Below are 87,899 nucleotides of genomic sequence, written 5' to 3'. Positions count from 1 at the left end.
TGAAGCACAAACTACGGGAAAAAGAGGTGACCTATGCCGAGTTGGCGAAACGCCTCAAAAAGCATGGGTTTAAGGCCGAAACTGAAAATTCGATCACGGCCAAGCTGAAAAGGGGCACGTTCGCGGCCACCTTCTTCTTAGCCTGTCTTGCCGCCCTGGAATTGGACGGGGTAGCCTTGGAGGAGATTTAGCGCCGTCTCTTGATCTCCAAGAGCACGAGGACTCCGAAAATTACTATGGTCAACCCTCCGATGACCGAGACAATGGCTAACGCCAATGCGGCGGCCTCAACTCTGTTTCTTGGCCACAATGGTGACTGGTGGGATTCTTGGTTAGTTATATTCGCGGTGATAGCGGGCGTGGCCGCTACCGCCGCAGGCGTCATGACGGCCGGCTCAATTATTTCGCATAAACGCGAAGCTGTGGAGGCAGAGAAAGCACTCGGAAAGTACAAACTTGAAACGGGCAAGCAAATAGCCGACGCGAACGAACGAGCAGCCAAGGCCGAGGAACGGGCTGCTGATGCAAAGCTAGCATTGGAAAAATATAAGGCGCCGCGCTCTTTTAAGCCTTCAGATGAAGAGACCCAATCATTTAGGGCATTTAGCGGATCACCGTTTGATATTTCTATCAATACAGAGCCGGAGCCAGAAGCTCTCGCGTACCAAATCGCCGATGCTTTGGTGGCGTCCGGGTGGGAGTGGAAGCCAGTCAGTGCCCCGGTTGTTTTCACCCACGAGGGTAAGCCCCAAATGGGCATTGTGGTAATGACCGGCGTTTTTATACAGATCACGACTTCCCGTGGAATATGGGAACCAGCCGCGCTGGCCCTCGAAAAGGCACTTAAAAAGGAAGGCATCGAGGCCCAAGCGCAGGCTGGGCCAGCAGGCGCGGTGCCCCCTGACGCCATCCATATCAAGATAGGTAGGAAACCATAACTTGCCGTCGCAGATCGCGCCGCATTGCGACGCCACCTCCGAAATTGAGCAGCCCAAGCCGCGCGCGCCCACATGGCGCGCCTCGTCTACGTCACCGTCTCCCGATGATTAAGAAAAATGCCGGCGAGTCCTGCTAGAATGACAATTGCGATGGACCCTACCGGAAACCAAACGGGCAAGCGTATGTGGCCGCCATTGTCGGTTGCCAACAAAGTAGGCGACATCGCCAATCTGTTCTTTATAGGCAGCTTGGTGGTTGGTGTGGTTTCCACCATCCTCATCGTTTGGATGACGGGCGTAAAAGAACGCCATTGGGAAGCAGATCGGCAACAATCCGCCGAACATATTGCGGAATTAATGACGCAATCTGAATACCTCAAAAAGAAGACAGCAGAGGCGATAGAAGCCGCCGAGCGGGAGAGACTGGAGCGAGTCAAGCTGGAGGTGAGACTCGCCCCGAGAAGGCTTTCCGGTACCAGCAGGGATGCCTTTATCAAGGGGCTGTCGTCAGTCCCAAAGCCACCAACAATTGCCGTGGTCTCGCGCCTTCTCGATTCTGAAGGAAACGATTTCGCCGATGATCTATCTGCCGCCCTGACTGCCGGAGGGTGGCGCTCGGAGCGGTATCGCAACTGGACGATGTCTGTGAAGGGGCTGTTCGTTGCGACCGCAGAAGGAACAACAGTGGATAGGACAGACCCGTCTATCGCCGGCCTAGAGAGCGCACTGGCAGCGGCAGGCATTGAGGAGCAGCCGATGGTCGTCGCGGCAACCCAAAGGGCCACGATGGACCCGTATTTCCAGCCAAACGTCTTGTATGTTTTGGTGGGTGCGAAGCCATAGGCGGGGGCAGCGTTAATCATTGCTGCCTCCACGTGGTGACGCCACAGCCAGAAGGCTTGTGGCGTTTGCGCCATAATACCGCGTGGTCCGACATTGTCGCTGCGGATCAGCCGCAGCCAGTCGATGCGCTGTTCGTCGGTGAGTGTGACGCGTTCGCCCACAGCCGCCCCCGTCCCGGACAGGGAGCATCGCCTGTAAAAATGCCGAAGACAACCTCCGGTTTAGTCGCGGGTTGCGCCCGCGCCGATCTTGCCTTCGCTGCCCGCCATCAGCCGCGCGATGTTGGCGCGGTGCATGATCCACAGGAGCACGGTCAAAGCGAGGAACAGCGCCGAGGCGCCGTGATCGCCGATGAGAAAGAGCGCGGCCGGGGTCAGCGCGCTGGCGACCAGCGCGGAGAGCGACGAGTAGCGGCTCAGGTACGCGACCACGAGCCAGATGGCGCAGAAGATGAGCGCGCCCGGCCAATAGACGCCGATCAGGAGGCCGATATAGGTCGCGACGCCCTTGCCGCCCTTGAACTTCAGCCACACCGGGAAAAGGTGGCCAAGGAAGGCGCCGCCGCCGGCGATCAGCGAAGCCTCGAGCCCGATGAAGTGCCGCGTCACCAGCACCGCAGCCGTGCCCTTGAGCGCATCGCAGACAAGCGTCGCCGCGGCGAGCCCCTTGCGCCCGGTGCGCAGCACGTTGGTGGCGCCGATATTGCCGGAGCCGATGGTGCGCACGTCCGGCCCACCGGCGGCCAATGTGATGATGAGCCCGAACGGAATCGAGCCGAGCAGGTAGCCGAAGACGAAGGCGACAGCCTCGTTCATACGATCTCGTAGACCGTGCGCCCGCCGACGATGGTGCGCAGCACGCGCCCCTGCATGCGCGCCTCGTCGTAAGGCGTGTTCTTGCACTTCGACTTGAGCTCGTTCGGATCGACGATCCAAGGCACGTCGAGGTCGACGACGATGAGGTCGGCCGGGCTGCCTGAACGAAGCGTGCCGCCCGGCAGACCGAGCAATTGCGCCGGCCGCGTCGACATCGCGCGCAGGAGCGGGATGATGCCTAGCTCGCCGCTGTGCACCAGCCGCAAGCCGGCGATCAGCATGGTCTCAAGCCCGATGGCGCCAGGCGCCGCTTCGGCGAACGGCAGCCGCTTGGTCTCGACGTCCTGCGGATTGTGGTCGGACATGACGACGTCGACGAGCCCGGCGGCGACCGCGGCGACCAGCGCTTTGCGGTCGGGTTCGGCGCGCAAGGGCGGCACCACCTTCAGGAAGGTGCGGTAGGGGCCGATGTCGTTCTCGTTGAGCGTGACGTGGTTGATCGACGCGGACGCGGTGATGTCGAGCCCGGCGTCCTTCGCGCGCTGCAGCACTTCGAGCGATTCAGCGCAGGTGATCGAGGCGGCGTGATAGCGGCCGCCGGTGAGCGCAACGAGGCGCATGTCGCGCTCGAGCATCACCGTCTCGGCGGCCGACGGTACGCCGAGCAGGCCGAGGCGCGACGCGAATTCGCCCTCGTTCATGACGCCGTCGCCGACGAGGTCGGGATCTTCAGTGTGGTGTACGATCAGCGCATCGAAGTCGCGCCCGTAGGTCAGCGCCCGGCGCATCACCTGCGCATTGGTGACGCTCTTGTCGGCGTCGGTGAAGGCGACGGCACCGGCGGCCTTGAGGAGGCCGATCTCGGTCATCTCCTTGCCTTCGAGGCCCTTGGTGATCGCCGCCATCGGGTGCACATGCACGATGGCGGTGTCGCGGGCGCGGCGCAGCACGTAGTCGACGGTCGCGGGGTCGTCGATCGCCGGCGAGGTGTCGGGCTGGCAGACGATGGTGGTGACGCCGCCGGCGGCGGCGGCCTGGCTCGCCGAGCCGAACGTCTCGCGGCTCGCTTCGCCCGGCTCGCCCACGAAGGCGCGCATGTCGACGAGGCCGGGCGCCACCAGTCTGCCGCGGCAGTCGATGACCTCGGTGCCTTCAGGCACGCCGGCTGCGCCGATGCCGCGCTTGGCCTCGCGGATGACGCCATCGGCGATGAGCACGTCGCCGACGGTGTCGAGGTCGCGCGACGGATCCACGATCCGGGCGTTGGCGAGCAAAATCGGTCGGCGGTCGGACAGCATCATGCGTTCGGCAAATTGCGTGACAGAGCTTCCAGCACCGCCATGCGCACGGCGACGCCCATTTCCACCTGCTCGCGGATCAAGGACTGCGCGCCGTCGGCGACAATGCTGTCGATCTCGACGCCGCGGTTCATCGGGCCGGGATGCATCACCAGCGCATTCGGCCGCGCGTAAGCGAGCTTCTTCTCGTCGAGGCCGAAATACTGGAAGTACTCGGAGGTCGACGGGACGTAGGAGCCGTTCATGCGCTCGCGCTGCAGGCGCAGCATCATGACGATGTCGACGTCGGCGAGGCCTGCACGCATGTCGCGCGCGACCTCGACGCCCATGCGCTCGATGCCGGGCGGCAGCAGCGTCGACGGCGCGACGACCCGCACGCGCGCGCCCATGGTGTTGAGCAGGATGATGTTGGAGCGGGCGACGCGCGAATGCAGGATGTCGCCGCAGATGGCGACGTTGAGCCCGTCGATGCGGCCCTTGTTGCGGCGGATGGTGAGCGCATCGAGCAGCGCCTGCGTCGGATGTTCGTGCGCGCCGTCGCCGGCATTCACCACCGAGCAGTCGACCTTGCGTGCCAGCAATTCGACCGCGCCGGAGGCGTGATGGCGCACGATGATGATGTCGGGATGCATGGCGTTGAGCGTGATCGCGGTGTCGATCAACGTCTCGCCCTTGCGCATCGACGAGGAGGACGCCGACATGTTCATGACGTCGGCGCCGAGCCGCTTGCCGGCCAGCTCGAACGAGGACTGGGTGCGGGTGGAGACTTCGAAGAAGAGGTTGATCTGGGTGCGGCCGCGCAGCGAGACGCGCTTTTTCTCGACCTGGCGGTTGAGCTCGACGAATTCCTCGGCGAGATCGAGCAGGCCGGTGATCTCGTCACGCGAAAGGCCTTCGATCCCCAGCAAATGCCTTCGGCTGAGGACGAACGATGATTTCTGCGCGCTGGTCATTAAAGCGATCTCTATAGGGACAGTTGCCGGGCGGGGCAACCGGCTTTCCACAGCCGGCGGCGGGCGGAACACGAGGATGTGTACGTCAGCCTTAATCGCCGGCGCGGCATTCGAGGAAAATATGCGCGGCGCCGCGGGAGCTTTTACCGCCGGGCGAGGCGGTCGAGGGCGCCCTGCAGGATGAACATGGCGGCGTGCTGGTCGATGACGGCGGCGCGGCGGGCGCGGCTGACGTCGGCCTCGATCAAGGTGCGTTCGACTGCCGCGGTCGACAGCCGCTCGTCCCAGAAGCCGATCGGCATATCCGTGAGCTTCGCCAGGTTGCGGGCGAAGGCGCGCGTCGACTGGGCGCGCGGCCCCTCCGAGCCGTCCATGTTGATCGGCAGTCCGAGCACGATGCCGACGGCGGCGCGCTCGGCCGCGAGTGCGAGCAGGCGCCGCGCGTCGGCGGTGAAAGCCTTGCGCGCGATGGTCTCGACGGCGGTGGCGATCTTGCGGTCGGGGTCGCTGACCGCGACGCCGATGGTCTTGGTGCCGAGGTCGAGGCCGATCAGCGACCCGCGGGCGGGCCAATGGTCGGCGGCTTCGGTCAGCGGCAATATGACGGCCATCGCGGAGCGGTAGCACGCGTCAAAAGCATCGCCAACCGCGACCCGGCACGATAAATGAGGACCGGTTCGGGGGAGTGAGGAGAAGCGTCCGATGCAGATCACCTGGTACGGCCATTCCGCGTTCCGTCTCGACTTTGGCGGCAAGGCGGTGCTGATCGATCCGTTCTTCACCGGCAACCCGGCCTTCGTCTCCGACAAGGCTGCTGCCATCAAGGGCGTCACCCACATCGTGTTGACGCACGGCCATGGCGACCACGTCGGCGACACGCTCGACATCGCCAAGGCGACCGGCGCGCCGGTGGTGACGAACTACGATCTGTGTATGTGGCTCGCCGCGCAGGGACTGCAGAAGTTCGATCCGATGAACACCGGCGGCACCACCGACCAGGGCGGTTTCACCGTCACCATGGTGCGCGCCGATCATTCCTCCGGCGATATCAAGGACGGCATGCCGATCTACCTCGGCAATCCGTGCGGCGTGATCATCAAGGCCAAAGGCGAGCCGACCGTCTATCACATGGGCGACACCGACGTGTTCGGCGACATGGCGCTGATCAGCGAGTTGTACCAGCCGAAGATCGCCTTCGCGCCGATCGGCGACCGCTTCACCATGAGCCCGGCGCACGCCGCCTTCGCGGTCAAGCGCTTCTTCAAGCTCGACGCTGTCGTGCCGTGTCACTACGGCAGCTTCCCGATCATCGAGCCGAACGCCGACAAGTTCGTCGCGGCGATGCAGGGCAGCAGCACCAAGGTCATCGTGCCCGAGAAGGGCAAGCCATTCACGGTCTGAGCGGTCACGCTCGCCGTCTGTACGAGGGGGGAGGAATGAGCGGGGACAGCGGCCGGCGCCAGCGCGCCGACATCGACATGCGCACCTTCGCGCGCGGCGCGGGCGCCACCATCCGCGTGGCGGCCGGCGGCAACGTGTTCGTCAAGGGCGATCCGGGCGACTGCATGTACATCCTGCAGTCGGGCACGATCGACATGGTGATCGGCGACACGGTGATCGAGACCATCGGGCCGAACGAGGCGCTCGGCTTCATGTCGATGATCGACGAGATGCCGCGCTCCTCGACGGCGCGGGCGCGCGAGGCCTGCGAGCTGTCGCTGATTGACGCGCGCACCTTCCGCTTCATGGTCGACGAGGTGCCGAACTTCTCGACCTACATCATGCGCGTGCTGGCGCGCCGCATCCGCGGCATGGCCAATGCGGTCTGACGCCTCGCTTTGCCGCGCGCGAAGGCTCGCTCGCGGCATTGCGAATTGGAGCGCGCCGCTCGCCGCGCTAACGTCTTGCGAGCGGAGGCGAAGCCATGTGGTCTGACCGGCGATTGTTGCAACTGTTCGGTATCGAGCATCCGATCCTGCTGGCGCCGATGGCCGGCGCCATGGACGGGACGCTCGCCGCGGCGGTAGCCAATGCCGGCGGTCTCGGCTCGCTGCCGGCGGCGATGCTCGATGCAACAAGGTTGCGCGAGCAGGTCGTAGCGTTTCGCGCCGCCGCGCCCGGCAAGCCGATCAACCTCAACTTTTTCTGCCACACGCCGCCGGTGCCCAACAATGCGCGCGAGCACGGCTGGCGCGAGGCGCTCAAGCCTTATTACGTCGAATTTGGCATCGACCCGAACGCGCCGGTGCCGGTGTCGAACCGGGCGCCGTTCGACGAGGCGTTCTGCGCGGTAGTCGAGGAACTCGCGCCGGAGGTCGTCAGCTTCCATTACGGGCTGCCGGAGGCCGCGCTGGTGGCGCGGGTGAAGGGAACCGGTGCCAAGATCGTGTCGTCCGCGACGACGGTTGCGGAAGCGGTCTGGCTCGACGAACACGGCTGCGACGCGATCATCGCGCAAGGCTTCGAGGCCGGCGGTCATCGCGGCATGTTCCTCAGCGACGATCTGGCTTACCAGATCGGCACCTTCGCGCTAGTGCCGCTGCTCGCCGACGCCGTGAAGGCGCCGGTCGTCGCCGCCGGCGGGATCAGCGACGCGCGCGGCATCGTCGCGGCGCTGGCGCTCGGCGCCGCCGGTGTCCAGATCGGCAGCGCCTATCTGCATTGCCCGGAGTCGAAGATCGCAGCCCCGCACCGGGCCCTGCTGCGGAGCGCGCGTGGCCGCGAGACGGCGGTGACCAATGTCATGACCGGCCGCCCGGCGCGCGGCTTCATCAACCGGGTCATGCGCGAGCTCGGGCCGATCAGCCCGCTGGCCCCGGCATTCCCGCTGGCTGGCGGCGCGCTGGCCCCTCTGGGCGCCAAGGCACAGGGGCAGGGCTCCGGCGATTTCTCCAGTATGTGGGCAGGGCAGGCGGCGGGGCTGGGCAAGGAACTGCCGGCCGGCGAACTCACCGTCGCCTTGGCGAACGAGGCGCAGGCGTTGATGCGGCGCATGGCCTCCTAGGCTCGCATTGCGAGGCGGAACGGGCGTCTGCTATAGCCGGGGCGAATTCAGTCCGAGGTCAGCCCCCGTGTCCGTCGACGCCGCCACCGTCCGCCGCATCGCGCATCTCGCCCGCATCGCGGTTGCGGACGAGGAGGTCGAGCACCTCAAGGGCGAGCTCAACGCCATGCTGGCCTTCGTCGAGCAGCTCTCCGAGGTCGACGTCACCGGCGTCGAGCCGATGACCTCGGTGACGCCGATGGCGATGAAGAAGCGCGTGGATGAAGTCACCGACGGCGGCATCGCCGAGGACATCGTGCGCAACGCGCCGGCGACCGAAGACAACTTCTTCCTCGTTCCTAAAGTGGTGGAATGAGCCGATGTGCCTCGCATGTGAACAAGGCGATCTGGAGCGACGCTGGGAGATGATCGACATCATCTCGCACGGACGCCTCCCGGACGGCCACACGCTCGAGGACCTGCGCGCCATGGGCCTGCCGCTGCCCGGCGAACTCATCCGCGAGACGCAAGCCGACGGCACCATACTCATCAAGCAGGTGGCGCCGTCAGACCTCGCCGCCAATGCCTTCCGTTGCGACACGCCCGCTCAATGACCGACCTGACGTCTCTCACGCTCGCCGAAGCCCGCGACGGGCTGCGCAACAAAAGCTTTTCCGCGAGCGAGCTCGCCGCCGCGCATGCGAGCGCGATCGAAGAGGCGCGCGCGCTCAACGCCTATGTGCTGGAGACGCCGGAGCACGCCGCGGCGATGGCGAAGGCGTCCGATGCGCGCATCGCCAAGGGCGAGGCGGGGCCGCTCGAGGGCATTCCGCTGGCGGTGAAGGATCTGTTCTGCACCAAGGACGTGCGCACGACAGCGTGCTCGCACATCCTCGACAATTTCGTGCCGACCTACGAGTCGACGGTCACTTCGCAGCTCTGGCGCGACGGCGCGGTGCTGCTCGGCAAGACCAACAATGACGAGTTCGCCATGGGCTCGTCGAACGAAACCTCGCACTTCGGACCCGTCGCTTCGCCGTGGCGGCGGAAAGGTTCGAACACGCCGCTGACGCCGGGTGGCTCGTCCGGCGGTTCCGCCGCGGCGGTCGCGGCGCAGCTTTGCCTTGGCGCCACCGGCACCGACACCGGCGGCTCGATCCGCCAGCCGGCGGCCTTTACCGCGACCGTCGGCATCAAGCCGACTTACGGCCGCTGCTCGCGCTGGGGCATCGTCGCGTTTGCCTCGTCGCTCGACCAGGCCGGGCCGTTCGCCAAGACCGTGCGCGACGCAGCGATCCTGATGCGGTCGATGGCCGGCCACGATCCGAAGGACACGACGTCGGCCGATCTGCCGGTGCCGGATTACGAGAAGGCGGTCGGCCGTTCGGTGAAGGGCCTGCGCATCGGCATCCCGAAGGAATACCGGCTCGACGGCATGCCGGCCGAGATCGAGCAATTGTGGGAGCAGGGCAAGGTCTGGCTGAAGACGGCTGGCGCGGAGCTCGTCGACATCTCGCTGCCGCATACGAAATACGCGTTGCCGGCCTATTACATCGTCGCGCCGGCGGAAGCCTCGTCGAACCTCGCGCGCTACGACGGCGTGCGCTACGGCCTGCGCGTGCCCGGGCGCGACATCACGAGCCAATACGAAGCGACGCGCGCGGCCGGCTTCGGCGCCGAGGTGCGCCGCCGCGTGATGATCGGCACCTACGTGCTGTCGGCCGGCTATTACGACGCCTATTACCTGCGCGCGCAGAAGCTGCGCACCCTGATCAAGCGCGACTTCGAACAAGCCTTCGACGCCGGCGTGCATGCCATGCTCACCCCGGCGACGCCGTCGGCCGCGTTCGGCCTCGGTGAGAAAGGCCTGGCCGATCCGGTCGAGATGTATCTGAACGACGTCTTCACCGTGACGGTGAACATGGCCGGCCTGCCGGGCATTTCGGTGCCGGCCGGCCTCGACACGCAAGGGCTGCCGCTCGGCCTGCAGCTCATCGGCCGGCCGTTCGACGAGGAGACCTTGTTCTCGCTCGGCGAGGTGATCGAGCAATCGGCCGGCCGCTTCACGCCGTCCAGGTGGTGGGCCTGAGCGGCCGCTAGCGTCCTGCCATGGCGATCGGCGGCAGGTCGCGGTCACTGGTCACCGTCTTCTTGCCGCCGAAATCGCCGCCGGTGAGGATGAACAGCATCGCCCCGACTGCGACCACGCCGCCGACGATCAATCCGAGAAAACGTGTGTCGTTGTCCCACATGGCGAAGAAACGCCAGCCGTGCATGACGGTTCCTGCAACCCGCGCCGGCGTTCACCATGCCGACATCTCGATCCCAGTTTCCGGCGCGTGCGCCTTCAATTAACTGAGCGGAACCGTTATTCCCGGAACCCGGGGCGAGGCAACAAGCGCGGGGCGGGGGCAGATGGATACGGAGGCGACGCGCACGGCGCTCGACGCACTGCTCGCGGCGTTCGCGGCTGGCGACAACGACCGGCTGGCGGCGCTCTATGACGACGACGTCGACTGGCTGTTCCATTGCCCCATATCGGTGTTTCCCTTCGCCGGCCGGCGCCGCGGTAAGGCCGAGGTGTTCAAGGGCTTCGCGCTGTTCTATCGCGACTACAAGCTCATCGGTTACGACGTGCTCCGCATGCTCGTCGACGGTGAGCATGCCGCGATCATGAGCGACGTTCACAGCGTCCAGCGCGCGACCGGCCGCACCATGCGCTCGCAGATCGCCGGCTTCCATCGCTTCCGCGGCGGCAAGCTGGTCGAATATCGCGGCTTCACCGACAGCTTCGACGCGGTCGAGCAGATCCTCGGCCGCGAACTCGCGGTCTGAGGCAGTGCCCGCCGAACTTGCTCCCGCCGCCGTCGGCGGCTACCTGTACCGGCCATGAGTGCCCAGGCCAAAACCGCAGCCAAATCCGACAGATTGATCCGTGGCGCCACCGGCGACTGGGAAGTCGTCATCGGCATGGAGGTGCACGCCCAGGTCACCTCGAAATCAAAGCTGTTCTCCGGCGCCTCGACCGAGTTCGGCGGCGCCCCGAATAGCCATGTGTCGCTGGTCGATGCGGCGATGCCCGGCATGCTCCCGGTGATCAACGAGGAATGCGTGCGGCAGGCGATCCGCACCGGGCTCGGGCTGAAGGCGAAGATCAATCTCAGGTCGGTGTTCGACCGGAAGAATTATTTCTATCCGGATCTGCCGCAGGGCTATCAGATCAGCCAGTACAAGTCGCCGGTGGTGGGCGAGGGCATCGTCAGCGTCGACCTCGAGGGCGGCGAGACGATCGACGTCGGCATCGAGCGCCTGCATCTCGAGCAGGACGCCGGCAAGAGCCTGCACGACCGGCACCCGAATTTCTCCTACGTCGATCTCAACCGCTCCGGCGTTGCGCTGATGGAGATCGTGTCGAAGCCGGACCTGCGCTCGTCCGAGCAGGCGATGGCCTTCCTCACCAAGCTGCGCTCGATCCTGCGCTATCTCGGCACCTGCGACGGCAACATGGACCAGGGTTCGCTGCGCGCCGACGTCAACGTTTCGGTGCGCCGGCCCGGCGAGCCGCTCGGCACGCGCTGCGAGATCAAGAACGTCAATTCCATCCGTTTCATCGGCCAGGCGATCGAGCACGAAGCGCGGCGCCAGATCGAAATCATCGAGGACGGCGGCACGATCGAGCAGGAGACGCGCCTGTTCGATCCCACCCGCGGCGAGACGCGGTCGATGCGCTCGAAGGAAGAGGCGCACGACTACAGGTACTTCCCCGATCCCGACCTGCTGCCGCTCGAGGTCAGTCCCGACACCGTCGCCGCGCTCGAGCGCGAACTGCCCGAACTGCCGGACGAGAAGCGCGCGCGCTTCGTCGCGTCGTTCGGGCTCTCGGCCTACGACGCAGGCCTGCTGGTCGCCGAGCGCGATACGGCCGCCTATTTCGAGGCCGTGGCGCAGGGGCGCGACGCCAAGGCGGCGGCGAACTGGGTCATCAACGAACTGACCGGCCGCCTCAACAAGGAAGGCCAGGACATCAACGCATCGCCGGTTTCGGCGGCGCAACTCGGCGCCATGCTCGACCTCATCGCCGACGGCACCATCTCCGGCAAGATCGCCAAGGACTTGTTCGAGATCCTCTGGAGCGAGGGCGGCGATCCGCGCGCCATCGTCGAGGCGCGCGGCATGAAACAGGTGACCGACGTCGGCGCCATCGCCAAGGTGGTGGACGAGATCATCGCCAAGAATCCGGACAAGGTCGCCGACGCCAGGACCAATCCGAAGGCCATCGGCTGGTTCGTCGGGCAGGTGATGAAGGCCTCGGGCGGCAAGGCGAGCCCGCAGGCGGTCAACGATCTTCTCAAGAGCAAGCTCGGTCTCTGACCGGACGGCATCGCGCGGCCGGTGCGCACGGTCGATGCGCGGCGCGTGCAGCGCGTCATCGCGGGCCGCGTTCGACACTGCATGAGACCGCGTGAGAGCGCTCGGACGTCGCGCGAGCCGACGTGCGAGGGCGAATCGGTCGGGAGCGATTCGCTCGTTTTTGATCGATTCAGTCGTCCGACATGGCCTCGCGGGGCACCCTGTGCAAAAATTTTTTCACACGTGCGCTCATCGTTAATTCGCATGCGCACGACGGCGAAAATGTTCTGCGTCGCGTGCGTTTCGCGCTGTCAATCCGGTTAGCATCGGTTGTCGCGCGCACGCGGAAACGCCTTATTTCATCGGACGTTTTGTAATTGTCGCGAAGAATCGCGCGAGCGCGCCGCCGATGTCGTGTCGATGCGCACACATCGCGCCGATGAATGCGTTTCGATGCGCATGCGGCGCGTCGACGACGCATCGCGTACACGCTTCCTTAAGCGGGAAGCTGCTTTTTTCGTTGTGCTGTAGTAAACGAAATGCAGTGCGCTTCGATTCGCGACGCGCACTGAAGCGACACCGCCATGATGATCATGGCTAGGAGGGCAGCAAATGGCGAAACGTAGGAAGAAGGCAGCGGCGAAGAAGAAGACGGCGAAGAAGAGCCGGAAGAAGCGCATCTAGTCTGACGCCGCTTCTTGATCTTCGCACTGCTCTGTGGTGCTGAAGATTGCGTCATACGGGCCGGTGGCGGCCACGGGGTTGCTAGCGCGACGCGGCGCTTCGCGGCGCCCCGGTTCCGGATGACATCTCAGGGCGTCGGCGAGACAGAGGCTCTCGCCGACGCCCTCGGTTTTTTGAAGACAGGCGCGTTGCGTTTTCAGCCGGCCGTCTTGAGGCGCTTGTTGCAGGCGCTCCAGTATTTCGGCCAGTTCATTCCCTTCTCGATTTTCCCCGCGGCTTTCGCCTGCTTCCACTCGGCGCCGCATTTCCTCTGACGCTCGCGCATCGCCTTCTGTCCGGCCGACGGCGGCTTCTTCGTCTTGCTCTGCGTCGTTGCGGCCGTGGTCTGCGCGGCGGCGGAATTGATGACGAGCGGAGCGGTGATGAGCGCCGCGGCAATGGCCGCGGCCACGAGCGAACATTTCATGGCGGTCTCCCCTTTATGCTTGTCCGAGGCTGCGCCGTGCGCGGCACAACCCGTTTTGCGAGGATAACCACCCTGGATTGTAATGGCAAAGCCCGGCACCCGGCTTGCGCCGGTCCGGAGCGTCGCTAGGCTGCCGCGCGCGATCGGCGCTGACGGCGTCGCGGACGGCATCTGAGGGAGCGGCGCCATGGCGCGCAAAGCGGTGAAACGGACGGCGAAGAAGAAGACGGCGAGAGCGAAGCCGGCCCCGGCGAGGTCGGCCAAGCCGATCGAGCTCTACTACTGGCCGACGCCGAACGGCTTCAAGATCTCGATCATGCTCGAGGAGTGCCGGCTGCCCTACACCATGATCCCGGTGAACATCTCCCAGGGCGAGCAATTCAAGCCCGACTTCCTCACGATCTCGCCGAACAACCGCATGCCGGCGATCGTCGATCCGCAGGGACCGGGCAACAGGCCGATCTCGATCTTCGAATCCGGCGCCATCCTGCAGTATCTCGGCCGTAAGACCGGCAAGTTCTATCCGAAGGACGAGCGCGGCCGCGTCGAGGTCGACCAGTGGCTGTTCTGGCAGATGGGCGGACTAGGCCCCATGGCCGGGCAACTCAATCATTTCAAGCACTATGCGCGCGAGACTTTGCCTTACGCGATCAAGCGCTACGAGGATGAGGTCAACCGCCTCTACGGCGTGATGAACACGCGGCTCGAGAACCGCGAATTCCTCGCGGGGCGCTATTCGATCGCAGACATGGCCTGCGTCGGCTGGGTGAATTTGTGGAAGCGGCAGGAGCAGAACATCGACGACTTCCCCCACCTCAAGCGCTGGTTGGAGACGGTGAAGGCGCGCCCGGCGGTGCAGAAAGGCATGGCGCTTGGCGTCGCGCTGCGCCAGGGCATCGACATGAAGGATGCGAAGGTGCAGTCGGTGCTGTTCGGGCAGCGCGCGCGCTCGGCCTGAGCGCCGCGCGTGCGACGGCAGCGTCATTCAGGGTAGATGAAGGTGCTTTGCGCGGCCCGCCGCCGGCGGCGCGAAATGAACTCGCGCAAGCCGTACCCGGCGCCGAACCCAAACACGAAGATAGCGAGATAGAACAGCATGGTCGGGCTCGCTCCACATCCCGTTACCATCTGTAGCGCACGCATTAGTAGTATACAACCCGATTTTCGCACTGCATCATTGCGTCGGCGCCATTTGCACGACGGGCAGGCCGATCGGCGTCCGCACGCGCGATCGGCCTTGCGCGCGAACGAAAGCGGGTCATCGCGCGGTGGTTAGCCGCGCTTGAACGGAAGCGGTTAGCGGAATCTCACCGCGCACCGGAACTGCAATTTGGCTGTCGAAACAGGGCCATTTCCGCGTCCGCGGCGACAAGGCGGGCGCGCGTTTATTTTCGATTCATCGCAACATTTAAACTGCCATTCAAATTTTCTCCGCAAGATCGCGGCTGTCCGGGGCATCACCGGACACACAGGGACATGCTGCGACAGCCATTGGGGTGGCGCGCCGCGGCGACAAGAAACGGGAGGCCGTAATGACGGAGCTGGGAATTGCCGTGGCGCATCGCGCCGATCCATCCGACGCCGACGAGTGCTTCACGCTCGGTATGATCTGCTCGGCCGGCGCCGGCACCGAGATCGATCTCGTGCAGGCGCACAAGTGGTTCAACATCGCCGCGATGCGCGGGCACGTGAATGCGGCGCGGCTGCGTCGCGAGATCGCCGAACAGATGAGCGACAGCGAGATCGGATCGGCGCAGCGCGCGGCCCGTGACTGGCTCAAGGCGCGCACCTTCGTATCGGCGCCGCGGCCGGAGCTGCGCACGGCGGCCTGAAGCGTTCAGGCCTCCGCGAGGGCGCGCGCGACGTCCGCGATCACGGCGGGCCAGTCGCCGGGTGCTGTCTGGCGGAACAGGCGCACGTCCGGGTACCAGAGGTTTCGATCCTCCGGCCAGGCCCAGCGCCAATCGGGCGCGGACGGCAGCAGCAGCCACAGCGGGCGCGCGAGCGCGCCGGCCAGATGCGCGAGCGAGGTGTCGACCGCGATCGTCAGGTCGCACAGGCCGAGGATCGCCGCGCTGTCGGCCATGTCGGAGACATCGTCGCCGAGATGCACCACGTTGCCGCGCGCCCGGACGACGTCGGTTTCGGCCGGCGTCAGGCCCGGCTGCAAGGTGACGAAGGTCACGTCCTGCAAATCAAACAGCGGCGCAAGGAGCTCGATCGCGATCGAGCGGTTGCGGTCGTTGGGATGTTGCGCGTTGCCGCGCCAGGCGAGCGCAATGCGTCGCCCGGGCTGCGCCAGCCGCACCTTCCACTTCTGCCGCCGGTTGTCATCGACAGCGAGATAAGGCGTCGCCGCCGGAATGGGCCGGTCGCCGAAGGCGAGGGGCAGGCTCCCGAACGGGCACTGCAGGTCGTGATCGGGCAGGGCATCGCCGCGCGCGCTGCAGGCGGTCACGCCGGGCAGGGCGGAGAACAGCGCCTTCAGTTCGGGCTGCACTTGCAGAAAGACGGCGCCGGCCGTTTCCGCCACCAGCGGCACATAACGGACGAACTGGATGGCGTCACCGAGACCCTGTTCGGTGTGCAGGAGGATGCGTTTGCCGCGGCTCTCCGGCCCGCCCAGCCATAGCGGCCTGGAGAACTTCGGCGCGGTCATCCCGGTGCGTTTCCAGCGCCATTCGTATTCGCGGAAGCCGCGGGCGAGATCGCCGCTGCTGAGCAGCGACATCGACAGATTGAAATGCGCGTCGGCGAATTTGGGCTCGCGCGCGATCGCCGCCTCGAAGCAGGCGATCGCCTCCTTGTGGCGCCCGAGCTGCTGCAGGGCGCGGCCCTTGTTGCTCAGCGCCTTGAGATGGTCCGGCGCGAGCGCGAGCGCCTGCTCGAACGCGGCGAGCGCGTCGGCATAACAGCCGAGCGGCAAGAGCGCCGTGCCCCTGTTGTAATGGGCTTCCGCCGAGCGTGGCGACAGTCTGATCACCGTGTCGAAGGCGGCGAGGGCGTCGGACGCGTCGCCGAGCGCGGCGCGCGCGACGCCGAGATTGAGCCAGGCCTCCGCCTGTCGCGGATCGCGCGCGACCACCGCGTCGAGGCAGGCGCGCGCATCGCTCATGCGGCCGAGCGCGACCAGCGCGGCCCCGCGTTGCTGCATGAGAGCGAGATCGCCCGGGCGCAGCGCCAGCGCGCGCTCGAGGGCGTCGAGCGCCTGCTCGCTTTGCCGCAGCGCGCGCAGCACATTGGCGAAATTGGACCAGGCATCCGGCGCGTTGGGGTTGATCTTGAGCGCGGCGCTCATCAGCCGAAAGGCTTCGCCCATGCGCCCCCGCTGCGCGTTCACCAGCCCGAGCAGGTGCAGCGCATCGAAATGTTGCGGCGCCTTCTTGAGGACGCGCTCATACAGCTTCGCGGCCTCGCGGAGCTCGCCCTTCCGATGATGAAGGAGCGCCTCCTCGAGCAGGGCAGGCGGGGATGAAGATGCCGTCGTCACTCACCGGCGGATCGCACGCCGCCGCCGGCAGTGTCAACGGTAGTGCTTGTGCTTGCGAGGATGCGGCCTGCTCTCGTCGCGGTCCGGGCCGGTGTAGAACAGGTTGGGCTCGCAGGAACCGCCGATGCCGGAGACGGTGTCGCGGCATTGCTGAAGCGTGATGAAGCCGCAGTTGGAGGCGCCGCCCATATCGCCGCCGTAAACGGCGCACCAGCGATAGGGATCGGCGTGGCTGGCGCTGCTGCCGAACAGAAGGACGGCGGCCAGGGTGGCCAAAGTGAGGGCGGTCGTTCGCATCGGGGGGCCTCCGGGAAGTTCTTTGTCTTTTAGAGCAAACACCGCGTCGCACCGCTTGTTCAATCGGGCCAAAGAAATTACCGCCGGCTCAGGCGGGCTTGCGGACCCAGAAGTGGTACATCGCCGAAAACAGCGCCGGGTTCTGGATCTCCAGCGCATGCCAGCGCGCAAGGTCGCGCCACGACCAGCCGGAGCCCTCGAAGGTACGGCGAAGGCTGCTCTTTGCGGCTGGCGGAAATTCGAAGCCGAGGAATTCGAGATTTTCCGCGGCGAGGAAGGCGTCGATGGCGGGGATGGCGACGCGGTGCTCCTGCACGTGGAAGAGCAGATCGCGGCATTCGCTGGTCGTGTAGAAATCGCTGGTCTTGGCCAGATCGGCGAAGCCATTCGCCAGGAGATCGCCGCGGCAGCGGCGGATGTCGGCTGCGGTCGCGCTGTAACCCTGTCGGCGGAGATAGTCCTGCGCCGCAGCGATCTCGCCGCGTGCGCGTTCGCTGTAGAGGCCGATGTGCATAAGCCCGTCCGGCCGCAGCAGCGCCAGCAGTTTGCGCCAACTGGCGAAGGTGTCCGCGGTGTGGTGCAAAACGCCGCTGGCGTCGATAAGGTCGAAGTTGCGCCCGATGCCGTCGATCGTCTCGATATCGGCCTGCGCGAAGGTGAGGCGCTGCGAAAGCTCCGCCGGCGTGCGCAGTTTTGCATAGGCGAGGCTCGCGCGGCTCAGATCGACGGCAAGAACGCTTGTGCCCTCGAGCCGCTGCGCCAGCGCGATCGCATGCCAGCCCGTGCCGCAGCCGGCGACCAGCACTTCGAGCGGCTCGTGTGGCGGGCGCGGCAGATTGGCAGATACGGCCTCGGCGACGTATTGCGCGACGCTGACCGGCTCCACCTGCGCCGGCGGCGCCACCCAGCGCGGATAGGGATTGGCTTCGTACTGCGCGCGCACCTGCTCGGACACCGCGCCGGAAATCGGCGTCAGTTGCAGGATCTCCGCGCGCAGCGCGCGCTCGCGCTCCGGTTCGACGACCTGCTGCTCGATGACCGGCCGCAAGGCCGGCGGCAGCGTCATCGTGGCGAGCGCAGTTGCACCGGGGAGATCGGCGAGCGGAGCATAGGCCGCCAGGACGGCCCAGATGAGCGGCGGCAGCCTGCGGCCGCTCGCGAGCGCGTCAGCGGCGCGCCGGCTCAATTGTACAACGACAGTCTCTTCCTCCGCGCCGACCGCGAAGACGTATTCGTTGATGAAGCACTGCGCCGCCAGCGCGCCGGCGAAGGCGATGAGCCGCTCATCGTCGACACCGTCATCCACCTTGCCGACAAGCCAGGTGCGCGTCGCCGTCAGCACACGTTCGAGGCCAAGATGGCGGATCGGCGCCCCGCGCAGCATCTGCAGCAGCAACGGATTGCCGGCGAACGGTTTCGGTTCGACGGGCGCAGAACCTGGCGACGATTGCGCGACGGCGCGGGCGAGCTCGGGCGACAGCGACAGCAGGGTCGCGCACATCGCGTCGTAATGCTGCTCGAGAAGCTGCGGCATCACCGCCAGCGCATGGGCGAAAGCGCCCGCCGCCTGCGCCGGCTTGCCTTTGGCGTGCAGCAGCCGGCCAAGGCTGTTGTAGGCAAAAGCGTTGTCCGGCTGCAGCTCGATGAGCTTGCGATAATTCCGTTCCGCAAGATTGAATTTCTGCTGCTGCTCGTAGCCGGCGGCGGCGCGCATCAGGGCATCGGCTTCGGCGGTAAGGCGACGCATGACGACGGCCCTGGCGGAGGGAAACGGGAGGAAATTCGCGGCCGGCATCTTTGGGCGGACGCCTGCGCTATTTCAAGGCGTTGCGCCTTGCCATCGGCCATGGCGTCGGGCATATCCGCCGCTACGGAGACGTGGCCGAGTGGCTGAAGGCGGCGGTTTGCTAAACCGTTATACGCTTGTAAAGGCGTATCGAGGGTTCGAATCCCTCCGTCTCCGCCAGCGCCGGTTTAGCACGCCGCCAATCCCATCCTCCTTCGGCGCAGCCGCTTGATTTCGGACAGCTTTCTGCGGAACTTTGCGCAACCTCGCGCCGGCTGGAGGGGTTAAGATGACGCCCGCGGCCTCGCCTGGCCGTCCGACCCGGGAGTTTCCAGCCGTGTTGCGAACTGCCTTGCTGACATCTGCCGTCATGACCGCGCTTCTGGCGCTGCCGGCCGTGGCCAGCGCGGAATACGGGCCGGCGCCGTGGTGCGCCGTCGTCAGCATCGGCAATGGCGGCGTGTATTGGGACTGTGAATACGCAACGGCGGCCGAGTGCGCGCCGAACGTGATCGCCGGCAATCGCGGCTTCTGCAATCGCAATCCCTATTTCGATGATCGCGCGGCGGAGGAGGGGCCACACTGCCGCATCGTCCACCGTCAAGTCCGGCGGCACGGGCGGCACGTCGTCATCAGGCAGCGGATCTGCCGCTAGTCAGGCCGAGTGCGCGATCGCTGCGCGCACAGCGCCGTCAGCGCCCCAACTCGCCGTGGTGCAGGTAGTAGTTGTCGGCCTTCGGCGCCGTGGCGTTCGCCGGCCCGTAAGGCTCGGCCGGCGAGGGCGTCTGATAGCCGGCCGGGGGCTCGGTCAGCGAGCTGCGTGCCGGCTCGCCGGTGAAGCGCGCGGCCTCGGTCTTGCTGCCGAACATGGTGCCGAACAGATTGCCCGTGTAACCGAGCTCGGATGGTGAAAGCGGATTGCCGAATCCGTCCGGCCCCGCGGACGAGCCGGGAATATCGGCGGTGTTCACCCGCCGCGATTTGCCGCCGGGCGTCAGCTGGCTGGGCGACAGCGGATTTTGCTCGCGCTCGCGCTCTTCGCTGATGTTGCGGTTCTTCTCGAATTTCGCTTGCTGCTGCGCCCGCATGACGTCGGGATCCTTCGGCCAGTTGGGATTGGCCGCGGCTATGCCGTCGGTCTTTTCCGGCGGCGGCAGCTGTGACGTATTGCTGGGGATCACCAGCGGCGAGCGCTCGTGGTAGTCGATCGTCTTGTCGCCGTCGCGGCGCAGACCGATGCCTTCGAGGACGCCGCGCAGCTTCGAGTCGATCCAGTCGTCGTCGTCACCGGCGTGCGCGGGCACGGCCGAAGAAGCGATGAGCATCACGGTGAGCGCGGCGCCGGAGACGGCGATCCACCGCCGGCGGTTTGGTGGGAAATAATTCTTGCGCATGTGCCGCTACCCCGATCTCGGTCTTGCCCTTTCTTCTACATCGATCACGGCGCTTTCACGACCGCTTTGGTCCAATGATTCTTTCTTGTTTAACCAATGTCCATACCACCGCGGGGAAAGGAAATTACCAAAACACAACCAGAGGAGGTGTTTTGTTACGACCCGACGACAGTTTGGCGGCAGAATGCGTGTTTTTTGCGCAACAGGGGGCCGAAAAGCGCCGTATCGGGCTGTGGGTATGGACCTTCTTCGTTGCCTGGGGGGGCGGAGACGCTACTCTGGCCAAGCGACGGAGGGGGGCATCCCCATGTCGCGCTTTCCGGTCGGCGGATTGCACGTTTCTGAGACCCAGTTACCGAATTCAGTAGTGCGTCGGGTCATCAGGTAGTGTGAGCGTTTGTCCGGTGAGCGGGGAGCAAAGGGGAAGTTCCATCGGTGCTGTCGCACTGGACGGATACGGAACCCTCTCACGATAAACAATGTTTTGGAGGTTCAAGATGAAGATGGTGAAAAGCCTTCTCCTCGGTGGCGCTGCCGGCTTGCTGGCGGTCGCTGGGGCTCAGGCGGCCGATCTTCCCGTTAAGGCCAAACCGGTCCAGTACGTGAAGATTTGCTCGCTCTACGGCGCCGGCTTCTACTATATGCCCGGCACCGATACCTGCCTGAAAATCGGTGGCTGGGTCCGCGCCGAGTACATCTACGGCGGCAACGGCAACTTCGCCTGGGGTTGGGCGAACGGTAACGTCAACAACCGCACGACCAACAACAGCACGTTCCGCGCCCGCGGCTACATCACGGCGGATGCCCGTGAGCAGACCGAGTACGGCACGCTGCGCAGCTATATCGCGGTCGGCGTGAGCACGAACGACGTCGGCGCGAACACCGCGTCGAACACGTTCAGCGCCAACCGTGCGTTCATCCAGTTCGCCGGCTTCACCGCTGGTATCGCGCAGTCGTTCTTCGACTTCTACAGCGTGCCGGCGTCGTCGTTCTGGGGCGCCTTCCCGGCCTCGGACACGGGTGATCCGGGCTGGATGGTCATGGCCTACACGGCGCAGTTCGGCAACGGTCTGTCGGCCTCGATCTCGGCCGAAGAGCGTCGCGACACGCAGATCGTGTCGGCTGCGGCGGCTCCCACTGCGGCTGGCATCACGACCACCAACAGCCAAGGCGGCTTCCAGTCACCTGACGTGGTCGGCAACCTGCGCCTCGATCAGGCGTGGGGCAGCGCCCAGGTCATGGCCGCTGCGCATGAAGTCAACGGCACCTACTACACCGCTGCCGGTGCGACCGCGAACGGTCCGTCGGACAAGTGGGGTTACGCGGTCGGCGCCGGTCTGAAGCTGAACGCGCCGATGTTCGGCCCGGGCGACTACTTCCAGGCCCAGGTCAACTACACCGAGGGCGCGCTCCGCTACGTGTTCATGACCCCGAACTCCAACTGGTTCAAAGCGACCGGTGCCACCTTCGGCTTCGGCGTTCTGTCGGACTCGGTCTACAACGCGGGTGTCGCAGGTTCGAGCCAGGACCTGACCACGGGCTGGGGCGTCAACGCCGCTTACGACCACTTCTGGAACCACCAGTGGAAGACGTCGCTGTACGGCGGCTATGCCGCGGTCAGCTACAACGCGACTGCCAACGCCGTGCTCTGCACGGGTGAGGCGGGTGCGACCGGCACCTGTAACAACAACTGGAACACCTACTGGATCGGTTCGCGGACCCAGTGGAACGTCACGAAGAACCTCTATGTCGGTCTCGACGTGATGTATTCGAAGCTGAAGTCCGCCACCGCGACCACCGCGGCCGGCGTGACCTCGGGTAACGACGTCGACAACGTGGGTGTCCGCTTCCGCGTGCACCGCGACTTCTATCCCTGATCGGCTGATCTGATCGCAAATAAGAACCCCCGGCGGGCAACCGCCGGGGGTTTTTCTTTTCCGCTCGGAGTCAGGGTGCCGTCGGAATCCCGCTTCGGTTCGGCTTAATCCCTAACTTTCGCGCGCCCGGTCGCCGCGAGATACAGCGCCTCGAGATCGCGGGTGAATCGCGCCGTGTCGAAGAGTGGCGATGTTTCGCGCGCCTGTACGATCTTGCTCCGGACGGCCGCGAGCCGCTCCCTGCTGCCGCTCAGGGCGAGGGCCTGCGCACGATAATCCGCCAGGCTTGCCGTGATCAGTTCCGGCACGCCCAGCGTCGCGAGCAGGCTCGCAGCCACCCGTCCGGCAAAACCTTCGCCCATGCACGTCAGAACGGGAAGGCCGGCCCACAGGGCGTCGCACGAGGTCGAATGCGCGCCGAACGGCACGGTATCGAGGAAAAGATCGGCCAGGCGATGACGCGCCAGATGCAGTCCGTTGCTCTCGACGCGGCGCGCGAAGACGAGCCGCTCGGCCGCGATACCGTGCGCTGCCGCGGCCGCTCTCAGGTTTGCCGTTGCAGCCGCATTGGCCGATGCGAGCCAGAGCACGCTGTCCGGCCGTTCGCGCAGCAGGTCCATCCAGACCGCGAACACGTCCGGCAGGATCTTGTAGCTGTTGCTGAAGGCGCAGAAGACGAAGCCTTCGGCGGGAAGCCCTTCATCGGCCCGGCTTGGCGTCTCCGGCGCGATCGTTCGCGCCGAATCGGTCGCCATGAAGCAATGCGGCAGGTCGAGAACGGTTTCGGCGTAACACGCGCGTTGCGCTTCGGGCAGCACCGTCCGGTCCGCCAGGACGTAGTCGATATAGGGTGCGCCGCTGCTGCCGGCGTAGCCGAGATAGAGGATCTGCACCGGCGCCGGCCGGTGCGCGAGGATTCCCGGCCGCGCCAGTTGCGTCGGCCCCATTAGATCGACGGCGACGTCGATCTCGTGCTCCCGCAGCAGGGCGGCGATCTCGACATCGCTTTTTGCGCGCACGTCGAGAAACCGGTCGAAGGCGCTTTCGAGCCGCCGCCGCATCGGCGACGCGCCCGCAGGTCCGAACGAATAGGCGCTGATCTCGAAGTTTGCGCGGTCGTGTCTTTCGAACACGCCGGCCATCAGCAGAGCTACGGGGTGATCGCGAAAATCGGCCGAGAGATAGGCAATGCGGAGGCGCGCATGATCGTATGCCTCACCGTGCCACAGCGCCGGACGGTTTGGAAATTCCCGCGCGATGAAGAGCTTCGCACATTGCGCCTGCAACGATGAGGTCCCGGACATCGCCAGGAAGGCGAAGGGGCGGGCGGCGGTGCGTCCCTGTCCGACGTTGGCCGCGACGTGGTCCAGTTCACGCGCCAGGTCGCTCCAGTCGCAGATGGCGAGCTTGGCGTAGAGCCGGTCGCCCTCAGCGTAGGGCAGATCGGGCGCGATGCGCCAGGCGGCGTCGAAGGCGGCGAAGGCCTCCGCCGGCTTCTTAAGCGCCGCGAGAATGTTGCCCCGGTTGTAATGGAAGTCGGCGTTGGACGGCTGCGCCTTCAAGGCCGCGTCGATGTCCTCGAGCGCCATGTCGTCGCGCTTCAGGCGATGCAGGCAATTTGCCCGGCTGGCGAGATATTCCGCGTTGCCGGCTTGCTCACGGACGGCCGCGTCATAGGCCGCCAGCGCGTCGTCCAGCCGGTTGAGCTCCTGCAGGGCGTTGCCGCGGTTGCACAGCGCAGGCGCAAAGCGCGGCGCGATCCGCAGCGCCGCGTCAAAGCAGGCGAGCGCCTCGGCCGCTTGCTTGCGCAACATCAGGATGGCGCCGCGATTGACGTGGACCTCCGGCATCGACGGGTTGACGGCCATCGCGTCGCCGAAGGCGGCGAAGGCATCGTCGTAGCGCTGCTGGGCCAGGAGGACATTGCCGTGCTGGAGGAGAGCGCGCAGGTCGCGAGGCTGAACCCGCAAGGCGTCCCGCGTCAGCCGCTCGGCGGCCGCATAGTCCGCTTGCTGCGCCTTCACGGCGCCGAGCAGCAGCAACGCCGGGAAATGTCGGCGGTCCAGCCGGAGGATCTGTTCGTACAGCTCCGATGCCTCGTTAAGCCGCGCGCTTTGATGGGCCGCGAGGGCCGACTGGAAAGTCCGCTCCAGACGCGACTGGCCTTTTCCCTGCTGCGACACGACACCCTCACGCTGACGCCCGCCGTACCACAGGGCGGGCGTCACTTGTCTAGCATATCGATGGATCGGCCAAGGCCTTGCGACGGCGCGCGCGGGCGTGGCCTTTTTGCTGCCGTGGTGGCGGTCAGCCCGCCGCGACTGCGAACTGCGCCGCGCGGGGACGCGCTTCACAGCCGGCAACGAAGGTGGCGATGCGCGCGATCACCTCCGGCTCCGCCAGCAGTGGCGCATGGCCTTGGTCCGCGACCTCGAGCCGTTCCATCCCGGCATGACGCTGCGCCATGGCGTCGACGGTCTCGGCCGCCAGCAAATCGGAATGCTCGCCCCTGATCGTCATCAGCGGCACGTGCCTAAGCGCTTCGAACTCCTTCCACAACGGCGGCATCGGCTTCTCGAAATCGACGCCTTCCATTGTCTTCGCCAGGGCTGGATCGTAAGTGGTCACAAGCCGCCCGTTCGCCTCCTTGAAGGTGCGATGCGCGGCGTTGAGCCAGTCCTCACCGGTGAGCTTGGGAAACTGCGCGTCGAACAGGCGGCGCAGGATCTCGGCGCCTTCGCCGAAGGAGCGCGGCTCGGGCAGCTTGCCGACATAGCCCTTGATGCGCATGAGCCCCTTCGGCTCCAGCACCGGGCCGATGTCGTTGAGCACCGCGCCCGCGAGCGCGGTCGGGCGCAGCGCGGCCAACAGCATGGTGAGGATGCCGCCGCGCGAGGTGCCGACGAATACCGCGGGCAGCGCGTCGAGCGCCGTGAGCACCGCCTGCAGGTCGGCGAGCTCGACGTGGAAATTATACTTGGCCGGATCGCGGTCATAGTCGGACAGTCCGCGGCCGCGATAGTCAAGCGCGATCACACACCGCGCTTCACCGGGCGCGGCCAGCGCCGCCGCCAGCGTCTCGAAATCAGCGGCGGTGCGCGCCAGCCCCGGCAGGCAGACGACCGTGCGCCCGGCGCTGCGCGGGCCGTAGCAGCGCGCGTGCAGCTTCAGGCCGTCCGGCGCGGAAATGAAGATCGAGCGGCCGGCCGGATCTGCGAGCATGCGCCTAGTTCGCCGCGCCGCGCTTGAGGTCCGCCTCGATCACCAGCCGATTGTTGCCCTTGAAGCGGGCGCGATAGACCTGCAGGTTCTCCATGATGCGCTCGACATAATTGCGCGTCTCCGAGATCGGGATGCGCTCCACCCAGTCGACCGGATCGATGCCCGGGTCGCGCGGATCGCCGAAGGCCGCGATCCACTGGCGCACGCGGCCGCGGCCGGCGTTGTAGCCGGCGAAGGTGAGGATGTAGGAGCCGTTGTAGCCGGTCAGCAGGTTCGACAGCTCGGCTGCGCCCATCTGCATGTTGTAGGCAGCGTCGCTGAGCAGGCGAGCGCGGTTGTAGGCCGCCTTGAACTTGCGCGCGGTGTCCTGCGCCGCCTCTGGCGTCACCTGCATCAGTCCCATGGCGTGCGCCGACGAGACGACCTTCTGGTTGAAGTGGCTTTCCTGACGCGCGATCGAATAGGCCACCGCCGCTTCGATCGGCGGCGCGATCGGCCGGTAAGGCGGCAGCCCGACCACCGGGTAGGCGTAATATTCGAGCGGCAGGCCGCGGCCGTAGGCGCCGCTGCCGAGCAGCACCATCGCCCGCCCGTCATTGTGCTTGGCGGCGAGGTCGCCGAGCATCGCCATGCCGGCGACGTCGTGCGCGCTTTCGCCGAGCTCGGCATACATCGACGCGATCATGTCGCGCTCGTCCAGCGCGTAGAGCAGCTCGGCGGCGCGCACCACCTCGAGATTGCCGAGCAACTCGCGCTCGTGCGCCGTGAACACCGGCGGTCCGTGCAGGCCGAGATCGGGCAGGCCGGCGCGGGCGCGCGCGAGCTGGCCGTAATAGGTGGCGCAGTATTGCGCCGCCTTCTCGTACCAGGCCTTGGCCTGGACGCGGTCGCCGAGCGCGTCGGCGGCGCGTCCGAGCCAGTAGCCGCCGCGCGCCAGCGCGTGCGGATTGTGCGTGCCATCGAGGATGCGGGAAAAGTGCGCCATCGCGGTGCGCGGGTCGTGCAGGAAACGCAGCGCGATCCAGCCTGCGGTGAAGTGCTGGTCGACACGGTAGTTGCCCTGCGTCGGCGTCGCCGCGTCGCGGGCAAGCCGATACGCGGTCTGCGCGTCGTGATCGTCGAGCAGCTTGCGGATGACGATGCGCCGCTCGATCCACCACTGGTTCGTGTCGACCAACGCTTCCGGATCGCGCGAGGCGGAGAGGATCAGGCGGCTCGCGTCCTCAGGCTTGTTTTCGCGGCGGAGCCACTGGATGCGCGCGAACATGTAGCCGGGCTCGCCGCGCGCCGACACCGGCACGGCATCGAGCAGGGCCTTGGCATTGTGCGCGTGCTTGAGCACCGCGGCGCGGGCGCGCGCGATCTGAAGCTCGACGCCGCCGAGCCGCTCGGCGGCGCGCAATCCCGCCTCTGTGTCGTTGACATAGAAGCGGCGCTCCATGCGCGCCTTGGTGTCGGCGGGCGTGATCATATCGCCGAACATGTCGAGCACGCGGCGCTCGACCTCGGCGCTGCAGTCCTCGTTGCGCCAGGCGTAGCGCACCAGCGCTGCCGCGCCGGCGCGGTCGCCGGCGGCAAGCAGCGCGCGCGCCAGCACGTAGCGGCCCTTTGCCGTCGTCGGCGGATGCGCGGCGAAGAAGGCGCGAACGGTCGCGCTGTCGGCGTTGTCGTCCCACAGCGCGTTCTCGGCGCGGCGGCGGAACAGCGCGACATGCGGCCAGCTCGGATTGGCGGAGATGAAGGCGGCGTAGCGAGCGAAGTTCGCGTTCGTGGCGTCCGAGCGCAGAATGATCCATTCCGCGAGCTTGCGCGCGACCGGGTCGGAGAGATTGCGTTCCGCCGCGTCGGCCTCGGCGGCATGGCCGGCACGGATCGCCTGGATCAGGTGCTTGAGCGTGGCCACGTCGGACGCCGGCGTGTCGCGGGTCTGCGCCACCGCCCAAATGCCAGAGGTCGGCCGCAGGAGCGGCGTTGCCAGTGTATGGCCGGGAATAGCGGCGGTGCTGCGCGGCGGCGGGGGTGCAAGGGAGACCGGGGCGGCGGCGACCTTCTCGGCTTGGCGTTGGGGCGCGGTCTCGACGATCCGCGGGCGCCTAAGCGGCAGCGGAATGCTCTGGACCCGGGCGGGGCGGGGGGCGGCTGCAACCGTCTTGATCGCCGGGCGCGGGCGGGGCAATGGAACCAGACCGCGGGCGAGAGCCGGGCCGGCGTACAGGGACCCAGCCGCCAGAACCGCGATCGTCAGGCCCCACGGCCTTCGCTCAGTACCACCCATGAAAACGTTGCCCGAGTTCCCGACCGGCCGACTCAGCAGGCTACTGGACTGCTTGTTTATTAGGCCAAACGCGCGCGGGAAGCGAGTGCCCGCCGGCGCGCTATATCGCTGCATTGCGCGCGAAAGAGGCGGATTCGGGGCCTAGGCAAACGTCAAGTTGTGAGGCCTTTCATCGGCCACGCCTAGCGGATATCTATGGACGGTTCGTTTCGGGAGACACGTGTCATGACCGCCAAGACCCGCTTTCGCGGCTCTTTCACTGCCCTCGTCACCCCGTTCAAGAACGGGTCGGTGGATGAAAAAGCTTTCCGCGATCTGGTCGAGTGGCAGATTGCCGAGGGCACGCACGGGCTGGTGCCGGTGGGCACCACCGGCGAGAGCCCGACATTGTCGCACGACGAGCACAAGCAGGTTGTCGAATGGTGCGTCAGCCAGGCCAAGGGCCGCGTGCCGGTGATCGCCGGCGCCGGCTCGAACTCGACCGCCGAGGCTGTCGACTTCTCGAAGCATGCCGAGAAGGCGGGTGCCGACGCGGCGCTGATCGTCACGCCCTATTACAACAAGCCGACGCAGGAAGGGCTGTACCAGCACTACAAGGCGATCAACGACGCCATCGGCATCCCGATCATCATCTACAACATCCCCGCGCGTTCGATCGTCGACATGTCGGTCGACACGATGAAGCGGCTCTACGAGTTGAAGAACATCGCCGGCGTGAAGGACGCGACCGCGAACATGACGCGCGTGACGCAGCAGCGCGCGGCGATTGGCGACGACTTCAACCAGATGTCGGGCGAGGACATCACCGCGCTCGGCTTCATGGCGCATGGCGGCCACGGCTGCATCTCTGTGACGTCGAACGTGGCGCCGCGGCTGTGCGCCGAATTCCAGAACGCCTGCCTGAAGGGCGACTTCGCCACCGCGCTCACGCTGCAGGACAAGCTCGCGCCGCTGCACGTCAACCTGTTCGTCGAGACCAGCCCGGCGCCGATCAAGTATGCCCTGTCGCTGATCGGCAAGTGCGCCAATACGGTGCGGCTGCCGATGGTGCCGGCGACCGAGAAGGCGCAAGGGCTGGTGCGCGAGGCCATGGTGCACGCCGGGCTGCTGAACTAGGCTGGCCGGGGCAGGGGAGAGTCGGTGCTCGACGACTTCAAGAAGTTTGCGCTGCGCGGCAACGTGGTCGATCTCGCCATTGGCGTGATCATCGGCGCGGCCTTCGGGGCCATCGTCAGTTCGCTGGTGGCCGACATCATTATGCCGATCGTGGGCGCGGTCACCGGCGGCGTCGACTTCTCCAACTACTTCCTCCCGCTCTCCGCGAAGGTCACGGCCACCACGCTGGCGGAGGCAAAAAAGCAAGGTGCTGTATTGGCTTGGGGTAATTTTATTACCCTCGTCATTAACTTCATCATCATCGCCTGGGTGCTCTTCATGATCATCCGCGGCATGGGCAAGCTGATCCGGAAGGAAGAGGCCAAGCCGGCGCCGCCGACCAAGCAGGAAGAGTTGCTGACGGAAATCCGCGATTTGCTCAAAGCGCGCCCGCCCATTAGCTAAGGCGCCATGGCCAAATCACCCGCGCGACGGCTCAAGGTCGTCGCTGAAAACCGCCGGGCGCGGTTCAACTACGAAATCGGCGACACCTACGAGGCCGGCATTGCCCTGACCGGCAGCGAGGTCAAATCGTTGCGCTCGGGCAAGGCGACCATCGCGGAGTCCTACGCGGACTCCAAAGGCGGCGAGCTGTGGCTGGTCAACGCCAACATCCCCGAATACCTGCAGGCCGGTCCCTTCAACAACCACCCGCCGAAGCGGCCGCGCCGGCTGCTCCTGCACCAGCGCGAGATCGACCGCCTTGCGACGGGGGTCGAGCGCGAGGGCATGACCATCGTGCCGCTCAAGCTCTACTTCAACGAGAAGGGGCGGGCGAAAGTCGAACTGGCGCTGGCGCGCGGCAAGAAGCTGCACGACAAACGCGAGACCCTGAAGAAGCGCTCGTGGGACCGCGAGAAGAGCCGGCTGCTGCGCGCAAAGGGCTAAGATCCGACCCATCATTTCCGGCCGCGCGCGGTATCAAAATATTGAATTTCCCCGTGCGCCGGCGGTCGCCTATGGCTCGCGCCGGCGCGACATCAGGAGGCGACCATGCCCCGCCGCATCGGAATGCTGATCTTCCCGCGCTTGACCCAGCTCGACATGACCGGGCCCTACGAGGTGCTGGCGCGTCTGCCCGACACAAAGGTCGAGCTCGTCGCTAGGACGCTCGAGCCGGTCACGACCGACCGCGGCATGCAGATCGTCCCGACCGTCACCTATGAGACGTGCCCGCCGCTCGACATCGTCATGGTGCCGGGCGGTCCGGGGCAGCAGGATCTGATGGAGGACGAAGCCGCGCTCGCCTTCCTGCGCAACCAGGCGGCGCAGGCGAAATACGTGACCTCGGTCTGCACCGGCTCGCTGGTGCTCGGCGCCGCCGGCCTGCTCAAGGGCAAACGCGCGACCTGCCACTGGGCGGCGATTGAGCATCTGGCGCCGCTCGGCGCCATTCCCACGAAAGAGCGCGTGGTCGTCGACGGCAATGTCGTCACCGGCGCCGGTGTCGCCTCCGGCATCGACTTCGCGCTCGCGCTCGCCGCCATCCTCGACGGCGAACAGGTGGCGCGCGAAATCCAGCTGCAGATCGAGTACGATCCCGACCCGCCCTTCGACGGCGGCTCGCCGAAAACGGCGCGGCCGGAGACGGTAGCGGCGCTCACGGCGCGGCTTGCGGCTTTGAGCGAAGAGCGGCGCGTCGTGGCCGCGCGTGTTGGCAGGAAGCTCGGAGTATAAGCGATGGTCTTACCGACCAGCCTCGATCACTGCGTCATTCACGTCACCGACTGGGAGCGCTCGAACAAGTTCTACGTCGAGGTGATGGGCGCCGAGCTGATCACCCGCCCGTCCGGCTTCGCTTACCGTTTCGGCGATCGTCAGCTCAACGTGCACGGCCCGGGCGTGCACCCGGCCGAAGTGGCGCGGCTGCCGGTGCAGCCCGGCAACAGCGACCTCTGCTTCGAATGGCACGGGCCGATCGAGGGCGCGATCGCGCATCTGAAGAAGCACAACGTCAACATCCACTGCGGACCGATCCAGCGCTTCGGCGCCAAGGGGACGGGAACGAGCGTCTATTTTCGCGATCCGGACGGCTCGCTGATGGAATTCATGTCCTACGGAGAGCGGAAATGAGCGAAGCGCCGGGCATGCACAATCCCAACGTCCTGCCGGCGGGCATTCCGGCGCCGCAGGACGACGGCGGTGCGCGCCATCTCAAGGGCATGCGGCTGCCCGACCTTGCGCTTGCGGCAACCGACGGCGCGCGCGTGAACCTGTCGAAGCTCAAGGGCCGCACCGTGCTTTACATCTACCCGCGCACGGGGCGGCCGGGCGTCGACCTGCCGGCGGGCTGGGACGCGATCCCCGGCGCGCGCGGCTGCACGCCGCAGTCCTGCTCCTTCCGCGACCACGCTACCGACCTGACCCGGCTCGGCGTCGCGCATCTCTACGGGCTGTCGACGCAGGACACGGCCTACCAGCAGGAGGCGGCGACGCGGCTGCACCTGCCGTTCGCGCTGCTCTCCGACGAGCACTTGCAATTAACCACGGCGCTCAAGCTGCCGACCTTCGTCACCTCCGGCATGACGCTGCTGAAGCGCATGGCGATGGTGATCGACGACGGCGTCATCACTTACGTGTTCTACCCGGTGTTTCCGCCGGACAAGAGCGCGGAGGAGGTGGTGCAGTGGTTGAAAGAGACCGGCACGCGGGCGTAACCGCAAAGAGCATGGAACCACGATTCTAATTCTATCGATTTCATAGGCTGCTGTTAGCGTCACTTCTCAACCGGCTCTTTAAGCCTGGACCATATTGTCCCGGGCATGAGCGAATTGATCTCACTCTCCGAATGGCGGACTTCGACCCGTCGTCGGGGCGGCGTGCCGGCCCGGATCGAGCGAGAGCACCAGGCCTCGTTGCGCTGCACGATGCTCGATGTCTCGCGACAGGGCGCGTGCGTTTCGGCGCCAGCCATCGCGCTTCCCAATATCTTCGTGCTGAGGGTCGCCGATGGGACGCGGCACATCTGCGATGTGCAATGGCGAAAGGGCTACACGGTTGGCGTCAGCTTCGTCTACATCGACCAGTTGCTCGCGCGGACCGCGACGGCCAGCGCGAAACTGAAGCGAAGCTGCGCGCGAGCGTTAGGAAATAGGGGCTGGATCGCCGAGGAGATCGCCTAGGTATCGCAAAATCCTATTCTTCATCGGGTTTGACGTCGTTTTCACCCTTGTCGGCCGGTGCGGCGGCCGGTTGCTCGGCCTCTTCCGCCAATCGCATATAAGCGAAGGCGAGGCTTTCGAGTTCGGCTCGAATGAACGGATCGCTCGTCTGGTTCGCGATGGCGCAGAGCTTGAGGGCTTTTTGGCGATACGACTCGGCGGACGGCGGGCCGCTGGCGGGCCGTTTGCTGTCGGGCATGTTCGACGCTCCGAGGTCATGCGTTGCGACGCTCTCGGAGCAGACGAATAGATTAAAGTCTGCAATGGACGGTTCCCGCTGCAGGCGCAACCGGAGTCGCTGAGGAAAGGACTTCTTTACGAGAAGGAAACGCAGGTGCGGGCTGCTCGACACCAAGTCGCTCACGGTCGAGCGGGAGCTCTCGCGCGGTCTAGGCGACGTTGAGGAATCTCCGCACCTCTTTGAACACGGCGCGGAACATCTCCGGCGTCAGCACGCCTGTATTCGTGTTGTAGCGCGAACAGTGATAGCTGGAGAACAGCGTGACATGACCAACCGGGCTGCGGCCGCCGTGCTTGAACGGTGACGCGGACTTCTTCGCCGCAAAGGCGCTCAGGACGCTGTTGTGCGCGATCTGACCGAGCGCGACGATGGCGCGGAGGTTCTTCATCTCCGCGACAGTCGCCTTGAGATAGTCGCGGCAGGTGTTGATTTCGACGGGCAAGGGCTTGTTTTCCGGCGGCACGCAGCGCACGGCATTGGTGATGCGGCAATCGACGAGTTCGAGGCCGTCGTCGGGATGCGCCTTGTATTCACCCTTGGTGAAGCCGTATTTGCCGAGCGTCTCGTAGAGCAGCACGCCGGCATAGTCGCCGGTGAAGGGCCGGCCGGTGCGGTTGGCGCCCTGCAGCCCCGGCGCCAGTCCGACGATCAGCACGCGCGCGTCAACCGGTCCGAACGAGGGCACCGGCGCGTTGAACCATTCGGGCTCCTTCTTCCGCCAGTCCCTGCGGAAGGCGGCGAGGCGCGGGCAGCGCGGACAGTCGCGTCCGGGCTTGCCGGAGGGGGCGGGCATGATCGACCGCCGGACTACTCGAACGATTCCTCGTCGTCGTCATCCGCCGGCGCGGCGGCGGGGGTGCGTTGCGGCGCGGCCGGGCGCTGCAGGAACTGCGGCGTGTGACCGGGCTCACGGTCCTCGCGCGGACCGCGTGGCTCGCGCGGCGGCCGCTCGGACGGATCGCGGCCGATCTTCGACTGCAGCGTCATGATGTCGAGGAAGATGTCAGCCTGGCGGCGCAATTCGTCGGCGACCATCGGCGGCTGCGTCGAGATGGTGGAGACGACGGTCACGCGCACGCCCTTGCGCTGCACGGCTTCGACCAGCGAGCGGAAGTCGCCGTCGCCGGAGAACAGCACCATGTGGTCGATGGTGTGGGCGATCTCCATGGCATCGACGGCGAGCTCGATGTCCATGTTGCCCTTGACCTTGCGGCGGCCGGTCTGGTCGACGAATTCCTTGGTCGCCTTGGTGACGACCGAGTAGCCGTTGTAGTCGAGCCAGTCGATGAGCGGGCGGATCGAGGAATACTCCTGATCCTCGATCACCGCGGTGTAATAGAAGGCCCGCAGCAGATAGCCGCGCGACTGGAATTCCCGCAGCAGCTTCTTGTAATCGATGTCGAAACCGAGCGATTTGGCCGTGGCATAGAGATTGGCGCCGTCAATGAAGAGGGCAATTTTTTCACCCGGAACGGTCATGGTCTTTGTCTCTCAAAACTGCAGCGGGAGGCGGCGGACCGGACGCGCGCGGTCGACTGGCCGGATGGCGAGGTGTGTCCCCGTCGGCGGTCGTCGGGCGGTCTGGAACGGTTAATCGGCACCTTCGAAGTCAATCGACGTTGGTATCCGTGCAATAAACGCCGCTCCCGGCGAAACCCGTCGCGGTGCTCGCGTATGACGGTTCCGTAACAGAGGGTTGCGGCCAAACCAAGACAAAAAAGCTTGATATTTCGGGTGGCAGGGGATAGCTACCGCCTGTCTCCAGGACATCAGTTCCAGCGCAGGGAGTGACGAGCCGATGGCGCGTGTCACCGTAGAAGATTGCATCGACAAGGTTGAGAACCGCTTCGACCTCGTGCTTCTGGCCAGCCACCGGGCGCGCATGATCTCGTCCGGTTCTCAGATCACCGTCGATCGCGATAACGACAAAAACCCCGTCGTGTCGCTGCGCGAGATCGCCGAGACCACCGTGTCGCCGGGCGACCTCAAGGAAGACCTCATCCATTCCCTGCAGAAATACGTGGAAGTCGACGAGCCCGAGCCCGAGGTGCCGCTGATCGGGGCGGGCGCCGGTGCCGGCGTCGACTCCGACGACACCGAGGTCACTGCCGACCGCATGACCGAGGAAGAACTGCTCAAGGGCCTCGAAGGCCTGGCGCCTCCGGAAGAGGTCCCCGAGGACGACGGCGAGTAAGCTTCCATTGGCATAAATTTCGTATAACGGCCCGGCCAAAAGCCGGGCCGTCGTCTTTTTGTCAACCATTTGGCAAAGGCTTGCGGCTGCACGGTTTTGCCGTGATATCTAGGGAAAGGCCGGCCGCACGGCGATTTCGACCCGGAACCGCGGCCGGAAGGCACGTTAAATGATGCGTCCGCGCAGCGATCTCCCGCGCATGCAGAAGCAGGCGCCCGTCCGGGCGCCGCTGGCGGCCGCGGCCGTGCTGCCGCAGGTGGCCGAGAGGCAGCCCGAGGTCCGCCGGGCGCCGATGATGCGGCAGGTCGACCTGGTCGACCGGGTGCGCGCCTACAACCCGAAGACCAACGAGGCGCTGCTCAACCGCGCCTACGTCTACGCCATGAAGGCGCACGGCGATCAGCGTCGCGCCTCCGGCGACCCGTACTTCTCGCATCCGATCGAGGTCGCGGCGATCCTGACCGACCTCAAGCTCGACGACGCTACCATCGCCGCCGCGCTGCTGCACGACACCATCGAGGACACTGCGGCGACCCGCGCCGAGATCGACCAGTTGTTCGGGCCCGACATCGGCCGGCTGGTCGAAGGCTTGACGAAGCTCAAGAAGCTCGACCTCGTCACCAAGGAGGCGAAGCAGGCCGAGAACCTGCGCAAGCTTTTGCTCGCCATCGCCGACGACGTGCGCGTGCTGCTGATCAAGCTCGCCGACCGCCTGCACAACATGCGCACGCTGCACTGGATGCCGGAGGCCTCGCGCCGGCGCGCCGCGGAAGAGACGCTCGAGATCTATGCGCCGCTCGCCGGCCGCATGGGCATGCACGAGATGCGCGAGGAGCTCGACGATCTGGCCTTCCGCGAGCTCTACCCGGAAGCTTACGAGGTCGTCTCCTCGCGGCTCAACGGGCTGGAGGAGCGTAGCCGGTTTCTGATCGGTGAGATCGAAAGCCAGCTCACCAAGAAGCTTGCCGAGCGCGGCATCAAGGCGCTGGTCAAGGGGCGGCGCAAGCGCGCCTATTCGATCTGGCGCAAGATGGAGCGCAAGTCGATCGGCTTTGAGCAGCTCTCAGACATCTTCGGTTTCCGCGTCATCGTGAAGACGCTCGCCGACTGCTACCAGGCGCTCGGCATCGTGCATTCGAGCTGGCCGATGGTGCCGGGCCGCTTCAAGGACTACATCTCGACGCCGAAGGCGAACGACTACCGCTCGATCCACACCACGGTGATCGGCCCCGGCAAGCAGCGCGTCGAATTGCAGATCCGCACCGAGGAGATGCACGAGATCGCCGAATACGGCATCGCGGCGCATGCTCTGTACAAGGACGGCGCCGGCTCGCCGACCGAGCTGCTGTCGCGCGAGTCGACCGCCTATGCCTGGCTCAGGCGCACCATCGAGCTGCTGGCCGAAGGCTCGAACCCGGAGGAATTCCTCGAGCACACCAAGCTCGAACTGTTCCACGACCAGGTGTTCTGCTTCTCGCCCAAGGGCAAGCTCATCGCGCTGCCGCGCAAGGCGACGCCGATCGACTTCGCCTATGCCGTGCATACCGACGTCGGCAATACCGCCGTCGGCGCCAAGGTCAACGGCAAGATCGCGCCGCTCACCAGCGAATTGATGAACGGCGACGAGGTCGAGATCATCGTTTCCAAGGCGCAGGCAGCGCCGCCGGCGGCGTGGGAATCGATCGTGCGTACCGGCAAGGCGCGCGCCTCGATCCGCCGCGCCACGCGCGTCGCGGTGCGCGCGCAGTACACCGGGCTCGGCCGCCGCATCGTCGAGCGCCTGTTCCAGCGCGCCAAGATCGCCTATTCCGACGAGAAGCTGGTCGGCGCGCTGCCGCGGCTGGCGCGTTCGTCCATCGAAGAAGTGATGGCCGCCGTCGGACGCAGCGAACTGAAAGCTTCCGACGTCGCCCGCGCGATGTACCCCGACTACAAGGAAGAGCGCGCCGCAGCGCTGGCGCTCAAGCCGAAGAAGGTCGAGAGTGGGTGGTTCGGCCTGCGCAGGCTCAAATCGGTCAAGGCCAAGGTGCCGGAGGCGTCGGAGGCGGCGCTGCCGATCCGCGGCATCAACACCGACCTGCCGGTGCGCTTCGCGCCGAACGGCGGCGCCGTGCCGGGCGACCGCATCGTCGGTATCCTCACGCCGGGCGAGGGCATCACCATCTATCCGATCCAGTCGCCGGCCCTGAGCGAGTTCGAGGATCATCCCGAGCGCTGGATCGACCTGCGCTGGGACGAGGACGAAGAGACGCCACGCCGCTTCCCCGTGTGCATCTCTGTGCAGTCGGTGAACGAGCCGGGCTCGCTGGCGCAGATCGCGCAGGTGATCGCCGAGCACGACGGCAATATCGACAACATCCACATGGCGCGCCGCGCGCCGGACTTCACCGACGTGACCATCGATCTCGAGGTCTACGACCTCAAGCATCTGACCGCCATCCTTGCGCAGCTCAGGGCGAAGCCGATGGTGGCCAAGGCGGAGCGGGTGAATGGCTAGGAAGCTCCGCCTCGGCGTCAACGTCGACCACGTCGCCACCATCCGCAACGCGCGCGGCGGCCGGCATCCCGATCCGGTGCGCGCGGCCAAGCTCGCCATCGCCGCAGGCGCCGACGGCATCACCGCGCACCTGCGCGAGGACCGCCGCCATATCCGCGACGACGACATGGCGCGGCTGAAGGCGGAGATCGACAAGCCGCTCAATTTCGAGATGGCGGCGACCAACGACATGGTGGCAGCCGCGCTGGCCATCCGTCCGCACGCCGTCTGTATCGTGCCGGAGAAGCGCACCGAGCGCACGACCGAAGGCGGTCTCGACGCCGTCAAGCACCAGGCGCAACTGGCGCCCGCCGTGCACGACCTCAAGCACGCCGGCATCCGCGTGTCGTTGTTCATCGCGCCGCATCCGGCGCAGATCGAGGCGGCGGTGGCGCTCGGCGCGCCGGTGATCGAACTGCACACCGGCGCCTGGTGCGATGCGCTGTCCGAGCGCCGCACCACGGAGGCTGCGGCCGAATGGGAAATGCTGCGCGTCGGCGCGCTGCTGGCGCAGGGCCTTGGTCTCGAAGTGCACGCCGGGCACGGCCTCGATTACGCCAGCGCCGAGACGATCGCCGCGCTGCCGCAGATCATGGAATTGAATATCGGCCATTTCCTCATCGGCGAGGCGGTGTTCGAGGGCCTCGACGCCACCATCAAGATGATGCGCGCGGCGATGGACCGCGGCCGCGCCAAGGTCAAAGCATGATCATCGGGCTGGGCTCCGACCTCTGCGATGCCCGCCGCATCGAGAAGGTGCTCGCTCGCCATGGCGCGCGCTTCCTCGACCGCATCTATACGCCGGCCGAGCGCACCAAGGCGGAGCGGCGCGCCAACCGCATCGAGACCTACGCCAAACGGTTTGCCGCCAAGGAGGCCTGCGCCAAGGCGCTCGGCACCGGCTTCCGCAAGGGCGTGTTCTGGCGCGACATGGGCGTGGTCAACCTGCCGTCCGGCCGGCCGACCATGAAACTGACCGGCGGGGCGCTCGAGCGGCTCAAGGCCATCACCCCGGCCGGCCATGAGGCGGTCATCGACGTATCGCTGACCGACGAGGGGTCGCTGGCGCAGGCCATCGTCATCATCCAAGCGGTACCGCTCGGCTCCGCCGCGGGCTGACGCTCAGAATCCCAATGGTTGCAGATGCTTAAGCCGCGGAAGCGGCGATCTTCGTTGCGCCTGTCGGGGTCAGCCGCTACAAGTGCGGCGGGGTGCGGGGCAGGGACAAAAGGCCAATGAGCGTGACATCGGGGACCAAGCGCAAGGAAGGCGGGCTCGGCGAGACCGCTCGCGTCGTATTTCATGCCCTGATCATCGCGCTGGTGATCCGTACCTTCCTGTTCCAGCCGTTCAACATCCCGTCCGGTTCGATGAAGGCGACGCTGCTGGTCGGCGACTACCTCTTCGTCTCCAAGTACAGCTACGGCTACTCCAAATACTCGCTGCCTTTGTCGCCGCCGCTGTTCTCGGGGCGCATCCCCGGCGGCCTGCTGCCGCAGCGCGGCGACGTCGTCGTGTTCCGCCTGCCGAAGGATCCCTCGGTCGATTATATCAAGCGCGTGATCGGTCTGCCGGGCGACAAGATCCAGGTCATCGACGGCCAGGTCTATATCAACGGCACCGCGGTCAAGCGCGAGCCGGCCCCGCCGTTCATCGAGACCGAAGAGGGCACGCGCGAGGCGCCGGTCAAGCGCTGGAAGGAGACGCTGCCGGACGGCAAGAGCTTCTACACGCTCGACCTCGTCGACAACGGCTTCGCTGACAACACGCAGGTCTATACCGTGCCGCCCGGCGATTACTTCATGATGGGCGACAACCGCGACAACTCGACCGACAGCCGCTTCAGCCAGGTCGGCTTCGTGCCGCTGCAGAACATTGTCGGCAAAGCGCAGCTTATCTTCTTCTCCGTCTATGACGGCGAACGCGCGTGGGAATTCTGGCGCTGGCCATGGTCCGTGCGCTGGAGCCGGCTGTTCACGATCGTGCGATGAGCCGCAGCAAGGTCAAGGACAGGGGCGCTCTGGAAGAGCGCATCGGCCATCACTTCGCCGACAAGGACCTGCTCGAGCGGGCGCTGACGCACATCTCGGCGGCCTCGGGCGGCGCGCGCGTCAACAGCTATCAGCGGCTGGAATTTCTCGGCGACCACGTGCTCGGCCTCGTCATTTCCGACATGCTGTTCCGCGCCTTTGCCAAGGCGAACGAGGGCGAACTGTCGCGGCGGCTCGCCGATCTCGTGCGCAAGGAGACCTGTGCCGAGGTGGCCAAGGCGATCGACATCGGCCCGCAGCTCAAGCTCGGCAGCTCGGAATCGCAGGCCGGCGGCCGCCTGCGCGCGACCATCCTCGCCGATGCCTGCGAGGCGCTGGTCGGCGCGGTCTATCTCGACGGCGGCTATCCGGCGGCGGAGGGCTTCGTCGAGCGCTTCTGGAAGGAGCGGATGCTGAAGCCGCTGCGGCCGCTGCGCGACCCGAAGACCATGCTCCAGGAATGGGCGCAGGCGCGCGGCCTGCCGACGCCGACCTATCGCGAGCTGGCGCGCACCGGCCCGCATCACAATCCGAAATTCCGCATCGCCGTGGAATTGCCCGATCATGCGCCGGCGGAAGGGCTCGGCGCCTCCAAGCGCGCGGCGGAGCAGGCCGCCGCCGCCGCGATGCTCAGCAGCGTCGGCGTCGCCGCGGATAAGCTCGATGTCTGAAACGCTGCCGCCCACCGAGAACACCCGCTGCGGCTTCGTCGCGCTCATCGGCGCGCCGAACGCCGGCAAATCGACGCTCATCAACGCGCTGGTCGGCTCGAAGGTGACCATCGTCTCGCACAAGGTGCAGACGACGCGCGCGCTCATCCGCGGCATCACCGTTGCCGGCCAATCGCAGCTCATCTTCGTCGACACGCCGGGCATCTTCGCGCCCAAGCGGCGCCTCGACCGCGCCATGGTGACGACGGCGTGGAGCGGCGCGCATGACGCCGATCTCGTCGGGGTGTTGATCGATGCGCGCAAGGGTCTCGACGAGGAGAACGAGGCGATCCTCGAACGCTTGTCCGAGGTCAAGCCGCCGGCGATCCTGATCCTCAACAAGGTCGACGTCGTCGCCAAGGAGGCGCTGCTGACCTTGACCAAGGCGGCGAACGAGAAGGCGCGCTTCGAGACGACCTTCATGATCTCGGCGCTGACCGGCGACGGCGTCGCGGACTTGAAGCGCTGGTTGGCGGAGCGCGTGCCGCCGGGCCCGTGGCTCTATCCGCCCGACCAGATGTCGGACGCGCCCATGCGCCAGCTTGCCGCCGAGATCACGCGCGAGAAGCTGTTCGAGCGCCTGCACCAGGAACTGCCGTATCACGCGACGGTCGAGACCGAGCAGTGGAAGGACTTGCGCGGCAATGCCGTGCGCATCGAGCAGACGATCTATGTCGAGCGCGAAAGCCAGCGCAAGATCGTGCTCGGCAAGGGCGGCGCCACCATCAAGGCGATCGGGGAAAGCTCGCGCCGCGAGATCGAAAAGATCACCGAGGGCAAGGTGCACCTGTTCCTGTTCGTGAAGGTGCGCGAGGGTTGGGGCGACGATCCCGAGCGCTACCGCGCCATGGGCCTGGAGTTTCCGAAGGAGTAGGAATACTCGGCGCGCCAACGCGCTCGTTTCACCTCCCCCTGGAGGGGGGAGGTCGACGTGCGAAGCGCGTCGGGAGGGGGTGATCTCGCTGTTTCACCCCACCCCGATCGGCCTTCGGCCGATCGACCCTCCCCCTCGAGGGGAGGGTAAGGAGTTGAGATGCAATGGACCGATGAAGGCATCGTGCTGGGCGTCAAAAGGCACGGGGAGGCGAGCGCCATTCTCGACCTGATGACGCGCGCGCACGGCCGTCATCTCGGCATGGTGCGTGGCGGTTTCGGCTCGCGGCTCAAGCCTATCCTGCAGCCTGGCAACACCTTGAGCGCCACCTGGCGGGCGCGCCTCGACGACCATCTCGGCAATTACACCGTCGAGCCGGTGAACCTGCGCGCCTCGAACTTCTTCGCCGCGCCGCATGCGATCTACGGCCTCACGCATCTTTCGACACTGATGCGGCTTTTGCCTGAGCGCGATCCGCACGAGAGCCTGTATGCGCTCTACGATTTCATGCTCGACCATCTCGCCGAGGCGCAGGTCATCGCGCCGATGGTCGTGCGCTTTGAATTGCAATTGTTGGCCGAGCTCGGCTTCGGCCTGGACCTGACCGAATGCGTCGCGACTGGCGCGACCGACGACCTTGTCTATGTGTCGCCGAAGTCCGGCCGCGCCGTATCGCGCGGCGCGGGTGCGCCTTACGCCGAGCGCATGCTCAATCTGCCGGCCTTCTTGCGCGACGCCGCGACGCCCGCGGCTGGCCGGGACGTCGCCGACGGTTTTGCACTCACCGGTTTCTTCCTCGATCGCTACGTGCTCGAGCCGCGCGGTCTGATGCTCGGCGACGAGCGCACGCATTTTATCGCCGCGCTCGCCCGCGCGCTGCCCAACGTCGCCTGATGTTCGTCATTCCGGGCGCTGCCGACGCGGCGCTTCGAATGATAGGACGTGAAAGCAAAACGGCCCGGCGCGAGGGCCGGGCCGTCTGATTGCGATGACCGGCCGCTGTTACCAGCGGTGACGGCACACGCGCTCGGTGCGGCACACGCGGCGGCCGTATGGCCCGCGGTGGCACACCGTGATGCGGCGACAGCGGTACGCCACGTCCTGGATGATCGAGGCATTCGGCGCAGCCGTCGCCCCGCTGGCGAGGCCGGTCGACAGCGGCGCAGCCGAGGCGCCGGTCGCGGCAGCCAGACCCATACCCAACGCAAACACAGCCGACAGCACGATCTTACGCATGTTATTCTTTCCTCCGATGTGTCGTAGAGCCCGTACCCGGACACCAGCCCGGCGCCCCCCGACGTGAACTGCCGTTAGGCTCAGCAGCGACCGGCCCACGGCGAAGCCGGTCGCAAACTGTCAAACGAGGCTAGCCTGCGACTACCAGCGGCGCCAGTGACGCCGATAGTAATGCGGCCCCCAGTACCGGCGCGGGCCGGTCCAGTAGCAGGCCCGGCGCCAGCCGCAGCCATAAGGTCCGCAGCGCCAGACACGGCGGCAGACATAAGCGACGTCCTGGGCGAGGGAATTGCCGGTTACGGCGGTAGCCAGCCCGGTGGACGCCGCCGGCATGGCCTCGGCACTTTGCGGCATCAGAGCCGCGCCGGCGAGGATTGTAAGGGTGGCCGCGGCGGCCAGAACGGTGCGATGCATATCGACCTCCATCTCAAAAAGGCCAAACGTTGAAGCCCATATCAACGCCATCGGGCCTGCGAGGTTCACAATCATACAGACGGTTTTCGAAGGTTCGATGGCCGCCGCGTTCATCGCTTGTTCATGCGGGCCGCAGGGATTAGCACTCCATCATGGCAACTAAAGTGATTCCCCCCGAAAAGGGCGAGGTCGAGGACGTCGGTCTGCGCGAGGCGCTCGAGGAGCGCTATCTCGCTTACGCGCTCTCGACCATCATGAACCGCGCGCTGCCCGACGCGCGCGACGGCTTGAAGCCGGTGCACCGCCGCATCCTGCATGTGATGCGCGGCTTGCGCCTCGATCCCGGCGCCGCCTTCAAGAAGTCCGCCAAGGTGGTCGGCGACGTGATGGGCAATTTCCATCCACACGGCGATCAGGCGATCTACGACGCCATGGTGCGCCTGGCGCAGGACTTTGCGCAGCGCTATCCGCTGGTCGACGGGCAGGGCAACTTCGGCAACATCGACGGCGATAATGCCGCGGCAATGCGCTACACGGAATCGCGCCTCACCGAGGTGTCGCGCCTCCTGCTCGACGGCCTCGACGAGGACGCCGTCGACTTCCGCCCGAGCTACGACGGTTCGAACGAGGAGCCGGTGGTGCTGCCGGCCGCGTTCCCGAACCTGCTCGCCAATGGCTCGCAGGGCATCGCCGTCGGCATGGCCACCTCGATCCCGCCGCACAACGCCGCCGAACTCTGCGACGCAGCGCTGCATCTGATCGAGACGCCGGCCGCGCGCAGCCGCACGCTTTTGAAATACGTGAAAGGTCCGGACTTCCCGACCGGCGGCATCGTCGTCGATTCCGCCGAGGCGTTGGCCGAGGCCTACACCACCGGCCGCGGTTCGTTCCGCGTGCGCGCCAAGTGGACGACGGAGGAGGGCGGCCGCGGCACCTATGTCGTGGTCATCACCGAGATTCCGTGGCTGGTGCAGAAGTCGCGGCTGATCGAGAAGATCGCCGAGCTTTTGAACGACAAGAAGCTGCCGCTGGTCGCCGACGTGCGCGATGAATCCGCCGAGGACGTCCGCATCGTCATCGAGCCGCGGGCCCGAACGGTCGATGCCGGGCTGATGATGGAATCGCTGTTCAAGCTCACCGAGCTCGAGAACCGCATTCCGCTCAACATGAACGTGCTGGTGAAGGGCCGCATCCCGAAGGTGCTCGGTCTCGCCGAAGTCTTGCGCGAATGGCTCGACCACCGCCGCGACGTGCTGGTGCGCCGCTCGAAATTTCGGCTGTCGCAGATCGAGCACCGCCTCGAAGTGCTCGGCGGCTATCTCGTCGCCTATCTCAACCTCGACAAGGTCATTAAGATCATCCGCACCGAGGACGAGCCCAAGCCCGTCCTGATGAAGACTTTCAAGCTCACCGAGGTGCAAGCCGACGCCATCCTCAACATGCGCCTGCGCAATCTGCGCAAGCTCGAGGAGATGGAGATCCGCTCCGAGGACAAGGCGCTGCGCGAGGAGCACAAGAAGCTCAAGACGCTCGTCGGCTCGGAAGCGCAGCAGTGGGCGACGATCGCCGGGCAGATCAGGGAGACCAAGGCCAAGTTCGGCCCGAAGACCGAGCTCGGCCGCCGCCGCACCGATTTCGCCGAGGCGCCGGCGCACGACGAAGCCGCGATCGAGGAGGCGATGGTCGTGCGCGAGCCGATCACCGTTGTCGTCTCGGAGAAGGGCTGGGTGCGCGCGCTGCGCGGCCACGTCAGCGATCTCTCCGGCGTCGCCTTCAAGCAGGACGACGCGCTCAGATTCGCGTTCCCGACCGAGACCACGGCGAAGATTTTGATCTTCGGGTCGAACGGCCGCTTCTACACCATCGACGCTGCGAAGCTGCCCGGCGGCCGCGGCCACGGCGAGCCGCTGCGTCTGTTCATCGATCTCGAGCAGGACGCCGACGTCGTCGCGGCGATGGCCTATGACGGCAGCCGCAAGTTCCTCGTGGCGAGCTATCAAGGCAACGGCTTCATCGTGCCGGAAGCGGAAGTGCTCGGCACCACGCGCAAGGGCAAGCAGGTCTTGAACCTGAAGGCGCCGGACCGCGCCGCCGCCATGACAGTCGTCACCGGCGAGCAGGTCGCGACCGTCGGCGAGAACCGCAAACTCCTGGTTTTCCCCCTCGATCAGGTGCCGGAGATGACCAAGGGCCGCGGCGTACGGCTGCAGCGCTATCTCGACAAGGGCCTGTCCGATGTCGCCACCTTCGAGGTGGAGAAGGGGCTGACCTGGATCGACACCGCCGGCCGCACCTTCACGCTGTCGCTGAAGGAGTTGAAGGACTGGCGCGGCGACCGCGCCGCCGCCGGCCGCATCCGCCCCGACCGCTTCCTCACCAACAACAAGTTCGGCGCTTTGCCGGCGGGGAAGGGCGAGTAGTCCCCGTCATGGCCGGGACAAGCCCGGGCATGACGGGCGAAGTGTGCCGCCTGGCCTCGTTGAGAGAGCTTACGTCGCCACGAACAGCAGCGACTTCTCCGAGTTCGCCGCCAACGCCGCGGCGGTGTCGCCGAAGAACAATTTGTCGCCCGGGCGGCGGCCGACGCCGAGCACGAGCAGATTGTTGCGGCGGCGGCCCATCTCCTTGACGATCGCCTGGTCGGCGGCGATGTCGGCGCGCACCGCGGTTTTGATCTGCACGCCGTAGCTCTCCGCCAGCGCGGCGATGTCCTTGAGGATCGCCTCCTCGTACTGGCGGGAGCGGCGCGTCTTCTGCCCGCGCGCGGCGACGTAGAGCGCGGTCAGCGGGCCGCGCGTGGCGCGCGCAATGGCGATCGCGATTTCCGCGCCGCGGCGCGATTGATCGGTGCCGTTGACCGGCACCAGGATGCTCAGGCGACTGTGCATCGGGTCGTCGAGCTGGCCGTCGCGCGCGACCACGACCGCCATCGGCCCCGGAAAACCGGCGGCGAGATTGGCCATGTCGTCGTGGAATGCGTGTTCGCCGTCGAGCGTCTTGTCGAGGCCGACCACCATCAGATCGTGGCCTTTCTCGGCCTCGGCGGCGACGGCCTCCGCCTTCGGCTTCTGCTCGACCATCGTCGTGATGTCGATCCTGGTCTCGGACTTTTCCTCGTCGCGTTTGGAGTCGTCGCTGCGCCCGGCGACGATCTGCACCGTCTCGCCGATCTCCTTGGCCTTCTCCTTCGCCTGTTCGACGGCGCTCTTGCTCGGCCGCTTCTTGCCGTGGATGTGCATTACGGTCGTCGGCATGCTGTTGGCGCCGGCAATAATGCCGCCGATGCGCGTGGCGAACTTGCCGTTGGCGCTGTCGTCGATGGCCAGCAGCAGGCGCTCGAGCTTGGGGACGAAGCCCTTTTCCTCCATCTCCTCGCGCTCGAGCCTTTGCTTCTCGTCCTTGCGCATCGGGATGCGCGCCAGTGCCCAGCGCAGGGTGGGAGGCATCGCCATCGTGGTGATGACCGCCATGGTGACGATCATCGTGAAAAGAGTCGGCGACAGCGCGTTCATCGACAGGCCGACAGTGGCGATGATGACTTCCGTCGACCCGCGGGCGTTCATGCCGCAGGCCAGTGCAACGCCCTCGCGGCGGGTGAGGCCGCCGAGTTCGGCACCGATGAAGGCGCCGCCGAACTTGCCGAGGCTGGCGATGGCGATCAGCCCGACCGTGTAGAGCGCGATCGTCGGGTTGCCGAGCACGGTGACGTCCGCGTTCTGCCCGGCAAGGCCGAAATAGATCGGCGTGAAGAAGGCGAGAACCAGCCCGCGCAACTGTTCCTCGATATGTTTGCTGAGGATCGGCGATTCTCCGATCAGCACGCCCGCCACGAACGCACCAAGCACGGTGTGGACGCCGATCGCATAGGTGATCAGCGACATGCAGGCCATGATCGACAGAATCGCAGTCACCACGGCGAAATCGCTTTTGAAATTATCGTTGACCCAACGGATGGCGAAGAACACCGCGCGGCGGCCGAGGGTCAGGCTGACGGCGAGAAACACCAGCGTGCCGATGATGCTTTCGGCGAGGGCCATCGGTTCGACCGTGCCGGCGGCGGCAAGCGAGAAAATGATGGACACGATGATCCAGCCGATCGAGTCGTCGATCACCGCGGAGGCGAGGATCACCTGGCCGACGGTGCGGCGCGTGAAGTTCATCTCGCGCACGATCATCGCGACGAAGTTGACGGAGGCGATCGACAGCGCGGTGCCGAGAAAGAGCGCGGTGACCAGGCGTTTGCCGGGGTCGGACAACAAGGAATCCGGCAGCGCGAGGCCGAGGCCGACGCCGCAACAGAACGGAACAATGATCCCCATGAGCGAGGCGAACACCGAGGCGCGGCCGGTCTGCCGCACCAGCTTGAGGTCGGTGTCCATGCCGGTGATCAGCAGCAGGAACAGGACGCCGACCTGCGCGATGCCGTCGATCATCGCCTTCTGATCCGCGGACTTCGGAAACACGAGATCGTGCATGCCGGGGAAGAGATAGCCGAGTAGCGACGGTCCGAGCAGCAGCCCGCCGATGAGCTGGCCCATCACCGCCGGCTGTTTGAAGCGCAGCATGAGTTCGCCGAGCAGGCGGCCGACCAGCATGAGCAGTAGCAATTCGGACAGGAAGACAACCACCGATGGCCCCTTGCTCTCCCCGGGCACGGCGGCCAGCGCCGGGCCAGCGCCGGCGGCGAGCAGAACCAATCCGGCAAGAACGGTCGGCAAATACCGGCAGCAAAGGCGCTTTCGGCGAGCGTCGGTCGGGCAGGCGGCGAGCACAGTGGAACCCCCAGCGCTAAGGGTGGACCAATGCGGCGCCTGTCCGAATGTTCCGGAACTAATTGCAATTGCGAATTATTCGCAATAAGATAAGGTAGCCTCGAATGGTTAGAGTTGCCCGGCGTTTCGTGCGCGGGCCGAAGGGTTTGGATGGAGTCGCGACACCCGGTGCCGAAGTCGATGACGCAGCGCAGCGTTGCGGCGGCGGAAGGGTATCTCAAAGGCGAAAGGCGGGGGCTGCGCCCGCTGCTGGCGTTTGCCGGGCCGGCTCTGGTCGCCTCAATCGCCTACATGGACCCCGGCAACTTCGCGACCAACATCCAGGCCGGCGCCAAATACGGTTACACGCTGCTCTGGGTGGTGCTGGCCGCCAATCTGATCGCCATGCTGTTCCAGGCGCTGTCGGCCAAGCTCGGCATCGTCACCGGCCAGAACCTGGCGGAGATGTGCCGCGAGCATTTTCCGCAGCCGGTGGTCTTGGGCATGTGGGCGATCAGCGAAGGCGCCGCCATGGCCACCGACCTCGCCGAATTCCTCGGCGGCGCCATCGGCCTGTCGCTGCTGTTCCACATGCCGCTGTTCGCCGGCATGGTCGTGACCGCCATCGTCACCTACGGGATCCTGCTGCTGGAGGGGCGCGGCTTCCGCCCGCTCGAGCTGGTGATCAGCGCGCTCGTCGGCGTCATCGCGCTCGCCTACGTGGCCGAGATGTTCATCGCCCCGGTCGACTGGGGCGCGGCGGCGCTGCACACGGTGCTGCCGCAGATCGCGGACGCTCAGGCGCTGCTGATCGCCGTCGGCATCATCGGCGCAACCGTCATGCCGCACGCGGTCTACCTGCACTCCGGGCTGACGCAACACCGCACGCCGAGCCGCGACGACAAGGACCGGCGCGTGCTGGTGCGGCTGTCAAATCTCGAAGTGGTGGCGGCGCTGACGGCGGCCGGCCTCGTCAACCTGGCGATGGTGGCGATGTCATCGAGCGCCTTCCACGCAGGCCACAGCGATGTCGCCGAGATCGAGACCGCCTATCACACTTTGACGCCGTTGCTCGGCGCCGGCGCCGCCTCGCTGTTCCTCTTGTCGCTGATCGCCTCCGGCATTTCGTCGTCGGTGGTCGGCACGATCGCCGGGCAGATGATCATGCAGGGCTTCGTTGGGTTTCGCATCCCGATCTGGCTGCGCCGCGTCATCACCATGGCGCCGGCCTTCGTCGTCGTCGGCATGGGCGTGAACGCGACGCAGGCGCTGGTCGTCAGTCAGGTCATTCTCTCGATCGCGCTGCCGCTGCCGATGATCGCGCTGTTGATCTTCACCGGGCGGAGCTCGGTCATGGGCGCCTTCGTCAACACGCGGTTGACGACGGCTGCCGCCATCGCCGCGACCATCCTGGTGATGGTGCTCAACGCGATCCTGATCGCGCAGACCTTCGGTCTGCCGGTGCCCGGCATTCCCGCGTAGCGCGTCAGGCGGCGGCGACCGGGATCACCGCGGCGATGCATTCGTGGTCGCCCTTGACGCGGGTGCGATGGCCTTTGCCCTCGACGTCGCTCATCAGGATGCTGTCGCCGGGGCCGAAGCTGCGCTTCTCGCCGTCGCTCGCCGTCACCTCCAGATGCCCTTTCAGGCAGATGAGGAATTGCGCCTTCGGCGGATGTACAGCATCACCGACCCAGCCGGCCGGCAGACGGACGAACTGCAGGCCGTCGGCCTGATAGCTGTGCGAGACATAGGCGATCGGCGCCGGCGGCCGGTAATCGGCCTCGGCGAGAGCGACGTCGATCTGCTGGAAGTGGCTTTCGCCCTTGGCATCGGCCTTCAGTCGCGAAACCTTCATGACGCGCTCCTATTGTTGCGCAAGCCGCTTTGCGAATTGATAGAGCGGAGGAGGGCGCCGCGGCTTGACCTGCGTCAACGGCGGCGCGGCAAGAGTGAAGGCGCGATCGCTACGCGAGACGCGCCGGAATGGCACACCCGCTATAGTTGTGTTAGGCTCCGCTCCGGGGCGGCGGTCTTTGCGTTGCGCCGCGTTCGGGAGGGCACAATGACGATCGAAGTCAAAGCCTTTGCCAATGCAGACGACATCCTGATCGCGTGGGAGCCGGCCACCTGGTCCAACGATTGGGTCGGCTTCCAGCTCGAACGGCGTGACGAGACCAGCCGGCAGGTGACCGTCATCGCCAACCGCATCCCGCCAAAACCGGGCGGCGGGCCGGTGCAGGCGACCGGCATCTCTTCGACACAGTCGCCGATCCGGCGGTGCATCTGGACCGACCATAGCGTCGTCGACAGCAACAACGTGTCCTATCGCGTCACGGCCATGAAGAATGCCGCCGGCGGCGGCTTCGCGCCGGATGCCGCGTCTGCCTCGGACTGGACCGCGCCGACGGTCGCGACCGGCGAGGCGGGTGGCGGACTGACCTGCTATTTCAACCGCGGCACGCTGATGTCGCAGATCGTGTCGCGCTTCGTGAATGGCGACGTCTCCGACGCGTCGTTGCGACAATTCCTCGTTGACCTCGAAAAGCCGGGCTTCAACGCGCGACGTTATCTGTCCGGCGATATCCTGCCGAATATCCTCAAGTTCCTGCGCGACGCCGATCGCCGCGGCAGCGCCATCCATCTCGCGATCTACGAAATCAACGACCACGAGCTCGTCGATGCGCTCAAGCCGTTCGGCAAGCGCGGCCATGTCCTGCTCGGGAATGGCGGTGCGACCAAGCCGTGGGTGGCGCAGGAGTTGACCGCCGCCGGCGTTGAGGTTCGTCACCGCGATCTGTCGCACGGCCACGGGACATCGCCGAGCGTGCATAACAAGTTTCTCGTCGAAAGCGACGCTGCCGGGAAGAACGCGACGCGCGTGCTCACGGGCAGCACGAACTGGACGACGACCGGACTCTGCACGCAGCTCAACAACGTGCTGATCGTCGAGAACGCCGTGCTTGCCAGCCGCTTTCTCGATCAATGGGGCAAGCTTGTCGCGGCTGGGGACGCGATGCCCCCCGGTCTTGTGGCGACAAACTCGGTACCGAAAACCGACGGCGATCTCGCGCTTTATTTCGCCGCCAGCAAAGACGAGGCCGAGTTCAAGCCGGTGCTCGATCTCATCGCCGGCGCCAAACACGGCATCCTGTTCCTGATGTTCGCGCCGGGTAACTCGCCGCTCCTGAAGGCGCTGCTGGATCGCGTGTTGAAGAACGACATCTACGTTCGCGGCGTGGTGTCGCGCGTTGTGCCGCCCAAAAACCCAACTGACGGCGACGTCACCAAGGTCGGCGGCGAGGTGGTCAAATCGGGCGCACCGGCGCAAGACTTTTACGACGACGTGACCTTGCCGTCGGGCGTCAGCGCCGAAGATCATCCGTCCTGGGAGGAGACCGAGTTCAACGTCGCCGAGATGCTGAACAATCACCTGATGGCCATCGTCCACTCGAAAGTCATCGTCGTCGATCCGTTTTCCGACAACTGCGCCGTCATCACCGGCTCGCATAACTTCTCGGATTCGGCATCGCACAAGAACGACGAAAACCTCGTCATCGTTCGCGGCAATACCAGGCTGGGGCAGGCCTACGCCGTGCATATCAACGGCGTCTACGACCACTATTCGTGGCGTGCCTATCTCGGCAGCGGCGGCGATCCGAACCAGATCTACAAGCCGCTCGACGGCTGGAAACCCGGCGGCGCGCGCTATCAGGAGCTGGCGTTCTGGATGAACGCGCCGATCCCGCCGCGGAAGCCATCGGGCAAGTCGGCCGCGCAAAAGAAAACCGGCGCGGCAGCCAAAAAGCCGGCGGCCAAGAAGACGAGCAAGAAGACGAGCAAGAAAAAGGTCGCGAAGAAAACCGTCAGGAAGACCGCCGGTAAAAAGACGAAGACGTCGAGCAGGAAGAAGAGACCTTAGCTCTCCACCCGCGTCCAGCCGGACGGCATCAGCCGCTCCTGCGGCAGGAAGCGGCCTTTGTAGTCCATCTTGCGCGAGCCGGCGACCCAGTAGCCGAGATAGACGTAAGGCAAGCCCATCTGTCGCGCGCGCGCGATATGCTCGAGGATCATGAAGGTGCCGAGCGAGCGCTCCGCTTCGCCCGGTTCGAAGAACGAGTAGACCATCGACAGGCCGTCACTGAGCACGTCGGAGAGCGCCACGGCCATGAGTTCACCGCTGCCGCGGCCGTTGATCGCGGAGTCCGGCCCGCGCCGGCGATATTCGATGACGCGAGTCTCGACGTGGCTGTCCTCGATCATCATCGCGTAGTCGAGCACGGTCATGTCGGCCATGCCGCCGTCGCGGTGGCGGGCGTCGAGATAGGCGCGGAAGACCGAGTACTGCTCCGACGTCGGCGCCGGCGTCCGCATCTCGCCGATGAGATCGCCGTTGCGCTCGGCGACGCGCCGCATGTTGCGCGACGGCCTGAAGTCGGCCGCCACCACGCGCACCGAGATGCAGGCGCGGCAGGTCTCGCAGGCGGGGCGATAGGCGATCGACTGGCTGCGGCGGAAGCCGCCATGCGTGAGCAGGTCGTTGAGTTCCCCCGCCCGGTCGCCGACGAGATGGGTGAAGACCTTCCTCTCCTCCTGACCCTTGAGGTAGGGGCAGGGCGAGGGGGCGGTCAGGTAGAACTGCGGCGTGTCGCGCGAGTGTTGGGTCACCGGTCAGGCCAGAATGTCGTCGCCCGATTCGGAAAAAGCATCGCGCGCTCCGTGTTCCACGTCAAAGCCCATTATACCGGCCCCGCCCCGAAGGGTGCCGGCCGCAGCATGGCGGCGCGGCGGGCGTTGTTGATCACCACCGTGCCGAGCACGATGTCATGCAGGAGCCGCCGCCGCTCGTTGAAGAAGGCGACCAGCAGGATGAAGGGCGTGAAGAACGACACCGTGAACCAGAAGCCGACGGCGTGCACGGCGCCGAGCACGAAATAGGCCGGCGCGCCGTACCAGGTGCGCATCTCGAGATCCATCACCCGCATGCCGATGGTGGCCGAGGCCGGCGCGCCGAGCGTGGCGCCGAAATAGACGAGCGCCCAGACCACGGTCGCCGGCGGCAACAGCCAGTAGAGCGCGAAGCCGAGGCCAAGCGTGACGATGCCGAAGGCGAAGATGAACATCGCCGCCAGCAGCACCGGCACGGCGATCAGCACGAAGTCGATGACGAAGGCGACCACCCGGCGCGCCAGTACGCCCTCGAACAGTTCCGGCGAGGCGTAAGGGTCGTAGGCGTGCGGTTTGATGTCGATCGGCATCCGGCGGGACGGTCCCCTTGATTACGGACGAGACCACGATTTTGTCTCATCCACCCTGCAGGCGAGATGGGACAAGGATATCCCAACCGCAAGAGCGGCGGAACGCCCACTCTTGCTCCTCGCGGGCTGGCCCGCGGCGGCGACCTGCGGCATGGTACGCCCCCTGACGGAGAAGCGGATTTGAGCATTTCGATCAAGGATATCGAGGCCGCCCGCGGCGTCATCGCCGGCACGGTGCTGCGCACGCCGATGCTGCCGGCGCCGAAGCTGTCGGCGCTGACCGGCGCGCAGATTTTCGTCAAATACGAAAATCTCCAGGTCACCAATTCGTTCAAGGACCGCGGCGCGCTGGTCAAGCTCGCCTCCTTAAGCGAGGCCGAGCGGAGGCGCGGCGTCATCGCCATTTCGGCCGGTAACCATGCCCAGGCGGTCGCCTATCACGCGGCGCGGCTGAAGATCCCGGCGGTGATCGTGATGCCGGTGACGACGCCCTTCGTGAAGGTGGCGGCGACCAGGTCGCACGGCGCCGAAGTGGTGCTCCACGGCGAGAGCGTGTCGGAATGCCAGTCGCGCTGCGAAGAGATTCAGAGCGAGCGCGGGCTTACCCTCGTGCACCCTTACGACGACGCGCGTATCATCGCCGGGCAGGGCACCATCGCGCTGGAGATGCTCGAGGACGAGCCGGGTCTCGACACTTTGGTGATCCCGATCGGCGGCGGCGGGCTCATCGCCGGCAATGCGGTCGCGGCGAAGGCGCTGAAGCCGTCGATCGACATCGTCGGTACCGAAGCCACGCTCTATCCCGCGGTGTGGAACGCGCTGAATGGCGCGAGCCTGCCGATCGGCGGCCCGACGCTCGCCGAGGGCATCGCGGTCAAGAATGTCGGCAAGCTGACGCTGCCGGTCATCCGCGAACTCGTTTCCGAGGTGATCCTCGTCAACGAGGCGGAGCTCGAGCGGGCAGTGAATGCCTATCTGACGCTGCAGAAGACGATGGCGGAGGGAGCAGGCGCGGCCGGGCTGGCCGCGATGCTGGCGCGCCCCGACCGCTTCAAGGGCCGCAAGGTCGGTCTGATCCTCTGCGGCGGCAACATCGATCCGCGCATCCTTGCCTCCATCATGGTGCGCGAGCTCGACCGTGACAGTCGCATCGTCTCTTTCCGCCTGACCATCCCCGACCGCCCTGGCGTGCTCGGCCAGATCGCGACGCGGCTCGGCGAGCTCGGAGCCAACATTCTCGAGGTGGATCACCGCCGCCTGTTTCTCGACGTGCCGGCGAAGGGCGCCAAGCTCGACGTCACGGTCGAGACGCGCGACGCCGCGCATGCCGAGGATGTCATCAACGCCATGGCCGCGGACGGTTACCAGCCGGTGCGCATCGAGACCGGCGCGGCGATGGAGTGAGCGGCGCGAACCGGCGTTTCATCCGGCGGCGATTTGCGCAATGCGCATGCCGCGTGCGGCGGCCGCGCGAGAAGAAATCGCTCCGCCGGATAACGTTGTTCTCGCGCGATCGCGCACGGTGGCATGGCCGTACGTGAATCGCGCGTTCGGCAACCGCATTCTTGCTCCTGGCGAACGAGCGATTTGCAGCATGGCGTTCTCGCAATTTGCGCCGCGCCGCGATAGCGGTAATGGACGTGGGCGCTTCCGGCGAATGATATTTTTGCTTTGACGCAAGCGGCTTGCGGCCGTTTGTGTGTCGCATGCTCGAACGCCTTCGTCCGTCCGTTTCCGAACTGTCATCGTTGCTGGCGCGGCTCGCGCCGGCCGAGCGCCTGGCGGAATTGCGCCGCGCGCTCACCGGCCGCATCGTGTTCACGCACGGCTTCGGCGTCGAAGGCCAGCTCGTCTTCCATTGGCTGTGCGAGCAGGACCTCGACATCGACGTGGTGACGCTCGACACCGGCCGGCTGTTTCCGGAGACTTACGCCCTGTGGGCGGGGACCGAGCGGCGTTACGGCCGCCGTATTCACGCGATCTATCCCGAGCGCGCCGCGCTCGAAGCCATGGTGGCGCGCTACGGCATCGACGGCTTCTACGATTCGAAACAGGCGCGTCATGCCTGCTGCGGCGCGCGCAAGGTGCGGCCGCTGGATGCCGCGCTCGGCGATGCCGAGGCCTGGATCACCGGCGCGCGCGCCGACCAGAGCGACGTGCGCCGCGACGCCGGTCTCATTGCCGTCGACGACAGCCGCGGTATCCTCAAGGTCAATCCGCTGTTCGACTGGACGCGCGAGAAGGTGCTCGACGCCATCGCCGCCGCCGATGTGCCGATCAATGCGCTGCACGCCCAGGGTTACGTGTCGATCGGCTGCGCGCCGTGCACGCGCGCGATTGCGCCGGGTGAGCCGGAGCGCAACGGCCGCTGGTGGTGGGAGACGAACGGCGCCAAGGAATGCGGCCTGCATCTGCCGCGCGCGCGCCGCCGCGAGCTCGCCGGCTGCGGCTGAGCCTTACGCCGCCGACGACGCCTGCACCGGCGCCGGTGCGCTCGGGCGCAGATGCGTGCGCACCGGGTCGCTGGCGTGGATGCCAAGCAAATTGGGGCCGGCCTCGACCACCTCGTAGCCGTGCACGGCGAGCCACGCGTGCAGCAATTCGCGGCTGGTCTTCACGCCCGACACCAGCAGCACCGGATGGTGCGTGTCGATGACGTTCTGCGCGCCGGCGAGCGCTTCCAGTTCCATGCCGCCGACGTCGATCTTGATGAGATCGACGCGTGCCAGACCGATCGCGTCGAGCGGCACCTTCTGCACCGGCACGAGCTTGTCCTCGCCGTAGTCGATCGGCTGGCCGATGTCCTCATTGTCCGGCCGCTCGCGCAATTCCAGCGCGCCGAAATTGCCGGGCGTGAGATAGTTGGGGCAGGGCATCTTGACGACGCCCGGCTCGGCCGCCACGGCGCCGTGCACGGCGATGGCGTTGAAGCAGTTGTTGAGCGCGATGTTGCCGGCGAGCGCGTAGTAGAGCCGCTCCTGCGCCTCGATGGCGATCACCTCGCCCCAGCCGTTCATGGCGTTGGCCCACTCGATCGTGTGCACGCCGATATTGGCGCCGCAGTCGACGCCGACCACGCCGTTGCCGTGGAATTCCCGGCGCAGCATCAAGAGTTTTACCGCCAGCTCGACCTCGATCGCGTCGTAGGCGCCCTGATCGAGGATCTTGAAGCCGACGCCGTCGCCGCGGCCGGTATTGTCCGTCCGGTAGTCGAGGCGGTTGACGATCATCGCGCCGTGGTTCGACGAGGCGAGCACGAAGGCGAGCTTGCGCGCGGGCTGGAGCATTAGTCTCTCTGCGATTCGGGGACCGGCGGAACGCGCCGAACTGGACGCAAATGATTCGGCCGGCGGCAACGCCGGCCGAATCACTGCTCCAGTATAGACCGGCTTGCGCTCAGGCCTTGCCTTGGATCACCCGCCAGATGCGCTCCGACGTCGCCGGCATCTCGATGTGCCGCACGCCGAACTCCGACAGCGCGTCGACCACGGCATTCACCACGGCCGGCAGCGCGCCGACGCAGCCGGCTTCGCCGGCGCCCTTGACGCCGAGCGGGTTGGTCTTGGTCGGCACCGAATTGGCCTCGACCTCCATGTCGGGGAGGTTGTGCGCGTGCGGCATCGCGTAGTCCTGGAACGAGGCGGTGACGAGCTGGCCCTCGGCGTCGAAATGGATGTCCTCCATCAGCGCCTGGCCGACGCCCTGCGCGATGCCGCCCTGGATCTGGCCGTGCAGCAGCAGCGGGTTGATCACCGTGCCGACGTCGTCGACGACATTGTATCGCACGATCTGCACCTCGCCGGTCTCGCGGTCGATCTCCAGCTCGCAGACGTGGCAGCCGTTCGGATAGTTGGCGATCGGTGCGTTGTAGACGCCGGTGGCGGACAGGCCCGGCTCCATGTCCTTCGGCAGGTTCTTCGGCTCGAGCGCGGCGGCGGCGAGCTCCTTGATCGAGAGGGTGCGGTTGGTCTTGTTGGTCGAGAACACGCCGTCCTCGAAACGGAGGTCCTCCGGCGCCACCTGCAGCATGTGCGCGGCGATGGCGCGGCCCTTGGTGACGACCTTCTCGGTCGCCAGATGGAAGGCGGAGCCGGCGAGCGTCGCCGAGCGTGAGCCGCCGGTGCCTTCGCCGAAGAACACCTGGTCGGTGTCGCCCTGGATGTACTGCGCCTGGTGCGGATCGACGCCGAGCCGGTCGCAGACGATCTGCTTGAACGTGGTCTCGTGCCCCTGGCCCTGGTTGTTGGAGCCGGAGAACAGCATCACCGTGCCGTCGCGGTCGAAGCGCACCTCGGCGCCTTCGAGACTGGCGGCGGCGGCGCGCTCGATGGTGTTGGAGATGCCGAGCCCGCGCAGCTTGCCATGCCTGGCCGACTCGGCCTTGCGCGCCTTGAAGCCCTTCACATCCGCCATCGCCAGCGCGAGATCCATGTTCTTTTCGAATTCGCCGCAGTCCCAGGTGAAGGTCAGCGGCGTCTTGTACGGCATCGCGCTCGGCGGCACGTAGTTCTTCCGGCGCAGCTCGGCCGGATCGATGCCGAGCTCGTCGGCGGCGCAGTCGACCATGCGCTCGATGACGAAGGCGGCCTCCGGGCGGCCGTTGCCGCGATAGGGGCGGATCGGGTTGGTGTGGGTGAACACCGCGGTGATGTCGACGAAGATCGCCGGCGTCTTGTAGGTGCCGGCGAGCGAACCGGCGTTGAGGAAGAAGGCCGGCATCGCCGTCTGCAGATAAGCGCCGATGGCGGCGATCGTCTTCACGCGGAAGCCGAGCATGGTGCCGTCCTTGGCCAGCGCCAGCTCCGCCTCGGTGACGTTGTCGCGCGCCTGCGCGTCGGACAGGAACGCTTCGGTGCGCGTCGAGATCCATTTGACCGGCCGGCCGGTCAGCTTCGAGGCCAGCAGCACCAGCGGCATTTCGTTGAAGACCGGCGATTTCATGCCGAACGAGCCGCCGGTGTCGCCGGTGATGATGCGGATCTTGCTCTCCGGGACCTTCATCAGCTTGGAGAAGTCGGTGCGCGTCGGATGAGGCCGCTGGATCGCGGTGTACAGCGTGTAGCGCCCGTCGGCGATGTTGTAGTCGCCGACCGCGCCGCGCGGCTCCATGGTCGCGGCGGTGACGCGGTTGATGACGAACTTCTGCTTGACGACGTGGTCGGCCTTGGCGAAGGCGGCGTCGGTCGCCTCCTTGTTGCCGACCAGCTCGACGAAGCCGACGTTGTCGGCCGCGTCCTCCCACACCTTGACGGCGCCCGGCTTGGCGGCGTCCTCGGTGGAAGTGATCGCCGGCAGCGGCTCGTAGTCGACAGTGATGCGCTCGGCGGCGTCGAGCGCCTGCGCCACGCTTTCGGCGACGACGAAGGCGACGGGGTCGCCGATCCAGCGCGTGCGATCCTCGGCGAGGATCGGATAGCGCGTCTTGATCATCGGCGAGCCGTCGCGGCGCTTCAAGCCGCCGGGGATCGGCAGGTCGCCCCAGCCGGCCGCCTTGAAGTCGGCCGCGGTGAGCACCGCCAGCACGCCCGGCGCTTGCTTCGCGGCGCTGACGTCGAGCGATTTGATCTTGGCATGCGCATACTGCGAGCGCAGCACGACGCCGTGCGCCATGCCCGGCAGCTTGACGTCGTCGACATAGCGGCCGCCGCCCTGCAACAGACGCGGATCCTCGAACCGCGACACGCCTTGTCCGATGGCGAATTCACCCATTGGTCTTGCCTTCTTTATTCTTGAATTGTCGTTGTTCACCGGGCCGGTGAGGGAAGGGAAACTGCCCGAAGCCTTCGATCTCAGCCTTTGCTCAATTGCTCCGCCACGCGGGGCGCGAAATACGTGAGAATGCCGTCGCAGCCGGCGCGCTTGAAGGCGATCAGGCTTTCGGTCATTGCCCGCTCGCCGTCGAGCCAGCCGTTCTGCGCCGCCGCCATGATCATCGCGTACTCGCCCGACACCTGGTAGGCGAAGGTCGGCATGCCGAACGTCTCCTTCACCCGCGCGCAGATGTCGAGATAGGGCATGCCCGGCTTCACCATGATCATGTCGGCGCCTTCCTCGATGTCGAGTGCGACCTCGCGCAGCGCCTCGTCGGTATTGGCCGGATCCATCTGGTAGGTGCGCTTGTCGCCGGTCAGCGTCTTGGCCGAGCCGACCGCGTCGCGGAACGGCCCGTAGAAGGCGGAGGCGTATTTTGCCGCATAGGCCATGATCGAGATGTCGGTGTGGCCGGTGGCGTCGAGCGCCTTGCGGATGGCACCGACGCGGCCGTCCATCATGTCGGACGGCGCGATGATGTCGCAGCCGGCCTCGACCTGCACCAAGGCCTGCTTCACCAGCATGGCGACCGTTTCGTCGTTGAGGATTTCGCCGTCGCGGATGAGGCCGTCATGGCCGTGGCTGGTGAAGGGGTCGAGCGCCACGTCGCAGAGCACGCCGACGTCCGGCGCCTCCTTCTTGATGGCGCGGATGGCGCGGCAGACGAGATTGTCGGGGTTGAGCGCCTCGCTGCCGGTCTCGTCGCGCAAGGAGGGGTTGGTGTAGGGGAACAAAGCGATGCAGGGGATCGTCAGCTTCGCCGCGCGCGCCGCCTCGCGGGCGATCTCGTCGACCGACAGCCGCTCGACGCCAGGCATCGAGGCGACCGGCTGGCGGGCGTTGTCGCCCTCCATGACGAACAGCGGCCAGATCAGGTCGTTCGTGGTGAGCACATGCTCGCGCACCATGCGCCGCGCCCAGTCGGCACGGCGGTTGCGCCGCATGCGGATGGTGAGGTCGAGCGGGGCGGGGCCCGCGTCGTCATGCGTGACCGGCACGAAGCCGACAGACCGCTCGAGGGGGCGGCCGAACTTGATCGCCATGGCAGTTCTCCGAACGGCGCCTTTTTAGCCCGTCCGGCGCGACCCCGCTACCCGCGCGTCAGCATGAAGATGGAACGCGCGGGCGCTGCTTAACCCTCCCCCGCGCAGCGGTGGGGAGGGTCGGTTCGCAATCGCGTGAGATTGCGAACCGGAGTGGGGGGTGCTTCGTTTTTTTTGCCGCTCGGCATCGCGACAGCATCTGCCCCCCCCTGACCCCTCCCCACCACGCTGCGCGTGGGGGGAGAGGGAGTTCATCTCAGGACGCTCGACCGCCCGCCTGCCGTTCCATCTCGGCGGCGACCTCGAGGCACTGCTTGTCGCGGTAGATCGAGGCGATGGCCATCACCTTGCCGCCCTTGCGGTAGCGGACGAGGCAGTCGCGCTTCATGACGTCGCCGTCGATCTCGATGGCATCCCAGCCCTCGGCGTGGCCGACATAATTGATCGGCACGTCGTAATGCTGGCTCCAGAAGAACGGCACCGCGCGGTGCGGCGTCTTCTCGCCCAGCATGTTGAGCGCCGCGGTCTGGCCCTGCCGCTCGGCTACCACCCAGTGCTCGACCCGGATCTGCGCGCCGGTATAGGCGTCCGGCCAGCGGGCAATGTCGCCGGCGGCGTAAACGTCCGGCGCGCTGGTCATGAGGTACTGATCGACGCGGACGCCCTTGTCGATCGCAAGCCCGGCCTTCTCGGCCAGCGCAAGGCGCGGGCGCACGCCGACGCCGACCACGACGAGATCGGCGGGAAGCGTCTTGCCGCTCTTCAGCGTCACCTGCTTGGCCGCGATGGCGGTCGCCGTGTCCTCGAGGTGGAACACGACGCCGTGCTCCTCGTGCAGGCGCTTGACGAAGTCGCCGAGCTCGGGGCCGAATACTTTTTCGAGCGGTCGCTTCTCCGGCGCAACGACGTGCACCTCCAGTTCGCGCGCGCGCAACGAGGCGGCGACCTCGAGGCCGATGAAGCTCGCGCCGATCACCACGGCGCGTTTCGCGTCCTTGGCGGCGGCGACGATGCGGCGGCTGTCGTCGAACGAGCGCAGCACATGCACGTGCGGCAAGTCAGCGCCGGGCACCGGCAGCTTCACCGGCTCGGCGCCGGTCGCCAGCAGCAATTTGTCGTAGGGCAGGGAGCCGCCGTCGGCGAGCGTGACGGTCTTCGCCTTGGGATCGAAGGCGGTGACCTCCGCCTTCAGCTTCAATGCGATTTTGTTCGTCTCGTACCAGTCCGGCCCGCGCAGCGGCACCCAGTCCTCCGGCGCGCTGCCGGCGAGATAGTCCTTGGACAGGTTCGGGCGGTCGACCGGCGCGTCGCTGTCGTTCGACAGCATGGTGACGTCGCCGGCAAAGCCGCGCCGCCGCAGCATCTCCGCCGCGGCCAAGCCGGCGGCGCCGCCGCCGATGATGACGATGCGGCCGGAGCCGCCGATCGTCGCCGGCTTCGGCTGCTCTTTCTTGCCGCCGACGACGATGCGGCCCTCGCTCTCGCTCACCACGTAGCAGGCGAGGGGATCGAGCGCCGGCGCCGCCAGCGCCTCGCCGGTGGCAATCGAGAAGCAGGCGTGATGCCAGGGGCAGCGGATCGTGTCGCCGACGACGAGCCCTTCCGCCAGCGGCCCGTGATAATGCGTGCATTCGGCTGCCAGGGCCGACACCGTGCCGCCGCGGCGGACCACCAGCACCTTGGCGTCGCCGACATGGCCGGCCAGCATCGCCCCTTCCTTGAGGTCGCCGGAGGGAATGCCCTTTGCGAGATCGGGTCCTTTGTCGTCCTCGGCCATGATCGCTCCTCCCTTGGGTCAGTCACCTTTATTGGACGCGCGAGTGCGCGCAAAATTCCCTCCGTCAACGGCCAGGGAGCGCCGCGGTTGCCGACATCCCGGCCGCTTTGCTAAGCCAGCCGGACCATGGACTTCTCCCTCACCGAGGAACAGCGCGCCTTCCAGGCGACGGCGCGGCAGTTCGCCCGCGAGGCGATGATGCCGCATGCGCGCGACTGGGACGAGGGCGAGGTCTTCCCGGTCGAGGCGCTGCGCGCCGCCGCCGCGCTCGGCTTCGCCGGCATCTATGTGCGCGACGAGTTCGGCGGCTCCGGCCTGACACGGCTCGACGCGGCCTTGATCTTCGAGGAACTGGCGCAAGGCTGCACCTCGACCGCGGCCTATCTCTCCATCCACAACATGGTCGCCTGGATGATCGACCGCTACGGCGGCGAGCCGCAGCGCCAGCGCTTCCTGCCCAAGCTCTGCACCATGGAGCACTTCGGCAGCTACTGCCTGACCGAGCCCGGCGCCGGCTCCGACGCGGCGAGCCTGACGACGAAAGCGCGCCGCGACGGCGATCATTACGTGCTCGACGGCGCCAAGGCCTTCATCTCCGGCGGTGGCCGCTCCGACCTTTACCTCGTCATGGCCCGCACCGGCGAGAACGGCCCGCGCGGCATCTCCTGCATCGCGGTCGAGAAGGGCACGCCCGGGCTGTCCTTCGGCGCGCAGGAGAAGAAGCTCGGCTGGAAGACGCAGCCGACGGCGATGGTGCTGTTCGAGAATTGCCGCGTGCCGGTCGAGAACCTGATCGGAGCCGAAGGCGAGGGCTTCCGCATCGCCATGGCCGGCCTCGACGGCGGCCGCCTCAACATCGGCGCCTGCTCGCTCGGTGGCGCGCAGTTCTGCCTCGACCGCACGATCGACTACATGAAGGAGCGCCGCCAGTTCGGCACGCGGCTCGCCGACTTCCAGGCGCTGCAATTCCGCCTCGCCGATTACGCCACCGAGCTCGACGCTGCGCGGCTGTTGCTGCATCGCGCCGCAGTCGCCGTTTCCGGGGGCGAACCCGGCGCCACGCCGCTCGCCGCCAAGGCCAAACGCCTCGCCACCGACGTCGGCTTCGAGGTGGTCAATGGCTGCCTGCAACTGCACGGCGGCTACGGCTATCTGCGCGACCACCCGATCGAGCGCGTGCTGCGCGATGTGCGCGTGCACCAGATCCTCGAGGGCACCAACGAGATCATGCGGGTGATCATCGCCCGCGCGATGCTTCAGCAGTAGCGCGTCGTCGCCTCACCCGAGTGTCGGTTTGGACATATCTGCTGCGGCAGCTATAGGATCGTAGTCGTGAGCATAGGCTTTCCGAATGCTGTGCATTGGTAGGGCCGGATCGCACACCCGTTCCACAGTCAATTGACGGTATCCCGAAACCGTGTCTACATTAATTGACGGGTGTTGGGGGCGGGTATGCGCGCGTATTTCGGGCCAGCTTTGCTGGCGGTCTGTCTTGTGTTTTCCGGCTGCGCTCAAATCAATCCCGGTGGTCCGCCCGGTTTGCCGGACCAGCCCGCGCCGAAATTGCCGATTTCCAAGGTATCCGCTGTCGCGAAGACGTCCTGGCCGGCAATCGTGAACGAGATTGACGGGGCGCTTCCGCGCTGCGGCGGCACGCCGCCTGCCTGCCAGGGCACGGAGCAGGACGGTCATTTCATCCTTCAGCGTGAGAACGCATGGAACGTGTTCGGCCAGATTGCCGGCAAGGACGTAGGCTGGGAGGGCAGCGTGTGGCGCTGGGATCCCGTGAACGTGCAATTCAATAATTCAAATTTTAGTGCGACCGCGCATCTCCTGTACCATTTCAAAGTAGGCTTTACACAATATGGCGAGGTCGCGAGCTGCGGCTACGGCCAGCCGGCGCGCGAAATGTATGTCGGCCTGAGTGGTCCCGTGAGAGTAATGCCCGACTGGTATCTCGACGCGCAATTGAGCCCGAATGTTACCCCGGGCAATCTCTGTCAAGTAACGATCCTCAACTTTAACGTGACGCCAGCGCTCGCCAGCGCCACCAACGGCGCCTTGCAGCAATTTGCCGACAAGGCCAACAGCGCGGTCAGGACCAGGTCGAATATGCAGGCGAAAGCGGGAGCGATCTGGTCGGCGCTCCAACAGCCAATCGATCTTGGGCAGAACTCGTGGCTGACCATCAACCCGAACGGTGTGTCCGTCGAGCAGCCAAGGATCACTGATGCTGGACAATACCTGTCATTACCGATTTCGCTCCAAGCTGAACCGCGCATTGACATCGGCGGTGCGCCGATCAGCATTTTCCCTTCTCCGCTTCCACCGATCGGCAACGGCCCGGTTCCGCGTGAGTTCTCCGTCTATCTTCAAGCAGAAATGACCCATGCCGAGCTTTCCCGCCGGCTGCGTGAATTGTTCGTCGATAAGTATTATCAGATCAGTCCGAAGTGGCCGCTGAACGACGCATATGTCCGCATTGCCGATATTCAGGTGCGCAGCAACGGGCCCCAACTGGTTCTGGAAGTTACGGTGGACGGCGCGACGCACGGGACCTTGTATTTCGTCGGCACTCCGAAATTCATCAAAAATACAAATGGTAGGGTCGGCGGCCGCGTTGTCATCAACGATCTCGATTACACGGTCGAGACCAAGAACGTTTTGATAAAGCTGGGTGACTGGCTACTCCATAGCCGGCTGCGAGCACAACTGCGAAGTGCCGCTAGATGGGATGTATCGCGTGAACTGCAACAGGCGTATATTGGCCTGAAAGGCGCGATGAATCGCACCATCAGTCCAGACCTGAAGCTGTCCGGCAGTATCACACGCTTCGGTCCGGGCCAGATATGGATTGGTTCTGACGGAGTGCACGCCTTCTACGCCGTCAAAGGCCATTTGGACGCGGTCGTGACACCGTGACCTTGACTTATTGACGCCGCGCAAAGCAGGGCGTGTCGAGCGGCACGCAACTCTGCGCGTCGCCGATGCGGATGCATAAACACCGAGCCCCTCGCACAGCTCGCGCGGGCGCGCCCGACATACAGTTGCGCACGGCGCGCCGGCCGGGCTACCACCGGCTCTCCGTGGAGGCGGGCGAGCGCGTGACCGATTTCAGCAGCGACGAGATTTTGTTCGAGCGCCGCGGCGCGGCCGGGTTGATCACGCTCAACCGGCCGCAGGCGCTCAATGCCGTCACGCATGCGATGGTGCATGCGCTGCGGGCGCAGCTCGAGGCCTGGGCAAACGACGATGCCGTTACGCGCGTGGTCATCGCGGGCGCGGGTGGGCGCGCGTTCTCGGCCGGCGGCGACATCCGCGCCCTCTATGAACTGGGCAAGGCCGGCCAATACGAAGAAGCGCTTTCGTTCTGGCGCGACGAATATCCGCTCAACGCGCTGATCAAGAACTACCGCAAGCCGTACGTCGCGCTCATCGACGGCATCGTCATGGGCGGCGGCGTCGGCGTGTCGGTGCACGGCTCGCATCGCGTCGCCGGCGACCGCTTCTCCTTCGCCATGCCGGAGGTCGGCATCGGCTTCTTCCCCGACGTTGGCGCCACCTGGTTCCTGCCGCGCATGCCGGGCGAGCTCGGCACGTATTGCGCGCTGACCGGCGAGCGCTTCAATGCGGCCGATAGTGTCGCCGCCGGCATCGCCACCCACCGCATTCCCTCGGCGCGCTTTCCGGCGCTGGTCGAGGGCCTGACCGGCACCGTGTCCGTCGACGCCGTGCTCGCCGCCTTTGCCGAGCCGGCGGGGGAGGGGCCGATCGCGGCGCGCCAAAGCGTGATCGACCGTCTGTTTGCGGGATCGAGCGTCGACGCCATCCTCGCCGCGCTCGACGCCGAGGCGGTATCGAGCGGCGGCGATGCCGAATGGGCCGGCAAGACCGCCGCGACAATGCGCACCAAGTCGCCGCTCAGCCTCAAGCTGGCGCTGGCGCAGGTGCGCCGCGGCGGCGCGCTCGACTTCGCCGCGTGCATGCGCACCGAATTCCGCATAGTCTCGCGCGTCATCCATGGTCATGATTTCTACGAGGGCGTGCGCGCCGTGATCGTCGACAAGGACAATGCCCCGCGCTGGCGGCCGGCGAGCCTCGCGGAGGTGAGCGAGGCCGAGGTCGAGCGGCATTTCGCAGCCCGCGCCGAAGGCGAGCTGCCGCTGCCATGATGGTGACCAGGACCGAAGCGCGCCGCGACGAAGAGGACCTGCGTAACCTCGAGCCGGTGCACGAGCACGACGGCGATCAGGGCGCCAGCCTGTGGACGCGCCGGCTCGTCATGTTCCTGCGCGTGATGGCCGGCCTGTCGATGCTCAAGGGCCTCTATCACTGGGCGCACCTGATCGGCATCGGCACCGGCGGCAACCTGTTCGAATACCATTCCATCGCCTGGCAGGCGTCGACGATGTTCTTCGCCGTGATCGATCTCGTCGCCGCGGTTGGGCTGTGGCTCGCCGCCGCCTGGGGAGCGGTGATCTGGCTGATGTCGGTCGCCTCGATGCTGGCGCTGGAGGTGTTCTTCCCGCAGGTGTTTGGCGCCAGCTTCCTGACCGGCTTGCTCGAGGCGGCGCTGCTGGGCTTGTATCTCTATCTCGCACTCAAGGCGGCGCAGGAACACCCGCCTTAAATCACCGGAGGACGCCATGTCGCGCATCGGATTCATCGGTCTCGGCAATATGGGACTGCCGATGGCGCAGAACCTCCTGAAAGCCGGGCATCAGGTCGAGGGCGTCGACATCAATCCGGATGCGGTCGCCAAGCTCAAGGCCGCGGGCGGCACGACGATCGACATGGCCGGCGTCGCCGCCGCGCGCGCCGACGTCGTCATCACCATGCTGCCGGCAGGCAGCCATGTGCGCGACGTCTATCTGTCGCCCGGCGGCATCGTCGAGAGCGCCAACCCCGGCACGCTGCTGATCGACTGCTCGACCATCGACGTGACGAGCGCGCGCGAAGTCGCCAAAGCGGCGGAGGCGAGGGGGCTGATGATGCTCGACGCGCCGGTCTCGGGCGGCGTCGGCGGCGCCACCGCCGGCACGCTCACCTTCATGGTCGGCGGCCCGGCGCAGGCGTTCGCGCGCGCCGAGCACATTCTCCAACAGATGGGCAAGACCATCGTGCACGCCGGCGGCGCCGGCAACGGCCAGGCGGCGAAGATCTGCAACAACATGATCCTCGGCATCTCGATGATCGCCGTATCGGAAGCCTTCGTGCTCGCCGAACAGCTCGGCCTCGAGCACCAGAAGCTGTTCGACATCGCCTCGAAGTCGTCCGGGCAGTGCTGGGCGATGACGTCGTATTGCCCGGTGCCGGGGCCGGTGCCGACCTCGCCGGCGAACCGCGATTACGCCGCCGGATTCACCGCGGCGATGATGCTCAAGGACCTCAAGCTGTCGCAGGACGCGGCGAAGGCGGCGGGCGCCGTTACCGAAATGGGAGCGAACGCGGCAAACATTTATTCACGCTACGTGGACAGCGGCGAGGGTTCCCGCGACTTTTCCGGCATTATCCGCTTCGTTCGCGGCTGAATCGCCGGCGCGCGGCCGGGCAGGGTGAACGGAGTCTTGCCGCGCTGTGGCCAAATTGCGCCAATCCGCTGACAATTCGCGGCATCAAATTCACCATTGGTTTATGCAGTTATTTAAGCGGATTTTAGATCGTCCCCTTTAGGTTGGCGTCATACGGAGCGGGGAAAACAGGGCCCCGTTACCAGAGACAAAAGACATAAGACGCAAACAGGGGCGTTGACATGAAAGCTGTTGTGAAAACGGTCGTTGAGCCTGAGCGCGAGCAGCGCTTCGAGCACATCCGACCGCTCTATCTCGAAGCCTTGACGTTGGTGGAGCGGCTGCATCGCCGCCTGCTCGACGTCATCAAGGACGAGTTCGACCGTCGCGGGCGCTCGGATATCAATTCCGTGCAGGCGCTTCTGCTCTACAATATCGGCGACAAGGAGCTGACTGCCGGCGAGCTGCGCACGCGCGGCTACTATCTCGGCTCCAACGTCTCCTACAATCTGAAGAAGCTCGTCGAGATGGGCTTCCTCGACCATCAGCGCTCGCGCGTCGACCGCCGTTCGGTGCGCATCAAGCTGACCGACAAGGGTCGCGAGGTGCGCGACATCGTCGAGACGCTCTACCAGAAGCACGTGCGCACCGTTGAGCAGGTGGGCGGCATCAACGCCGACGAGTTCTCCACGCTCAACAAGTCGCTGCACCGGCTCGAGCGCTTCTGGACCGATCAGATCCTGTATCGCCTCTAGGACTGCAACGCTGGACTGGCGAAGACTTGACCCCGGCCGCACCTCCACGGCCGGGGTCCTTGTCGTTTGCGCGGGCGTCACGGACGGCCCTGCGATCACAAGTGCGTCACCGCGCGCATGGCGGCAGCCACAAAAACGCCGACAGTTCCCGATAGTCTGCTGTCGAATTATCGGCTATGTGGCCGCGTCCGGGGGCGACACCCGACGCCATCGTCCGAGATTGCGATGCCTGACAAATCCCGCTGGGCCGGCCTTCGGCCCCACCGACGCGCTTTTCTCTCGCTGATCGGCGCCGGGGCCGTAGCCGCCCCCGCCATCCTGCGGCCGGCCAGGGCCGCCGAGGACCCGATCCTGCAGGGGCTGATCGAGCAGAATCAGCGCAAGGACCTCGGGCAGGACTTCGACAGCGCCTCGCGCACCATCCATATGCCGAAGTCCTCGCTGCCGACCCTATCGCCCTCGACGGCCGACACCACGGCGCAGGCGGTCGGCGAATACGAGGGCATCCTCTCCCGCGGCGGCTGGCCGCGGGTGCCGCCGGTCGATCGGCTGCGGCTGGGAAACCGCCATCGCGCCGTCGTCGCGCTGCGCAAGCGGCTCGCCGTCACCGGCGACCTCGACGCGCATGCCGGTCTCACCGACATCTACGATTCCTACGTCGAGGCGGCGGTGCGCCGCTTCCAGGCCCGGCACGGCATCTCGATCGACGGCATCGTGCGTCCGGAAACGATCTCCCGCATGAACGTCCCCTGCGACGTGCGCGTCGGGCAGTTGAAGACCAATGTCGGCCGCCTCAAGGCCCTGAGCAAGGATCTCGGCGAGCGCTACGTGATGGTCAACATCCCGGCGGCGCAGGTGGAGGCGGTGGAGAACGGCGTCGCCGTCGGCCGCTACACCGCCGTGGTCGGCCGCCCCGACCGGCCGTCGCCCGACGTCAACAGCAAGATCACTGCGGTCAATTTCAATCCCTACTGGACGGTGCCGGTGTCGCTGGTGCGGCGCGATCTCGAGCCGCTGATGCAGAAAGACCCGACCTACCTGACCACCGAGCACATCCACATCTACGACATGCACGGCCAGGAGCTGCAGCCGTCGCAGATCGACTGGAACAGCAACGAGGCGGTGAACTACCGCTTCCGCCAGGACCCGGGTGACTTCAACTCGCTCGGCACCATGCGCATCCAGTTTCCGAGCCCGGACGGCGTCTACATGCACGACACGCCGGAGAAGGGCCTGTTCGGCTCCGACATGCGCTTCCATTCGTCGGGCTGCGTGCGCGTGCAGAACGTGCGCGAGCTCGTCGAGTGGCTGCTGCGCGACACGCCCGGCTGGTCGCACCAGCAGATCGAGGAGACCGTCAAGTCCGGCGCGCGAATCGACGCCAAGCTGGCGAAGCCGGTGCCGGTGCACTGGGTCTACATCACCGCCTGGGCGACCCCGGACGGCGTCGTCCAGTTCCGCGACGACATCTACAACAAGGACGGTCTCGGCATGTACGCCACGACCGCCAAGGGCTGAGGCGCCGTTCCTCCGAAGCCGATCGTTTCTTTGTCATGGCCGGGCTTGTCCCGGCCATCGCGCTTGGGACGGCACAAGGGCCTCCTAAGCGAGGTTGCCGGGACCATAAGGGCGTTCACGCCCGTATAAACCCCACATATTGCGGCTGAAAGCGCCGGTTATCCCCATCGCTTGGCGCATGCGGGCCGATGTGGTATCCGAACCGGAATCCTGAGCCGTCTGTCTGCCCCCGTTTGGCGCCGTCCTCCGGCGCCAGGAGAAAGTGATGTCCGTAAGCCCGAAAGCCGCCACCAACGACCTCGACGCCTTCTTTTCGGCGCCGCTTGCCGAGACCGATCCCGAGATCGCCGACGCCATCGGCAAGGAACTCGGCCGCCAGCGCGACGAGATCGAGCTGATCGCCTCGGAGAACATCGTCTCGCGCGCCGTGCTCGAAGCGCAGGGCTCGGTGCTGACCAACAAGTATGCCGAGGGCTTGCCGGGCAAGCGCTATTACGGCGGCTGCCAGTACGTCGACATCGCCGAGCGCGTCGCCATCGAGCGCGTGACCAAATTGTTCGGCTGCAGGTTCGCCAACGTGCAGCCGCACTCGGGCGCCTCGGCCAACGCCGAAGTGTTCTTCGCGCTGATGCAGCCGGGCGACACCTTCATGGGATTGAACCTCGCCGCCGGCGGCCACTTGAGCCACGGCATGGCGATCAACCTGTCGGGCAAATGGTTCAAGCCGGTGCCGTACAACGTGCGCCGCGAGGACCAGCGCATCGACATGGACGAGGTGGCGAAGCTCGCGCGCGAGCATAAGCCGAAGCTGATCATCGCCGGCGGCTCGGCCTATCCGCGTATCATCGACTTCAAGCGCTTCCGCGAGATCTGCGACGAGGTCGGCGCCTATCTCTTCGTCGACATGGCCCACTTCGCGGGCCTCGTCGCCGGCGGCGCGCATCCTTCGCCGTTCCCGCACGCGCACGTCGTCACCACGACCACGCACAAGACGCTGCGCGGCCCGCGCGGCGGCGTCATCCTCACCGACGACGAAGAGTTGGCCAAGAAGATCAACTCCGCGGTGTTCCCCGGCATGCAGGGCGGGCCGCTGATGCACGTCATTGCAGCGAAGGCGGTGGCCTTCGGCGAGGCGCTGCGGCCGTCGTTCAAGGTCTACGCGAAGAACGTCGTCGAGAACGCCAAGGCGCTGGCCGAGAATTTGAAGGCGCACGGGCTCGACATCGTCTCGGGCGGCACCGACACGCATCTGATGCTGGTCGATCTCAGGCCGAAGCAGTTGACCGGCAAGATCGCCGAGCTGGCGCTCGGCCGCGCCCACATCACCTGCAACAAGAACGGCATCCCGTTCGACCCGGAGAAGCCGACCATCACCTCGGGCATCCGCCTCGGCACACCGGCGGGTACGACGCGCGGCTTCGGCGTCGCCGAATTCCAGCAGATCGGCGACATGATCGCCGAGGTGCTCGACGTGCTGTCGCAGAAGCATGCGGAAGAGGACTCTTTGGTCGAAGGCAAGGTGCGCGACAAGGTCGGCGCGCTGCTCAAGCGCTTCCCGATTTATCAGTGACGGTGGGGCCGCACATTCAGTGTCATGGCCGGGCTTGTCCCGGCCATCCCGATCAGAAGGGCACTGCGTCCCTAAGCGGGATGCCCGGCACAAGGCCGGGCATGACAAGAGAGGGGTAGGGGGAACACATCATGCGCTGCCCGAGCTGCGGTAGCCTCGATACGCAGGTGAAGGACTCGCGGCCGACGGAAGACTCGGCGGTGATCCGCCGCCGGCGCGTGTGCCTGACCTGCAATTTCCGCTTCACCACCTTCGAGCGCGTGCAGTTGCGCGAGCTGACCGTGATCAAGCGCAACGGCCGCCGCGTGCCGTTCGACCGCGACAAGCTCCTGCGCTCGGTGCAGATCGCGCTGCGCAAGCGGCCGGTCGATCCCGAACGCATCGAGCAGATGGTGTCGAAGGTCGTGCGCGAACTGGAAAGCCTCGGCGAGAACGAGGTCAGCTCGGAGACGATCGGCGAGGCGGTGATGGAGCAGTTGCGCGACGTTGACGATGTCGCTTATGTGCGCTTTGCCTCCGTCTACAAGAATTTCCGCGAGGCCAAGGATTTCGAGGCCGCGCTCGCCGAACTTTCCGAAGACGGCAAGCCGGTGGCGGCGGCCGAACGCAAGTGAGTTTGCACATCGTGAGTCTCACGCCGCAGCCTTTCCCTCCCCCCGCGAGCCTTTGCGAGCGGCGGGGAGGGTCGACCGCGAAGCGGTCGGGGTGGGGGGCTCTTGCTACGTTAAAAAGAAAGTCCCCCCACCCCCGACCCCTCCCCGCCGCTGCGCGGGGGGAGGGGCGCGCATACGCTTTGCCAAGACATGACAGACACTGACTTCACCGCCGAAGACCTGCGCTTCATGCGCCTCGCGCTCGATCTCGGTCGCCGCGGGCTGGGCCACACCGCGCCGAACCCGGCGGTCGGCGCCGTCATCGTCAAGGACGGCGTCATCGTCGGCAGAGGGTGGACACAGGACGGCGGCCGGCCGCATGCCGAGGTCGAGGCGCTCAAGCGCGCCAAACGCGCCGCCAACGGCGCCACGCTCTACGTGACGCTCGAGCCGTGCTCGCACCAGGGACAGACGCCGCCCTGCGCCGACGCCGTCATCAAGGCCGGCATCGCCCGCGTCGTCTCGGCAATGGAAGACCCGAATCCGGAGGTCGCGGGGCAGGGGCATGCGCGCCTGCGCGAGAAGAAGATCACGGTCGACGTTGGGCTGCTCGGCGAGGAGGCGCGGCGCGCCCACGCCGGGCATATCGCCCGCGTCACGCAACACCGCCCGCGCGTGCTCCTGAAGCTTGCCGTCTCCGCCGATGGCAAAGCGGGCTTGGCCCACCGCAAGACCGTGCAGATCACCGGCGAAGAAGCGCGCGAGCGCGTGTTCATGCTGCGCGCGCAGAACGACGCGATCCTGGTCGGCATCGGCACCGTGCTCGCCGACAACCCGCAACTGACCAGCCGTCTGCCGGGCATGATGGAGCGTTCGCCGGTGCGCGTCGTCCTCGACGCGCAATTGCGTACGCCGCTGTCGCTGTCGGTGATCTCGACCGTGCGTGACTGTCCGACCTGGCTCTTCTGCGGCGAGAAGGCATCGGAGGTGGCGCAGGACATCCTCGAGCAGAAGGGCGTGCGCGTGTTCCGCGTGCCGGAGACCGACGGCAGGCTCGACCTCGATGCCGTGCTGAAGACGCTCAACGGCGAAGGCATCACGCGGCTGATGGTGGAGGGCGGCCCGACGGTGGCGGCGAGCTTCGTCGCCGCCGGTCTCGTCGACGAGGTCGCGCTGCTGCGTGGCCTGACGCAGATCGGCGCCAACGGCATCGACGCGCTCGAAGGCCTGCCGCTCGGCAAGTTGACAGAAGGCATGACGCCGCTCGGCAGCGAGACGCTCGGCGTCGACACGCTCGAATGGTATGGGCGCACATAATGCGTTCACGCACACCCTCTCCATGTTCCCCGGGGGTCCCGGTACAAAAGAAAGCGGGGTCCCGGATCGGCGGTGCATCGCTTCGTGCTGCACCGCGTCCGGGACGCGAGGTGCTCTGATGTTCACCGGCATCGTCACCGACCTCGGCGAAGTGCGCTCGATCAAGGCGCGGGCGAACAACCTGCAGCGCATCACCATCTTCACGCGCTACCCGCGCGCCGAGCTGGTCGAGGGCGCGTCGGTGGCTTGCTCCGGCGTCTGCCTCACCGTGGTCGACACCGGCGAGGAGGACGGCCGCACCTGGTTCGCGGTCGATGCCGCCGACGAAACCTTGCGCATCACCGGCGTCGGCCGCTGGCGGCACGGCACGCGCATCAATCTCGAGCGCGCCTTGAAGATCGGCGACGAGCTCGGCGGCCATATCGTCTCCGGCCATGTCGACGGCATCGCCCGCGTCGTCGAACGCGAGGACATGACCGACATGGCGCGCTTCACCTTGCGCGCGCCGACGGAATTGTCCCGCTTCGTCGCCGCCAAGGGCTCGGTGGCGCTCGACGGCGTGTCGCTCACGGTCAATACCGTTGCCGGCAACGACTTCACCGTGCTGATCATCCCGCACACGCTGAAGATGACCTCGATCGGCACGCTCAAGGCCGGCGACGACGTCAATCTCGAAATCGACACCATGGCGCGTTACGCGGCGCGGCTGATGGAGACGAAGTAGCTGCCCGTGTCCCGGGCGCAGCGCGGCACGAAGTGGTGCGCTGCAGGCGCGGTTACGCGCGTCTTCGCCACGCTATGGCGCTGCGCCGCGTCCGGGGCACGCAAAGCCCTTGTTCCCCCCGCCTGCGCTTGCTACGACCCGCCCGCATCAGGATCATTTTTGCATGGCCAAGAAACGAGCAGGCGGCGCGAAGCCCGCGCCGAAAAGCGCCGCCAAGCCGGCGGCGAAGAGCGCGCCGAAAAGCGCGCCGCGCGACAGCCTGCACATGCTCATCGTCGAGGCGCGCTATTACCTCGGCATCGCCGACGAGCTGCTGTCCGGCGCCAAGAAGACGCTCGACGAAGCCGGTGCGACCTACGACGTCATCACCGTGCCCGGCGCGCTCGAGGTTCCGGCCGCCATCGCCATGGCCGTCTCCGCCGCCGCGAAAGGCAAGCGGCCGTATGACGGCGCCATCGCGCTCGGCTGCGTCATCCAGGGCGAGACCTATCACTTCGACATCGTCTCGAACGAATCTGCGCACGGGCTCATGCGGCTGTCGCTCGACCTCCAGCTTCCGCTCGGCAACGGCATTCTCACCGTGGACGACGAGTTGCAGGCGAAGGCGCGGCTCGGCGGCGAGCACGGTCACAAGGGCGTCGACGCGGCGCGCGCGGCGCTGGTGATGGCGCGGCTCAAGCGCAGCCTGAAGGACAAGTGATGGCGCGCGAGGCCAAACGCGACGACAAGGAGCGCAAGGCGAACAAGCGCGGCGCCGCGCGGCTCGCCGCGGTGCAGGCGCTCTACCAGATGGACCTCGCCGGCACCGGCCTCAACGAGATACTCGCTGAATTCGAAAGCCACTGGCTGGGCCGCGAGGTCGAGGGCGCGCAATATCTGCCGGCCGAGGCCGCCTTCTTCCGCGACGTCGTCACCGGCGTCGTGCGCGAGCAGCGCCTGCTCGATCCGATGATCGACGAAGCCTTGCAGTCGTCGTGGCCGCTCAAGCGCATCGAGACCGTGCTGCGCGCGGCGATGCGGGCAGGGGCTTACGAGCTCACGCACCGCAAGGACGTTCCGGCGCGCGTCGTCATCACCGAATACGCCGACGTCGCCGCCGCCTTCGTCGGCCGCGACGAGACCGGCATGGTCAACGCCGTGCTCGACCAATTGGCGCGCAAGCTGCGCGCCGACGAATTCACCACCGGGTGACGCCATGGGCGCCTCCGACGACAGGATGTCGGCCGAGGATCGCCTGATCGCGGACTACTTCAAGCCGATCGCCACGCATCCGGGCGCGCTTGCGCTGACCGACGACGCCGCCTTCGTCACGCCGGCGCCCGGCACCGACGTGGTGCTCAAGACCGACGCCATCATCGGCGGCGTGCATTTCTTTGCCGAGGACGACGCGCGCGACGTGGCGCGCAAGGCGCTGCGCGTCAATCTCTCCGATCTCGCCGCCAAGGGCGCGACGCCGCTCGGCTTCCTCGTGTCGCTGGCGTTGCCGAAGGACACGAGCGCCGACTGGCTGAAGCGCTTCGCGCTCGGCCTGCGCGAGGATGCCGAAGCCTATGCCTGCCCATTGTTCGGCGGCGACACCGACCGCACGCCGGGGCCGGTGATGGTGTCGATCTCGATGTTCGGCAGCGTGCCGTCCGGCGCCATGGTGCGCCGCGCCGGCGCCAGGCCGGGGCACCGCGTCTTCGTCACCGGCACGATCGGCGACGCCGCGCTCGGCCTCGTGCTGCGGCAGGGTGCGACGTGGCCACTCACCGCGGCGCAGCGCGAGCATCTGCTCGCGCGCTATCTCTTGCCGCAGCCGCGCAATGCGCTGGCCGAGGTCGTGCGCGCCTACGCGTCGGCGGCAATGGACGTGTCGGACGGGCTCGCCGGCGACCTGACGAAACTTTGCCGCGTCTCCGGCGTCGCCGCGCACATCGACGTCGCCGCGGTGCCGCTGTCGGATGCGGCCCGCGCTGCCATCGCTGCCGATGCCGCGATGCGCGAGACCGCGCTCACCGGCGGCGACGATTTCGAAGTGCTGTGCACCGTGCCGCCGGCGCGGGCCGACGCCTTCCGCGCGGCGGCGCGGGCCGCGGGCGTGCCGGTCACCGACATTGGCGTCGTCGAAGCCGGCGCGGGCGCGCATTTCATGGACGGCGGCCGCGAACTCGCCTTCCATCGGCTGTCCTTCTCGCATTTCTGAGTGCCGGCCGGGCATGACCGCCCGGCGGGCCGCGAATGACTCCGCGCGCGGCCTCGCGCTATAGTCGTCCCCAACAACAAGACCCTGAGGAAACCTCCATGGACGACATGACGGCCAAAAAGGCCGCGCTGCGCGCGACCACGCCGCATCCGAACTTCGCCAAGTGGCACAAATTGTTCCCGACCAGCGCCTGGCTGCGGCGCAAGGCGCCGCAGAACGTGCCGCTGTTCTCCTTCGAATACGGCGACACCGGCGCCGGCAACGACATCGGCATCCGCGACAACTGGAACGCCTTCGACGGCATCAAGGTCGTGCCGCGCTACGGCGTGAAGTCGTCGAACGACCTGCCGCCGACCGACGTCGAGCTGTTCGGCACGCGCTACGCCGCGCCGATCGGCATCGCGCCGATGGGCGGGCCGTCGCTGGTCTGGCCGTCCGCCGATCTCTTGATGGCGAAGGCCGCGCAGCGGGCTGGCGTCCCGTACACGCTCGGCGTCGCCGGCGGCGCCACCATCGAGGACGTCGGCCGCGTCGCGCCGGACGTGTTCTGGTTCCAGCTTTACCGGTTCCACAAGGACAATCACCGCATCGGCTTCGATCTCATCCGCCGCGCCGAGGCCGCCGGCGCCAAGGCGCTGGCGCTGACCATCGACGTGCCGGTGCGCACCACGCGCTCGCGCGAGACCTATGCGGGCCTCGGCGGCGAATTCCATCCGACGCCGCGCATGATCCGCGAGATGCTGGTGCGGCCGAAGTGGCTGTCCGCGCTCATCCGCAAGGGCTACCCGCGCTTCGCCACCATCCGCTCCTATGTCGGCGAGAACGCCTCGACCAACGACGTCATCCGTTTTGCCCGGACGCAGATGGGCGGCGCCTTCACCTGGGAGGAGGTCGCGCTCTATCGCGAGCGCTGGAAGGGGCCGCTCCTGGTGAAGGGCGTGCTGCATCCGGCCGACGCCGAGAAGGCGGTGTCGCTCGGCATCGACGGCATCTGGGTGTCGAACCATGGCGGCCGCCAGATCGAGGCGCTGGTGCCATCGATCAACGCGCTGCCGTCGATCGTCTCCGCGGTCGGCAACAAGGCGACCATCGTCGTCGACAGCGGCGTGCGCTCCGGCCAGGACGTGATGCGGGCGATGGCGCTCGGCGCCAATGCCGCGTTTGCCGGCAAGTCGTTTTTGTGGGCCGTCGGCGCGCTCGGCGACGAGGGGCCGGACCAACTCATCGACCTCTACATGGACGAGTTCCGCGCCTGCCTCGGCCAGATCGGCGCCGCGTCGCCGGCCGATTGCCGCAACGCCAAGATCCTGCACCCGGGGGCGATCACGTATTGATCTTCAACCTCCCCACCACTCGCTTCGCTCGTGGGAGGAGGGGAGCGAAACACACCTGCCCTGCATCCGCGGCAGTAGCCCTGTGCTCCGGAGCCCGCTAAGAGGGAATCGTATCTGCCGGGGCGATCTCCATGTCGGCTTTAGCCGAACCGATTCCACATGCCGTGCACGATGATGGCCTGGCGCGGCGCAATGCGTTCGTGCTCGCCTGCGCGCAGGCGCTCGCCGGCGGCAACAACACTGTTATCGTCTCCACCTCGAGCATCATCGGCTCCATCCTCGCGCCGGAGAAGGGCTTCGCCACGCTGCCGATCACCTTCATGGTGTTCGGCATGTGGGCCGGCACGCTGCCGGTCGGCGCGCTGGCGCGCCGCTACGGCCGCCGTTTCGCGCTGCAGACCGGCTCGTTGTTCGGCATCTCGTCCGGCCTGATCTCCTACACGGCGGTGATGCAGGGCTCGTTCGCGCTCCTGCTCGCCGGCACCTTCTGCGGCGGCCTCTATGCCTCCGCGCATCAGTCCTACCGCTTCGCCGCCGCCGATACCGCGAGCGAGCGCTTCCGCGCCCGCGCGGTGTCCTACGTGCTCGCCGGCGGCATCTTCGCCGCGGTGCTCGGGCCGCAACTCGTCATCTGGACGAAAGACATCCTGAGCCCGCATCTGTTCGCCGCCAGCTTCCTCGGCCAGTCGGCCTGCGCGCTCGCCGCGGCGGTGGTGCTGCATTTCGTGCGCATCCCGCATTTCAAGGCGCCGGCGCATCACGAACGGCGGCCGCTCGGAGCAATCGTGCGCCAGCCGCGTTTCATGGTCGCGGCCGCCTGCGGCATGGCCGCCTACGCCATGATGAACATGGTGATGACTTCGGCGCCGCTGGCCATGGTCGGCTGCGGCCATTCGGTCACCGAGGCGACGCTCGGCATCCAGTGGCACGTGCTGGCGATGTACGGGCCGAGCTTCTTCACCGGCGGGTTGATCGCGCGCTACGGCGTCGAGCGCATCACCGGTATCGGCCTCGCGCTCATCTGCGTGACGGCGGTCGTCGCCATTTCCGGCATCACGGTCGCGCATTTCTGGACGGCTTTGGTGCTGCTCGGCATCGGCTGGAACCTGGCCTTCATCGGCGCGACCACCATGGTCACACAGTGCCACCGCGCCGACGAGCGCACGCGCGTGCAGGCGTTCAACGACTTCCTTGTCTTCGGCGCGATGGCGGTGTCCTCGTTCTCGTCCGGGCAATTGCTCGAGACCGTCGGCTGGGCGGCGATCAACGAAGTGGTCATCCCGGTCGTGCTCGTCGTCTTCGCGCTGCTGATGTGGACGCGTCTGCGCAGCCGCGCGGCGCTGCAGGGCGCGTAGGTTTCACAACCTCTCCCGTCATTGTGGAGGAGCCCGCACCCTCGGCGCGGTTACGCGTTACGGCTCAGCCGCCCGGGACGGCAGCTGTAATAATTCGTGATCTAGGACTATTGACATTCCTATGTTGATAGACTTATATGCCTGACATCCCGCCCCGTTACCGAGGGGCGTCTGATCAAGCGTCTCCAGACGCGGGGCGGGATGCGGTGGCCGGGGAAGGGGGCGTCGGAGATGCGGCGCGGTTTCCCCTCCCGGCGGTTCAAGCCGCACCGTCCCGGCGTGCCGACCGCACGTCGCTGGGCCACAGTGATGGTATTGCCGGCGCCGGTCACAGGACAACCGGCAATGATCGGGGCCCGTAGTGGTGGAAAGGCCTTGGCTGCGAAAGCAGGAGGGCCTGAAAGGAGAGTCCACCAGGGGCGGTGCGGAGCAGACCGATTAAACACCGCGCGCGGGACGCCTTGGGTCTGGCGGACTTGCGGTTTAACGGACTTCAGCATGCCTCGATGCTGCGAGGCGTCGAGGTCCGTGGGTCCGAGCGCCTTGTTTGCGCACACTGCGCAAGCTTGTGTGCGCCCGGGACCCGAAGCGTCCCGCGCGCCCTCGGTACTTCTCGGGAGCGGCGGACATGGATTGCGGACTGCGGCGTACCCGGCGCCGACCAAAGAATACGGGCGATGAGTCATGTCTCGTCGTCACTCCGGGTCCGCTCGCTGGCGCAAGTGTTCCGCAATGACAGCCTCACCAGTTGTTCTTCCCCAAGATCACGCCCTTCGGCGGCGGCATGGTGTCGGGCACGAAGAAGTCCGGTTGCAGCGGCTGGCTCGGATCGGCGCGGTACTGATCGAAATCGGTGACGCCTTCGCTCGCGAGGAACGTGTCGTCGATCAAAAAATTGCCGGTGAAGCTTACGTCTTTCGCGAAGATGCGATACGCGGCATCGGCGAGGATCGCCGGCGTGCGCGACATGCGCATCATCGTGTCGCCGCCGAGCAGGTTCTTGATCGCCGCGGTGGCAATCGTCGTGCGCGGCCACAGCGCATTGACCGCGACCTTGCCGCGCAGTTCGCCGGCGAGCCCGAGCACGACCAGGCTCATGCCGAACTTGGCCATCGAGTAGCCGGTCGACGGCGCGAACCACTTCTCCTGCATGTCGAGCGGCGGCGACAGCATCAAAATGTGCGGCCGCGCGGCCTTCGCGAGATACGGCAACGCGAACTTCGACACCATGAAAGTGCCGCGCGCATTGATGCCGTGCATCAGGTCGAAGCGGCGCATGTCGGTCTGCGCCACCGGCGTCAATTGAATGGCGCTGGCATTGTTGACGACGATGTCGATGCCGCCGAAGGCCTGCGCCGTCTTCTCCAGCGCGTTGCGCACCTGTGCTTCCTCGCGCACGTCCACCTGCAGCGGCAGCGCGCGGCCGCCGGCCTTCTCGATCTCGGCGGCGGCGGTGTGGATGGTGCCTTCGAGTTTGGGATGCGGCTCCGCCGTCTTCGCCGCGATGGCGACATTGGCGCCGTCGGCCGCGGCCTTGAGCGCGATCGCGAGGCCGATGCCACGCGAGCCGCCGGTGATGAACAGGGTTTTGTTCTTGAGAGACATTATTGCAGCACCGCCTCCGCGTTGAGCACGCTGGCCGCGCCGTCGATGATGTTGCGTTCCAGGCCCGCTGCCTGCACCGCGATGTTTTCGGCGAAGAAGCGCGCCAGCGCCACGCGCGCGGCGGCGTCGCCGCCCTCGCGCAGCGCCGCGAGCGCTTGTCCGGCCAGCATGCAGCCGCCGGCGGCGTTACCGAACAGCCTGAGATACGGCGTCGCGCCGGCCAACGTCGTTTCGGACGTCTTTTGCGCCAGCAGCCATTGCGTCGCGCGCTCGAGGCTGTCGACCGCGTCGTTCAGGCGTGCCCCGGTCTGGCCGAAGGTTTCGACGTTGCTCGCCTGCACCGCCGTTATGATCTCCCGCAACTCATTGAGATAGAGCCGGATGGTGTTGCCGCCCGCGAGCGGCACCTTGCGCGTGACGAGATCGCTCGCCTGGATGCCGTTGGTGCCTTCGTAGATCGCGGCGATGCGGGCGTCGCGGTAGTGCTGCGCCGCGCCGGTCTCCTCGATGAAGCCCATGCCGCCATGCACCTGCACGCCGAGCGAGGCGACCTCGATGCCGATGTCGGTGGCGAAGGCCTTGGCCACGGGGGTGAGCAGCGAGCAGCGCTGGTGCGCCGCCTGCCGCGCCGCCGCGTCCTTGCCGCGCAACGAACGGTCGAGCGCGACGCCGGTGGCGTAGCAGATGGCGCGCGCGGCGCCGGTCAGCGAACGCATCGTCAGCAGCATGCGCTTGACGTCCGGGTAGTGCACGATGGTGCCGCCGGCGCCCTGCTTGCGCTCGCGCGCATAGGCCATCGCCTGCTGTGTCGCGCGCTCGGCGATGGCGACGCCCTGGACGCCGACGGCGAGGCGGGCCCGGTTCATCATCGTGAACATGCAGGCCATGCCTTTATGCTCTTCGCCGATGAGGAAGCCGACCGCGCCGCCTTTGTCGCCGTAGACCATGGTGCAGGTGGGCGAGGCATGGATGCCCATCTTGTGCTCGACCGAATGCGCGCGCACGTCGTTGCGCGTACCATCCGGCAGCACTTTCGGCACCAGGAAGAGCGAGATGCCTTTGGTGCCGTCCGGTGCGTCGGGCAGCCGCGCCAGCACGAAATGGATGATGTTGGAGGTTAGGTCGTGCTCGCCGTAAGTGATGAAGATCTTGGAGCCGGTGAGGCGGTAGCTGCCGTCGGCGGCATGTTCGGCCCTGGTGCGCAGCGCGCCGACGTCGGAGCCGGCCTGCGGCTCGGTCAGTTCCATCGTGCCCATCCACTCGCCGGTGACGAGCTTCTGCAGATACTGCTGTTTGAGCGTGTCGGAGCCGTAGGCATCGAGGGCGTCGATCGCCGCCATGGTCAGCACCGGGCCGATGCCGAAGGCCATCGAGGCGGCGTTCCACATCTCGATGCAGGCGGCGTTGACGGCGTGCGGAAGGCCCTGGCCGCCGAACTCGGCCGGCGCGGCAAGGCCGTTCCAGCCGGCCGCGGCCCAGGCGGTGTAGGCCTCCTTCCAGCCCGGCGGCGTGGTCACCTTGCCGTCCTTGAACGGCGTCCCGAACTGGTCACCGATGCGATTGAGCGGCGCGATCACGTCGGAGGCGAACTTGCCGGCCTCCTCCAGCACGGCGTCGATCGTGTCCTCGTCCATCTCGCCGTAAAGGCCCTCGGCGAGCGCCTCCCTGAGGCCGGACGTGTGTTTGAGAGCGAAAGCGATGTCGGCGACGGGGGCCCGGTAGGTCATGCCGCCAATGTAGCCGCCGCCCGGGTCCGGTCAAAGCGCAGCGGCGTGGCTGCGGGTGGCCGCGCGCTCTCTATATAGAGAGTGGCGGCCGCGCGACCGCCGTTGATCGGGCAGGGCGGCGCCGCTATGGTCCGCCCGCCGCGCCGCCGCTTCCGGCCGCGCGGATTTTCCCGTGCCGCGTTGGGGCGTAGCCAAGTGGTAAGGCAGCGGATTTTGATTCCGCCATTCCCTGGTTCGAATCCAGGCGCCCCAGCCAGGCACTCCGGTCTCTCGCCGGGGTGGTCGTGAAAAGCGCGAAACCCGCGCGAACGCGCCACTTCTTCTGAGTGGGCCCGGTCTCCGTGCTCGCGAATTCCACGAACAGGCGGCGGCCTTCCTAGAAATCTCCGGGTGCGTCCCGCGAAATTCCCGTTTTGCGGAGAAGCAGACCGGAGACTGGTGCGAACCCACTGCTAGCCGACCCTGCTAGTCAGATATGGTTCAATGCTATTTGAATACTTAGATGGACTGCCAAAATACTCGCGAACTGATTGGAAAACGCTACTTTGTTCATCAGTGCAGAAGATGCGGCGCCCACGCCGGCCGAACGGCTCTACGCTCCCCGTCCAGATCCCGGGAATTGAGAGGCAGCGACGACATAGCTTCGTCTGATCAACGTATGAAAAGATTTCTGACATAGAGAAGCACGGCGGCAAGCGTCGCGTGCACACTTCCCCACCAGGTCAGGGGCTTCGCATCGCCAGCGGCGTGGCGCGCGATCTGGCCCCGCATTACAGACGCCGCCATTGAATCTGAAAACGCGGGAAGCCATTCGACTCGGCCGGCCGTCACGTAATAGTGCGATTTACAAGGCGCATCGCAAACCGCAATCGAGGGGCTGACAGTAGCCCACCCTCCCGCAGACACGATCTGATGGCTATCCGGCACGAGCAGCATGACCTTGTGACCGCAACCGCATGCGCAGAGCAGGGCGCCTAGTTCATACTCTTCGCTGTGATACACCACATTCGCGTTGAGTTGCTTTGGGATGCGTTCGACGGCTTGGTAGCGGAAGGTCAAAGCGCTTGCTCCATGGAATCCATTTCGAGCGTGGCGGAATCGAAAATGTACCAGCTCGACTTGTCGATGCACTCGATTAGCCCGAAATGTTGCTTGAACCTGATGACCGCCAATGTCGCGTTCAGGGCGTTAAATTCGCCGATTTGCGCTTGCTTGCGGTATTCGTTGTCCTTACCGTTCTCGACTGGCAATTGGGCGGTGCCGACATTCTCCTCGAAGGCACGCCGATCGGAGCCGGTGACACGAACGAAGCCGCTGAGCCCGTTCTTCGCGCGCTCGAGACCCATACCGCAATCGATATACGGAATGCCTTTGGTGCTCAGCCAGTCGACGATGAGGCGCCGCGCCGGGCCATCATCGACGGATACGAAGACGAAGTCGTACCCGGCCAGTTTCTCGATATTGACCGCGGTGATCTTCTCGGGAAAGGCGTCGATGCCCGCATGCCATTGCCCGTATTGCCGCGACAACGCCTCGACCTTGAGTTCCCCGATGGCGCGCAGAATAAAGCCGGGAAAGCGGAAGATCGTATGGATATGCACCTTGTCGTCGTCGAACAGCGCGATACGTTCAAGATGCGTGCGGGCGATGAAGTCGAGGATGTAGGCGCCGGTGCCGCCGAGCCCAACGATCGCAGCTTTCTTTCCGCGCAGCAAGCCTGACAGATCGTTCATGTTGTACCTCGCCGACAGCGTGTCTGGAAAGCGAAGTGGGCTGTTTTGCGCTGCTGCTTTGATTTCGATGGCGCGCAGAGGACTGGCATCGGGAAAAACGGATCGCGCAGGTCCGGTGATTGCCTCGATATAGGTCTGTATCTTCTCCTCGAAGGATCGATACGGGCGCATCTGGCCCGTCTCATGAAGCTTGAACGAGAACGAGCAGTCGGCGACGAGGTCTGGCGTGACGGAGATGCGGTTCGGGCCGCCGCCGAGCCGAAGCTCGCGCCCCGTCTGGTCATGTGGACGTTCGCCGCGCCACCATGCTTGATGGTCTTTAGGCGGATCAATCACCGCATTGGCAATGTCGAGCGGGCTCATCCAGTCGCCGTATTTGAGCCCGCCGTCTTTGCCAAGATATGGTAAGCCGTACACGACCAGATATGCGCCGATGAAGTCGATGAGGTAGCCCTGATCCTCCATGTCCTGGAGGAAGGGGTTACGACTCACCAGTTCCGGCAACGCGAAAGCGCATGTCATTTTTCACCTTTACCGTCTGTCCGGGGGCGAGGGTGCCACGATGGTTCTCGACCGGACCATGTGAATATTTGACGAGATACTCGGTCGACGGCTTGCCGCCGCTGCCGAGATAGAGCTCAATCACTTGCGCGTAGCTGATGTCCTTCTCGTCGATCTCGTGCTCATCGCCGTTGACGAGAATCTTGAACGGCTTCTGGCTGTAGAAGTGCTCGTCCTGCTTCAGGCGAATGACAATACCGTCCCGTGGCACGGGCGCGTCTTCATGATCGCCACCAACCTCCCGGAAGAGCTCTTGGTGGTTGGCGATGCCGCCAAGCTTGTACAAAGCTTCGCCGGTCGTAAGGGTCGGGGAGGTGTACGGTTCGCGATTGATGTGGATGCGAACGGTGTGGACGGAGACAGGTGCCGCCGGCGCGCCGGCCGGCGTCTGGTGCGCCCCGTCGACAATGGAATGATCGGACATTGGCTGAGATTCCTTTCGTTTGGGCCGAGAATCTGCTTTAACTTCAGATGCCTCTTCTGTAAGACGTTCCGAACACGAGACGGAATGTCTTACTAATGCAACAGACTAACCGAGTCCCGAGAGCCCGTCAAGGCTCCCGGGCCTTTGCGCGCCTGAGGGAGATCGAATGCCCCTTTCAATTGAAGAATTTGGCCGATTGGTCGCTGCGAAGCGCGGGAGCCGCGGGGTGCGCGCTGCTGCGCTCGACGCCAATGTCAGTGCCGCTACGCTGTCGCGCGTTGAGAATGGCCACATGCCCGACCTCAAGACCTTCGCTGCCCTCTGCAAGTGGATCGACAGAGACCCACGCGAATTTCTTGGGTTGGAGGCGAAAGACCAGTCAGAAAGGCCGGGCACGGTGGTGCATTTCAAAAAGAAGAAGACCGTCCAGGTGGAGACGGCCAAGGCGCTTGGTGAGCTGATCCTAGCCGCCCAAAAGGCGCTCCTCGCCCGCGACGGACTCATTGGCCGGTGAACCAACTTGCGTCGTGGATTCAAATCGGAGAGCGAGAGGCGTTCTGCAGCGGCGCGGCAGGCGCTTGGTATAGGGATGTACGCGCCGTTCGATCCATGGCGGTATGCAGAGCACCTGAAAGTCGTGGTGCTTGACTTTCACAAACTGGGTTTATCGCCGGCGGCGCTGCGGCAGTTAACGGCCGTAGACGGCGACAGTTGGTCAGCCATGACCATCAAGCAAGACGAACTTATCGGCGTTGTTCTCAATCCATCGCACGCCGATACCCGACAGCGTGCTGATCTGATGCACGAGCTCGCTCATATTGAGTTGGAGCACGTGCCGATGCGCGTCGAAGTATCGAAAACCGGCCTCATGCTGTTGAGCGACTATTCTGAAGAACAGGAGCAAGAAGCTGACTGGCATGCGGCGGCATACTTGCTGCCCCGCGACGGAATATTTCGATTGCGTAGTCGCAACAAGTCCGCAGCTGATATTGGTCAGCATTTCGGCGTGAGCAAAGCGCTCTGTGAATGGCGGCTGCGTATGACAGGGGTGGAAGTACAGTTGCGACGTACATCAAGCTTCTAAGTATATCACCAATGGGCTCGCACCCGCGCGCGGGATATTCGGATTTCGTCATCGATGAAAAGAAAACCGTGCATTGGCGGCTCGTTTTTCTTCGAGATGCCGATATATAGTTTGTTGGCCACGGGCGGACAGCGCGGGAAAGTAGAGCCCCCAGCACCTAGACAGAGCATACTTGCGGCTTTGCCCGCCGCGAAAGCAAGATCTGACCACGCCCGATTTTAGCACGCGCACTCGGCTAGGGAGACGTTGAGATGCCGCCAGCTATTAGGACCATTGGGCCGCTGCATCTTGAGGATTTAGAGCCGCATCGCTTTGAAGATTTGGTGCGCCAGCTCGCATATGACTTCCGGCCGTGGACGAACATCGAGCCGACAGGCCGGGGCGGGGCGGACGACGGATACGATGCACGCGCTTGGGAGCGAATCAGCCCACCGGAAGAGCAAAATGGAGATGATGAGGACGGGGCGCCTGCAACGCGGGTCTGGCTCGTCCAGTGCAAGCGCGAGAAACAGATAAGCCCCAAGAAGCTTCGCGAATATTTGGACGGCCTGCCTCAAAGCGTGGAGGAGCCGATTTACGGCGTCATCTTCGCGGCCGCCTGCGATTTCTCAAAGATGGCGCGCGACACGTTTCGAACGCGGACAAGAGAGCTGGGCTTCAGCGAGGCTTACCTGTGGGGCAAGGCCGACATCGAAGACCAGCTCTTCCAGCCGAAGAACGACCATCTGTTATTCGCCTACTGCGGCTTCTCACTTCAGTTACGCAAACGAAGCCTAAAGACCGAGCTGAGGGCGCTGCTCGCAACCAAGAAGCGTGCGCAGAAAGTATTCGAATCCGGTAGGCCCGTGCTCATTCGCGATGCCGGCGACACACGTTATCCGTATCTCGACGAAAACAAGAACGTGGGTCGGGAAGAGCGCGGCTTTTGGAAGATATTTCAACGAGGCGAATGCAAACACGACGGGGTACATCTTTATTGGCGAAGGAAATTCGGCTTCTTCGACCAAGACAACGTCCATTGGGACTTAGCGGACAACATGAACGACGCGCTTGAGCATTCCATGATGGATCCCTGGAGTGAGGACGAAGCTACCAAAAAGATTAATGATGGCAGACAGATCGCGATGGATATCTGGAGCACGCTGCCTGAAGAAGAAAGGGCTTGGTACGAAGCGCACTTGGTTCTTCCTTATGAGAATATTTTGGCATTTGATGAAGACGGCGACGATGTCTTTAACGGTCCTCATGTGTTTTCAACGCAATGGATTTTTCAGCCGCCACATAGAGAAAGGTATACGCATCAACTTTATACGAATAGCACGGAGTACCCCACTCGGTACTGTAAGATGGACGATCGAAATCGGGTTAAAAAATTTCCGCGCGCTGGAGAATGAGCTGCTAGCCACGCGATAATGCGACCGAGCTTGCGAGTTTTCAGTTGCAACCTAGTGCTTGTCCGGCGGCGCGGCGCCCATCGCTATGTTGTCAGAATTTCACGCAGCTGCTTCGCTGCGTGCGGAGGCGAGCGATAGTGCTATTAAGTTCGTCTGGCGTACGGAATCGGCCGGCGTCCGGGTGCGGGCGAAATTGCGGAGCGGGGCTGCTGCCAATCTCGATCAATTCCGGGTGCGGCAAATTGCACTTGTTTAGAGGTGGGCCTGCCCGTTAAAATCCCGCCCAAAGGGGAAGCGGATGGTCACTTTTATTATCGATTGTCCTATCTGTAGAGCGAAGGTCGGAGCGGAAGAAAAGGGCCGCTTGGACCACGTCGAGTTTGACGAGGATGCCGGTGAGCCATACGGCGAGCGAATCCTGATAGGCACCTGTCCTAGCTGCGGCACGTCGCTGGTAGGCCGGGCCGCACAGAATGAGTTTGAAGGCTGGGATGGGAGCCAGGAAAGTACCTATTCCGATGTCGTGCGGATTTACCCAAAGCCCCCTAAGGCATTTTTAAGCCACCGCATTCCGCGTACGCTCAATGAGTCGCTAATTGAGGCAGACCGATCTTTTCAGGCAGGGGCAAACATCGCCGCCTGCGTGATGCTTGGTCGTTCCCTTGAGGCTCTTTGTCGCGATGTTCTTGAGCCCGCTGCTGGGACCGGTGAGGAAAAGCCGGTCAAGCCGAAGAAGCGGATGATGCTTGCCGAGGGCATCCGCGAACTCCACGCTCGAAAAATCATTGACGACCGTTTGTTGGATTGGAGCCAGCAGCTACATGCGTTCCGCAACTTGGCCGCGCACCCCGAAGATATCACGATCTCGCGGCAGGATGCGGAAGACCTTCAGGCCTTCGTTTACGCGATCACCGAGTACGTGTATGACCTCACTGACCGTTACAACGAGTTTAAGCAGCGCCTGGAGGATAAGAAGAAGCCAAGGCCGAGTGCGGCGGAAATGTTTTCTTCCCTCGGAATACCGAAGATGTAATGAGGCGGCGCTATTCGCCGGCAATGGTTGCGCTCTACAAATCACGCGCCGCGAAGTCGTCCTCGATGGGCTCCCCCTTCTCAAGACGCTCAAGTTACTTTTCGCGGGCGCGAAGTCCTTCATTCATAAGGTAGATGAGGCTGATGGCCCCATTGCGCCGAGTGGCCTCTTTGAATGCCGTTGGCGCGACGCCGTAATGCGTCGCCACCGTGTTCATCACGTCAACGATGAGAGCGAGTGCATCATTGACCTGTGCTCTGCTCGCGCTCTCAAGTTGCTCGGCTGTTTCGTCCTCTAACGCGAGCTTAAGATCTAAATGCGCGATGTGCTTGTTGCGCCACTGTTTGGCGAACTTCGAGCCGGCGATAACTGCGTCAATCTTGGCAGCGACGGTCTTCTTGAACCCTTCATCCTGGATCAGGTGGCTGAAATTCCGCAACGTCAGGTTCTTTTGACCGCCGGTAATAGGCAGGTTGACCTGCCACTGAACTTTCATCCAGCGGCGATTAGAGCCTCGGCCAATGTTACGCCTTTCGGCGCGGTGAGTGTACCGGCATAGGCAGCCGGCGTTTTGTAGCCAAGCGAAGAATGCGGCCTCGCGGTGTTGTAGTCGGC

The 87,899-nt window shown here is 65.7% G+C and carries 89 protein-coding genes, 2 tRNA genes and 1 pseudogene; 57 read left to right on the top strand and 35 right to left on the bottom strand.

All coding sequences use genetic code 11. The features are described 5' to 3' along the window. The 3 genes from VGV41_RS08250 to VGV41_RS08240 form a co-directional block, all read left to right on the top strand. Positions 1 to 191: DUF6471 domain-containing protein (locus tag VGV41_RS08250; protein WP_326863327.1), on the top strand; the 191-nt coding region annotated here is incomplete at its 5' end. 60 nt (positions 192 to 251) lie between these two features. Beyond that, the gene (locus VGV41_RS08245) at positions 252 to 938 is read left to right on the top strand and encodes a hypothetical protein (protein ID WP_326863326.1); all 687 of its coding nucleotides are present in this window, start codon (positions 252 to 254) and stop codon (positions 936 to 938) included. A 138-nt stretch (positions 939 to 1,076) separates the two neighbouring features. Next, positions 1,077 to 1,781 (top strand): hypothetical protein, encoded by a 705-nt coding sequence (locus tag VGV41_RS08240; protein ID WP_326863331.1) that lies wholly within the window; start codon positions 1,077 to 1,079, stop codon positions 1,779 to 1,781. An 80-nt stretch (positions 1,782 to 1,861) separates the two neighbouring features. On the opposite strand, the pseudogene VGV41_RS08235 reads toward VGV41_RS08240, so the two are convergent. From VGV41_RS08235 to ruvX, 5 genes and pseudogenes are all read right to left on the bottom strand, one after another. Next, positions 1,862 to 1,942, bottom strand: a pseudogene (locus VGV41_RS08235) (hypothetical protein); the annotation flags it as partial. A gap of 60 nt (positions 1,943 to 2,002) precedes the next feature. Continuing rightward, positions 2,003 to 2,596 (bottom strand): glycerol-3-phosphate 1-O-acyltransferase PlsY, encoded by a 594-nt coding sequence (gene plsY, locus VGV41_RS08230; RefSeq protein ID WP_326863325.1) that lies wholly within the window; start codon positions 2,594 to 2,596, stop codon positions 2,003 to 2,005. Beyond that, on the bottom strand, positions 2,593 to 3,894 hold the full coding sequence (locus tag VGV41_RS08225) for a dihydroorotase (RefSeq protein ID WP_326863324.1): 1,302 nt from the start codon (positions 3,892 to 3,894) through the stop codon (positions 2,593 to 2,595). The genes plsY and VGV41_RS08225 overlap by 4 nt, the downstream gene beginning before the upstream one ends. Further along, on the bottom strand, positions 3,894 to 4,847 hold the full coding sequence (locus tag VGV41_RS08220) for an aspartate carbamoyltransferase catalytic subunit (RefSeq protein WP_326863323.1): 954 nt from the start codon (positions 4,845 to 4,847) through the stop codon (positions 3,894 to 3,896). The genes VGV41_RS08225 and VGV41_RS08220 overlap by 1 nt, the downstream gene beginning before the upstream one ends. A gap of 143 nt (positions 4,848 to 4,990) precedes the next feature. After that, on the bottom strand, positions 4,991 to 5,458 hold the full coding sequence (ruvX, locus tag VGV41_RS08215) for a Holliday junction resolvase RuvX (RefSeq protein ID WP_326863322.1): 468 nt from the start codon (positions 5,456 to 5,458) through the stop codon (positions 4,991 to 4,993). A gap of 91 nt (positions 5,459 to 5,549) precedes the next feature. Between ruvX and VGV41_RS08210 the strand changes: the two genes are divergently transcribed. The 6 genes from VGV41_RS08210 (at position 5,550) to gatA (ending at position 9,919) form a co-directional block, all read left to right on the top strand. Continuing rightward, positions 5,550 to 6,248 carry a metal-dependent hydrolase gene (locus VGV41_RS08210; RefSeq protein WP_326863321.1) on the top strand — a complete coding sequence of 233 codons (699 nt, stop codon included), beginning with the start codon at positions 5,550 to 5,552 and terminating at the stop codon, positions 6,246 to 6,248. A 35-nt stretch (positions 6,249 to 6,283) separates the two neighbouring features. After that, positions 6,284 to 6,676, top strand: a complete 393-nt coding sequence (locus VGV41_RS08205; protein WP_326863320.1) for a cyclic nucleotide-binding domain-containing protein — start codon at positions 6,284 to 6,286, stop codon at positions 6,674 to 6,676. Positions 6,677 to 6,771: 95 nt separating this feature from the next. Next, positions 6,772 to 7,851: a nitronate monooxygenase gene (locus VGV41_RS08200; protein ID WP_326863319.1), complete on the top strand. Its 1,080-nt coding sequence runs from the start codon at positions 6,772 to 6,774 to the stop codon at positions 7,849 to 7,851. 67 nt (positions 7,852 to 7,918) lie between these two features. Further along, entirely contained in the window at positions 7,919 to 8,206 is a 288-nt protein-coding gene (gatC, locus tag VGV41_RS08195; protein WP_326863318.1) for an Asp-tRNA(Asn)/Glu-tRNA(Gln) amidotransferase subunit GatC, read from the top strand. A gap of 49 nt (positions 8,207 to 8,255) precedes the next feature. Further along, entirely contained in the window at positions 8,256 to 8,444 is a 189-nt protein-coding gene (locus VGV41_RS08190) for a hypothetical protein (protein WP_326863317.1), read from the top strand. Next, positions 8,441 to 9,919, top strand: a complete 1,479-nt coding sequence (gene gatA / locus VGV41_RS08185; protein WP_326863316.1) for an Asp-tRNA(Asn)/Glu-tRNA(Gln) amidotransferase subunit GatA — start codon at positions 8,441 to 8,443, stop codon at positions 9,917 to 9,919. Before VGV41_RS08190 ends, gatA begins: the two co-directional genes overlap by 4 nt. A gap of 7 nt (positions 9,920 to 9,926) precedes the next feature. Here gatA and VGV41_RS08180 read toward each other — a convergent pair whose 3' ends face one another. Next, positions 9,927 to 10,106 (bottom strand): hypothetical protein, encoded by a 180-nt coding sequence (locus VGV41_RS08180; protein WP_326863315.1) that lies wholly within the window; start codon positions 10,104 to 10,106, stop codon positions 9,927 to 9,929. A 139-nt stretch (positions 10,107 to 10,245) separates the two neighbouring features. On the opposite strand from VGV41_RS08180, the gene VGV41_RS08175 reads away from it, so the two are divergent. Together VGV41_RS08175 and gatB are read left to right on the top strand one after the other, a co-directional pair. Next, positions 10,246 to 10,665: a nuclear transport factor 2 family protein gene (locus VGV41_RS08175; RefSeq protein ID WP_326863314.1), complete on the top strand. Its 420-nt coding sequence runs from the start codon at positions 10,246 to 10,248 to the stop codon at positions 10,663 to 10,665. Between the two features lie 54 nt (positions 10,666 to 10,719). After that, a complete protein-coding gene (gene gatB, locus VGV41_RS08170; RefSeq protein WP_326863313.1) occupies positions 10,720 to 12,201 on the top strand; it encodes an Asp-tRNA(Asn)/Glu-tRNA(Gln) amidotransferase subunit GatB in 1,482 nt (493 codons plus the stop codon). Positions 12,202 to 12,539: 338 nt separating this feature from the next. Here gatB and VGV41_RS08165 read toward each other — a convergent pair whose 3' ends face one another. Together VGV41_RS08165 and VGV41_RS08160 are read right to left on the bottom strand one after the other, a co-directional pair. Then, positions 12,540 to 12,860 (bottom strand): hypothetical protein, encoded by a 321-nt coding sequence (locus VGV41_RS08165; RefSeq protein WP_326863312.1) that lies wholly within the window; start codon positions 12,858 to 12,860, stop codon positions 12,540 to 12,542. Positions 12,861 to 13,060: 200 nt separating this feature from the next. Continuing rightward, positions 13,061 to 13,330, bottom strand: coding sequence for a hypothetical protein (locus tag VGV41_RS08160; protein WP_326863311.1), 270 nt, complete (start codon positions 13,328 to 13,330; stop codon positions 13,061 to 13,063). Between the two features lie 187 nt (positions 13,331 to 13,517). Here VGV41_RS08160 and VGV41_RS08155 point away from each other — a divergent pair, with 187 nt between their 5' ends. Next, complete coding sequence (locus VGV41_RS08155) at positions 13,518 to 14,288, top strand: glutathione binding-like protein (protein WP_326863310.1); 771 nt, start codon at positions 13,518 to 13,520, stop codon at positions 14,286 to 14,288. 574 nt (positions 14,289 to 14,862) lie between these two features. Continuing rightward, positions 14,863 to 15,162, top strand: coding sequence for a hypothetical protein (locus VGV41_RS08150; protein ID WP_326863309.1), 300 nt, complete (start codon positions 14,863 to 14,865; stop codon positions 15,160 to 15,162). A 5-nt stretch (positions 15,163 to 15,167) separates the two neighbouring features. On the opposite strand, the gene VGV41_RS08145 is transcribed toward VGV41_RS08150, so the two are convergent. The 3 genes from VGV41_RS08145 to VGV41_RS08135 form a co-directional block, all read right to left on the bottom strand. After that, positions 15,168 to 16,820: a tetratricopeptide repeat protein gene (locus VGV41_RS08145; protein WP_326863308.1), complete on the bottom strand. Its 1,653-nt coding sequence runs from the start codon at positions 16,818 to 16,820 to the stop codon at positions 15,168 to 15,170. Positions 16,821 to 16,853: 33 nt separating this feature from the next. Then, a complete protein-coding gene (locus VGV41_RS08140) occupies positions 16,854 to 17,117 on the bottom strand; it encodes a DUF3551 domain-containing protein (RefSeq protein ID WP_326863307.1) in 264 nt (87 codons plus the stop codon). Between the two features lie 88 nt (positions 17,118 to 17,205). Next, positions 17,206 to 18,864 (bottom strand): methyltransferase, encoded by a 1,659-nt coding sequence (locus VGV41_RS08135; RefSeq protein ID WP_326863306.1) that lies wholly within the window; start codon positions 18,862 to 18,864, stop codon positions 17,206 to 17,208. Between the two features lie 125 nt (positions 18,865 to 18,989). Here VGV41_RS08135 and VGV41_RS08130 point away from each other — a divergent pair. Then, positions 18,990 to 19,083 (top strand) — tRNA-Ser (locus tag VGV41_RS08130). A gap of 190 nt (positions 19,084 to 19,273) precedes the next feature. Continuing rightward, positions 19,274 to 19,558 (top strand): hypothetical protein, encoded by a 285-nt coding sequence (locus VGV41_RS08125; RefSeq protein WP_326863305.1) that lies wholly within the window; start codon positions 19,274 to 19,276, stop codon positions 19,556 to 19,558. Between the two features lie 37 nt (positions 19,559 to 19,595). On the opposite strand, the gene VGV41_RS08120 is transcribed toward VGV41_RS08125, so the two are convergent. Then, positions 19,596 to 20,297, bottom strand: a complete 702-nt coding sequence (locus VGV41_RS08120) for a hypothetical protein (protein ID WP_326863304.1) — start codon at positions 20,295 to 20,297, stop codon at positions 19,596 to 19,598. Positions 20,298 to 20,794: 497 nt separating this feature from the next. On the opposite strand from VGV41_RS08120, the gene VGV41_RS08115 reads away from it, so the two are divergent. Next, positions 20,795 to 22,174, top strand: coding sequence for a porin (locus VGV41_RS08115; protein ID WP_326863303.1), 1,380 nt, complete (start codon positions 20,795 to 20,797; stop codon positions 22,172 to 22,174). A 104-nt stretch (positions 22,175 to 22,278) separates the two neighbouring features. Here VGV41_RS08115 and VGV41_RS08110 read toward each other — a convergent pair whose 3' ends face one another. From VGV41_RS08110 to VGV41_RS08100, 3 genes are all read right to left on the bottom strand, one after another. Continuing rightward, positions 22,279 to 24,357 carry a tetratricopeptide repeat protein gene (locus VGV41_RS08110; RefSeq protein ID WP_326863302.1) on the bottom strand — a complete coding sequence of 693 codons (2,079 nt, stop codon included), beginning with the start codon at positions 24,355 to 24,357 and terminating at the stop codon, positions 22,279 to 22,281. A gap of 124 nt (positions 24,358 to 24,481) precedes the next feature. Further along, a complete protein-coding gene (locus tag VGV41_RS08105; RefSeq protein WP_326863301.1) occupies positions 24,482 to 25,396 on the bottom strand; it encodes an alpha/beta hydrolase in 915 nt (304 codons plus the stop codon). A gap of 4 nt (positions 25,397 to 25,400) precedes the next feature. After that, the gene (locus tag VGV41_RS08100) at positions 25,401 to 27,332 is read right to left on the bottom strand and encodes a lytic transglycosylase domain-containing protein (RefSeq protein ID WP_326863300.1); all 1,932 of its coding nucleotides are present in this window, start codon (positions 27,330 to 27,332) and stop codon (positions 25,401 to 25,403) included. A 564-nt stretch (positions 27,333 to 27,896) separates the two neighbouring features. Here VGV41_RS08100 and dapA point away from each other — a divergent pair. The 7 genes from dapA (at position 27,897) to VGV41_RS08065 (ending at position 31,948) form a co-directional block, all read left to right on the top strand. Beyond that, on the top strand, positions 27,897 to 28,787 hold the full coding sequence (gene dapA, locus VGV41_RS08095; RefSeq protein ID WP_326863299.1) for a 4-hydroxy-tetrahydrodipicolinate synthase: 891 nt from the start codon (positions 27,897 to 27,899) through the stop codon (positions 28,785 to 28,787). Positions 28,788 to 28,811: 24 nt separating this feature from the next. Further along, entirely contained in the window at positions 28,812 to 29,231 is a 420-nt protein-coding gene (gene mscL / locus VGV41_RS08090; protein ID WP_326863298.1) for a large conductance mechanosensitive channel protein MscL, read from the top strand. Positions 29,232 to 29,237: 6 nt separating this feature from the next. Beyond that, entirely contained in the window at positions 29,238 to 29,714 is a 477-nt protein-coding gene (smpB, locus tag VGV41_RS08085; RefSeq protein WP_326863297.1) for an SsrA-binding protein SmpB, read from the top strand. Between the two features lie 105 nt (positions 29,715 to 29,819). Next, positions 29,820 to 30,503 (top strand): DJ-1/PfpI family protein, encoded by a 684-nt coding sequence (locus VGV41_RS08080; protein WP_326863296.1) that lies wholly within the window; start codon positions 29,820 to 29,822, stop codon positions 30,501 to 30,503. 3 nt (positions 30,504 to 30,506) lie between these two features. After that, complete coding sequence (locus VGV41_RS08075) at positions 30,507 to 30,899, top strand: VOC family protein (RefSeq protein WP_326863295.1); 393 nt, start codon at positions 30,507 to 30,509, stop codon at positions 30,897 to 30,899. Beyond that, positions 30,896 to 31,483 carry a peroxiredoxin gene (locus tag VGV41_RS08070; RefSeq protein ID WP_326863294.1) on the top strand — a complete coding sequence of 196 codons (588 nt, stop codon included), beginning with the start codon at positions 30,896 to 30,898 and terminating at the stop codon, positions 31,481 to 31,483. Before VGV41_RS08075 ends, VGV41_RS08070 begins: the two co-directional genes overlap by 4 nt. A 105-nt stretch (positions 31,484 to 31,588) precedes the next feature. Further along, entirely contained in the window at positions 31,589 to 31,948 is a 360-nt protein-coding gene (locus VGV41_RS08065; RefSeq protein ID WP_326863293.1) for a hypothetical protein, read from the top strand. Positions 31,949 to 31,961: 13 nt separating this feature from the next. On the opposite strand, the gene VGV41_RS08060 is transcribed toward VGV41_RS08065, so the two are convergent. From VGV41_RS08060 to VGV41_RS08050, 3 genes are all read right to left on the bottom strand, one after another. Next, positions 31,962 to 32,186 carry a hypothetical protein gene (locus VGV41_RS08060; RefSeq protein ID WP_326863292.1) on the bottom strand — a complete coding sequence of 75 codons (225 nt, stop codon included), beginning with the start codon at positions 32,184 to 32,186 and terminating at the stop codon, positions 31,962 to 31,964. Positions 32,187 to 32,376: 190 nt separating this feature from the next. After that, positions 32,377 to 33,021 carry a uracil-DNA glycosylase gene (locus VGV41_RS08055; RefSeq protein ID WP_326863291.1) on the bottom strand — a complete coding sequence of 215 codons (645 nt, stop codon included), beginning with the start codon at positions 33,019 to 33,021 and terminating at the stop codon, positions 32,377 to 32,379. A gap of 14 nt (positions 33,022 to 33,035) precedes the next feature. After that, positions 33,036 to 33,707 (bottom strand): NYN domain-containing protein, encoded by a 672-nt coding sequence (locus VGV41_RS08050; RefSeq protein WP_326863290.1) that lies wholly within the window; start codon positions 33,705 to 33,707, stop codon positions 33,036 to 33,038. A gap of 319 nt (positions 33,708 to 34,026) precedes the next feature. On the opposite strand from VGV41_RS08050, the gene rpoZ reads away from it, so the two are divergent. From rpoZ to recO, 8 genes are all read left to right on the top strand, one after another. Continuing rightward, positions 34,027 to 34,422, top strand: a complete 396-nt coding sequence (rpoZ, locus tag VGV41_RS08045) for a DNA-directed RNA polymerase subunit omega (RefSeq protein ID WP_326863289.1) — start codon at positions 34,027 to 34,029, stop codon at positions 34,420 to 34,422. Between the two features lie 292 nt (positions 34,423 to 34,714). Further along, positions 34,715 to 36,919 carry a RelA/SpoT family protein gene (locus VGV41_RS08040; protein ID WP_414705075.1) on the top strand — a complete coding sequence of 735 codons (2,205 nt, stop codon included), beginning with the start codon at positions 34,715 to 34,717 and terminating at the stop codon, positions 36,917 to 36,919. Beyond that, complete coding sequence (locus tag VGV41_RS08035) at positions 36,912 to 37,667, top strand: pyridoxine 5'-phosphate synthase (protein ID WP_326863287.1); 756 nt, start codon at positions 36,912 to 36,914, stop codon at positions 37,665 to 37,667. The genes VGV41_RS08040 and VGV41_RS08035 overlap by 8 nt, the downstream gene beginning before the upstream one ends. After that, on the top strand, positions 37,664 to 38,077 hold the full coding sequence (gene acpS / locus VGV41_RS08030) for a holo-ACP synthase (RefSeq protein ID WP_326863286.1): 414 nt from the start codon (positions 37,664 to 37,666) through the stop codon (positions 38,075 to 38,077). Before VGV41_RS08035 ends, acpS begins: the two co-directional genes overlap by 4 nt. A 116-nt stretch (positions 38,078 to 38,193) precedes the next feature. Then, complete coding sequence (gene lepB, locus VGV41_RS08025; RefSeq protein ID WP_326863285.1) at positions 38,194 to 38,949, top strand: signal peptidase I; 756 nt, start codon at positions 38,194 to 38,196, stop codon at positions 38,947 to 38,949. Next, positions 38,907 to 39,659, top strand: a complete 753-nt coding sequence (gene rnc / locus VGV41_RS08020) for a ribonuclease III (RefSeq protein WP_414705074.1) — start codon at positions 38,907 to 38,909, stop codon at positions 39,657 to 39,659. The genes lepB and rnc overlap by 43 nt, the downstream gene beginning before the upstream one ends. Continuing rightward, positions 39,652 to 40,572, top strand: a complete 921-nt coding sequence (gene era / locus VGV41_RS08015; protein ID WP_326863284.1) for a GTPase Era — start codon at positions 39,652 to 39,654, stop codon at positions 40,570 to 40,572. Before rnc ends, era begins: the two co-directional genes overlap by 8 nt. Before the next feature lie 159 nt (positions 40,573 to 40,731). Continuing rightward, positions 40,732 to 41,466, top strand: coding sequence for a DNA repair protein RecO (gene recO, locus VGV41_RS08010; RefSeq protein ID WP_326863283.1), 735 nt, complete (start codon positions 40,732 to 40,734; stop codon positions 41,464 to 41,466). Between the two features lie 108 nt (positions 41,467 to 41,574). Here the strand turns inward: recO and VGV41_RS08005 are convergent, their stop codons facing one another. Both VGV41_RS08005 and VGV41_RS08000 read right to left on the bottom strand, forming a co-directional pair. Next, positions 41,575 to 41,808 carry a hypothetical protein gene (locus VGV41_RS08005; RefSeq protein ID WP_326863281.1) on the bottom strand — a complete coding sequence of 78 codons (234 nt, stop codon included), beginning with the start codon at positions 41,806 to 41,808 and terminating at the stop codon, positions 41,575 to 41,577. A gap of 141 nt (positions 41,809 to 41,949) precedes the next feature. Beyond that, positions 41,950 to 42,336, bottom strand: a complete 387-nt coding sequence (locus tag VGV41_RS08000; protein ID WP_326863279.1) for a hypothetical protein — start codon at positions 42,334 to 42,336, stop codon at positions 41,950 to 41,952. 38 nt (positions 42,337 to 42,374) lie between these two features. Between VGV41_RS08000 and parC the strand changes: the two genes are divergently transcribed. Further along, the gene (parC, locus tag VGV41_RS07995; protein ID WP_326863277.1) at positions 42,375 to 44,642 is read left to right on the top strand and encodes a DNA topoisomerase IV subunit A; all 2,268 of its coding nucleotides are present in this window, start codon (positions 42,375 to 42,377) and stop codon (positions 44,640 to 44,642) included. A gap of 69 nt (positions 44,643 to 44,711) precedes the next feature. Here parC and VGV41_RS07990 read toward each other — a convergent pair whose 3' ends face one another. Continuing rightward, a complete protein-coding gene (locus tag VGV41_RS07990) occupies positions 44,712 to 46,940 on the bottom strand; it encodes a cation:proton antiporter (protein WP_326863275.1) in 2,229 nt (742 codons plus the stop codon). A gap of 204 nt (positions 46,941 to 47,144) precedes the next feature. On the opposite strand from VGV41_RS07990, the gene VGV41_RS07985 reads away from it, so the two are divergent. Further along, entirely contained in the window at positions 47,145 to 48,455 is a 1,311-nt protein-coding gene (locus VGV41_RS07985; protein ID WP_326863272.1) for an Nramp family divalent metal transporter, read from the top strand. Between the two features lie 4 nt (positions 48,456 to 48,459). On the opposite strand, the gene VGV41_RS07980 is transcribed toward VGV41_RS07985, so the two are convergent. After that, a complete protein-coding gene (locus VGV41_RS07980; RefSeq protein ID WP_326863270.1) occupies positions 48,460 to 48,831 on the bottom strand; it encodes a cupin domain-containing protein in 372 nt (123 codons plus the stop codon). A 207-nt stretch (positions 48,832 to 49,038) separates the two neighbouring features. Here VGV41_RS07980 and VGV41_RS07975 point away from each other — a divergent pair, with 207 nt between their 5' ends. Then, positions 49,039 to 50,895 carry a phospholipase D-like domain-containing protein gene (locus VGV41_RS07975; protein ID WP_326863269.1) on the top strand — a complete coding sequence of 619 codons (1,857 nt, stop codon included), beginning with the start codon at positions 49,039 to 49,041 and terminating at the stop codon, positions 50,893 to 50,895. On the opposite strand, the gene VGV41_RS07970 is transcribed toward VGV41_RS07975, so the two are convergent. Both VGV41_RS07970 and VGV41_RS07965 read right to left on the bottom strand, forming a co-directional pair. Next, a complete protein-coding gene (locus tag VGV41_RS07970; RefSeq protein WP_326863268.1) occupies positions 50,892 to 51,641 on the bottom strand; it encodes an arginyltransferase in 750 nt (249 codons plus the stop codon). The genes VGV41_RS07975 and VGV41_RS07970 overlap by 4 nt on opposite strands. A gap of 71 nt (positions 51,642 to 51,712) precedes the next feature. Continuing rightward, the gene (locus VGV41_RS07965; RefSeq protein WP_326863267.1) at positions 51,713 to 52,231 is read right to left on the bottom strand and encodes an RDD family protein; all 519 of its coding nucleotides are present in this window, start codon (positions 52,229 to 52,231) and stop codon (positions 51,713 to 51,715) included. Positions 52,232 to 52,411: 180 nt separating this feature from the next. On the opposite strand from VGV41_RS07965, the gene VGV41_RS07960 reads away from it, so the two are divergent. Together VGV41_RS07960 and VGV41_RS07955 are read left to right on the top strand one after the other, a co-directional pair. Continuing rightward, the gene (locus VGV41_RS07960; RefSeq protein WP_326863266.1) at positions 52,412 to 53,635 is read left to right on the top strand and encodes a threonine ammonia-lyase; all 1,224 of its coding nucleotides are present in this window, start codon (positions 52,412 to 52,414) and stop codon (positions 53,633 to 53,635) included. Positions 53,636 to 53,937: 302 nt separating this feature from the next. After that, complete coding sequence (locus VGV41_RS07955; RefSeq protein WP_326863265.1) at positions 53,938 to 54,684, top strand: phosphoadenylyl-sulfate reductase; 747 nt, start codon at positions 53,938 to 53,940, stop codon at positions 54,682 to 54,684. Between the two features lie 3 nt (positions 54,685 to 54,687). Here the strand turns inward: VGV41_RS07955 and VGV41_RS07950 are convergent, their stop codons facing one another. The 4 genes from VGV41_RS07950 to VGV41_RS07935 all read right to left on the bottom strand — a co-directional run bounded on the left by VGV41_RS07950 (position 54,688) and on the right by VGV41_RS07935 (position 60,862). After that, positions 54,688 to 55,518: an FkbM family methyltransferase gene (locus VGV41_RS07950; protein WP_326863264.1), complete on the bottom strand. Its 831-nt coding sequence runs from the start codon at positions 55,516 to 55,518 to the stop codon at positions 54,688 to 54,690. Between the two features lie 109 nt (positions 55,519 to 55,627). Next, positions 55,628 to 57,940, bottom strand: coding sequence for a xanthine dehydrogenase family protein molybdopterin-binding subunit (locus VGV41_RS07945; protein WP_326863262.1), 2,313 nt, complete (start codon positions 57,938 to 57,940; stop codon positions 55,628 to 55,630). Between the two features lie 80 nt (positions 57,941 to 58,020). Then, entirely contained in the window at positions 58,021 to 59,085 is a 1,065-nt protein-coding gene (hemB, locus tag VGV41_RS07940) for a porphobilinogen synthase (RefSeq protein ID WP_326863260.1), read from the bottom strand. 256 nt (positions 59,086 to 59,341) lie between these two features. Further along, entirely contained in the window at positions 59,342 to 60,862 is a 1,521-nt protein-coding gene (locus tag VGV41_RS07935) for an FAD-dependent oxidoreductase (RefSeq protein WP_326863259.1), read from the bottom strand. A gap of 126 nt (positions 60,863 to 60,988) precedes the next feature. Between VGV41_RS07935 and VGV41_RS07930 the strand changes: the two genes are divergently transcribed. The 16 genes from VGV41_RS07930 (at position 60,989) to VGV41_RS07855 (ending at position 77,723) form a co-directional block, all read left to right on the top strand. Then, entirely contained in the window at positions 60,989 to 62,128 is a 1,140-nt protein-coding gene (locus VGV41_RS07930; protein ID WP_326863258.1) for an acyl-CoA dehydrogenase family protein, read from the top strand. A 186-nt stretch (positions 62,129 to 62,314) separates the two neighbouring features. Further along, positions 62,315 to 63,784: a DUF4403 family protein gene (locus VGV41_RS07925; RefSeq protein WP_326863257.1), complete on the top strand. Its 1,470-nt coding sequence runs from the start codon at positions 62,315 to 62,317 to the stop codon at positions 63,782 to 63,784. Positions 63,785 to 63,966: 182 nt separating this feature from the next. After that, complete coding sequence (locus VGV41_RS07920; protein WP_326863256.1) at positions 63,967 to 65,034, top strand: enoyl-CoA hydratase/isomerase family protein; 1,068 nt, start codon at positions 63,967 to 63,969, stop codon at positions 65,032 to 65,034. Continuing rightward, positions 65,031 to 65,492 carry a DUF6163 family protein gene (locus VGV41_RS07915; RefSeq protein WP_326863255.1) on the top strand — a complete coding sequence of 154 codons (462 nt, stop codon included), beginning with the start codon at positions 65,031 to 65,033 and terminating at the stop codon, positions 65,490 to 65,492. Before VGV41_RS07920 ends, VGV41_RS07915 begins: the two co-directional genes overlap by 4 nt. Positions 65,493 to 65,508: 16 nt before the next feature. Then, the gene (gene mmsB / locus VGV41_RS07910; protein WP_326863254.1) at positions 65,509 to 66,393 is read left to right on the top strand and encodes a 3-hydroxyisobutyrate dehydrogenase; all 885 of its coding nucleotides are present in this window, start codon (positions 65,509 to 65,511) and stop codon (positions 66,391 to 66,393) included. A gap of 221 nt (positions 66,394 to 66,614) precedes the next feature. Next, positions 66,615 to 67,127 carry a transcriptional regulator LdtR gene (gene ldtR, locus VGV41_RS07905; RefSeq protein ID WP_326863253.1) on the top strand — a complete coding sequence of 171 codons (513 nt, stop codon included), beginning with the start codon at positions 66,615 to 66,617 and terminating at the stop codon, positions 67,125 to 67,127. A 225-nt stretch (positions 67,128 to 67,352) separates the two neighbouring features. Beyond that, entirely contained in the window at positions 67,353 to 68,645 is a 1,293-nt protein-coding gene (locus VGV41_RS07900; protein ID WP_326863252.1) for a L,D-transpeptidase family protein, read from the top strand. A 265-nt stretch (positions 68,646 to 68,910) separates the two neighbouring features. Further along, a complete protein-coding gene (gene glyA, locus VGV41_RS07895) occupies positions 68,911 to 70,215 on the top strand; it encodes a serine hydroxymethyltransferase (protein ID WP_326863251.1) in 1,305 nt (434 codons plus the stop codon). A 131-nt stretch (positions 70,216 to 70,346) separates the two neighbouring features. Then, on the top strand, positions 70,347 to 70,829 hold the full coding sequence (nrdR, locus tag VGV41_RS07890; RefSeq protein WP_326863250.1) for a transcriptional regulator NrdR: 483 nt from the start codon (positions 70,347 to 70,349) through the stop codon (positions 70,827 to 70,829). 189 nt (positions 70,830 to 71,018) lie between these two features. Next, positions 71,019 to 72,125 carry a bifunctional diaminohydroxyphosphoribosylaminopyrimidine deaminase/5-amino-6-(5-phosphoribosylamino)uracil reductase RibD gene (gene ribD / locus VGV41_RS07885; RefSeq protein WP_326863249.1) on the top strand — a complete coding sequence of 369 codons (1,107 nt, stop codon included), beginning with the start codon at positions 71,019 to 71,021 and terminating at the stop codon, positions 72,123 to 72,125. Positions 72,126 to 72,243: 118 nt separating this feature from the next. After that, the gene (locus tag VGV41_RS07880; RefSeq protein ID WP_326863248.1) at positions 72,244 to 72,849 is read left to right on the top strand and encodes a riboflavin synthase; all 606 of its coding nucleotides are present in this window, start codon (positions 72,244 to 72,246) and stop codon (positions 72,847 to 72,849) included. Positions 72,850 to 73,114: 265 nt separating this feature from the next. Continuing rightward, positions 73,115 to 73,549, top strand: a complete 435-nt coding sequence (gene ribH / locus VGV41_RS07875; protein ID WP_326863329.1) for a 6,7-dimethyl-8-ribityllumazine synthase — start codon at positions 73,115 to 73,117, stop codon at positions 73,547 to 73,549. Continuing rightward, on the top strand, positions 73,549 to 74,040 hold the full coding sequence (gene nusB / locus VGV41_RS07870; RefSeq protein WP_326863246.1) for a transcription antitermination factor NusB: 492 nt from the start codon (positions 73,549 to 73,551) through the stop codon (positions 74,038 to 74,040). The genes ribH and nusB overlap by 1 nt, the downstream gene beginning before the upstream one ends. Before the next feature lie 4 nt (positions 74,041 to 74,044). Then, on the top strand, positions 74,045 to 75,034 hold the full coding sequence (gene thiL / locus VGV41_RS07865; RefSeq protein ID WP_326863244.1) for a thiamine-phosphate kinase: 990 nt from the start codon (positions 74,045 to 74,047) through the stop codon (positions 75,032 to 75,034). A gap of 98 nt (positions 75,035 to 75,132) precedes the next feature. Beyond that, positions 75,133 to 76,368, top strand: a complete 1,236-nt coding sequence (locus tag VGV41_RS07860; RefSeq protein WP_326863243.1) for an alpha-hydroxy acid oxidase — start codon at positions 75,133 to 75,135, stop codon at positions 76,366 to 76,368. Positions 76,369 to 76,499: 131 nt separating this feature from the next. Further along, positions 76,500 to 77,723, top strand: coding sequence for an MFS transporter (locus tag VGV41_RS07855; protein ID WP_326863242.1), 1,224 nt, complete (start codon positions 76,500 to 76,502; stop codon positions 77,721 to 77,723). Positions 77,724 to 78,464: 741 nt separating this feature from the next. Here VGV41_RS07855 and VGV41_RS07850 read toward each other — a convergent pair. Together VGV41_RS07850 and VGV41_RS07845 are read right to left on the bottom strand one after the other, a co-directional pair. Beyond that, complete coding sequence (locus VGV41_RS07850) at positions 78,465 to 79,328, bottom strand: NAD(P)-dependent oxidoreductase (protein ID WP_326863240.1); 864 nt, start codon at positions 79,326 to 79,328, stop codon at positions 78,465 to 78,467. Next, on the bottom strand, positions 79,328 to 81,055 hold the full coding sequence (locus tag VGV41_RS07845; protein WP_326863239.1) for an acyl-CoA dehydrogenase: 1,728 nt from the start codon (positions 81,053 to 81,055) through the stop codon (positions 79,328 to 79,330). Before VGV41_RS07845 ends, VGV41_RS07850 begins: the two co-directional genes overlap by 1 nt. A 181-nt stretch (positions 81,056 to 81,236) precedes the next feature. On the opposite strand from VGV41_RS07845, the gene VGV41_RS07840 reads away from it, so the two are divergent. Further along, positions 81,237 to 81,311 (top strand) — tRNA-Gln (locus VGV41_RS07840). 395 nt (positions 81,312 to 81,706) lie between these two features. On the opposite strand, the gene VGV41_RS07835 is transcribed toward VGV41_RS07840, so the two are convergent. Genes VGV41_RS07835 through VGV41_RS07825 form a run of 3 tightly spaced genes read right to left on the bottom strand, consistent with a single transcriptional unit; the run spans position 81,707 to position 83,773 of the window. After that, positions 81,707 to 82,114, bottom strand: a complete 408-nt coding sequence (locus tag VGV41_RS07835) for a DUF6527 family protein (protein ID WP_326863238.1) — start codon at positions 82,112 to 82,114, stop codon at positions 81,707 to 81,709. Next, the gene (locus tag VGV41_RS07830; RefSeq protein WP_326863237.1) at positions 82,111 to 83,292 is read right to left on the bottom strand and encodes a ThiF family adenylyltransferase; all 1,182 of its coding nucleotides are present in this window, start codon (positions 83,290 to 83,292) and stop codon (positions 82,111 to 82,113) included. Before VGV41_RS07830 ends, VGV41_RS07835 begins: the two co-directional genes overlap by 4 nt. Then, the gene (locus VGV41_RS07825) at positions 83,270 to 83,773 is read right to left on the bottom strand and encodes a multiubiquitin domain-containing protein (protein ID WP_326863236.1); all 504 of its coding nucleotides are present in this window, start codon (positions 83,771 to 83,773) and stop codon (positions 83,270 to 83,272) included. The genes VGV41_RS07830 and VGV41_RS07825 overlap by 23 nt, the downstream gene beginning before the upstream one ends. Before the next feature lie 166 nt (positions 83,774 to 83,939). Between VGV41_RS07825 and VGV41_RS07820 the strand changes: the two genes are divergently transcribed. The 4 genes from VGV41_RS07820 to VGV41_RS07805 all read left to right on the top strand — a co-directional run bounded on the left by VGV41_RS07820 (position 83,940) and on the right by VGV41_RS07805 (position 87,284). Continuing rightward, positions 83,940 to 84,287, top strand: coding sequence for a helix-turn-helix transcriptional regulator (locus VGV41_RS07820; protein ID WP_326863234.1), 348 nt, complete (start codon positions 83,940 to 83,942; stop codon positions 84,285 to 84,287). Between the two features lie 75 nt (positions 84,288 to 84,362). Beyond that, complete coding sequence (locus VGV41_RS07815; RefSeq protein ID WP_326863233.1) at positions 84,363 to 84,857, top strand: ImmA/IrrE family metallo-endopeptidase; 495 nt, start codon at positions 84,363 to 84,365, stop codon at positions 84,855 to 84,857. A 251-nt stretch (positions 84,858 to 85,108) separates the two neighbouring features. After that, a complete protein-coding gene (locus tag VGV41_RS07810; protein WP_326863232.1) occupies positions 85,109 to 86,251 on the top strand; it encodes a hypothetical protein in 1,143 nt (380 codons plus the stop codon). A gap of 298 nt (positions 86,252 to 86,549) precedes the next feature. Then, positions 86,550 to 87,284 (top strand): DUF4145 domain-containing protein, encoded by a 735-nt coding sequence (locus VGV41_RS07805; RefSeq protein ID WP_326863231.1) that lies wholly within the window; start codon positions 86,550 to 86,552, stop codon positions 87,282 to 87,284. A gap of 94 nt (positions 87,285 to 87,378) precedes the next feature. On the opposite strand, the gene VGV41_RS07800 is transcribed toward VGV41_RS07805, so the two are convergent. Together VGV41_RS07800 and VGV41_RS07795 are read right to left on the bottom strand one after the other, a co-directional pair. Beyond that, the gene (locus VGV41_RS07800) at positions 87,379 to 87,780 is read right to left on the bottom strand and encodes a hypothetical protein (protein WP_326863229.1); all 402 of its coding nucleotides are present in this window, start codon (positions 87,778 to 87,780) and stop codon (positions 87,379 to 87,381) included. Beyond that, positions 87,777 to 87,899: integrase core domain-containing protein (locus VGV41_RS07795; RefSeq protein ID WP_326863328.1), on the bottom strand; the 123-nt coding region annotated here is incomplete at its 5' end. The genes VGV41_RS07795 and VGV41_RS07800, both read right to left, overlap by 4 nt.

It is taken from the genome of Pseudolabrys sp. (assembly GCF_035943735.1).
GTDB lineage: Bacteria > Pseudomonadota > Alphaproteobacteria > Rhizobiales > Xanthobacteraceae > Pseudolabrys.
Note: the sequence above shows the minus strand (reverse complement) of the source record. Positions and strands in the feature narration are given on the sequence as shown.

Excerpts from the sequence above, each read along its gene's own strand:
- VGV41_RS08245 (WP_326863326.1), top strand. The coding sequence starts at position 252 with ATGACCGAGACAATGGCTAACGCCAATGCGGCGGCCTCAACTCTGTTT.
- VGV41_RS08240 (WP_326863331.1), top strand. The coding sequence starts at position 1,077 with ATGACAATTGCGATGGACCCTACCGGAAACCAAACGGGCAAGCGTATG.
- plsY (WP_326863325.1), bottom strand. The coding sequence starts at position 2,596 with ATGAACGAGGCTGTCGCCTTCGTCTTCGGCTACCTGCTCGGCTCGATT.
- VGV41_RS08225 (WP_326863324.1), bottom strand. The coding sequence starts at position 3,894 with ATGCTGTCCGACCGCCGACCGATTTTGCTCGCCAACGCCCGGATCGTG.
- VGV41_RS08220 (WP_326863323.1), bottom strand. The coding sequence starts at position 4,847 with ATGACCAGCGCGCAGAAATCATCGTTCGTCCTCAGCCGAAGGCATTTG.
- ruvX (WP_326863322.1), bottom strand. The coding sequence starts at position 5,458 with ATGGCCGTCATATTGCCGCTGACCGAAGCCGCCGACCATTGGCCCGCC.
- VGV41_RS08210 (WP_326863321.1), top strand. The coding sequence starts at position 5,550 with ATGCAGATCACCTGGTACGGCCATTCCGCGTTCCGTCTCGACTTTGGC.
- VGV41_RS08205 (WP_326863320.1), top strand. The coding sequence starts at position 6,284 with ATGAGCGGGGACAGCGGCCGGCGCCAGCGCGCCGACATCGACATGCGC.
- VGV41_RS08200 (WP_326863319.1), top strand. The coding sequence starts at position 6,772 with ATGTGGTCTGACCGGCGATTGTTGCAACTGTTCGGTATCGAGCATCCG.
- VGV41_RS08190 (WP_326863317.1), top strand. The coding sequence starts at position 8,256 with ATGATCGACATCATCTCGCACGGACGCCTCCCGGACGGCCACACGCTC.
- gatA (WP_326863316.1), top strand. The coding sequence starts at position 8,441 with ATGACCGACCTGACGTCTCTCACGCTCGCCGAAGCCCGCGACGGGCTG.
- VGV41_RS08180 (WP_326863315.1), bottom strand. The coding sequence starts at position 10,106 with ATGCACGGCTGGCGTTTCTTCGCCATGTGGGACAACGACACACGTTTT.
- VGV41_RS08175 (WP_326863314.1), top strand. The coding sequence starts at position 10,246 with ATGGATACGGAGGCGACGCGCACGGCGCTCGACGCACTGCTCGCGGCG.
- gatB (WP_326863313.1), top strand. The coding sequence starts at position 10,720 with ATGAGTGCCCAGGCCAAAACCGCAGCCAAATCCGACAGATTGATCCGT.
- VGV41_RS08165 (WP_326863312.1), bottom strand. The coding sequence starts at position 12,860 with ATGCGCTTCTTCCGGCTCTTCTTCGCCGTCTTCTTCTTCGCCGCTGCC.
- VGV41_RS08160 (WP_326863311.1), bottom strand. The coding sequence starts at position 13,330 with ATGAAATGTTCGCTCGTGGCCGCGGCCATTGCCGCGGCGCTCATCACC.
- VGV41_RS08155 (WP_326863310.1), top strand. The coding sequence starts at position 13,518 with ATGGCGCGCAAAGCGGTGAAACGGACGGCGAAGAAGAAGACGGCGAGA.
- VGV41_RS08150 (WP_326863309.1), top strand. The coding sequence starts at position 14,863 with ATGACGGAGCTGGGAATTGCCGTGGCGCATCGCGCCGATCCATCCGAC.
- VGV41_RS08140 (WP_326863307.1), bottom strand. The coding sequence starts at position 17,117 with ATGCGAACGACCGCCCTCACTTTGGCCACCCTGGCCGCCGTCCTTCTG.
- VGV41_RS08135 (WP_326863306.1), bottom strand. The coding sequence starts at position 18,864 with ATGCGTCGCCTTACCGCCGAAGCCGATGCCCTGATGCGCGCCGCCGCC.
- VGV41_RS08125 (WP_326863305.1), top strand. The coding sequence starts at position 19,274 with ATGACCGCGCTTCTGGCGCTGCCGGCCGTGGCCAGCGCGGAATACGGG.
- VGV41_RS08120 (WP_326863304.1), bottom strand. The coding sequence starts at position 20,297 with ATGCGCAAGAATTATTTCCCACCAAACCGCCGGCGGTGGATCGCCGTC.
- VGV41_RS08115 (WP_326863303.1), top strand. The coding sequence starts at position 20,795 with ATGAAGATGGTGAAAAGCCTTCTCCTCGGTGGCGCTGCCGGCTTGCTG.
- VGV41_RS08105 (WP_326863301.1), bottom strand. The coding sequence starts at position 25,396 with ATGCTCGCAGATCCGGCCGGCCGCTCGATCTTCATTTCCGCGCCGGAC.
- dapA (WP_326863299.1), top strand. The coding sequence starts at position 27,897 with ATGACCGCCAAGACCCGCTTTCGCGGCTCTTTCACTGCCCTCGTCACC.
- smpB (WP_326863297.1), top strand. The coding sequence starts at position 29,238 with ATGGCCAAATCACCCGCGCGACGGCTCAAGGTCGTCGCTGAAAACCGC.
- VGV41_RS08080 (WP_326863296.1), top strand. The coding sequence starts at position 29,820 with ATGCCCCGCCGCATCGGAATGCTGATCTTCCCGCGCTTGACCCAGCTC.
- VGV41_RS08075 (WP_326863295.1), top strand. The coding sequence starts at position 30,507 with ATGGTCTTACCGACCAGCCTCGATCACTGCGTCATTCACGTCACCGAC.
- VGV41_RS08070 (WP_326863294.1), top strand. The coding sequence starts at position 30,896 with ATGAGCGAAGCGCCGGGCATGCACAATCCCAACGTCCTGCCGGCGGGC.
- VGV41_RS08065 (WP_326863293.1), top strand. The coding sequence starts at position 31,589 with ATGAGCGAATTGATCTCACTCTCCGAATGGCGGACTTCGACCCGTCGT.
- VGV41_RS08060 (WP_326863292.1), bottom strand. The coding sequence starts at position 32,186 with ATGCCCGACAGCAAACGGCCCGCCAGCGGCCCGCCGTCCGCCGAGTCG.
- VGV41_RS08055 (WP_326863291.1), bottom strand. The coding sequence starts at position 33,021 with ATGCCCGCCCCCTCCGGCAAGCCCGGACGCGACTGTCCGCGCTGCCCG.
- VGV41_RS08050 (WP_326863290.1), bottom strand. The coding sequence starts at position 33,707 with ATGACCGTTCCGGGTGAAAAAATTGCCCTCTTCATTGACGGCGCCAAT.
- rpoZ (WP_326863289.1), top strand. The coding sequence starts at position 34,027 with ATGGCGCGTGTCACCGTAGAAGATTGCATCGACAAGGTTGAGAACCGC.
- VGV41_RS08040 (WP_414705075.1), top strand. The coding sequence starts at position 34,715 with ATGATGCGGCAGGTCGACCTGGTCGACCGGGTGCGCGCCTACAACCCG.
- VGV41_RS08035 (WP_326863287.1), top strand. The coding sequence starts at position 36,912 with ATGGCTAGGAAGCTCCGCCTCGGCGTCAACGTCGACCACGTCGCCACC.
- acpS (WP_326863286.1), top strand. The coding sequence starts at position 37,664 with ATGATCATCGGGCTGGGCTCCGACCTCTGCGATGCCCGCCGCATCGAG.
- lepB (WP_326863285.1), top strand. The coding sequence starts at position 38,194 with ATGAGCGTGACATCGGGGACCAAGCGCAAGGAAGGCGGGCTCGGCGAG.
- rnc (WP_414705074.1), top strand. The coding sequence starts at position 38,907 with ATGGTCCGTGCGCTGGAGCCGGCTGTTCACGATCGTGCGATGAGCCGC.
- era (WP_326863284.1), top strand. The coding sequence starts at position 39,652 with ATGTCTGAAACGCTGCCGCCCACCGAGAACACCCGCTGCGGCTTCGTC.
- recO (WP_326863283.1), top strand. The coding sequence starts at position 40,732 with ATGCAATGGACCGATGAAGGCATCGTGCTGGGCGTCAAAAGGCACGGG.
- VGV41_RS08005 (WP_326863281.1), bottom strand. The coding sequence starts at position 41,808 with ATGCGTAAGATCGTGCTGTCGGCTGTGTTTGCGTTGGGTATGGGTCTG.
- VGV41_RS08000 (WP_326863279.1), bottom strand. The coding sequence starts at position 42,336 with ATGAACGCGGCGGCCATCGAACCTTCGAAAACCGTCTGTATGATTGTG.
- parC (WP_326863277.1), top strand. The coding sequence starts at position 42,375 with ATGGCAACTAAAGTGATTCCCCCCGAAAAGGGCGAGGTCGAGGACGTC.
- VGV41_RS07985 (WP_326863272.1), top strand. The coding sequence starts at position 47,145 with ATGGAGTCGCGACACCCGGTGCCGAAGTCGATGACGCAGCGCAGCGTT.
- VGV41_RS07980 (WP_326863270.1), bottom strand. The coding sequence starts at position 48,831 with ATGAAGGTTTCGCGACTGAAGGCCGATGCCAAGGGCGAAAGCCACTTC.
- VGV41_RS07975 (WP_326863269.1), top strand. The coding sequence starts at position 49,039 with ATGACGATCGAAGTCAAAGCCTTTGCCAATGCAGACGACATCCTGATC.
- VGV41_RS07965 (WP_326863267.1), bottom strand. The coding sequence starts at position 52,231 with ATGCCGATCGACATCAAACCGCACGCCTACGACCCTTACGCCTCGCCG.
- VGV41_RS07955 (WP_326863265.1), top strand. The coding sequence starts at position 53,938 with ATGCTCGAACGCCTTCGTCCGTCCGTTTCCGAACTGTCATCGTTGCTG.
- VGV41_RS07950 (WP_326863264.1), bottom strand. The coding sequence starts at position 55,518 with ATGCTCCAGCCCGCGCGCAAGCTCGCCTTCGTGCTCGCCTCGTCGAAC.
- VGV41_RS07945 (WP_326863262.1), bottom strand. The coding sequence starts at position 57,940 with ATGGGTGAATTCGCCATCGGACAAGGCGTGTCGCGGTTCGAGGATCCG.
- hemB (WP_326863260.1), bottom strand. The coding sequence starts at position 59,085 with ATGGCGATCAAGTTCGGCCGCCCCCTCGAGCGGTCTGTCGGCTTCGTG.
- VGV41_RS07935 (WP_326863259.1), bottom strand. The coding sequence starts at position 60,862 with ATGGCCGAGGACGACAAAGGACCCGATCTCGCAAAGGGCATTCCCTCC.
- VGV41_RS07930 (WP_326863258.1), top strand. The coding sequence starts at position 60,989 with ATGGACTTCTCCCTCACCGAGGAACAGCGCGCCTTCCAGGCGACGGCG.
- VGV41_RS07925 (WP_326863257.1), top strand. The coding sequence starts at position 62,315 with ATGCGCGCGTATTTCGGGCCAGCTTTGCTGGCGGTCTGTCTTGTGTTT.
- VGV41_RS07915 (WP_326863255.1), top strand. The coding sequence starts at position 65,031 with ATGATGGTGACCAGGACCGAAGCGCGCCGCGACGAAGAGGACCTGCGT.
- mmsB (WP_326863254.1), top strand. The coding sequence starts at position 65,509 with ATGTCGCGCATCGGATTCATCGGTCTCGGCAATATGGGACTGCCGATG.
- ldtR (WP_326863253.1), top strand. The coding sequence starts at position 66,615 with ATGAAAGCTGTTGTGAAAACGGTCGTTGAGCCTGAGCGCGAGCAGCGC.
- VGV41_RS07900 (WP_326863252.1), top strand. The coding sequence starts at position 67,353 with ATGCCTGACAAATCCCGCTGGGCCGGCCTTCGGCCCCACCGACGCGCT.
- glyA (WP_326863251.1), top strand. The coding sequence starts at position 68,911 with ATGTCCGTAAGCCCGAAAGCCGCCACCAACGACCTCGACGCCTTCTTT.
- nrdR (WP_326863250.1), top strand. The coding sequence starts at position 70,347 with ATGCGCTGCCCGAGCTGCGGTAGCCTCGATACGCAGGTGAAGGACTCG.
- ribD (WP_326863249.1), top strand. The coding sequence starts at position 71,019 with ATGACAGACACTGACTTCACCGCCGAAGACCTGCGCTTCATGCGCCTC.
- VGV41_RS07880 (WP_326863248.1), top strand. The coding sequence starts at position 72,244 with ATGTTCACCGGCATCGTCACCGACCTCGGCGAAGTGCGCTCGATCAAG.
- ribH (WP_326863329.1), top strand. The coding sequence starts at position 73,115 with ATGCTCATCGTCGAGGCGCGCTATTACCTCGGCATCGCCGACGAGCTG.
- nusB (WP_326863246.1), top strand. The coding sequence starts at position 73,549 with ATGGCGCGCGAGGCCAAACGCGACGACAAGGAGCGCAAGGCGAACAAG.
- thiL (WP_326863244.1), top strand. The coding sequence starts at position 74,045 with ATGGGCGCCTCCGACGACAGGATGTCGGCCGAGGATCGCCTGATCGCG.
- VGV41_RS07860 (WP_326863243.1), top strand. The coding sequence starts at position 75,133 with ATGGACGACATGACGGCCAAAAAGGCCGCGCTGCGCGCGACCACGCCG.
- VGV41_RS07855 (WP_326863242.1), top strand. The coding sequence starts at position 76,500 with ATGTCGGCTTTAGCCGAACCGATTCCACATGCCGTGCACGATGATGGC.
- VGV41_RS07850 (WP_326863240.1), bottom strand. The coding sequence starts at position 79,328 with ATGTCTCTCAAGAACAAAACCCTGTTCATCACCGGCGGCTCGCGTGGC.
- VGV41_RS07845 (WP_326863239.1), bottom strand. The coding sequence starts at position 81,055 with ATGACCTACCGGGCCCCCGTCGCCGACATCGCTTTCGCTCTCAAACAC.
- VGV41_RS07825 (WP_326863236.1), bottom strand. The coding sequence starts at position 83,773 with ATGTCCGATCATTCCATTGTCGACGGGGCGCACCAGACGCCGGCCGGC.
- VGV41_RS07820 (WP_326863234.1), top strand. The coding sequence starts at position 83,940 with ATGCCCCTTTCAATTGAAGAATTTGGCCGATTGGTCGCTGCGAAGCGC.
- VGV41_RS07815 (WP_326863233.1), top strand. The coding sequence starts at position 84,363 with ATGTACGCGCCGTTCGATCCATGGCGGTATGCAGAGCACCTGAAAGTC.
- VGV41_RS07810 (WP_326863232.1), top strand. The coding sequence starts at position 85,109 with ATGCCGCCAGCTATTAGGACCATTGGGCCGCTGCATCTTGAGGATTTA.
- VGV41_RS07805 (WP_326863231.1), top strand. The coding sequence starts at position 86,550 with ATGGTCACTTTTATTATCGATTGTCCTATCTGTAGAGCGAAGGTCGGA.
- VGV41_RS07800 (WP_326863229.1), bottom strand. The coding sequence starts at position 87,780 with ATGAAAGTTCAGTGGCAGGTCAACCTGCCTATTACCGGCGGTCAAAAG.